General features: G+C 56.5%; 100 protein-coding genes, 1 pseudogene and 1 riboswitch (2 of these 102 cut by a window edge). Of the genes and pseudogenes, 49 read left to right on the plus strand and 52 right to left on the minus strand.

The features are described from left to right. The 4 genes from FY156_19855 to FY156_19870 all read left to right on the plus strand — a co-directional run. A protein-coding gene (locus tag FY156_19855; GenBank protein UXS03797.1) for an amidohydrolase crosses the window boundary here: on the plus strand, nt 1–1,080 show its 3' portion. 84 nt of this gene lie to the left of the window's left edge; only the last 1,080 of its 1,164 coding nucleotides appear in the window; its start codon lies beyond the left edge, outside the window; its stop codon occupies nt 1,078–1,080. 64 nt (nt 1,081–1,144) lie between these two features. Then, complete coding sequence (locus tag FY156_19860; protein ID UXS03798.1) at nt 1,145–2,056, plus strand: LysR family transcriptional regulator; 912 nt, start codon at nt 1,145–1,147, stop codon at nt 2,054–2,056. 126 nt (nt 2,057–2,182) lie between these two features. After that, entirely contained in the window at nt 2,183–3,070 is an 888-nt protein-coding gene (locus tag FY156_19865) for an NAD(P)-dependent oxidoreductase (GenBank protein UXS03799.1), read from the plus strand. A 13-nt stretch (nt 3,071–3,083) separates the two neighbouring features. After that, nucleotides 3,084–4,622 carry an aldehyde dehydrogenase family protein gene (locus tag FY156_19870; protein UXS03800.1) on the plus strand — a complete coding sequence of 513 codons (1,539 nt, stop codon included), beginning with the start codon at nt 3,084–3,086 and terminating at the stop codon, nt 4,620–4,622. Between the two features lie 334 nt (nt 4,623–4,956). Here FY156_19870 and FY156_19875 read toward each other — a convergent pair whose 3' ends face one another. Then, entirely contained in the window at nt 4,957–6,240 is a 1,284-nt protein-coding gene (locus FY156_19875; protein UXS03801.1) for a Gfo/Idh/MocA family oxidoreductase, read from the minus strand. A 497-nt stretch (nt 6,241–6,737) separates the two neighbouring features. On the opposite strand from FY156_19875, the gene FY156_19880 reads away from it, so the two are divergent. Further along, on the plus strand, nt 6,738–7,658 hold the full coding sequence (locus FY156_19880; GenBank protein ID UXS03802.1) for a LysR family transcriptional regulator: 921 nt from the start codon (nt 6,738–6,740) through the stop codon (nt 7,656–7,658). Between the two features lie 489 nt (nt 7,659–8,147). Then, nucleotides 8,148–8,514, plus strand: a pseudogene (locus FY156_19885) (nuclear transport factor 2 family protein). Between the two features lie 34 nt (nt 8,515–8,548). Here FY156_19885 and FY156_19890 read toward each other — a convergent pair. After that, entirely contained in the window at nt 8,549–9,253 is a 705-nt protein-coding gene (locus tag FY156_19890; protein UXS03803.1) for a GntR family transcriptional regulator, read from the minus strand. Nucleotides 9,254–9,486: 233 nt separating this feature from the next. Here FY156_19890 and FY156_19895 point away from each other — a divergent pair, with 233 nt between their 5' ends. The 7 genes from FY156_19895 to FY156_19925 all read left to right on the plus strand — a co-directional run bounded on the left by FY156_19895 (nt 9,487) and on the right by FY156_19925 (nt 14,547). Then, nucleotides 9,487–10,326 (plus strand): ABC transporter ATP-binding protein, encoded by an 840-nt coding sequence (locus tag FY156_19895; protein ID UXS03804.1) that lies wholly within the window; start codon nt 9,487–9,489, stop codon nt 10,324–10,326. A gap of 2 nt (nt 10,327–10,328) precedes the next feature. Next, the gene (locus FY156_19900; protein ID UXS03805.1) at nt 10,329–11,102 is read left to right on the plus strand and encodes an ABC transporter permease; all 774 of its coding nucleotides are present in this window, start codon (nt 10,329–10,331) and stop codon (nt 11,100–11,102) included. A gap of 29 nt (nt 11,103–11,131) precedes the next feature. Further along, nucleotides 11,132–12,154: an ABC transporter substrate-binding protein gene (locus FY156_19905; GenBank protein ID UXS03806.1), complete on the plus strand. Its 1,023-nt coding sequence runs from the start codon at nt 11,132–11,134 to the stop codon at nt 12,152–12,154. A gap of 228 nt (nt 12,155–12,382) precedes the next feature. Continuing rightward, nucleotides 12,383–12,988 carry a J domain-containing protein gene (locus FY156_19910; protein UXS05160.1) on the plus strand — a complete coding sequence of 202 codons (606 nt, stop codon included), beginning with the start codon at nt 12,383–12,385 and terminating at the stop codon, nt 12,986–12,988. Between the two features lie 209 nt (nt 12,989–13,197). After that, nucleotides 13,198–13,428 carry a BrnA antitoxin family protein gene (locus tag FY156_19915; protein UXS03807.1) on the plus strand — a complete coding sequence of 77 codons (231 nt, stop codon included), beginning with the start codon at nt 13,198–13,200 and terminating at the stop codon, nt 13,426–13,428. Nucleotides 13,429–13,683: 255 nt separating this feature from the next. Then, the gene (locus tag FY156_19920) at nt 13,684–13,974 is read left to right on the plus strand and encodes a diguanylate cyclase (protein ID UXS03808.1); all 291 of its coding nucleotides are present in this window, start codon (nt 13,684–13,686) and stop codon (nt 13,972–13,974) included. A 105-nt stretch (nt 13,975–14,079) separates the two neighbouring features. After that, entirely contained in the window at nt 14,080–14,547 is a 468-nt protein-coding gene (locus FY156_19925; protein UXS03809.1) for a hypothetical protein, read from the plus strand. A 316-nt stretch (nt 14,548–14,863) separates the two neighbouring features. Here FY156_19925 and dgoD read toward each other — a convergent pair whose 3' ends face one another. Together dgoD and FY156_19935 are read right to left on the minus strand one after the other, a co-directional pair. Next, the gene (gene dgoD, locus FY156_19930; protein UXS03810.1) at nt 14,864–16,012 is read right to left on the minus strand and encodes a galactonate dehydratase; all 1,149 of its coding nucleotides are present in this window, start codon (nt 16,010–16,012) and stop codon (nt 14,864–14,866) included. Nucleotides 16,013–16,056: 44 nt separating this feature from the next. Then, nucleotides 16,057–16,848, minus strand: a complete 792-nt coding sequence (locus FY156_19935) for a FadR family transcriptional regulator (protein UXS03811.1) — start codon at nt 16,846–16,848, stop codon at nt 16,057–16,059. A gap of 152 nt (nt 16,849–17,000) precedes the next feature. Here FY156_19935 and FY156_19940 point away from each other — a divergent pair, with 152 nt between their 5' ends. The 5 genes from FY156_19940 to FY156_19960 all read left to right on the plus strand — a co-directional run bounded on the left by FY156_19940 (nt 17,001) and on the right by FY156_19960 (nt 22,168). Next, entirely contained in the window at nt 17,001–17,984 is a 984-nt protein-coding gene (locus FY156_19940) for an arabinose ABC transporter substrate-binding protein (GenBank protein ID UXS03812.1), read from the plus strand. Nucleotides 17,985–18,053: 69 nt separating this feature from the next. Next, the gene (locus FY156_19945; protein ID UXS03813.1) at nt 18,054–19,580 is read left to right on the plus strand and encodes an L-arabinose ABC transporter ATP-binding protein AraG; all 1,527 of its coding nucleotides are present in this window, start codon (nt 18,054–18,056) and stop codon (nt 19,578–19,580) included. Nucleotides 19,581–19,582: 2 nt separating this feature from the next. Beyond that, nucleotides 19,583–20,530: an L-arabinose ABC transporter permease AraH gene (locus FY156_19950; GenBank protein UXS03814.1), complete on the plus strand. Its 948-nt coding sequence runs from the start codon at nt 19,583–19,585 to the stop codon at nt 20,528–20,530. Beyond that, the gene (locus FY156_19955; GenBank protein UXS03815.1) at nt 20,527–21,396 is read left to right on the plus strand and encodes an aldose 1-epimerase; all 870 of its coding nucleotides are present in this window, start codon (nt 20,527–20,529) and stop codon (nt 21,394–21,396) included. Before FY156_19950 ends, FY156_19955 begins: the two co-directional genes overlap by 4 nt. Further along, on the plus strand, nt 21,389–22,168 hold the full coding sequence (locus FY156_19960; GenBank protein ID UXS03816.1) for an SDR family oxidoreductase: 780 nt from the start codon (nt 21,389–21,391) through the stop codon (nt 22,166–22,168). The genes FY156_19955 and FY156_19960 overlap by 8 nt, the downstream gene beginning before the upstream one ends. Nucleotides 22,169–22,250: 82 nt before the next feature. Here FY156_19960 and FY156_19965 read toward each other — a convergent pair whose 3' ends face one another. Next, nucleotides 22,251–23,171 (minus strand): LysR family transcriptional regulator, encoded by a 921-nt coding sequence (locus FY156_19965; GenBank protein UXS03817.1) that lies wholly within the window; start codon nt 23,169–23,171, stop codon nt 22,251–22,253. Between the two features lie 85 nt (nt 23,172–23,256). On the opposite strand from FY156_19965, the gene FY156_19970 reads away from it, so the two are divergent. Both FY156_19970 and FY156_19975 read left to right on the plus strand, forming a co-directional pair. Beyond that, the gene (locus FY156_19970) at nt 23,257–23,967 is read left to right on the plus strand and encodes an SDR family oxidoreductase (protein ID UXS05161.1); all 711 of its coding nucleotides are present in this window, start codon (nt 23,257–23,259) and stop codon (nt 23,965–23,967) included. Between the two features lie 215 nt (nt 23,968–24,182). Continuing rightward, the gene (locus FY156_19975) at nt 24,183–25,034 is read left to right on the plus strand and encodes an NADPH-dependent oxidoreductase (protein ID UXS03818.1); all 852 of its coding nucleotides are present in this window, start codon (nt 24,183–24,185) and stop codon (nt 25,032–25,034) included. A gap of 39 nt (nt 25,035–25,073) precedes the next feature. Here FY156_19975 and FY156_19980 read toward each other — a convergent pair whose 3' ends face one another. Next, nucleotides 25,074–25,283, minus strand: a complete 210-nt coding sequence (locus FY156_19980) for an FCD domain-containing protein (GenBank protein ID UXS03819.1) — start codon at nt 25,281–25,283, stop codon at nt 25,074–25,076. Nucleotides 25,284–26,028: 745 nt separating this feature from the next. On the opposite strand from FY156_19980, the gene FY156_19985 reads away from it, so the two are divergent. Further along, on the plus strand, nt 26,029–26,259 hold the full coding sequence (locus FY156_19985; GenBank protein UXS03820.1) for a hypothetical protein: 231 nt from the start codon (nt 26,029–26,031) through the stop codon (nt 26,257–26,259). Between the two features lie 470 nt (nt 26,260–26,729). On the opposite strand, the gene FY156_19990 is transcribed toward FY156_19985, so the two are convergent. Beyond that, nucleotides 26,730–27,896, minus strand: coding sequence for an MFS transporter (locus FY156_19990; protein ID UXS03821.1), 1,167 nt, complete (start codon nt 27,894–27,896; stop codon nt 26,730–26,732). A 335-nt stretch (nt 27,897–28,231) separates the two neighbouring features. On the opposite strand from FY156_19990, the gene serA reads away from it, so the two are divergent. Next, a complete protein-coding gene (serA, locus tag FY156_19995) occupies nt 28,232–29,470 on the plus strand; it encodes a phosphoglycerate dehydrogenase (GenBank protein UXS03822.1) in 1,239 nt (412 codons plus the stop codon). 50 nt (nt 29,471–29,520) lie between these two features. Here the strand turns inward: serA and FY156_20000 are convergent, their stop codons facing one another. Beyond that, nucleotides 29,521–29,892 (minus strand): BA14K family protein, encoded by a 372-nt coding sequence (locus FY156_20000; protein ID UXS05162.1) that lies wholly within the window; start codon nt 29,890–29,892, stop codon nt 29,521–29,523. Between the two features lie 309 nt (nt 29,893–30,201). Here FY156_20000 and FY156_20005 point away from each other — a divergent pair, with 309 nt between their 5' ends. Next, nucleotides 30,202–30,720, plus strand: coding sequence for a hypothetical protein (locus FY156_20005; GenBank protein ID UXS03823.1), 519 nt, complete (start codon nt 30,202–30,204; stop codon nt 30,718–30,720). Between the two features lie 131 nt (nt 30,721–30,851). Here FY156_20005 and FY156_20010 read toward each other — a convergent pair whose 3' ends face one another. The 3 genes from FY156_20010 to FY156_20020 form a co-directional block, all read right to left on the minus strand. Then, on the minus strand, nt 30,852–31,568 hold the full coding sequence (locus FY156_20010) for a hypothetical protein (protein UXS03824.1): 717 nt from the start codon (nt 31,566–31,568) through the stop codon (nt 30,852–30,854). Nucleotides 31,569–31,639: 71 nt separating this feature from the next. Further along, nucleotides 31,640–32,371, minus strand: a complete 732-nt coding sequence (locus FY156_20015) for a hypothetical protein (protein UXS03825.1) — start codon at nt 32,369–32,371, stop codon at nt 31,640–31,642. Continuing rightward, on the minus strand, nt 32,368–32,910 hold the full coding sequence (locus FY156_20020) for an RNA polymerase sigma factor (protein ID UXS03826.1): 543 nt from the start codon (nt 32,908–32,910) through the stop codon (nt 32,368–32,370). The genes FY156_20015 and FY156_20020 overlap by 4 nt, the downstream gene beginning before the upstream one ends. Nucleotides 32,911–33,094: 184 nt before the next feature. Between FY156_20020 and FY156_20025 the strand changes: the two genes are divergently transcribed. After that, on the plus strand, nt 33,095–34,435 hold the full coding sequence (locus FY156_20025; GenBank protein ID UXS05163.1) for a S8 family serine peptidase: 1,341 nt from the start codon (nt 33,095–33,097) through the stop codon (nt 34,433–34,435). Between the two features lie 78 nt (nt 34,436–34,513). Here FY156_20025 and FY156_20030 read toward each other — a convergent pair whose 3' ends face one another. Continuing rightward, on the minus strand, nt 34,514–34,735 hold the full coding sequence (locus tag FY156_20030) for a hypothetical protein (GenBank protein UXS03827.1): 222 nt from the start codon (nt 34,733–34,735) through the stop codon (nt 34,514–34,516). A gap of 254 nt (nt 34,736–34,989) precedes the next feature. Between FY156_20030 and FY156_20035 the strand changes: the two genes are divergently transcribed. Together FY156_20035 and FY156_20040 are read left to right on the plus strand one after the other, a co-directional pair. After that, the gene (locus FY156_20035; protein ID UXS05164.1) at nt 34,990–36,450 is read left to right on the plus strand and encodes a hypothetical protein; all 1,461 of its coding nucleotides are present in this window, start codon (nt 34,990–34,992) and stop codon (nt 36,448–36,450) included. Nucleotides 36,451–36,600: 150 nt separating this feature from the next. After that, the gene (locus FY156_20040; protein ID UXS03828.1) at nt 36,601–37,776 is read left to right on the plus strand and encodes a glycerate kinase; all 1,176 of its coding nucleotides are present in this window, start codon (nt 36,601–36,603) and stop codon (nt 37,774–37,776) included. 158 nt (nt 37,777–37,934) lie between these two features. On the opposite strand, the gene FY156_20045 is transcribed toward FY156_20040, so the two are convergent. The 9 genes from FY156_20045 to FY156_20085 form a co-directional block, all read right to left on the minus strand. Next, the gene (locus FY156_20045; protein ID UXS03829.1) at nt 37,935–39,602 is read right to left on the minus strand and encodes an electron transfer flavoprotein-ubiquinone oxidoreductase; all 1,668 of its coding nucleotides are present in this window, start codon (nt 39,600–39,602) and stop codon (nt 37,935–37,937) included. Nucleotides 39,603–39,641: 39 nt separating this feature from the next. Continuing rightward, nucleotides 39,642–40,814 (minus strand): alpha-hydroxy-acid oxidizing protein, encoded by a 1,173-nt coding sequence (locus FY156_20050; GenBank protein ID UXS03830.1) that lies wholly within the window; start codon nt 40,812–40,814, stop codon nt 39,642–39,644. A gap of 53 nt (nt 40,815–40,867) precedes the next feature. Then, a complete protein-coding gene (locus tag FY156_20055) occupies nt 40,868–41,818 on the minus strand; it encodes a pyrroline-5-carboxylate reductase (protein ID UXS03831.1) in 951 nt (316 codons plus the stop codon). Continuing rightward, nucleotides 41,722–42,555 (minus strand): helix-turn-helix domain-containing protein, encoded by an 834-nt coding sequence (locus FY156_20060; GenBank protein UXS03832.1) that lies wholly within the window; start codon nt 42,553–42,555, stop codon nt 41,722–41,724. The genes FY156_20055 and FY156_20060 overlap by 97 nt, the downstream gene beginning before the upstream one ends. A 98-nt stretch (nt 42,556–42,653) precedes the next feature. Then, on the minus strand, nt 42,654–43,574 hold the full coding sequence (dapA, locus tag FY156_20065) for a 4-hydroxy-tetrahydrodipicolinate synthase (protein ID UXS03833.1): 921 nt from the start codon (nt 43,572–43,574) through the stop codon (nt 42,654–42,656). 35 nt (nt 43,575–43,609) lie between these two features. Continuing rightward, nucleotides 43,610–45,379, minus strand: a complete 1,770-nt coding sequence (locus FY156_20070) for an ABC transporter permease subunit (protein ID UXS03834.1) — start codon at nt 45,377–45,379, stop codon at nt 43,610–43,612. Continuing rightward, a complete protein-coding gene (locus tag FY156_20075; GenBank protein ID UXS03835.1) occupies nt 45,376–46,473 on the minus strand; it encodes an ABC transporter ATP-binding protein in 1,098 nt (365 codons plus the stop codon). Before FY156_20075 ends, FY156_20070 begins: the two co-directional genes overlap by 4 nt. A 61-nt stretch (nt 46,474–46,534) precedes the next feature. After that, nucleotides 46,535–47,614 carry an ABC transporter substrate-binding protein gene (locus tag FY156_20080; protein UXS05165.1) on the minus strand — a complete coding sequence of 360 codons (1,080 nt, stop codon included), beginning with the start codon at nt 47,612–47,614 and terminating at the stop codon, nt 46,535–46,537. A gap of 85 nt (nt 47,615–47,699) precedes the next feature. After that, nucleotides 47,700–49,121, minus strand: a complete 1,422-nt coding sequence (locus FY156_20085; protein UXS05166.1) for an FAD-binding oxidoreductase — start codon at nt 49,119–49,121, stop codon at nt 47,700–47,702. Nucleotides 49,122–49,483: 362 nt separating this feature from the next. Between FY156_20085 and FY156_20090 the strand changes: the two genes are divergently transcribed. Next, on the plus strand, nt 49,484–51,553 hold the full coding sequence (locus tag FY156_20090; protein UXS03836.1) for an ATP-dependent helicase: 2,070 nt from the start codon (nt 49,484–49,486) through the stop codon (nt 51,551–51,553). Between the two features lie 270 nt (nt 51,554–51,823). On the opposite strand, the gene FY156_20095 is transcribed toward FY156_20090, so the two are convergent. The 6 genes from FY156_20095 to FY156_20120 all read right to left on the minus strand — a co-directional run bounded on the left by FY156_20095 (nt 51,824) and on the right by FY156_20120 (nt 56,314). Then, a complete protein-coding gene (locus FY156_20095) occupies nt 51,824–52,741 on the minus strand; it encodes a homocysteine S-methyltransferase family protein (protein UXS03837.1) in 918 nt (305 codons plus the stop codon). A gap of 17 nt (nt 52,742–52,758) precedes the next feature. Continuing rightward, nucleotides 52,759–53,448 (minus strand): ABC transporter permease, encoded by a 690-nt coding sequence (locus tag FY156_20100; GenBank protein ID UXS03838.1) that lies wholly within the window; start codon nt 53,446–53,448, stop codon nt 52,759–52,761. Between the two features lie 9 nt (nt 53,449–53,457). Beyond that, nucleotides 53,458–54,180 (minus strand): ABC transporter permease, encoded by a 723-nt coding sequence (locus FY156_20105; protein ID UXS03839.1) that lies wholly within the window; start codon nt 54,178–54,180, stop codon nt 53,458–53,460. 18 nt (nt 54,181–54,198) lie between these two features. Then, nucleotides 54,199–54,972, minus strand: coding sequence for a transporter substrate-binding domain-containing protein (locus FY156_20110; protein ID UXS03840.1), 774 nt, complete (start codon nt 54,970–54,972; stop codon nt 54,199–54,201). Between the two features lie 22 nt (nt 54,973–54,994). Beyond that, nucleotides 54,995–55,774 (minus strand): ABC transporter ATP-binding protein, encoded by a 780-nt coding sequence (locus FY156_20115; protein UXS03841.1) that lies wholly within the window; start codon nt 55,772–55,774, stop codon nt 54,995–54,997. Between the two features lie 237 nt (nt 55,775–56,011). After that, nucleotides 56,012–56,314, minus strand: a complete 303-nt coding sequence (locus tag FY156_20120; protein UXS03842.1) for a BA14K family protein — start codon at nt 56,312–56,314, stop codon at nt 56,012–56,014. 412 nt (nt 56,315–56,726) lie between these two features. On the opposite strand from FY156_20120, the gene FY156_20125 reads away from it, so the two are divergent. Continuing rightward, the gene (locus FY156_20125) at nt 56,727–57,494 is read left to right on the plus strand and encodes a siderophore-interacting protein (protein UXS03843.1); all 768 of its coding nucleotides are present in this window, start codon (nt 56,727–56,729) and stop codon (nt 57,492–57,494) included. 91 nt (nt 57,495–57,585) lie between these two features. On the opposite strand, the gene FY156_20130 is transcribed toward FY156_20125, so the two are convergent. The 7 genes from FY156_20130 to FY156_20160 all read right to left on the minus strand — a co-directional run bounded on the left by FY156_20130 (nt 57,586) and on the right by FY156_20160 (nt 64,104). After that, entirely contained in the window at nt 57,586–58,350 is a 765-nt protein-coding gene (locus tag FY156_20130) for a hypothetical protein (GenBank protein ID UXS03844.1), read from the minus strand. Next, on the minus strand, nt 58,347–59,381 hold the full coding sequence (locus tag FY156_20135; protein ID UXS03845.1) for an alcohol dehydrogenase catalytic domain-containing protein: 1,035 nt from the start codon (nt 59,379–59,381) through the stop codon (nt 58,347–58,349). Before FY156_20135 ends, FY156_20130 begins: the two co-directional genes overlap by 4 nt. 40 nt (nt 59,382–59,421) lie before the next feature. Beyond that, a complete protein-coding gene (locus tag FY156_20140) occupies nt 59,422–60,276 on the minus strand; it encodes an ABC transporter permease (protein UXS03846.1) in 855 nt (284 codons plus the stop codon). Beyond that, nucleotides 60,269–61,036, minus strand: a complete 768-nt coding sequence (locus FY156_20145) for an ABC transporter ATP-binding protein (protein UXS03847.1) — start codon at nt 61,034–61,036, stop codon at nt 60,269–60,271. Before FY156_20145 ends, FY156_20140 begins: the two co-directional genes overlap by 8 nt. 54 nt (nt 61,037–61,090) lie before the next feature. Beyond that, nucleotides 61,091–62,113 (minus strand): ABC transporter substrate-binding protein, encoded by a 1,023-nt coding sequence (locus FY156_20150; GenBank protein UXS03848.1) that lies wholly within the window; start codon nt 62,111–62,113, stop codon nt 61,091–61,093. 136 nt (nt 62,114–62,249) lie between these two features. Beyond that, nucleotides 62,250–63,206, minus strand: coding sequence for a LysR family transcriptional regulator (locus FY156_20155; GenBank protein ID UXS03849.1), 957 nt, complete (start codon nt 63,204–63,206; stop codon nt 62,250–62,252). Then, nucleotides 63,196–64,104: an alpha/beta hydrolase gene (locus tag FY156_20160; protein ID UXS03850.1), complete on the minus strand. Its 909-nt coding sequence runs from the start codon at nt 64,102–64,104 to the stop codon at nt 63,196–63,198. Before FY156_20160 ends, FY156_20155 begins: the two co-directional genes overlap by 11 nt. A 1,065-nt stretch (nt 64,105–65,169) precedes the next feature. On the opposite strand from FY156_20160, the gene FY156_20165 reads away from it, so the two are divergent. Both FY156_20165 and rnk read left to right on the plus strand, forming a co-directional pair. Continuing rightward, nucleotides 65,170–70,344, plus strand: a complete 5,175-nt coding sequence (locus FY156_20165) for an ice nucleation-like protein (protein UXS05167.1) — start codon at nt 65,170–65,172, stop codon at nt 70,342–70,344. Between the two features lie 398 nt (nt 70,345–70,742). Then, entirely contained in the window at nt 70,743–71,150 is a 408-nt protein-coding gene (gene rnk / locus FY156_20170; GenBank protein ID UXS05168.1) for a nucleoside diphosphate kinase regulator, read from the plus strand. A 36-nt stretch (nt 71,151–71,186) separates the two neighbouring features. Here rnk and FY156_20175 read toward each other — a convergent pair whose 3' ends face one another. After that, the gene (locus tag FY156_20175; protein ID UXS03851.1) at nt 71,187–72,092 is read right to left on the minus strand and encodes a LysR family transcriptional regulator; all 906 of its coding nucleotides are present in this window, start codon (nt 72,090–72,092) and stop codon (nt 71,187–71,189) included. 142 nt (nt 72,093–72,234) lie between these two features. Here FY156_20175 and FY156_20180 point away from each other — a divergent pair, with 142 nt between their 5' ends. Then, on the plus strand, nt 72,235–73,272 hold the full coding sequence (locus FY156_20180; GenBank protein UXS03852.1) for an aldo/keto reductase: 1,038 nt from the start codon (nt 72,235–72,237) through the stop codon (nt 73,270–73,272). A gap of 493 nt (nt 73,273–73,765) precedes the next feature. Here FY156_20180 and FY156_20185 read toward each other — a convergent pair whose 3' ends face one another. Further along, nucleotides 73,766–74,011 (minus strand): hypothetical protein, encoded by a 246-nt coding sequence (locus tag FY156_20185; GenBank protein ID UXS03853.1) that lies wholly within the window; start codon nt 74,009–74,011, stop codon nt 73,766–73,768. 293 nt (nt 74,012–74,304) lie between these two features. Here FY156_20185 and FY156_20190 point away from each other — a divergent pair, with 293 nt between their 5' ends. Next, nucleotides 74,305–74,508 carry a cold-shock protein gene (locus FY156_20190; GenBank protein UXS03854.1) on the plus strand — a complete coding sequence of 68 codons (204 nt, stop codon included), beginning with the start codon at nt 74,305–74,307 and terminating at the stop codon, nt 74,506–74,508. 265 nt (nt 74,509–74,773) lie between these two features. Here the strand turns inward: FY156_20190 and FY156_20195 are convergent, their stop codons facing one another. Further along, entirely contained in the window at nt 74,774–75,673 is a 900-nt protein-coding gene (locus FY156_20195) for an alpha/beta hydrolase (GenBank protein UXS03855.1), read from the minus strand. Nucleotides 75,674–75,905: 232 nt separating this feature from the next. On the opposite strand from FY156_20195, the gene FY156_20200 reads away from it, so the two are divergent. The 10 genes from FY156_20200 to FY156_20245 all read left to right on the plus strand — a co-directional run bounded on the left by FY156_20200 (nt 75,906) and on the right by FY156_20245 (nt 88,623). Continuing rightward, complete coding sequence (locus FY156_20200) at nt 75,906–76,736, plus strand: SDR family NAD(P)-dependent oxidoreductase (protein UXS03856.1); 831 nt, start codon at nt 75,906–75,908, stop codon at nt 76,734–76,736. A 91-nt stretch (nt 76,737–76,827) separates the two neighbouring features. Further along, a complete protein-coding gene (locus FY156_20205; protein ID UXS03857.1) occupies nt 76,828–77,340 on the plus strand; it encodes an RNA polymerase sigma factor in 513 nt (170 codons plus the stop codon). A 37-nt stretch (nt 77,341–77,377) separates the two neighbouring features. Continuing rightward, complete coding sequence (locus tag FY156_20210) at nt 77,378–78,319, plus strand: FecR family protein (GenBank protein UXS03858.1); 942 nt, start codon at nt 77,378–77,380, stop codon at nt 78,317–78,319. A 149-nt stretch (nt 78,320–78,468) separates the two neighbouring features. Further along, entirely contained in the window at nt 78,469–80,886 is a 2,418-nt protein-coding gene (locus FY156_20215) for a TonB-dependent siderophore receptor (GenBank protein ID UXS05169.1), read from the plus strand. Nucleotides 80,887–80,947: 61 nt separating this feature from the next. Further along, nucleotides 80,948–81,772, plus strand: a complete 825-nt coding sequence (locus tag FY156_20220; protein ID UXS05170.1) for an ABC transporter substrate-binding protein — start codon at nt 80,948–80,950, stop codon at nt 81,770–81,772. Continuing rightward, nucleotides 81,769–83,748: a Fe(3+)-hydroxamate ABC transporter permease FhuB gene (gene fhuB / locus FY156_20225; protein ID UXS03859.1), complete on the plus strand. Its 1,980-nt coding sequence runs from the start codon at nt 81,769–81,771 to the stop codon at nt 83,746–83,748. The genes FY156_20220 and fhuB overlap by 4 nt, the downstream gene beginning before the upstream one ends. Nucleotides 83,749–83,982: 234 nt before the next feature. Next, nucleotides 83,983–84,483, plus strand: a complete 501-nt coding sequence (locus FY156_20230; GenBank protein ID UXS03860.1) for a spore coat U domain-containing protein — start codon at nt 83,983–83,985, stop codon at nt 84,481–84,483. Nucleotides 84,484–84,504: 21 nt separating this feature from the next. Next, the gene (locus FY156_20235) at nt 84,505–85,221 is read left to right on the plus strand and encodes a molecular chaperone (GenBank protein ID UXS03861.1); all 717 of its coding nucleotides are present in this window, start codon (nt 84,505–84,507) and stop codon (nt 85,219–85,221) included. Next, the gene (locus FY156_20240) at nt 85,193–87,625 is read left to right on the plus strand and encodes a fimbrial biogenesis outer membrane usher protein (protein UXS03862.1); all 2,433 of its coding nucleotides are present in this window, start codon (nt 85,193–85,195) and stop codon (nt 87,623–87,625) included. Before FY156_20235 ends, FY156_20240 begins: the two co-directional genes overlap by 29 nt. A gap of 2 nt (nt 87,626–87,627) precedes the next feature. Next, nucleotides 87,628–88,623 carry a spore coat U domain-containing protein gene (locus FY156_20245; protein ID UXS05171.1) on the plus strand — a complete coding sequence of 332 codons (996 nt, stop codon included), beginning with the start codon at nt 87,628–87,630 and terminating at the stop codon, nt 88,621–88,623. 219 nt (nt 88,624–88,842) lie between these two features. Here FY156_20245 and FY156_20250 read toward each other — a convergent pair whose 3' ends face one another. Further along, nucleotides 88,843–89,628, minus strand: coding sequence for a hypothetical protein (locus tag FY156_20250; protein ID UXS03863.1), 786 nt, complete (start codon nt 89,626–89,628; stop codon nt 88,843–88,845). Between the two features lie 323 nt (nt 89,629–89,951). Here FY156_20250 and FY156_20255 point away from each other — a divergent pair, with 323 nt between their 5' ends. Continuing rightward, on the plus strand, nt 89,952–90,833 hold the full coding sequence (locus tag FY156_20255; GenBank protein UXS03864.1) for an MBL fold metallo-hydrolase: 882 nt from the start codon (nt 89,952–89,954) through the stop codon (nt 90,831–90,833). 134 nt (nt 90,834–90,967) lie between these two features. Here the strand turns inward: FY156_20255 and FY156_20260 are convergent, their stop codons facing one another. From FY156_20260 to FY156_20285, 6 genes are all read right to left on the minus strand, one after another. Next, nucleotides 90,968–92,701 carry a peptidase M14 gene (locus FY156_20260; GenBank protein UXS03865.1) on the minus strand — a complete coding sequence of 578 codons (1,734 nt, stop codon included), beginning with the start codon at nt 92,699–92,701 and terminating at the stop codon, nt 90,968–90,970. A 5-nt stretch (nt 92,702–92,706) separates the two neighbouring features. Continuing rightward, nucleotides 92,707–93,555: an ABC transporter permease gene (locus FY156_20265; protein UXS03866.1), complete on the minus strand. Its 849-nt coding sequence runs from the start codon at nt 93,553–93,555 to the stop codon at nt 92,707–92,709. Nucleotides 93,556–93,561: 6 nt separating this feature from the next. Then, complete coding sequence (locus FY156_20270; protein UXS05172.1) at nt 93,562–94,485, minus strand: ABC transporter permease; 924 nt, start codon at nt 94,483–94,485, stop codon at nt 93,562–93,564. Nucleotides 94,486–94,560: 75 nt separating this feature from the next. After that, complete coding sequence (locus FY156_20275) at nt 94,561–96,096, minus strand: ABC transporter substrate-binding protein (protein ID UXS03867.1); 1,536 nt, start codon at nt 96,094–96,096, stop codon at nt 94,561–94,563. A 42-nt stretch (nt 96,097–96,138) separates the two neighbouring features. Further along, on the minus strand, nt 96,139–97,962 hold the full coding sequence (locus tag FY156_20280) for an ABC transporter ATP-binding protein (GenBank protein ID UXS03868.1): 1,824 nt from the start codon (nt 97,960–97,962) through the stop codon (nt 96,139–96,141). 629 nt (nt 97,963–98,591) lie between these two features. Next, nucleotides 98,592–99,755 (minus strand): hypothetical protein, encoded by a 1,164-nt coding sequence (locus FY156_20285; protein ID UXS05173.1) that lies wholly within the window; start codon nt 99,753–99,755, stop codon nt 98,592–98,594. 300 nt (nt 99,756–100,055) lie between these two features. On the opposite strand from FY156_20285, the gene FY156_20290 reads away from it, so the two are divergent. After that, entirely contained in the window at nt 100,056–100,445 is a 390-nt protein-coding gene (locus tag FY156_20290) for a cupin domain-containing protein (protein ID UXS03869.1), read from the plus strand. A gap of 55 nt (nt 100,446–100,500) precedes the next feature. Here the strand turns inward: FY156_20290 and FY156_20295 are convergent, their stop codons facing one another. The 4 genes from FY156_20295 to FY156_20310 are packed head-to-tail and all read right to left on the minus strand — an operon-like array spanning nt 100,501 to nt 105,810. Further along, nucleotides 100,501–102,111, minus strand: coding sequence for an ABC transporter ATP-binding protein (locus tag FY156_20295; protein ID UXS03870.1), 1,611 nt, complete (start codon nt 102,109–102,111; stop codon nt 100,501–100,503). A 1-nt stretch (nt 102,112) separates the two neighbouring features. Continuing rightward, complete coding sequence (locus FY156_20300; protein UXS03871.1) at nt 102,113–103,243, minus strand: ABC transporter permease subunit; 1,131 nt, start codon at nt 103,241–103,243, stop codon at nt 102,113–102,115. Beyond that, nucleotides 103,236–104,159 (minus strand): oligopeptide ABC transporter permease OppB, encoded by a 924-nt coding sequence (gene oppB, locus FY156_20305; GenBank protein ID UXS03872.1) that lies wholly within the window; start codon nt 104,157–104,159, stop codon nt 103,236–103,238. The genes FY156_20300 and oppB overlap by 8 nt, the downstream gene beginning before the upstream one ends. 55 nt (nt 104,160–104,214) lie before the next feature. Further along, nucleotides 104,215–105,810 (minus strand): peptide ABC transporter substrate-binding protein, encoded by a 1,596-nt coding sequence (locus FY156_20310; protein UXS05174.1) that lies wholly within the window; start codon nt 105,808–105,810, stop codon nt 104,215–104,217. Between the two features lie 479 nt (nt 105,811–106,289). Here FY156_20310 and FY156_20315 point away from each other — a divergent pair, with 479 nt between their 5' ends. Both FY156_20315 and FY156_20320 read left to right on the plus strand, forming a co-directional pair. Further along, nucleotides 106,290–106,631 (plus strand): hypothetical protein, encoded by a 342-nt coding sequence (locus tag FY156_20315; protein UXS03873.1) that lies wholly within the window; start codon nt 106,290–106,292, stop codon nt 106,629–106,631. Nucleotides 106,632–106,954: 323 nt separating this feature from the next. Beyond that, complete coding sequence (locus FY156_20320) at nt 106,955–107,617, plus strand: metal-binding protein ZinT (GenBank protein UXS03874.1); 663 nt, start codon at nt 106,955–106,957, stop codon at nt 107,615–107,617. 784 nt (nt 107,618–108,401) lie between these two features. On the opposite strand, the gene FY156_20325 is transcribed toward FY156_20320, so the two are convergent. Then, nucleotides 108,402–108,614, minus strand: a complete 213-nt coding sequence (locus tag FY156_20325) for a DUF2945 domain-containing protein (GenBank protein UXS03875.1) — start codon at nt 108,612–108,614, stop codon at nt 108,402–108,404. A gap of 154 nt (nt 108,615–108,768) precedes the next feature. Next, nucleotides 108,769–110,463: a dihydroxyacetone kinase subunit DhaK gene (gene dhaK / locus FY156_20330; protein UXS03876.1), complete on the minus strand. Its 1,695-nt coding sequence runs from the start codon at nt 110,461–110,463 to the stop codon at nt 108,769–108,771. 274 nt (nt 110,464–110,737) lie between these two features. On the opposite strand from dhaK, the gene FY156_20335 reads away from it, so the two are divergent. Beyond that, on the plus strand, nt 110,738–111,679 hold the full coding sequence (locus FY156_20335; protein UXS03877.1) for an aldo/keto reductase: 942 nt from the start codon (nt 110,738–110,740) through the stop codon (nt 111,677–111,679). Between the two features lie 170 nt (nt 111,680–111,849). Further along, nucleotides 111,850–111,995: riboswitch (FMN riboswitch) on the plus strand. A 116-nt stretch (nt 111,996–112,111) separates the two neighbouring features. Further along, nucleotides 112,112–112,741 carry a 3,4-dihydroxy-2-butanone-4-phosphate synthase gene (gene ribB, locus FY156_20340; protein ID UXS03878.1) on the plus strand — a complete coding sequence of 210 codons (630 nt, stop codon included), beginning with the start codon at nt 112,112–112,114 and terminating at the stop codon, nt 112,739–112,741. A gap of 145 nt (nt 112,742–112,886) precedes the next feature. Here ribB and FY156_20345 read toward each other — a convergent pair whose 3' ends face one another. Next, the gene (locus tag FY156_20345; GenBank protein ID UXS03879.1) at nt 112,887–113,414 is read right to left on the minus strand and encodes an Lrp/AsnC family transcriptional regulator; all 528 of its coding nucleotides are present in this window, start codon (nt 113,412–113,414) and stop codon (nt 112,887–112,889) included. Between the two features lie 125 nt (nt 113,415–113,539). Here FY156_20345 and FY156_20350 point away from each other — a divergent pair, with 125 nt between their 5' ends. Further along, nucleotides 113,540–114,478 carry a DMT family transporter gene (locus FY156_20350; GenBank protein UXS03880.1) on the plus strand — a complete coding sequence of 313 codons (939 nt, stop codon included), beginning with the start codon at nt 113,540–113,542 and terminating at the stop codon, nt 114,476–114,478. 77 nt (nt 114,479–114,555) lie between these two features. Here the strand turns inward: FY156_20350 and FY156_20355 are convergent, their stop codons facing one another. Then, nucleotides 114,556–115,343 carry the 3' portion of a HAMP domain-containing histidine kinase gene (locus FY156_20355; protein UXS03881.1) on the minus strand. The gene runs 586 nt beyond the window's last position, so 788 of the gene's 1,374 nt are visible here — the last part of the coding sequence; the start codon falls outside the window, past its right edge; it ends in the stop codon at nt 114,556–114,558.

The following is a 115,343-nucleotide window of genomic DNA, read 5'->3' on the forward strand; positions in this document are numbered from 1 at the left end:
GGGTTTGAAGAAACCGAAACGTCCGCCTTCATTGCTGCGCGTCTCGCAGAATGGGGTTATTCAGTTAAAACCGGCTACGGAAAAACTGGCCTCGTTGGCAGCCTGACCCGGGGTAACTCGTCGAAAGCAATCGGCATTCGCGCCGATATCGACGCCCTGCCGATTTCGGAGAAAAGCGGCGTTGACTACGCATCACGCTCACCAGGAAAAATGCACGCCTGCGGTCACGATGGCCATGTAGCCATGGCGCTTGCGGCGGCAAAATCGCTCACGGCTCAATCATTCGATGGTACTGTTCATTTCGTTTTCCAGCCTGCCGAAGAAAACGAGGGCGGCGGACGGGCCATGGTCGAGGACGGTCTCTTCCGTGATTTTGCCATGGACGGTATTTACGCCATGCACAACTGGCCAGCGCTGGACCTCGGGCAGTGCGTTGCACGCAACGACCAGATGATGGCCGCATTCGGTACTTTTGAGATCAAGGTAAAGGGTCGAGGGGCTCATGGAGCCATGCCGCACGAGGGAGCAGATCCGATCGTCGCCGCATCCCAGATTGTCTCCGCTCTACAGACCATCGCCAGCCGCAATGTCTCCCCGCTGCAATGCGCCGTCGTTTCGGCGACCCAGGTTCACGGTGGTGATGCCTGGAACGTCATCCCCGAAGAGGTCGTGATCCGGGGCACAACACGCTGGTTCGATGAACAGGTTGGCGCGAAAATCGAGGCGCGTCTTAAAGCACTTGCAGGCTCCATTTCAGCGGCATTCGATTGCGAAGCCGCCGTGGACTACATGTTCCGTTATCCCGCCACGATCAATGACCCGGCTTGTGCGGCAATCGTGCGAGATGTTGCGCCCCATGTAGCTGGTGTGACTGTGGTCGAGGCCGACCCGAGCATGGCAGCGGAAGACTTCTCTTTCATGCTGCGGGAAAAGCGCGGGTGCTATTTCTGGCTTGGCGCGAAGAAGAGCGGCAGCAATCCCGGCCTGCATTCCGCCTATTTTGACTTCAACGACGCTCTCCTGCCGATTGGTGCCAACATGTGGGTCTCGCTGGTCCAGAACCAGTTAAAGACGGCGTGATCGGGATCAAGGCTGAGATAGCCAGTCGATTGACAGGATCTCGCGACCGGCGAAATATGCCCTGATGGAGACGCTTGACGCCAAAGCCCTGCGAATGTTTACCGCTGTCGTTCGTACGGGTTCGATCCGTAGCGCGGCCGAGCATCTGCATGTGGCGGCATCCGTTGTCTCTCGTCAGATTGCCGAGACTGAAAAAAACGTCGGCCTGCCGCTCTTTGAGCGAAGCAGTCGTGGTGTAGGGCTCACCGACGCCGGCAGGCTGGTGCTTGAGCACGCACAGCGCGTCATCGAGGACAACAATCTTCTCTCCGAACAGCTCGACCAGCTGCGGAGCGTCCAGCAGGCCCGTATCCGCATATGTTGTGGTGAGGGCTTTCTGGGCGACATGATCGAACATGGCCTCAAAAGCTTCGTGAAAATCTACCCAACGGTTGCGTACTCCCTGACACTCGGCAGTACAGATGATGTGCTCGATACTGTTGCGAATGGCGATACCGATATCGGCATCGCCTATAATCCGGTGATCGACACACGCATCCGGTCTCTGGCGATTTCCCGCCAACCGCTTTGCCTGGTGGCACCCAACGGACATCCCCTGCAAGAGCGAAAAACTGTGCTGCTGCGGGATTGTCTGGCAGAATGTCGCTACGCTCTTCTCAGCAAGGGACATGGTGTCACGCAATTGGTTGGCCGCGTTGCAGCAGACTGCGGGGTCGCCGTTGCTCCTTTGGTGGAAACGCCCTCAATCGACGTCCTGCGTCGCTTCGTTATGGCTGGCCTTGGCGTTACCTTCCTGCCGCACTTTGCCGTAACGACTGAACTCACTCGCTCCGCACTCGGTGTTGTCGAACTGAGTGACCCGCTTTTGTCACAGGCGAGCGCCCATCTTCTGGTCAAATCCCGTCGCCGACTGCCTGCATCGGTCGAGCGCCTTGCAAGCCATCTTGCCGTTGAGATGGCCGCCTTCAAACTCTGAATAGAGCGTTGCTCCACTCGCAACGCGTCGTTCCCGACACCTAGACTATCGGTACCGGGACGAAGATGAGAACGTTCGCCATCACCAAACCAGCAGAGCGCATTGCTCTCTAAAAGGGAACGTTCAATGTCGACAGACAAAAAGGTTACAGTCGGGGTCATCGGACTTGGCAGCATGGGGCTTGGCATGGCTCAAACGCTTGCTTCCAAGGGCTTCCTAACACTTGGCTTCGATCTCAGTGCAGAGCGCCGCAACCTTGCCTCCAAGTCGAACATCGAGCCTCTCGATACGATTGCGGCTGCTTTCGAAGCCAGCGATTTCCTCGTCTTTTCATTGCCGACGGCAAAAGACGTGGCTGATGTCGTCAATCAGCACGTCGACATCCTGGAGAAGCGAAAGAGCGCTCATGTCATCATCATCGACACGTCGACCTCCGAGCCAGATGTCAGCCGTGAACTCGCCGACCGCCTCGTTACTCTCGGACATGGTTTCCTCGATGCTCCGGTCAGCGGTGGCCCGGCAGGCGCGGCATCCGGCAAGCTCACCATGATGCTTGGCGGAAGCGAGGAAGACGTGGCTTTTGCGCGCCCTGTCATCGAGGCACTGGCCGCCAAGGCTTTGCATGTCGGCGCAAGTGGTGCAGGCAATGTTGCAAAGCTGGTCAACAACCTTTTGGCAGCCGCGCATATGGTCACCACCAGCGAAGCGCTGAAACTCGCACTTGCTGGCGGTATTGACCCGGAGGCTGCATTGCGTGTCCTCAATGCCGCATCCGGTCGTTCGATGATCAGCGAAGTTCATTTCCCGACCTGGGTCATGTCAGACCGTTTCGACAGCGGGTTCTCCATGGGCCTGATGCGCAAGGATGTCCGTCTCGCCAGTGAATTGGCACAGCGCACGGGCGCTGAACTTCCAATGGCCGACCTCGTGGCCAAGCTCTGGGCCGGCTCCACCGACCTCAAGGACGGCGACGACTTCACCCGCATGGGTGCTTTCAAACCAGCTTCGCACTAAAGGACTGCAGATTATGAGCAAGAACGAAATCATCCTCGATCAGGGTCCGCGTGTTCGTGAACTTCTCAAAGGCTTTTTCAGCACCGAGGAAATCGGTAGCCTCGTCAATGGCGAGATTGTTTTTGGAGGAGGAGAAACACTCACCCTCACAGATCCCTCCTCGGGTAAAGCCTTCGCAACCTTCAAGGATGCCGATCAATCCGTTATCGATGCGGCCATGGATGCCGCCGCCATAGCACAGCGCGCATGGATGAAGATCACCGCTTCGGCTCGCGGCCGCATCATGTTCGAAATCGGCCGCCAAATCCGTGACAACGCCGCCGCGATTGCCGAAATCGAGAGCCGTTCAGCCGGCCGCCCCATCCGCGATATCCGCGGTGAGGTAGTCAAGGTCGCGGAAATGTTCGAATATTACGCCGGATGGTGCGACAAGCTTCACGGTGATGTCATTCCAGTGCCGACCTCGCATCTCAACTACACGCGCAACGAGCCGATCGGCGTTGTGGTGCAGATAACACCATGGAATGCCCCGCTTTTCACCGGCGGATGGCAGATCGCTCCGGCAATTTGCGCAGGCAACGGCGTTGTCATAAAACCGTCTGAACTCACACCCCTCAGCACGCTGATCCTTGGTCTCCTCTGCGAACGCGCTGGTGCGCCGCGCGGACTTGTCAACGTGATCGCCGGCCAGGGAACCACTGCGGGCCAGGCTGCCATCATGCATCCGAAAACCGGCCTTGTAGTGTTTGTCGGTTCTGCCTATGCCGGATCGCTGATCGCAGCAACGGCGGCAAGAAGTGTAGTTCCCTGCATTCTCGAACTCGGCGGCAAATCAGCAAACATCGTCTTCGACGATGCGGATATCGAGCGCGCCATTCTTGGCGCCCAATCAGCAATCTTCGGTGGCGCCGGCCAGAGTTGCGTTGCCGGTTCGCGTCTCCTCGTTCATCGCTCAATCCACCAAAAATTCGTGGAGCGCTATGCCTTTGCCGCCAACAACATCCCGGTCGGCAATCCGTTCGAGGACACAACGCAGGTCGGCCCGATCAACAATCTTCGCCAGTGGACCAAGATCACGGAGATGGTACAGCAAGGCGTAAGCGAAGGTGCAACGCTCGCCGCTGGCGGTGGTCGGCCTGAGGCGCTGGAAGGAACTGGCGGCTTCTATTTCTCCCCAACCATTCTCGACAACGTCTCTCCGACAGCCACCCTTTCGAAGGAAGAGGTATTTGGGCCTGTTGTCGGCGTTACGCCATTCGACACGGAAGAGGAAGCGATTGCGCTTGCCAACGACAATCCTTACGGTCTTGCCGGGGCCGTCTGGACGCAGAATGTTGCACGCGCCCATCGTGTGGCGTCACAGGTACGGGCCGGAACTTTCTGGATCAACGGGTACAAGACCATCAGCGTCATGTCGCCGTTCGGCGGCTTCGGAAAGAGCGGATATGGCCGCTCCAGCGGCAAGGATGCACTGATGGCCTATACCCAGACAAAGAGCATCTGGGTTGAGACCGCAGCAGAACCCGCCGTCGCATTTGGTTACGTCGGCTGATGTTATCCGAGGGGCCGGCGAATGCCGGCCCCTTTCTTTACAGGGAATCAGCAATGCCAGGGTAATTGGCGGCATAGATTTCCTGAAACTGCGTCCATCAATCTCGAACGGTCCGCTTTGCGCGGCACATTGAGGCCCCTTGTGGGAAGGCAGGCTCGTTCCCGAGCCAGAGGGTCGTATGTCACTTAGAAGCGGGGAAAGGTCGTTTGCGCACCCCTTCACAAAGGCGTGCGCCACGCACTGCGACGATGTTTCGGTGGAAAGCAGACGATCATCAACCAACTGATTCATCGCTGTCTCCTTTTCCAGCTTTGCACGCGCGTCTGATGACGGGTCAGAGATCAACCATGTCGGCGACTTCGACCGGCAGGCCCGTCTGGAAAGAGCGGTTGGCAGCAAGGCCAGTCAGGATCGACATGGCACCGTCACGAAAATCTGCAGCGAAGGCGCTGCCCGAGTTCGAGCCGCCAAAAATATCCGCGAGCATGCGCCTGTCGCCGCCGCCGTGACCGCCCTCCTCCATCAGCACCGGTACGACACGCGGTTCGCCATGCAGCGGGAAATGATAGAGCTGGATACCCTTTGCCTCGCCTTCATTCTCTGAAGCGCCGCCGGCATTAATGTAGGAGGTTTCGCGAACCATGAGCTCGATTCGTCCTTTCGAGCCATTGAAGGCGACGTTGAATCCTTCCCAGGGCGCATAGGTGTTAAGCGAATAGGTCATTACCGCACGGTTCCTGTAGCGCACCATGACCTGCATCGTGTCTTCGATGCTGATACCGTCGCCAAAGACGTTCTGGTCACGCTGGTAACCGTCCTCATGTTCGGCATCCCAATAGAGTGCTTTCTGGACCGGGCTTTCGGTCAGGTCGATGGCGAAGGGATCGGTTTTCGCAGCTGCAACCTTGGTGGTGCGGGTATAGGGTGTGAACAGGCCGCGCTCCTCGGCATTGGCGCGGCCATAGAAGCGCAGATCGCCCATACCGAAGACCGTCTGCGGTTGGCTTTGCAGCCAGAAATTGACGAGATCGAAATGGTGGGTGGACTTGTGGACCATAAGCCCGCCGCTGTTGCGCTTGTCACGATGCCAGCGACGAAAATAGTCGGCTCCGTGCTTGGTATCGAGCAACCACTCAAAATGCACGGAATACACGTCACCGATGCCGCCTGAAGCGATGAGCTCATGGACCGCCGCATTATGCGGGGCATAACGGTAATTGAACGTGACGCGGACTGAGCGACCCGTCCGCTTCGCCGTATCGATGATCTGCTGGCATTTGACCACATCCGTCGTCATCGGTTTCTCGGTGATGACGTCGCGGCCAGCCTCCAATGCTGCAATGATGTAGATGTGGTGGGTACGGTCGATCGAGGTGACGATCACGACATCGGCACCCGTCTCATCAAGCATACGGCCAAAATCCTCAGCCTTGTATGTCGGCAACTGGCTGAGGCCGAATTCCTCAACCAGGACCCTGTTGGTGTAATCCATGCGGGTCTGGTTGGTATCGCAGAGCGCTGCCAGTTCACTATTCTCACTATAATCGCGAGCAATGGCTTCGTAAAACATGCGGGCGCGTGCGCCTGTGCCAACCAGCACGTACTTTTTCTTGGCCATGGACTATCTCCTCTTCCTTTCACGCCAAACCGTTCCGATTGATGATGCCGGTCCGGCGCATACATGTGTTTCTAATCATCTCTTGAGAAGGACGCTTCGCGCTACTGTGGCCAAACGCACCCTCCGGAATCGAATAGCCGGCAATCTCCGAGTGCGGCTCGATCATTTGACCGGCAGGACGACTGGCCTGAGGGTGACATTGATCTCGCTGGAACGTCGGAAACACATGCACAATTGCGATGTCACCGAGATATCCGGCAGTCTCGACACGTTACTCACCGATCACCGGTCCCGCCCGTTACTGCTACTGACATGCATCCGAGGATGCTACGGGCCAGCTTCACCGGTGAAAATCCGGTTGGCTCATTGTTTTTCGATGTCCGCTGACTCCTCCCCGAGTGCGCTTTCTTGGCGAAGACTAGACGTCACAAGACATATGGACAAATAGAATATTTCCGCCCAATCATAGAATTTCTTTATGAAGACGGGAGGCGAATATGGACAAGGCACTGGAGCAATTCGCGGCGGTTGCCGAAGCTGGATCATTTATGGCGGCAGCGGAAATACTGCACATCTCCCAACCGGCGCTGAGCTACAACATCAAGCGGCTGGAAACGTCATTGGGGGTGGAGCTCTTTCACCGCTCGGTGCGCGGCGTCCAGCTGACGCCCTATGGGGAAACGCTCTACAACAGCACTATCTTTATGAAGCGTCTTCACACGAATGCCCTTAACACGATTGCCCGGCAGAAAGCAGAGCTGGAAGAAGGCATCAGCATAGGCACGGGTTATTCGACCTGGATCCTGCTTTTGAAGGATTTTGTGATCGAACACTTCAACATGCACCCGGCAGCGCCGATCAATGTCAGCATCGGCAACACGATGCGCTGCATGGACCAATTGGTCGCTGGCGATATTTCCCTGTTCATGGGGCATCGGATCGACCAGTTGAAACCAGGGCTCGCGGTTGACTTCATTCCCCTGGGGCGAGCGACCGACGGGTATTTCGTCCGCGACGGGCACCCACTTCTTGAACGAACCCATTCGGTAGACGAGATACGCGGCTATCCAACGACAATGGCGAATCCGATGGAAGCCCGACAAAAACGCCTCGTCTCAGGATCGGGTAAGCGGGATATCGATGGCATTGGTCATGCGTTCGCATGCAACTCGATGGACGCATGCATCGACTTCGCGCTCAATACAAACTCGGTGCTAATACACAGCGATGTGCTAAGAGACTACTTTGTAGAGAAAGGCCTGCGAGAGGTGAAGATCATCCAATCAGGGGGCGGTCGCCGCGCTTTAATGGGATTTTACGTTTTACCGGAAGGCCGATCCAAGCCCAAGATCAAGGAAATCATCCAGTTGATATCAGCCCGAGCCGAGGCTGCAGGACTGTTTCCATCGACAGTTTGAATACACCTTGCTTTTCTCCGGTAGCTCACGGCCATGGAAATCTTCCCAAATTAGATAGTCCAATCCTCCATGCGTAAACTGGCCACCCGATCGAACTCACACCTGTTGTTATCGCAATCATCAATCTGCGGGAGCGCGCATGCCCTTTCGGGTACCACGACCGAGACATCTGGTCCATGCAGCAAGATCGTGCGCACCGGATCACTGATCAAGGAATCCATGTAACGGAGAGGCACGGCGCGGAAGGTCGGATCGATGGGCTGAAGTCAATTAGGAAAGGACTCCTCCCCCCCTCGCGCCCCATCTTGGCGGCGATGCGGCCATCGATGATGCCCATATCCTGCGGCGCGGCATGTCCCCTCATTTGCGCGTCGCGCCGTACGAGATCGAAAGATTCTTGAAATCACGTGCTGCAACTCGAAGGGTAAGTGCGTAACTATTTTTGTATGCACTTCTGGCACGCCATTCGCAACACTCTTGAAGATTTCGATGCTTGAAACGACAGTGGATGGTCTGCAGGCGGAGAAGGACTATCTCGCGGCTTTCATGGGCCCTGATCCGGTTCGCGCCGCCACCTATTTCACTCCCGCTTCAACTGGCGCTTCACCGACAACCGAGTCTTCACTACGCCGAGCTGTCCGACTAGCTTCAATGCCGCCCGTTACAAATGGTGACGAAGCGGAACGAACGTTACGATGGCGTGCCGGATGAAACCGAAACCATCCTCTATAGGCTCGGCTATCTCGATGGTGAATGGCCGGACGGAACGCCCTTCGACAACACCGCTATCGACCGGTTAGCGGTGCGCGATGGCCTGATCATCGATACCGACGTGTGCAACGACGGTGCCGAATGAATACTAGACCCTTCCGGGGCCCCGTCAGGTCCCGTTAGTCCGCGTAGGGTGCCAGAATATCCATCAGATCGCGTGGCTTGGCACCGGAACTTTGCAGCAATGCCCTTGAGGCGACCGCCTCCAGATGCTCCGCCATCATCGCCTCCGCCTTTTCCACCGGTCCGGTGCGGATCGCCTCGATCAACTCAAGATGCTCACTCACAGCGCAGTCTGAAGAATGAGGTCGCCCGAAGGCGGCAAGGGAGAGGCCGGCGCGATAGCATATTTCCGTGACGTAGCGTATCAGGATCGGCTTGCCGGTCATCTCCGCCAGAAGCACGTGAAAATCGGTAGCAAGCCGGATCGAAGTGCCCTCGGATCCGTGTCGCGCATCATGCTCTGCATCGACGATCCCCCTCAACTGCTTCACCTGCGCATCTGTCAGCCTGCCGGCAAGACGCCTCACCACCTGCTTTTCCAGGTCAAGGCGGATATCGAAAATATCCCGCGCGTCCTCGAAGGAGGGCGTGGCGACAACCGCAATGCGGTTGCGCCGCAGGTCGACGAGGCCTTCCGCCGCCAGCTGACCGAGCGCATGTCGGGCAATAGTGCGACTGACGCCGAAGCGCTCGCCGAGCGAGTCCTCCGGCAGTCTGTCACCCGGCTGCAGCGCCCGCTCGATAATGGCGCGGCGCAAAGCCGTACAGATCGCTGCGACACGATCCCCTTCACTTCTTGCCGAACTCTTTTTGCCCGTCATCACGAACCCTCTGCTTCTGACAACTCGATAAGCGAGGTGACAGCAAAGATCAACTCGGTGCAGTGCCGCATTTGAATGCAACTGAAGCCGAACTTGCCCAAAACTAATGCATGCACTTATTGCATTCACTTTAGTAGGTGAATTCTCGCTCGTAAAATCCATCGATTCCGCACGCATGCAAAATGGCACGCTCATTGCATGCACTTTTCTGAAACGCTTTTGATGGTGACCTTATGCTGATTGTTCCTCAACCGACGACATCCGCTCCTCTTGCCGTGGAGCTATCCCAAGCGGCCGTCTCTTTCGGCCGGCAGGAAAAGGCCGTCGTCGCGCTGCAAGAAACCAGCCTGCGCATTGCCGATGGGGAATTCGTGGCGCTTGTCGGCCCGTCTGGCTGCGGCAAGTCGACCATCATGCGGCTCACCGCCGGCCTGCTGCAGCCGACCAAGGGTGCGGTCATCGTCGGTGGGCGGGAAGTCAGCGCCAAGGCGCTGCGCATCGGCATGGCCTTCCAGAACCCGACCATGCTTCCCTGGTTGACAATCGAGCGCAATGTCATGTTGCCGCTGAAAATCGTAAAGCCCTTCCGGTCTGAGTATCGGGCCAAAAAGAACGGCGAATTCCGCGACCGGGTTCGCGCACTGCTGACCGATGTCGGGCTCGACAAATTCGCCAACCATTACCCGTGGCAACTTTCCGGCGGCATGCTCCAGCGTGCCAATCTCTGCCGTGCCCTCGTCCACGAACCGAGCCTGCTCCTGCTCGACGAGCCGTTTGGCGCGCTCGACCAGTTCACCCGCGAAGAACTTTGGGGCACGATGCAGTCACTCTGGATGAAGCGCCGCCCGACAGTGCTACTCATCACTCATGATCTGAAGGAGGCAGGCTTTCTCGCCTCGCGCATCTGCGTCATGAGTGCGAGACCCGGCCGCATCATCGATGACAGTCCCGTCAATTTTCCGCGCCCCCGCACCGTAGAGATGACCTTCGAGCAAGATTTTGTTGCACTCAACCAGCGTCTTCGCGAACTCATCATCGATGCCCGTTCCGACACCGCAATCCAGGGAGCCTGACCATGAGCTACGAATTGCGCCGCCGCTTCTGGGCCGCCGCCCTCATCGTCGCCTTTTTCGGACTGTGGGAAATCCTCTGCTTAGCGCTGCAGGTGTCCGATCTCGTCCTGCCCCGCCCGAGCCAGGTCTTCGAAACGCTGGTCGATCGCTTCCCGATCCTCGTGCCGCATATCATGCAGACGCTCTGGACGACGATGGTCGGCTTTGTGCTGGGCGTTGCCGTCGGCGTCGTGATCGGCGCGGCGATCGGCGTGTCACGCACGGCCTATGATACGGCTTATCCGCTGCTGATCGGCTTCTCGTCGATCCCCAAAGTCGCAGTCGTGCCGATCTTCGTCCTCTGGTTCGGCTCCGGCTCGGTGCCGGCCATTCTGACGGCGCTTGCCATGTGCTTCTTCCCGATCGTCGTCAACATCGCCACCGGTCTTGCGACGACCGAGCCGGAACTGGAGGACGTGCTGAAATCGCTTGGCGCCAGCAAGCTCGATATCCTCTGGAATGTCGGCCTGCCGCGCACCATGCCCTTCTTCTTTGCCTCGCTGAAGATCGCCGTCACCTTCGCCTTTGTCGGCTCCGTCCTGTCGGAAACCGTCGCATCCAATCGCGGCATTGGCAACGTGATGATGTCGGCCTCGTCCAATTTCGATGTGCCGCTGGTCTTTGCCGGCCTCTTCATCCTCGCCCTGCTGGGCGTAGCTCTCTACGTCGCCTTCTCGCTGATCGAGACACGCGTTACCGGCTGGGCCACCCGCCGTCAGGATTTCACTGCCGCCTGAACATCTACCCAAACCCAACGGAGCCAGACATGCTGAAGAAACTGATCTCGACTCTTGCGCTGAGCCTTTGCCTCGGCGGTACCGCCATTGCTGATACGGATATCAAGTTCACCCTCGGCTGGAAGACGCAAGGCTCGGACGCCCCCTTCCTGCTCGCCATGCAGAAGGGCTACTTCAAGGAAGAAGGCCTTAACGTCACAATCGACCAGGGCGAGGGCTCGGCCGCCACCGTTACCCGCATCATGTCGGGCGCCTACGATGCCGGCTTCGGCGACATCAACGCCATCATCCAGAATGCCGCCACGAGGCCCAACGAAGTGCCGGTGATGGTCTACCAGCTGTGGAGCAAGCCGCCATTTGCCATCGTCAGCAAGAAAGAGACCAACATCACCACGCCGGCCGATCTGGAAGGCAAGAAACTTGGCGGCGCGCAGGGCACGCCAACGACCCGCCTCGTCACCGTGCTCGGTTCGATCAACAATGTCGACATGACCAAGGTCGCAATCGAGAACATGGGACCGAACCTGCAGGAGCCGATGCTGATCAAAGGCGATATCGACGGCGCCCTCGTCTTCAACATCACCAGCTGGTTTAACCTGATCAACAACCGCCAGGACCCGGCCAAGGACTATAACTGGCTTTCCTTCGGCGATTACGGCCTAGACCTCTATGCCAACGGCATGATGGTGTCGCAGAAGCTCGTCAAGGAAAACCCGAAGGCGGTGGCAGGACTGGTGCGCGCCGTGAACAAGGCCGCCAAGGAGATAGCCGGGAATTCCAAGGCCGGTATCGGCGCCGTGATGGCCTATGACAATCTGGCAAAGGAAGAGCTCGAACTGGCGCGCATGAAATTCTCCTACGAGAACCTTATCGTCTCGCCTGAGGTCGACAAGCTCGGCCTGGGTGACGTCGACGATGCCCGCCTCGCCCGCTCGATCGACATCGTCGCCGAAGGCTACCAGCTGCCGTCCAAGCCAAACCCCGAACAGATCTTCACCCGCCAGTTCCTGCCGGCGCTCGAAGACCGCAAGCTGGTCTACAAGGCCGACTGATCCGCGCAGATACGCTTTGCTGGCCGGAATTATCCGGCCAGCCTGTGGAACTGGTCGTTCATTCTATTTCGATGTGCGACATGCCAATGATTTCGATTGCTTAAAAGGAACGTCAACGGGGTCATTCCTGATGCCAGAGAGGAGAGAGTGCGCAATCTCAATGCCTAACATCAAATGTGAGGCCATCTCAGCGTTGCTCAAGTGACCCGCAGCGTCCATAAAGTAGCGATGACGCATGATTCCAAAATATTCGTAGGCCTTCGGTCCGCTCGTAAACAACCCGCGTCGGCCAGCGCGGGTTCAGGTCCTCGATGTCAGTGGGACGGGTGCGAAAAAAGTGGCACCCACCGAGCGCCCGTGGGTGCTGGCGCTGAAGGGCTCTACCTTCTATTCTGTCTGGAACATGTGAAGGACTACAACAAGGGATACAGCTACACGTCAGCAGCAACGAATGCCGACGTCGCCCGTTATCAAAAAGAGGCGACGACCGGCTCTCGCCGCACGTTCGGAACCCGCGTTGAGGACGCAAAGGAAATCCCGATACCCTCGACCGAGCGATCCGGCTCGGCAAAAACAATTAATGCTCGCAAGGCAGGCACGCCTGGACAGACGAAGTCCGGTCAGCAGGAACGAAAACTTAAGCCACTCGAAGCCAAGGCTTTTGAAACACTTGGACTTTCACCTCGCGCTTCAGCTGACGAGATCAAGAGCCGTTACAAGGAACGGCTCAAGATGCACCATCCAGACGCCAATGACGGAGATCGAAATTCTGAGGATGAACTTCGTGCAGCGATTGGAGCATACAGAATACTCAAGCTGAATGGCTTTTGCTGAGACGTGTTCGCTCGAATTATTCTTGTGGAATTTAACTTCGCAACATCCGGTCTCTAATGATTTGCGGGCGGCTGACCACTTTATCAGCAGCATTGCGTTCTTTCGGCCGCCCACTACGCATATGGCTACCACCGCTTTTTGGACATACAGCCTGCAAACTTAAACTGACTAGGTGCGCTGCCAAGCGCTAAACACAAAAGGATATGACCATGGCAACAACCCGACGACCGTCCAATCCGAAAGACGCAGCGGAGATGCTGTTCAAGCCGATGAAGAAGGTCGCAGCGCCGGCCGTTGAACGGCCTGCAATCCCTAACACCAAGGAGCTTGTATCGTTGAAGATCGACAGCGATGTCCTCGCGCATTTTCAGGCGGACGGTCCGGGTTGGCAAGAGCGCATCAACGATACCTTGCGAGCTGCAATGAATGTGTCCAATTGATCTCTGGAACGTATGAAACTCTTGACCTCAAATGGGAGATTGCGAAGGCGATTGTAAACGTGGCGGACGATATCGACGCTTCCAAAAAAACGCTCTGATTTTATAATTTGTCTGAAACAATGTTCAACCACCTCGATACCCGAGTTGGGGTCATCCTTTTCGAGCGTGCTCGATCTCTTCGCCACGAAGCTGCCTTGGCGGGCGTCTCCACCGTTGCGGTCACGATCACTTGTACTGAAGGGATAAAGTGACCGCGTGCGCGGTCTCAATCGCACAGAGCACGGCTCAACTGACACTTTGCGACTTCGCAGTTCGCTATGGCGAAGAAGAGTTTCTTGTTGTGATGTCGGCACGGCAAATGATCGGATTGACCATCTTCGACGTGTTTTCGAGGCTAAAACCTTCACATCTGAAAAGCTTCACGTGACGTTTTCGGCTGGGATTGCGGAGTACCGTCATGGGAGCCGGAAAGAACTTCTGATACGGGCCGACAACGCACTCTATGATGCAAAAAACTCGGGACGAAACTCTACGAAGCTTGCATGATTTTACCGACGGTCGTGATCTGCGGTCGATCAAACTTGGCCCAGGTGGTGCTCAACGACCTCGATATCTTGTCGTCATAAGTTCGTTGATGGTAGAACCGAGGCTATGCAGCAGTCTTCATTATTAGCAGCCGCCAGCCGGTCCGGAATTCACACGTTTTACTACAAACTGTGTGCGGGTTATCCACTGCGGCCGGAGGAACCCTCCATTGCATTGCCCTCAAAAAATCTTCTCGCGGCAACGGCTGATATCATCCCTCTAGAAAAACTCCGTGGACCGGGATCCGTGTACCGTCATCTGTCCCTGCCAGAAGGTCTATCGCTGAATTTCATAATTCAGGGCCGCAGCATTGTTGAAACTCACTTCAGCATCGAGACAAATGGCACGCGACATGAGAGCTCGTTCGCAATTCTCAGCAAGGAGTTGACGGAATTTGCCGGCACGGCAAAACACGTCCCACCTTATCCGAGGCCAGCCTTCTATTCGCTCAACGAACTGCTTGGAATACTCCAGTCGTTCGATGAGCTGGCAAGGCTTCTTTACGGATCTTCACGGAGTTCGCCTGGCTGTTGAAGCCACGGACTTACTGATCTATCGTTTGATTGACATGTCTTAACCGCTGCCTCAAGCGCGTTATTGCGCCTACCATTCCACAGAGTTTTGTCCGCGAGTTAAGGAAGTGCATCGTTGCGCGAGTGGGAGACCTTCGCCTCCAATGAGGCTGAAACGGTCGATCGGCTGATTTCCGAATATGCGGTACCGAAGAGTAAGCCACAGGGTGAACGCTTGTTCACCCTGTGGCTTAGATTGTGGTCGAGCCGGCCAGGCAGCGTGACGGCGAGCTTGCACTAGAACGCTCGCTGCAAAGCTGGCTATGACGTAATGGACGTTACCACTCAGCAACGCTTCCGTCTTCGTGACGCCAGACTGGATTTCGCCAGCGATGTCCTTCCTTGGCACGCTCGATCACGTAGGCTTCATCAACCTCGACGCCGAGACCCGGCCCCTGGGGGATGGACACGAAGCCATCCGCATAGTGAAAGACTTCCTTGTTGGAGATGTAGTCCAGAATATCGTTCGACTTGTTGTAGTGAATTCCGAGGCTTTGCTCCTGGATGAAGGCGTTGTAACTGACAGCATCCACCTGCAGGCATGCCGCCAAAGCGATTGGGCCGAGTGGGCAATGAGGAGCAAGTGCGACATCATAGGCCTCTGCCATGGTTGCAATCTTGCGGCACTCCGTAATACCACCTGCATGAGACAGATCCGGCTGGAGAATGTCAACGTAGCCGTCTGACAGAACCTGCTTGAAGTCCCAGCGAGAATAAAGTCGCTCGCCGAGTGCAATCGGTGTCGAGCAATGGTTTGCGATCTCCTTCAGAGCTTCGCGATTTTCCGACAGCACCGGCTCTTCGATGAAGAGAAGGTTGTAGGGCTGCAACTCCTTGGCTAGAACCTTTGCCATCGGGCGGTGGACGCGACCGTGGAAATCGACGCCTATGCCGACGTGCGGGCCGATTGCCTCGCGGATGGTCGCGATGGTTTCAACGGCTTTTTCAACCTTCTCCCAGGTATCAACGATCTGCATTTCCTCGCAACCGTTGAGCTTGATTGCCTTGAAGCCACGAGCCACAACGTCACGGGCATTTTTTGCCACATCTGAGGGACGATCGCCGCCGATCCAGGAATAGACCTTGATCTTGTCGCGTACTTGCCCCCCTAAGAGGGAGTGGACTGGCTGGCCAAGCGCCTTGCCTTTGATATCCCAAAGCGCCTGGTCGATGCCGGCAAGAGCGGACATGTGGATCGCGCCGCCGCGATAAAATCCCGCACGATACATGACCTGCCAATGGTCTTCGATCATCATGGGATCTTTGCCGATGATGTAATCTGCAAGCTCATGCACAGCCGCTTCCACGGTCAACGCGCGGCCTTCCACGACCGGCTCTCCCCAGCCAACGATACCTTCGTCGGTTTCGATCTTCAGGAACATCCAGCGCGGCGGGACGATGTAGGTGGTCAGCTTGGTTATCTTCATTGCTTCACTCTGTCTCAGATGATGGCGACTGGAGCCGCCGGATTTTAGAGGGCGCTTGCGGGATATTTCTGCATGGCGATGGCAAGATCGCGGGCGGCAATATCCAGCATGCGCTGCGAACAGTGTCTCGCCGCTTTCGCGTCACGCATGCGCAGGGCCTCTATCAAGGCATGATGCACATCAAGTGCTTCGCCGCGTGTATCGACAGCCTCGTTGGAGGCATGCAAAGAAAACTCCAGTGCCGCGCTGATGATGCTTGAGAGCTGCATGAACACCTGGTTACGACTGGCTTTCAAGACACCGGTATGAAACGCGACATCGGCCTTGGTGAATTTCTCGACATCACCTTCAGCGTCACACATTGCCTGCCATGCAGCCTCGATTGCCGCGATTTCCTGAACGCCTGCGCGCTGCGCCGCCAACTCCGCTGCAAACGGCTCGATTGCACGCCGTGCATCCAGAACACATTGAAGAAGATCCATTTCAACGATCCGCGGGCCGATCCATTCAAGCATCTGCTGATCGAGAATGTTCCACTCTTCCTTATCGCACACCGACGTGCCGACACGAGAGCGGCCACGGACAAGCCCCTTGGATTCAAGGATTTTCAGTGACTCACGGATCACCGTACGGCTCACGCCGTAGCGAATGCAAAGCTCGCTTTCGGTCGGCAGCAATGACCCCGGGGGAAAGACATCTGCAAAAATGTCGCTAGCTATGGAACGCGTCACATTTTTTTGGACACGCGGGCGTTTTTGAACGGCATCTGCGGAAACACCTTCTCGCTCAATCACTTCAATACTCCATCCCGAACGCGTCGCCCTGCGGTCGATCATTAGACCAATTTGCACTCAAACGCGACAATACCTGCCCAAGCGTCAAAGTCATACACTGATATTTTATTCATCATACAAATGCAATTGACGAATATGATGAAAGACACTAAACCTCGTTGCACTGCATCAGCAGAAGATCAGGGAGAGAGACAATGGGCATTTTCAAGACAGCCATCCTGGCTGGCACTGTCGCCGTTATCGCGGCCACCTCCGTATTCGCGGCCGACGTCAAGATCGGCTTCGTCGTCAAGCAGGCGGAAGAACCGTGGTTCCAGGACGAATGGAAGTTCGCGGAAGTCGCTGCCAAGGAAAAAGGCTTCACCCTCGTCAAGATTGGCGCTGAGGATGGCGAGAAGGTTCAGTCGGCGATCGACAACCTTGGCGCCCAGGGAGCGCAGGGCTTCATCATCTGCACACCCGATGTGAAACTTGGCCCCGGCATTGTTGCAAAAGCTGCGGCTAATGACCTCAAGCTCATGACTGTTGACGATCGCCTTGTGAATGCTGATGGCAGCCCTATCGAAGACGTGCCACACATGGGCATCTCCGCGACCAAGATCGGTGAGGCCGTTGGCGAGGCTATTGTTGCCGAAGTCAAGAACCGTAGCTGGAATATCGCTGACGTCGGCGTCATTCGGGTCTCCTACGAACAGTTGCCAACAGCGGTTGATCGCGTCGGTGGCGCTGTTTCCGTTCTGAAGGCCGCCGGTTTCGCTGACGCCAATATCTTCGATGCACCGCAGGCTAAGACCGACACCGAAGCAGCACTAAACGCTGCGACGATCGTTCTCAACAAGAATGCAGGCATCAAGCACTGGGTCGCTGTCGGCCTCAATGACGAGGCCGTTCTTGGTGCGGTTCGCGCGACCGAAAGTGTTGGTATTGCTGCCGATGGTGTTATCGGGATCGGGATTGGCGGCGCGGAGTCGGCCATCAACGAATTCAAGAAGCCCGCTGCAACCGGCTTCTTCGGCACGGTTATCATCTCTCCTAAGCGTCATGGCTATGAGACCGCACTCAACATGTACGAGTGGATTGCCAACGGAACCGAACCGGAAAAGCTGATCCTCACAGCAGGTCAGCTCGCCAAGCGCGATGACTATCAGTCCGTGCGCAAAGACCTCGGCATCGAATAATCTTTCCTTCCGAAGTTATGAAGCTGGCGACCTTTTTCGTGCCGCCAGCCTTCCTGCCGGAGTGCATTCATGCAAGACTTTCTCGAATTCAAAGCGATATCAAAGGGCTACCCCGGCGTTCAGGCGTTGTCAGGCATTTCGTTCGGTGTCCGTAAAGGTGCCGTGCATGGCCTTATGGGCGAAAATGGCGCGGGCAAATCAACGTTGATCCGCCTGCTGTCCGGCGACCAGTCAGCCGACACAGGTCAAATCGTCATCGACGGCGAGGTTCAGCACTACCACTCCGTACGGGACGCGTTCGACGCCGGGGTTATCGTTATCCACCAGGAACTGCAGCTTGTCCCCGAGTTGACAGTCGCGGAAAATCTCTGGCTCGGCCGATTTCCCGGCAAGGCAGGCGTGATCGATCGGCGTAAACTTCTCGATGTCGTTCGCCAGAAACTCGACGAAATCGGCATCGATGTCGATCCTGCCGCCAAAGTCGCGACGCTTTCGATCGGCGCCCGGCAGATGGTTGAAATCGCCAAGGCAATCATGGCGGATGCAAGCGTCATTGCGCTGGACGAGCCGACATCATCGCTTTCATCGCGCGAAAGCGAAATTCTCTTCACATTGATCGACCGCCTGCGTGCACAGGGCACTGTCATTCTCTATGTTTCGCATCGACTGGACGAAATCTTCCGCTTGTGTGACAGCATGACCGTTCTGCGCGACGGCAAGCTTGCAGCCCACCATCCTGACATGAACCATGTGACGCGCGACCAAATCATCGCGGAAATGGTCGGACGCGAGATTTCCAATATCTGGGGCTGGCGCGGCCGTGACTTCGGACCGGTCCGCCTTGAAATTGAGGACATCGCAGGCCCCAAACTTTCACATCCCGCCGCCTTTTCTGTGCGCCAAGGAGAAATCCTCGGCTTCTTCGGACTGATCGGCGCCGGACGCAGTGAGCTCATGCGCCTTGTTTACGGCGCGGATGACCGTGCAAAAGGAACAGTGCGCGTAGATGACGCTCTGGTGGCGGAAAATAGCCCGCCACATTCGATCCGTTCCGGCCTCGTCCTGTGCCCTGAAGACCGAAAATTCGACGGAATTGTCCAAGGACGTTCTATCGAAGAAAATATGGCGATTTCCTCCCGCCGGCATTTTTCCCCCTTCGGCCTCATCCAGCCGAAGAAGGAGGCTGATCTCGCCGAAACATTCATTGCCAAACTCCGGGTCCGCACGCCTTCGCGAAAACAGGACATCATCAATCTCTCGGGTGGAAACCAGCAGAAGGTCATCCTCGGCCGCTGGCTGTCCGAGCAAGGTGTCAAAGTGCTCATCATTGATGAACCCACCCGAGGCATAGACGTCGGAGCGAAATCCGAGATTTATGAAATCCTCTACGACCTCGCTTCACAGGGAATGGCCATCGTCGTCATCTCCAGCGAGTTGCCGGAGGTCATGGGCATTACCGATCGCATTATGGTGATGTGCCATGGGCGTATCGCAGCCGATTTCAAACGGGAAGAATTTGATGAGCGGCGCATTCTTGCTGCCGCCCTGCCCGATATCACCTCCGCCAGCGAACTTCCAAGCGAACAGGTCCAGTAACAATGACGTCTTTGAAAAAACTTCTCCTGGGTGAACAGGGCCTCGTCGTTCTTTTTGCCGTTGCTTTCCTCATTGTTTCGCTGACGGTTCCGAACTTTCTGACCGAACGCAACATGCTGGGCCTGCTGCAGTCGGTTGTGACGATCGGTATCGTTGCATGCACGATGATGTTTTGCCTTGCCTCGAGAGACTTCGACCTCTCGGTCGGATCAACCGTTGCCTTTTCCGGCATGGTTGCCGTCATGGCATCGAACGCCACCGGCTCGATCGCACTTGGGATTCTGGCGGCGATCGCATGCGGCAGTGCGGTGGGGCTTATCAATGGGCTCGTGATTGCCCGTTTCCGTATCAATGCCCTGATCACAACGCTCGCGACTATGCAGATCGTGCGGGGTCTGGCACTAATCTCGTCGGACGGACGCGCCGTAGGCATAAACGACCCCGGATTTTATCAGCTGGCCCTGTCGAAATTTCTCGGCGTCCCAACACCGATATGGGTCATGCTCGCTACCTTTATCATCTTCGGTTTTCTCCTTAACCGCACCGTGTTCGGCAAGAATACTCTTGCTATCGGCGGCAATCCGGAGGCCTCGCGTCTGGCTGGCGTGAACGTCGTCAATATGCGGGTCTGGATCTTCATGCTGCAGGGTCTGGTTTGCGCGGTCGCCGGTATCTTGCTTGCATCGCGCATCACATCGGGTCAGCCTAATGCAGCAACGGGTCTCGAACTGTCGGTGATTTCTGCTTGCGTACTTGGCGGGGTCTCGCTTGCAGGCGGCCGGGCGGCGATGAGTGGCGTTATCGTCGGCGTCCTTATCATGGGTATCGCTGAAAACGTCATGAACCTCCTCAACATCCAGGCCTTCTATCAGTACGTTGTGCGTGGCCTGATCCTTCTCCTCGCTGTTTTGCTCGACAATCTGAGGTCTTCGGCAGCGGGACGTCGATGAGCGCCACCGAAATTTATAAACTCGAGAGCGGCGATCTCGCCGTTCTCGTATCACGGCGGGGAGGATCCCTGCAGACCGTAACTTTTGCTGGAATTCCTGTGATGATTGGGGCCGGCGGCCCAAGCAACGACATGGCAAGTTTTCCGCTTATCCCATTCGGTAACCGGGTTGAGTTCAATCAATTCCGGTTCGGCAAAAAAACGTACACGTTCCAGCCAAACACATCCGACCCATTTTATGTTCACGGGGATGGCTGGCTTGAAAACTGGTCTGTGGATGGGGTCGATGACGCAGGCATCGAGCTAGAGTTCGAGCATCTTCCCGATGAGCAAAGTGCTTATCACTATCGAGCCAGACAGCGGATCACGGTAAGCGACGGCACCCTCACGCTCTACCTCTCCGTTTCCAACAAAGCCGCTGAAACCATGCCATTCGGCTTGGGTCAGCATCCGTTCTTTGTCCGCACGCCTTCGGTGCGTGTTAAGGCATCCGCTGGCGAGTACTGGTCCGAGCGTGCGGGGCATTTACCCGGTTCCAAGGAGGAATTTCCGTCCGATCTCGACATTCGCACCGGTACCGGACTGCCAAAGCGTTTTATCAACAATGCATTTGGAAACTGGGAAGGAACGGCATCAATCGAATGGCCGGAACTTCGGCTTGAGGCATTGATCGAAACCACACCAGCGCACGCCGTCTTGATGCTTTACGCGCCGTCAGATAGGCAGGATTTCTTCTGTCTTGAGCCTATGACCCACCTTCCCAATGCCCATCATATGGAAAGCTTGGGTGGGCTAACGCTTTTGAAGCAGTCAGAAACACTCCATTCCCATACGACAATTCAGTTTCGGAGACATGATCATGGTTGAACGATTGATAGGCAAGCGCATCATGATCACTGGCGCTGCGCAAGGGATCGGCCTTGCCATTGCCGAAGCGTGCGCTCGCGAGGGCGCCTCCCTGCTATTGGTTGACCGTGACAATAATCTGCTCGAAGACATGGCTTCTCGCCTGCGCGACCAGGGCGCTCCACTGCTACATCGCACCGCTGATATTACCGACCGCACCTCGATTGAAGCCGCGGTCAATGACGCTGGTGATGAAATTGGAGAAATCAACGCTCTCATCAATAACGCCGGCGTCAATGTTTTTTCCGAACCGCTCTCCTCAACGGATGAGGATTGGGATCGCTGCTTCGACATTAATTTGAAAGGTGCCTGGAACTGCTGCCGCGCTGTTCTGCCGGCCATGGTTGCGCGTAAAAAGGGTGTGATACTGAACATCGCATCGACCCACGCCTTCACCATCATCGCTCACACATTTCCCTATCCACTTGCCAAACACGCGCTGCTTGGGATGACAAAGTCATTGGGCCTTGAATATGCACACGAGGGAATACGCGTGAACGCGCTCGCGCCGGGTTACGTTTCCACCCAGAAGGTGATCGACTACTGGAACGGCTTTCCCGACCCCGAAGCTGCTAAAGCCGAGACAATGAAGTTACATCCCGGCGGTCGTATCGCGACCCCACAGGAAATTGCCATGGCCGCAGTTTTCATGGTTTCCGACGAGTGCCCATTCATGAACGCGACGTGTCTAACGATCGACGGGGGATTAAGCGTACAGCAGCATCCGGCTTGAACCGTATCTTACATCCACTTTACGCTTTGGCTGTATCTCGGCGACGACAAGACTTTGGTCCAACGAAGAGTACATTCTCGGCTCAAAGCAGCGCGCCATCGACAAGCAAAGGTTTGGTCGCATCTACAATCGCATCGATAGCCACCCGCAAGCGCGGCAACATCGCAGGTGATGCCGGCCAGAGCGCCTGGATTGGCAAATGCCCCGCAATCCGGTCATCTAGCACCGACACCAATCGCCCGCTGGCGATATCATCTCGTACAAGCCACCGCGGCACGAGGCCAAGACCTTCTCCCTCTTTGATGGCTGAAAGCGTCAGCAAGCTACCCTCAAGGACAAGCCGGGTTTTGGGGTGCCAGGCGAGCAAATTCCCATCAGCGTTACGGAATTGCCAAGGGCCAGCTTTACCGTTCACCGGTGAGGCGATCAGTGCGTGTTCGGCCAGATCTTCAATTCTGTATGGGATCATCCGGTCTGCAAAATAGTCAGCAGACGCGCATAGTACGACCTTTTGGCTCCCGAGGGCACGCGACATCAAGCCGTTCGTGTCTGCCACCTCGCCAATTCTAACGGCAAGATCGGTTTTACCATCCAAAAGGTCACTGGGTATCGTTGATGTTGAAATTCTAAGATCAAGGTTCGCCCATCTTCTACAGAGGCTATAAAGCGCTGGTGCTACGATCCTGGCGCCAAAGAGCGGCGGCAGGCTGATGTGCAATGCACCAGAAGGCTCTTGGGAAAGGCTTGAAATTGCGAACTCGGCGCGTTCAATCTCTCGTCGCGCGTTGAGACAGGCATCACGATAGACGACGCCCTCGGCAGTCAGGCTCAATCTGCGCGTCGAACGTTGAAACAGCCTTATGCCCAGCCGTCCTTCCAGCCGCGCCACTGCTTTTGCCACTGCAGAAGCGGAAAGCCCTAGACGCGTCGAACCGGCTGCGAAACTACCTGTTTCGCAGACAGACAGAAAGACACCCATATCGTCGCCGTGTTGATGCTGCATATCTCTCATTAGCGAATTTTATTCGGCAATCGAACGAAAATTATCCGTTATTGAGGATAGTAGTTCCCAGCTTATGATCGCAATCATGAGCAAAAACAGAACCTACGCAATCATTGGGGGAACGTCCGGAATTGGATTCGCCCTCGCCCGGAAACTGATAGAACGTGGAGATCGTGTCCTAATTGGAGGTCGCTCCCAACATCGCTTGGCCGATGCACTGTTGGCGCTAGGAGATGGGGCATCAGGCCAAACGGTGGAGATTACCGAGAAAGAAAGCCTCAACCGATTTTTTGCCGGAGCGTCCCTGCTTGCTGGCCTTTTCACCCCCGCCGCCACTTATAAGACGGGCTCTTTTTCCGAGGGCAACCTCGAAACCAGTGAGCAACTTTTCAAGGCGAAGTTCTGGGGCCAATATTGGGCAGTCCATGCCGCGTTGCCGCGCCTCGCCGAGAATGCATCTGTCCTTCTCATGTCTGGTGCCGCCTCGGCACGGCCTATAGGCGCTCCGGCTTATGCCGCTTGCAACTCCGCGCTGGAGGGGCTTGCTCGTGGACTGGCAGTTGAACTCAATCCAATCCGGGTCAATTGCCTCTCTCCTGGAACAACAGACAGCGAGCTATGGCGAAACCGTCCGGACCATGTACGGGAGCCGGCATACGCGATCTGGAGCACGCTCAATCTCGTGCAACGTCCCGCCACCGTAGAGGAGCAGGCACATGCCGCGCTCTTCCTGCTGGACAACACCAACATGACCGGCAGCACGCTATTCAGCGACGGCGGTTATTCCCTTCGATAAGGCGCGCACCAATTCCTGAAAAGCCTTTGACGCGTGATGGATGAATGACATCCATTGTGGTGGTAGGCTGTAGAAATCCCAGGAATGTTGTTTCACGCTGAAATCACGATTGGGCAGGATATTCCTCGGCCTCGACACCGGTGGCGATTATTAAAAACTGATGATACCCAACCTTCGTCGGGGCCTATCCAATTCTACCAATCACAGGTTTTCAAATGAGCGTTTTCGACCCAGCAAGAACAATCGATTTACAACAACAACAAAAACAACGGGTCACGAACCGTTATGGGACGGAGGCTGATTTCTCTCCCCCCTTCTGGAACGACACGATTGACGTGCTGCTGAACCACCGCACGACGCGCGCATATCTTCCTAGACCTTTACCACAGGGGAGCCTTGAACTTCTCGTCGCGGCTGCCCAGTCTGCTCCCACGTCATCCAATCTTCAGGCCTGGAGCGTCGTTGCAGTCGAAGACAACGATCGCAAAGCGCGGCTGGCAGATTTCACGGGTGGGAATGCCCACATCAAGCAAGCGCCTCTGTTTCTCGTCTGGTTGGTTGATCTGAAGCGGCTGCGCAATGTCGCAACCAGCCAGGGCAACGACGGTGAGGGACTGGATTATCTGGAGAGCTTCCTGATCGGTGTCATCGACGCCGCCCTTGCAGCGCAAAATGCGGTATCGGTAATTGACTCCCTCGGCCTGGGCTCCTGTTATGTGGGCGGTATTCGCAACAAACCCGAAGATGTCTCACGCGAGCTAACCCTTCCCGCCGACGTGGTGGCCGTATTTGGTCTTTCGGTCGGCTATCCCGATCCGGCAGTAAAGACCGACGTCAAACCGCGCCTCCCGCAATCTTCGGTACTGTTTCGTGAAACATATTCAGGCACGGAACAGCATGACCTGGATAGCTACGACGAAGTCATGAAGGTTTTTCAGGAGAGGCAGGGACTTCCCGAATATGGCTGGACAGCCCCTATTGCGAAACGCATCGAAAACGCTGAAGCTTTGAAAGGCAGAGCAGACCTCAAACAAACATTGCACCGTCTCGGCTTCAGCATCAAATAGACCGAGCAATGCAGCCTCGAAACGCTGACGGTGTTTCTGTTAGCAATCAATTTGGGCATCAGGGGCTCGCGTGGGCTCGGGCGATCGTAGACGCATCAGCATCCTGTGTTTCTGCGAGGCCCGAACATGAGCGCGAGCCGCATCCTCGGCCGCGTCTCGGTCCCTTCGCAACAAAGCTTCAACGATCGCGTGATGCTCCTCCACCGCAAGCCGGGCGCGCTCTTCCTGATCCAGCAAGCTCGGCAACACCGAGCGGTGTCCCGATCTAAATAAACATTGAAAACGTCTTGCTCTCCCCGCTCACAGCGTGCATTTCGCTCGCAGGCAGACCACAACGGGTCACGACACGTTCTAGAGCGGTGACGGTCAATGAGTTGCAGGAGCGAATATTTGCTAAGCCATATGCGAAATTTGGTTCCTGCCTCACTTCTGTCAGCGATGGTTGGAAGTGTAGCCGGGTCGCTTATAGTGCTAGCGTACCTTTTTGCTACGCATCCTGACCCAGAATACTCGCTAGACGCGTATGATGTGTTGCTTTACGCTTTCCTGGTTTTGATGAGCCTTTTTGGTACTATTCCAGGCTGTTTGTTGATTGGTATTCCGTCAGTCATCGTCACGAATTACCTGGTACCAGGCGCTCCTTTCAGAGCATCGACGCTGCTTGTTTGCGGCGCAGTTTTCACATGGGTCTTTGTTCTTGGTTGGCCGGCGACGATGTTGTTCGAGATATCCTACGCAGACATCTTGCTCTTGAGCCCTTATGCTTTTTGTTCTGCAGTCGCGCTTGCTTATCTGGTAAACAGAAAGATGGAAGCCTGAACGTGATCGTCCAGATGTGAGACTGCGAGCTTCCATGCATCGCTTTGGACGCAGTCAGAGACTGTCATTTCTGAGGGGTGCACCGGCACGGTTGCCTCACGGTTTGTTTCGAGGCAACATATTTCGGCAGTACCCGCTGCATATTTTTCATTTGCGTGAACTCATGGAGGAACAAATGGAAGGTGCACCCGTACGTTTTCGAGCTGTCGAAGACTGTGAAGCTTCTGGCTTTTCGATCCCTGCCGGCCCCTATTTCGGCAAAGAAAAAATCCACGAAACAGTAGATCACCCTGATGGCAGGGCATTCCACTATAGCCTTGACTTGGCCGATACTGGTGAAACGCTCGACGTGACACCGCTTGTAGCGATCGGCAAGATAACCGTCGTGAGACAAAGCGCCCTGTAGCTCGAACAATCTCTTGATCGTAAGCTGTTAAATGTTTGCGTTGCCAATCGTGAAACCCTCCTCTGGGAGGGTTTCTTATTTGTCGGGAGAGGTGACTGACCGGTGTTAACAGCAAGCCGTGCTTAAATGAGAAGCGGTTCTTTCGGGGATGGCCTCTTCACCCAAAGCTCCGGCGCCCGCTCGATGGCCATCAAATCTCGCGGAAAAACACGCGACTGTAACGAGATTGCCTCGTCCAAACTGCTGCGCAACCACCTTTCATGTTACTTCTGATGAAGAAGGACTGGAGGCTGCGGATGAAGCTCTCATTCAGGAAGGCGAAAAGCGAGATCCAGCAAGAAGGCAACGACGATAATCCGTGATCGATGCAGAGTGAAAGGCGGTCAGGGCAGTTTGGCAACGTCTTCTTGAATTTGCGTCTCATAAGCTATTCTTCCTCAGGCTCCGTGGTGGCTGCTTGTGGCATCCGGTTATGACCGGACTGCGCGTCCACGAAACAAATAAGCGATGAGAGACACGACCAGCGCGCAGGCGGTGACACCAAACATGATGCTGAATGCAGGTTCCTGATCGAAGACCCGCGCAATCACGCCGAAGAGCGGCGAAAACAGAGCAACGCCGACAAAGCCGAGACCATTCAGCAATCCGAGAATAACCCCTCGCCTTCTTGCTTCAATGTGAGACTGCGCTTCTGCCATAGCGATGGTGTGGCAATTGCCGATTGCATAAAGCATCGAGAGCGCCGCGGCCGCCGAGATCGGGCTTTGCGCCGGACCGATTGCAAGAGCAGCCGTGAGTGTGATCGCGCAGGTATAGAAGACCGCTACAATAGATCCGGGCTTCCAGCGTCGCATTGCGAAAGGCAGCAAAAAACCCGTGACTGTTCCTGCTACGCTGATCAAGGCGAAGATATTTGCAGCGCCCTGAGAGGAAAGCTCCACGACGTCGAGCAGGTAGGGTGACGCCCACGCGCTCCTGAAGACGGTCCCGAGTGACGCGCTGAGGAAAATCGGCGCCAGAAGAGCAAGGAACATCGGGTTTGTTTTGATGGAATCCGAGGCATCGCGCCCGATGTCCTGGCTTCTTGTCAATGCGGGAACCCACATCCAGACCAACCCGGCTGCAACTGCCAGGAAACATGCCGACACCGCGACAGCATTGCGCCACCCAAAGGAGGAAACAACCATCTCGAGGGGTGTTGTCGAGACGAGTGCGCCAATTGACCCTAGTGCGGCGATGCCCGTCGCAGTTCGTGCGGCTTTTTGCCAGGTCTGCGTTTGACCGAAATAAAAATAGACCGACATCAGGGCCGGCGCACATCCGATACCCAAAAGCCCATGGCCCAACACTGCCGGGAAAAATGAGGTTGCGCCGGCCATCAGTGCCGCGCCAACTGAACCCAAGAGAACAAGCACCGCTGCAGGCAGCCGACAGCCGAAACGATCGAAAAGCAACCCGACAGGGACCTGCGAGATCGCGAAGCTTGCAAAAAATGCCGAGGAAAGCAGCCCGAACTGAACCGGGGTGAGCGCGAGGTCACGCGAGAGTTCAGGGCCCACGACCGCGAAGAACGTTCTGAAATACATGCTCAGGAAAAAAGCAAAGGCGAACGCCACGTAGGTTTTCCGGTGAGGCATGTAAATTCCAAATAAGGTGAGGATGCCTCTTTCTCAACGGGAAGGGCAGGTATCCAATCTTGATAGGACGCTCATATCTCCTTGGTCCATATGTCTCAAGTAGACTCTTCGAGCTCGCAACCACCGGGGTCCTGTATCCTGGTGATAGCCGTTTTGCGCGCCACCCCTTTTGTGTTCAGCAGCTTCATCCCCCACTTTCGGGCTACCTATCGCCTGTTTAATTGCTCCTCATTCTGTTTGAGCCTATTGGTGGCCTCAATGTCTTGTTTTAATCCTCCGTATCGACTTACAAACACCACTAACGTCTCTTAAGTCCGGAAATCGAAAGAACACCGATGACAACCCAACTCTCCCTCCCGCGTGACCGAATTTCCGTGCTTCTGCTCGAAGGCATTAGCCAGACTGCCGTGGATTACTTTTCAGCGTCCGGCTACACCAATCTCATACATCTGCCGAAGGCCCTTGATGACAACGAGTTAAAGCGCCACATCGCCGACGCTCACATCATCGGCATTCGTTCGCGCACTCAACTGACAGAAGAAATCTTCGACGCAGCCAAAAAGCTCATCGCCGTTGGTTGTTTCTCTGTCGGAACGAACCAGGTTGACCTCGACGCCGCCCGGAGACGCGGTATCCCCGTATTCAACGCGCCCTATTCCAACACGCGCTCGGTCGCAGAACTTGTGATCGGCGAAATCATCATGCTGACACGGCAGATATTCCCGCGTTCGGCGTCCGCCCACCAGGGTGGTTGGGAAAAGTCGGCTGTCGGCAGCCGCGAAGTACGCGGCAAGACGCTCGGGATTGTCGGCTATGGCAATATCGGCTCGCAGTTGAGCGCGCTGGCCGAAAGCATGGGTATGGTCGTACGCTACTTCGATCTTTCCGACAGACTGCGCCGTGGCAATTCTGAATCGATGGATTCGCTCGGTGAGCTTCTCGAAATTTCTGATTATGTGTCGATGCACGTCCCTGAAACGCCATCGACCAACAACATGATCACCGAAACCGAACTGCGCCGCATGAAGAAAGGTGCCATCTTCATCAACAACTCACGCGGCACTGTAGTTGATCTCGACGCGCTCGCGAAAGTCCTCCAGGATGGTCATCTCGCCGGTGCTGCCGTTGACGTGTTCCCGAAAGAGCCCGCATCGAACAAGGATCGTTTCGAAACACCCTTGCAGGGTTTGAACAACGTTATCCTGACACCGCATATCGGTGGCTCAACAGAAGAGGCGCAGGAGCGCATTGGCGGAGAAGTTTCCAGAAAACTCATTGAGTATTCCGACATTGGCTCGACAATGGGCGCCGTCAACTTTCCGCAGGTTCAGTTGCCCGAGCGACCGAATGGTACGCGCTTCATGCATGTGCATCAGAACCGTCCTGGCATTCTCATCCAACTGAATGAGATCTTTTACTCGCGTGGATTGAATATCGTCGGCGAATTCCTGCAGACCCATGGCGACACGGGTTACGTCGTCATTGAAGCTGAAGGCACATCCGACCACGCGAACGACGTTCTCCAGGCATTACGGGAAATTCCCGGAACCATCCGCGCGCGATTGCTCTATTGATCACCGGCGGCCTGCTTGTGGCAGGCCGCACCAAACCGGTCTCCGGCAAATCAGTTGTATGGAGACCTGCAGTAGGCACGCACACCCACCCGCGGGACATAGGTGTTGTCATAGGCACGATATGTCCGGTAGCGATTTGCGCACCACTGGGCATGGCCTCCTCTATAAGAATGCCTCGGAGCTGCTAATGCCCCGCCAATGATAGCTCCCACAGCAAGCCCGCCTATGATTGCACCAGCGTTCGAACGGCGATGATGACGGTGATAGTGCCTATGATGATACCTGTCAGCGCGGTGGTGACGCCATTCCCGATAGTGACGACGATGATGACGATACTGCACTTCCTCCACATTTGAGACTTTAGGCGCGGAAAATGCGGGCATTGGCGTGGCTGACGCGGCGGTTAACGATGAAAATGTCATGACTACCGACAATGAAATCGCGCTGAAAATCTTGCTAATCTTTTGCATACGTTGCTCCTAGCTTGATCGAGAAAGAGCGAGGGATGCGTCCCACACTGACCTCGACATCTCCTTCAACGCTTTTGGCGCGTTTTAGTTGAGTTGATAGTGCGTCAGGAGCCTAGGCAGCGTTACACGCACGATTCAGGCGCGCGAATGCTTTGTGAACGTGTCGGGCATTAGATTCCTAGTGCCGGATGGCGATCTCAACAGTAACGGAAAGATCGCCATTTAACGTTACGCACATCTACCCAATAGTCGTAGAAGGCCTTGGCTCTCGGCAGACTGGAGGTAATCAATCGGCAAGTCAGTTTCCGAGGTAGGCGCAGTTGCTATACCGAGACCATGTTTCAATCGTCGTCGGAAGAGTTCGAGCTGGAGTTCGACGACGAATTCGAGCTGGAATTGCTTGAGGAGTTCGAACTGCTGTTCGAGCTGGAATTGCTCGACGAGTTCGACGAACTGTTCGAATTCGAATTTGAGTTTGAGTTTGAGTTTGAGTTGCTGTTGGAATTCGAGTTTCCGTTCGAGCTGAAGTTGCTGGAAGAGTTCGAGGACCTATTCGCGCTGGAATTAGACCAGCTCCTGCGATTATCGTCACGGCCACGACGCGCCTCGCGAGAGATTGCGTTATTGTTGAACGTGCGCTGCAGGAAGCGGGTGACTGGATCGTCGGCGACGGCTGGGGTTGAAGTTGCAACATTGGTGGCAAGCAATGAGCCCAGAATGGCAAACATCTTCTTCATTTTGTTTCTCCTGATTGTCAGGCAGCCTTCATTGACTGCCTGAGAGAAACGGATCGCCTTCGGACATATTCCACAAAATAATAATTATTTTCAACATCTTAACGATACGTAACGGCGCGCGTCGAGAACCGACAAAGGCCGGATATCGGCGAAAGGGGCTTGGATCGGCGAATTTCAACGCTGAGCCCGGGCGAATTTCCGATACCAGCCATCGGATGCCTGCGTCTTGCGCAGGATCGATTTCCGGGTCACCGCCTCACCTTCGCTTTCCGACCGGATATCGGCGGCAAGGTCGGTCGTTTCCCGGCGGAAGGGAATGATCTGCACGATAGGCGTGCCGCGCTCCAGAACATGCAATCCATCTTCACCGATGGCGAAAAACGGAAAATGGATTTCCGACTGGTAGCTGTCGGTATCCACCACGCCCGAAACAATTTCGAACACGCCGTTCGGGCGGTTCAGCGGAGGTAGGAACAGGCAGCTCCAGCCCGGCGGCGTGACGATGGTCCAGTAATTGTGAAACTTGCAGGGCGGCATCGGTTCGCGCGGATTTCCGGCCACCTGGTGGTTAGCGTGGTTGCTGACCATGGTGCGGTCAAAATCCCAGCCGCAATCCACCGTCTGTCCACCATCGGAGATCTGCATGCGCACCGTCGCGGCAAGGCCAATGATCCACCCCGTTGCCATTGCATCGAGAAACGGCATGCAACGCTTAACGGTGAGGCCGTTATCGGTCGTCGAAAGACGCGCCTCGGTGACGGGCGGCAGTTTGCGAAACCACTCCGGCAGCGCGGTTTTTGCCCTCACGGGCACGGGGATGATGCCCTCGTCCTCGTTCCTGCAGAGGAAAGTCACTCTCGGTTCGGGCTTTTTCAGCAGTGGCAGTGTCATGATCGTTCTCCTCGCAGCATGTGCGTGGAGAACGGCGCAGGTTAGAACTTATTCCGAACGCATCTGAAGAATCATTCGGCCATTCCGGCGAGCGCGTTTCTTTCAGCCTCTGCGGCAAGCGGTTCACCGGCTTCGATCGAAGCGAGATAGGCGTCGATCGTTTCCTGAGAGGATGCTGGCACGTAACCTTCTGAACGCGGCGACGACAACGCCAGACGCGTGACCCACGCGCCATTTGTGCGGCATGCAACGGTTGCAGTCGTCTCGTTGCGCCGTTTCAATTCGAACTCCCGGCAGAGTTCTCCCCGACCGTCAACAAAACTTGAAACGATATGCAGCGCCTCGGATTGGCCGAGCGTGACATCGCTGCCGGAAGGTTGCTGGTCAAGCGCGGCAAACAAGGCGTTTTCGGAGGCCCCCTCCAGGTCGACATTGCCTCGGCCCGCCATATATCCGCCGACACCGGTGATGACGGCAAGGATGGAAGCCGCGATCGGCATCATCCAAGGCTGCCTACTGCGGATATGCATCCGTTTTTCGGGGCGTTGGAAGGCAAGCACCTTGTGCTCGGCCGCCTCTGTCATGCGCCGAACGGATGTCGCAAGTGCTTCCGGCACCGGCTCATCGATCAACGGCTTCATGGCGGCCCCAACAGCCATGCGAGTGTCGAGAAAGACGGCCAGCCGTTCGGCCAGCGTATCGTCTGTCTCGAGCGCCGTCTCCAGCCGCTGGCTGGTCACCGCGTCCAGTTCGCCATCAGCAAATGCCATCAATGTTTCGTCGTCAAAGTGTTCCATAGTCATGCAACGCCGCCTTTCGTATCGGACGAACGTTTCTCCCCAAGGCTTATTCCCGTCAGTTCGGCCAGATTTTTGCGCGCCCGCGCCAGACGGCTCATCACCGTGCCGATGGGAATGGCGAGCACGTCGGCCGCATCGCGATAGCTCAGCTCCTCCACGCAGACCAGAACGAGCACTTCGCGTTGTTCTTCCGGCAGTTTCTGCAAAGCAGTCGCCACTTCCATCAGTTCCATACGGGCATGGGTTGCAGCCTCTCCCGAAGGCACTGACACGTCATAGGCTTTTTCGATTTCATCCTGCGGACCGGCAGTGCGGACGCGGCGCAGATGATCAATCCAGAGATTGCGCAGGATACGGAACATCCAGGCGTCAAAGCGCGTATCCGGCGCGAAACTGTCGGCGGCGACGATTGCACGCTCACAGGCGGCTTGCACGAGATCATCGGCCAGTTCTCGCGAGTGGCAAAGCGAAATCGCAAATCGGCGCAGATTGGGTAAAAACTCCACCAACCGCTGTGGCACTGTGCGCGTGTCATTCGTCATGCGATTTGTTTGGCACGGCACGGAATATTTTGTCGAGATAAACGTCTATCCAAGATAGCATTCCCGTGCTTGTTGGGAATATTTCAGCTGTTTTTCTACTGGAGATAGCGCTTTGTCGACGATTGCACCACCCCGCTTCAGATTTATCCTGGTGATACTCGTTGCCATCGGTGGCATGACCGCAATGCCACTGCTTCAATCCGTCGGCATCGCACCTGGCGTTGCTGCGGCATTTGCGGATGATGACGACGATAACAACGACGACGATGATAGTGGCGACAACGCCGGATCCTCTGGCGGCTCTTCCGGCGGCGAAAACCGTGGTGATGATGGCAGGCGTCTAAGAGGCGACCTACGATCGTTGTTTAGGTGGCCATTTCAACGAGCGGAACGCCCTGCGTCACCAAGACGTGCTGTCGCCATTCCTGATCGCGCTCGCGACGAAATCGTCGCCTTGGGCCTCGACGAGGCCACGATCGCAAGCCTGACGCAAGACGGTTTCGTGATTGATGAGCGAACAACAATCGCGCTTACCGGTAGCGAATTGGTCAAGCTGACGATACCGCGTGGTATGACCCTGGATGTCGCGCGTCAGGCCGTAGTTGCCGCCGCACCCTCAGCTAATGTGGATTTCAACCATTTCTATCAGCCCGAGGAGAAAGACACAGCGTCCTGCCCCGGCGGCGACTGCAAGCTTATTCGCCATATCGTCGACTGGCCGCACGAAGCTGGTAACGGGCGAGCGACAGGTTGCGGCGCTCCCTTGCCGATCGGCCTGGTCGATACTGCCATCAACGCCGATCATGCCTCGCTTGCCGAGGCGACTATCGAAGTGCTGCAATTGGGGGACGGCACCAACCCCAGCTCTGCGGCGCAACACGGCACTGCCGTTGCCGCTCTCCTCGTCGGCTCTGCCGGCAGCCGCGCTCCCGGCCTGATTCCCGGCGGCAGACTGGTCGCGATCGATGCCTTCCAGCGCTATCGCAGGGCTACCGACATAGCCGACATCTACGATCTCATACGGGCACTTGATATGTTGGCCGCCCGCAATATCAGGATCGTCAACCTCAGTCTCAGCGGGCCGCAGAACATGCTGTTGGAACAGGCTGTGAGCGCCATCATCGGCAAGGGCACAATTCTGATTGCAGCCGCAGGCAATGAAGGGCCGAACGCCAAACCGGTCTATCCCGCCGCCTATGCGGATGTAATCGCCGTTACCGCCGTCGACCGGAACATGAAACCTTATCGCCGTGCGGTTCGTGGCGATCATATCGACATCGCCGCTCCAGGCGTTGGGGTATGGACGGCTGCCTCCATTTCGGGCGGCAGGCAAAAGAGCGGCACCTCGTTTGCCGCACCTTTCGTAACAGCGGCTGCTGCCCTGCTGCTCGGCGCCAACCCGGAAATGGAACCCGATGAGGTGGCGGACGCCCTAACGCGTTCGGCAAACGACATGGGCGAGCCGGGCAAGGATGCGATATTCGGCTGGGGCCTGCTGAACGCAAAGGTGCTGTGCCAGAGTTGATCTCCGCAAGCCCGTGTTCGAAAAGAATGCCCGGCGCGTAGGCCGGGCACGATATTTTCTATTCTCGATGGCTCAGTCTCAATCGTCGTCGTCATCGTCATCGTCGTAGTCGTCATCGTCATCACTGCGATAACGACGGCTGTAACGGCGATCGTCGTCATCGTCATCCGCCAGGATGACCTGCGAGAGCGTGGATGCCTGCGGTTGTGCACGTGGCATGGCCTGTACCTGATGTGCTGAGGCGATCAGCGTGACCACGGCAATTAGGGCCATGCCGCTTGTGACGAAACTTCGGTTCATGTCTGTTCTCCTTCCGTGTCCGAGGGCGATACGTGTCGATGAACGTGGAAGTCGCTGACCTATTCCGGCGGCGATGCGTTTTCTGCGTCATTGATCTTATTTTGCGAAAACACACCGAGACCGGGAATATCCATCGTCATCAAACGTTCATAATCGGACATGGGAAGATCGGAGCCGACCGGCCGCCTCTCCCGAACCGAAACTGCCCTCTGATGACGGCGTTATGTAAAGGAGGCCAAGTGGTGGCGCACCTTATGTCCTTGCCCACGGCAAATCAGCAGAAAGACAAAACGACGACTGCTGAGCAAGAGCCAGTTGTATCGGTCAGACACCTTAAACAGTTGGTCGCAGCGTTGTTGATCGGTTTTGCCTCCGTGCTGATCTTTTTGGCAATTGACGGCCTGACCATGTCGATGCGGACAACGCTCTTCATCTTCTTCTCTGCGATTATCGGTTGGACGGTGCTCGAACTGCCTGAAACTTCGGTTGCGCTAGCGGGCGCAGTCGCGCTTGCCGTAGTTGGCGCTATACCGGAAAATCTGGTTTACCGTTCGTTGGGCAATGACATCATCTGGCTGTTGTTGTCGGCCTTCGTGATCGCCGCAGTTCTAAGGCATGTCGGCCTGATCGAACAGGTGACTGACCGACTGATGCCGAAGATGCGCAGCATTCGCTCAATGTTCTGGACGTTAACGCTGCTTACGTTCGCAACCGCCTTCGTCATCCCCTCCACATCAGCGCGGGCCGCGATCTTGATGCCGGTCTATCTCGGCCTCTCATCGGCAATCGGCAATACGAGGGTTTCGCGCGCGCTCGGCCTGCTTTTTCCAACCGTCATACTTCTCTCCGCCGGCGCTTCGCTGATTGGCGCCGGAGCGCATCTTGTTGCCTCCGGCTTTTTGTTACGCTTCAACGGCACGCAACCGGATTTCATCGGCTGGCTGGTGCTGGCCGGTCCTTTTTCGCTGATAACCTGCCTTATCGCCTGCGCCATATTGCTTCATGTGTTCATGAGCAAGGAGGAACGCGACATGGCTCCTGACGCCAGCCTTTCACCAGGCCGCCCTACCGCCCTGTCGCGTCGGCAGGTCGCGGTAGCCGCCACGGTCGGCGGCACGGTACTGATGTTCTCCACTCAGTCCTTTCACGGTATTGACATATCCTTGGTCGCAGTCGTGGCAGCCCTTGTCCTTTGTACGCCAAATATCTCCGGCATGACGCTGAAGGCCGCGCTAAAAAATGTTGAGTGGAATCTGCTTCTGTTCATGGCGGGCACGCTGGTCATCGGCGAAGCACTAATTGAAACGGGCACGGCCCAGATGCTAACCGATCGGCTGGTGAGCGTTTTTCGCCAGAGCATGATTACGGCGCCCGTCATCATCATCTCGTTTGCAGTGATCATCGCGACCTTTTCTCATCTGGTAATCACCTCGCGGACGGCGCGGGCGACGGTGCTCATCCCAGCCTTCGCGTTGCCGCTCTCGGCTTTTGGCGTGGATCCGGCTGTTCTTGTGATGCTTGTGACGCTGGCAAGCGGCTTTTGCCAGATGACCATGGTATCGGCTAAACCGGTCGTGCTGTTCGGTGGGCAGGAACCTGCTGCCTTTACCCAAGCCGATCTGCGCAAGCTCGGTTATTTGCTCGTCCCGCCTTTCATGTTTCTGCTTATTCTCGTGGCAACCGTGCTGTGGCCGTTGCAGGGATTTTCCAGATAACACTGAGCAAAAACAATAATCTAGAAGCCTCAAGAGCCGCTCAATGCGGCTCATTTTTATTTAGCCGAATAAATTTATTTCGTGCCGGAATAAGTGTCGAACCATCACGTTTTCCTCATGTCACTTATTTGTCATGAAAGGATAATGCCCATGCCCTTCCGCGTCGTCGTTGCCCCCTCTGGTTTCAAGGAAAGTCTTTCGGCCGAACAGGCCGCCGACTGCATCGAAAAAGGCGTTCTGCGCGCGTTTCCCGGCTCCGTCGTCACCAAGGTTCCGATGGCCGATGGTGGTGAGGGATTTACCCGGGCGCTGGTGAACGCCACCGATGGCACGATCCATCCGGTTACCGTCACCGGGCCGGTTGGACAGCCGGTACAGGCCTTTGTCGGGTTTCTGGGATGTTCTTCAGAACCGACCGCCGTTATCGAAATGGCCGCCGCTGCCGGCCTCAGCCTCGTCCCGCGCGGTCGTCGCAATCCCTGCCTGACCACGAGTTACGGTGTCGGTGAACTGGTACGGGCCGCACTTGATCGCGGCGCAAAGCGGATATTGCTCGGCTGCGGCGACAGCGGCATTAACGATGGTGGAGCCGGCATGGCGCAGGCGCTGGGTATCCGGCTTCTAGACTCCGACGGCAACGAGCTCGACCGAGGCGGTGCGGCGCTCACGCAGTTAAACCGCATAGACATTAAAAATCGTGACCCTCGCCTTGCGCGGGTTCGTATCGATGCCGCCGTCAATTGGCACAACCAGCTACTCGGTGAGCGAGGTGTGGCCCGTGTTTTCGGACCGCAGAAAGGCGCAACACCCGAACAGGTCGAGCGATTGGCCGCAGCTATGGAGACTTATGCAGCCCACATTCAAAACGCCACTGGCGTAGATGTCGGCTCCGCATCAGGTGCCGGCGCCTCAGGTGGTCTGGGTGCCGCCGTTCTCGGTCTGCTCTGCGGCGCACTTCATCCCCGCTACGAGATCGTCATGCAGTATCTCGAGGTCGATGACTACATTCACAACGCCGACCTAGTGATCACGGCGGAAGGCAGCCTCGATGGCCAGACGCCCTTTGGCAAGGTTCCGGCCGAAATCGCACGACGCGCCAAGGCAGCCGGTGTTCCAGTGGTGGCGCTTGCAGGCACGATCGGAAAGGGCGTGCGGCTCAATCTCGATTGCGGCATAGATGCCTTCGCCTCGATCCTAACGCGTCCCTGCTCCCTGGAAGATGCAATCTCGTCCGCACCAAAGCTTCTGTCCCGCGCGGCAGAAGACATGATGAGGATGATTATGATCGGCGCGACACTGCGACTGTCTTTTTCCACGGTAAGGTAGAATTTGGAAAAATTCAGTCATTTCAGATTGATCGCCCACGCTGAATTTGGCCATTTGGAACGGAACTTTCCCAGGCCGGGCCAACATTACATGTTGGCGTATACAGGCCCTTCGCCGGGCATTCCCGCTGACGGCGGTCCGTGCGGGCCGGGCCAACATTACATGTTGGCGTAAACCGGCCCTTCGCCGCCTTGTGGCGGAACCCAGTTGATGTTCTGGTTGGGGTCCTTGATGTCACACGTCTTACAGTGCACGCAGTTCTGCGCATTGATGACGTAGGTTTCCTGGCCGTCCTTCTCCACCCATTCGTAAACGCCAGCCGGGCAATAACGCGTCGATGGTCCGGCATAAACATCGTGCTCGGATGATTTCTGCAGCGCCATGTCCTTCACCTGAAGATGCACCGGCTGGTCTTCTTCATGGTTGGTCGAGGACAGGAACACCGATGACAGGCGGTCGAAGGTCAAAACGCCATCCGGCTTCGGATAGGCGATCGGTTTGTGCTTCGAAGCTGGTTCGAGACTTTCCGCATCCGTCTTGCCGTGTTTCAGCGTGCCGAACACCGAAAAACCGAACAGCTGGTTCGTCCACATGTCGAGGCCGCCAAGCGCCACGCCGACAGCCGTGCCGAACTTCGACCACAGCGGCTTGACGTTGCGGACCATCCTCAGGTCCTTGCCGATATCGCCCTGACGCCATTCGTTCTCGATCTCGACGACCTCGTCATGGGCGCGACCGCCTGCAATTGCCGCGGCAATCTTGTCGGCCGCCAGCATGCCCGACAGCACCGCATTGTGGCTGCCCTTGATGCGCGGCACGTTGACGAAACCGGCCGAACAGCCGATCAGCGCACCGCCCGGGAAGGTCAGCTTCGGAACCGACTGATAACCGCCTTCGGTGATGGCGCGGGCGCCATAGGACAGACGCTTACCACCCTCGAACGTGTCGCGGATCGCCGGATGTGTCTTGAAGCGCTGGAATTCCTCGAACGGATAAAGATAGGGGTTCTTGTAATTGAGGTGCACCACCAAACCGACGGCGACCAGATTGTCTTCCAGGTGATAGAGGAACGAACCGCCGCCGGTCTTCATGCCAAGCGGCCAGCCGAACGAGTGCTGCACCAGACCCTGTTTGTGGTTCTCAGGCTTGACCTGCCACAGCTCCTTGATGCCGATACCGAACTTTTGCGGTTCCCGATCCCGGGACAGGTCGAACCTGGCGATCAGCTGCTTGGCGAGCGAACCGCGCACACCTTCCCCGATCAGCACATATTTGCCGTGCAGTTCCATGCCGCGGGTGAAGTTCGGGCCGGGTTCGCCGTTGCGCTCGATGCCCATATCGCCCGTGGCAACGCCGATGACGGCACCTTCGTCATTGTAAAGCACTTCGGTGGCGGCAAAGCCCGGATAGATCTCGACGCCGAGCGCTTCCGCCTTTTCCGCCAGCCAGCGACAGACCAGCCCAAGCGAGACGATGTAGTTGCCGTGATTGTTCATCAATGGTGGCATGGCGAAGTTTGGCAGGCGGATCGATCCGGCCGGGCCGAGCAACAGGAACTGGTCGTCCTTGACCTCGGTCTTGAAGGGATGCCCCTCCTCCTCGCGCCAGCCCGGCAGCAGCCTGTCGATACCGATCGGATCGACAACCGCACCCGAGAGGATGTGTGCGCCGACCTCGCCACCCTTTTCCAGAACAACCACAGACAAATCCGGATCGATCTGTTTCAGACGGATCGCCGCAGAAAGGCCAGCGGGACCTGCACCAACAATCACGACATCGAATTCCATCGATTCCCGTTCAGGGAGTTCTGGCAAAGGGATTTGCATGTTTTTCATCTCGTTCATGGTGTGGGGCGAAAACGCGTTTCAATGGTGCCCATGGCTAAAGCGTTCGGTGCTCAGGATCGCAGAAGCGCAATCGGCCGGACGTTCAAGCCCAAGCATACAAAGCGTCAGATCCATTTCATCGCGCAATATCGACAGCAGCCGGTCAGCACCAGCTTCGCCATCGGCGGCAAGCCCCCAAAGCGGGAGCCGTCCGACCATCACCGCTTTCGCTCCAAGACCTATATATTTCAGCACGTCACTGCCGCGCATGACACCGCTATCAGCCAGAACTTCCATGTCCTGCCCCACGGCCTCGACAATGCGCGGCAAAATCGTTGCCGGTGGTGGCGCGACATCCAGGTTGCGGGCACCGTGGGAGGAGACAACGATAGCATCTGCTTCCATTTCTCTCGCCTTCCTGGCATCAGCGGCACTCAGGACACCTTTGATGACGATCTTGCCTTGCCACCAGGATCTGATCTGCCGAACGTCTTCCCAGTTCAAAAGATTTTCCAACCGGACCGCTTCAGCAATCGATGGGCGCGTCACAGCGCCCCGAAACTCCTGCGGATAGTGACCATAGCTCGGCATCCCGGTTGTCGTGAGATAGCGCATCAAAACGCCAAAAAACCAGCGCGGGTGCATCGCGACATCGATGACCGAGCGCGGGGAGTACTCAAACGGGATAGAAAAACCGTTTCGACGATTGTACTCCCGTTTCGGACTGGCCGGCGTATCGGCAGTGATGACGAGATTTCTGACGCCGGCAGCCGCAACGCGTTCGAGGAGGGCCTTCGAAAGACGTCTGTCTTTCCACATGTAGAGCTGAAACCAGATGTCAGCTCCGGGAGCACCTGCCGCGACCTCTTCAACCGTTGTCACGGATTGCGTCGAAACACAGACAGGAATGCCCAGTCGGCTAGCGGCACGGGCAATCTTCGCCTCTCCTTGGTGTGAAACCAGTCCTGCAAGCGCGGTCGGAGCAACGATCAGAGGTATCGCCTGCTCGCGGCCCAATATCTCGGTTCGCAGGTCGCGCTCCCGATGTCCGGTCAACACGCTTGGTACCATTTCAATCGCATCGAGGCTTTCTCGCAACCTGGCGAGTGCCCGCTCATCCTCGGCACCCCGATCAATGTACTCGAACAGCGACTTTGGAAGTCTCCGTTTTGCAGCCTGTCTGAAGTCACGGGCATTCAAATGCTGAGGCATTGTGTTTCCAACCTGCGCGATGAGCGGTAGCCAAAAGATCGAAAAGTGCCAGATCAGTTCGTTTTGGAGAGTTCGATTGCCCTGTCATGCGCAGCTTTGGCAGCCTCGCCTATCAATGACATGAGTGCACCCTCGCCCATCAAAATGTCGAGCGCGGCCGCCGTCGTTCCGTTGGGGCTTGTCACCTCACGCCGCAAGACATCAGGCCCGTCATTCCGGCTTGATGCCATTGCAGCAGCACCATGAACCGTTTGCCGTGCCAGCAACAGTGCCTGATCAGCATCGAGACCGACGGCCTCCCCCGCTTTCGCCAGGCACTCTATGAAGTAAAAGATGTAAGCCGGGCCAGAGCCGGATATGGCTGTCGCCGCATCCACCTGTTCTTCCGATGAGACCGCCAGCACCTTTCCCATTCCAGAAAGCAGGCCTTGTACCAGCTGTGCCTGATCTTCATCGACGCCGTCATTCGCAAACGTCACAGTCATTCCGTGGCCGATCGAAGCCGGTGTATTCGGCATGGCACGGATAACAGCACAATCGCCGAGGCTGGCCTCAAGCGTGCGGACGCCAACACCTGCAGCAATGCTCACAAACACGGACGAGCCAACAAATCGCCGATAAGCCGGCAGCACCGCCGTCATGACCTGCGGTTTGACAGCGAGAAAAATCACGTCAGGCTTGAGAGAAGCTTCAAGTGCGTCGGCGCTTTCGTAAACGCATGCACCAGTCTCTGCGGCACGCTTACGCAAGGGCTCCACCGGCTCCACCACGTGAACGCAGTCAGGCGTCATGCCATCCCTTGCAAGCCAGCCCTTCAACATTGCGTAACCCATGTTGCCGCAACCGGCGAGAACAATATTGATCGGATTGGCCAAGACGATTTTCCTTACTGAACCCCAGATCGCATTCAGCGCTGGTAGTGAACAAATTTTGCCATTGAGCTCGACGTCGCGGCGACCTGAACGTGGTGAGCAAGCTCTGCCTCTACCTTCTCGACAGTCCATCGCGTGGTCGGAGCAGCAATATTGAGTGCGGCGACTGCACGTCCATGCTCGTCGGTGATCGCGGCTGCGATCGAGATGTCACCCATCACCGTTTCATTGGCGACGACGGCATAGCCTTTCTCGGAGGCTTCCTGGATGCGCTCCCTGAGCTTTGCCTTGTCGGTCATCGTATAGGGTGTCAAAGGCCGAAAGTCCGTCTTTGCGAAAACCTCGTCGATCTCTTCGGGGGAGCGTCTCGACAGGATTGCCGTTCCGGATGCTGTAAAGAGCGCTGGCAACCGGCTCCCCACCATAATGTCGACATTGACCAGATGCTGGCCGGGAAACCGCCCGACATAGACAATCTCATGACCGTCCAGTTCCTGCAGGTTCGTCGTTTCTCCGACCGAACGGCTGATCTCCAGCAGATAGGGTGCCGCCTTGTCGAGGACCTCGTGGGCATGAAGATAGTTGTAGGCAAACTGCAAGACCTTGGACGTTAGCGCGTAGTTGCGTGTCTTGTGGACACGTCTGATGTAACCAAGGGTTTCAAGCGTGTAGACCAGCCGCTGCGCGGCACTGCGATCAAGACCGGCTGCCTTTGCTATGTCGGAAAGCGGCATCTGCTTATGTGGCCCATCAAAGGCGTGCAGCACCTGGAACGCCTTTTCGGTGGAGCCGACAAACAGCGATGACGCCTTCGGATCGGTCGGCAGGGCAGCATCTGACTCGATTGATTCCACCGGTTTTCTAGGCATGAGATATTCCTTGCCGACCATTTGATCGCAGTCGATTTCCGCGAAACGTTAAAGAGGAGCCCGCCATCGCGAGCACCATCTTTATCGACCGCACAGGGTTATGATGCAAGCTTGGCCTCTGCCGCTTCATACTTTTCAAGAAGCCTGCTGCACTCCTTGCGCAGCGCGGCCTGTAGCTCGGTCTTCGGCTGGCGCAGCGGCGCCAGCATGCTCGGCGCGTTGACCCCGATAAGATCCATGACCGATTTCATCGGACCAGGATTGGTCTCGGCAAACGCCAGATTCATGAACGGAATGAGATCCTGGTGCAAAGCCAGCGCTTCGGCTGTCTTGCCGCTCACCGCGAGGTCGAACATCCGGCGCCACACCTTCGGAACAAGGTTGGCCGTGACGACGATGCCACCCTTGGCGCCTGCGGCTACATGCAACGGGAAAAGGGAATCTTCACCGCTGAGCATCGTGAAATCAGGAGAAAGCCCCGCCATGACACGCAGGTAGTGATACATGTCCGTGTTGCAGGCCTTCATACCAATGATTTTCTCGTGGCCGGACAACTCGTGCAGAATCTCAGGATCGATCGCAATGCGGGTACGATAGGGGATTTCATAGATCAGGATCGGAACGGGAGACTGGTCTGCATAGCGCAGAAAGTAGTCGCGAATGCCGGCCTGTGTCGGGTTGGTGTAATAGGGCGTGATCACCAGAAGCGCGTCTGCGCCGGCTGCAGCGAATTCACGTGCGCTATCCATCGCATCGTGGAAACCGGGGTCGAGAACACCCGGAATAACCGGAGACTTGCCACCAAATGCCTTCGCAGACATTTCCACGAAACGGATGCGTTCGCGGCGCGACAAGGCGCCATACTCGCCCGTACCGCCCAGCGGAACCACACCATCGACGCCCTGCTTCTGCAACCAGGCGAAAAGGGCTTCAGCGGCAGCCGTATCGATGGTGTCGTCAGCTTTCACGGGCGTCACAAGAGCCGGAAGGATACCGTGCAACTTGGTGGAATCGAGCATTTTATTGTCCTTCATTTAAGTATCGTGGGGCGTGACTAGTGACCTGCGCCGCGTCGACGCAGACGGTCAGCGGCAAAGATCAGGATCGAAATAAAGACGAGGAGGCAGGTCGAAACCGCAGCGATCACGGGCGAAACCTGAAGCGTCACCTCGTCCCAGAATTGCTTGGGAAGAGTTGCGTTGAGGCCACCCGAAGAGAAGAGTGCGATTGTCAGCTCGTCAAACGACGTTGCGAAAGCAAACAGGAATGCCGAGAACATGCCAGCCCCGAGGATCGGGAACGTCACATGGATGAGTGCCTTGACCGGTGTCGCGCCGAGACTGTGGGCTGCAGCATCCAGCCGCGTGTCGTAGTTGCGCAGAACAGCGACCATCGTCAGGACGACATAGGGAACACACACCACCGTGTGGCCGAGGATGAGCCCGATCGACGTGCCGACAAGACCAAGCTTTGCGAACACGTAGAACATGCCGACCGCAATGATGATGCGTGGAACCACGATCGGAGACAGCACGAAGGCCAGGATGGCTGCTTTTCCACGGATGTTGGCGCGAGCCAGAAGGAACGCGGCAGGAACACCGATCAGCATCGAGAGAATGCCCGCACCCGCTGCAACCGTCAGTGATCGCAGAACCGCCTGGCTCCAGACCGGGTTTGCCCACATCTGTGAATACCACTGCGTGGTAAATCCACTCGGCGGCCAATTCAGACCCGCCTGACTAAAGGAAATCGGGATCATCAGAACCGCAGGAAGCGTAATCAGGATGAGCACCGTCCAGACGAAGACCCTCAGGAACAGGGGCGGATAAACTTCATCGAGGCTCTTCTTGCTTCCTGGAAAAAGCGCCAGCACATGGTCGCTGACCTCGCCAAGGATCGCTAGAAATCTCGCCCCTGCGCGCCGGGTGATGGAATCGCGGCTCTTGCCCTCACCCTGACTTTCCCCCGTCAGTGTCGTGAAACCGAAGATCCGGTCGTAAACAAGGAAGACAAGAAGAACAACGGCAAGAAGCAGCACTGCTATAGCGCCAGCAAGACCCCAATTCAGTGTCTGTTGAACCTGGTCGATGATAAGCTGCGAGATCATCGTCTCGAAACGGCCTCCGAGCAAGGCGGGAACGATGAAGAAACCGATCGCAGTCACGAACACCATGATAGCGGCAGCCGCCACACCCGGCATCGAAAGCGGGAAATATACCGTCCAGAAGGCCGATCCGGGACGTGCACCAAGCGTGGAGGCCGCACGCGGGAGGTTGCGATCGATGTTTTCCATGACTGCAAGCATCGTCATGACGGCAAGCGGCAGCATCGCATGAACCATGCCGGCGAGCACGGCGCCAAGCCCGTAGAGCAGGTCGATTGGACGGTCGATGATGCCAAGAGCCACCAGCGTCTGATTGACGACGCCGTTGCGGCCCAGGATGATGACCCAAGCGAATGCCCGGACAAGGAAGCTCGTCCAGAATGACAGGAGGACAAGAAAGACAAGCCGTCCCTTGGTTCGTGGGCCTGCCGTCGAAATCAGATAGGCCACCGGATAGCCGATGATGACTGCAAGTGCCGTCGTCGCAAGCGAGATCTTCAGTGTGATCCACAGGACGTTGAGATAGAGCGGCGATGCAAAGAGCTGTCGGTAGGATGCGAGTGAAAGCGCACCATCGTTAAAGAAGCTCAGCGACAGCAATTGCCCGACCGGATACACAAGAAACGCCAGCAGCAGGGCGATGAGCGGTGCCACCTTCATCATGTGCCCTACCCAGATCGGCATTGCCGCAGATTTTTGGGATGCAGACGGCGCATTCATTGCGTAGCCCTCGCGCGGCCAATCGCAACCGCGTCTGCCCCTTCCCACGAGAGCGAAACCTTGTCGCCGATCTGGTAGTGATCACCGTTCAGGCGGGTCGGGAATGCCGCGACCAGTTCCTGTGAAGACCAGCCTTCGGCATTCATATAGATTTTCGTCAGGCTTCCGGTCACCATCACATCGCTGACGACCGCGCCGATACCATCGGCTTTCTGTGTCTTGTTGATCGTGAGGTTCTGCGGACGGATCATGATGTGGATTGCATCGCCGGCAGATATCGCTTCGTTGGCGATCGCTTGCGCAGCAACCGATCCCGCGCCGATCGTTACATCGATCATGTCGTCGTCCGCGCTTGTTACTGTTGCCTCGATGAGGTTGGACTCACCCAGGAAATCGGCGACGAACAGTGTTTTGGGTCGGAAGTAGAGATCCGCCGGTGTCCCGAGCTGCTCGATCTTGCCGGAGTTCATCAGGCAGATCCGATCGGACATCGTCATCGCTTCTTCCTGATCATGGGTGACGTAGATGATCGTCGCGCCGAGCTCGCGGTGAATGCGCTTGATCTCAAGCTGCATATGTTCGCGCAGCTTCTTGTCGAGGGCGCCAAGGGGCTCGTCCATGAGAATGATGGAGGGGCGATAGACCATGCAGCGCGCCAGGGCGACACGTTGCTGTTGCCCGCCTGACAGCTCTTTGGGATAACGCTGGGCAATGTGGGGAAGACGGATCATTTCCAGTGCTTCCGTGGCGCGCCTTTTTGCTTCCTCTGCCGCAACCTTTCGCATTTTCAGCGGGAAAGCGATGTTTTCCAAGATAGTCATGTGGGGGAAGAGGGCATAATTCTGGAAAACAACGCCGATGTCACGCAAGTGCGGTGCATTATAGGTGACGTCGCTGTCGCCAATCAGAACAGCGCCGCCATCCGGTCGGGACAGGCCCGCAATCAGGCTCAAAAGCGTGGTCTTGCCGGAGCCGGACGGTCCGAGCAGCGTCAGGAATTCTCCGTCGCCCACCGTGAGGTCGGTTTCGGCAAGAGCGGTGAAGTCGCCGTAACGTTTGGCGAGTTTTTTTACGGTCAAACTGGATAAAGACATGGCGGCCCTGCCGATTTCTGGATCAGATTGAGGCCCGGCATCGTGCCGGGCCGGTTTCAGGTCAGCTCAAGAGCCAGGCGTTGTAACGCTCGATGACAGATGCCTGATTGGCCAGCCAGTATTTCGCATCGATCTTCACGCCGCGCTCGATATGCTCCGGAAATGTCGGGCAATCCTTGGCGAGTTTGGGATCGATGAACTCGAAAGCTTCCGGCTGCGTTACGCCCGCCGGGAAATAGTCGACGAGTGCGGCCTGTCGCTTCGGATCGGACGCAAATTTGATGAACTCCCGGCATGCATCGGCGTTCGGCGAGCCCGCCAGAATTGACCAGTTGTCGAGACCCCAGATGTTCTGGTCCCAGACGATTTCCACCGGTGCTCCGGCGGAGCGGGCCGATTGGGCGCGCGAAACCCATGTCGGTATCATGTCGACCTCGCCGGACTGAAGCATCTGCTCGACCTGTGAACCGCTCGTCCAGAAAACACCAACATCTTTCTTGATTGTGTCGAGCTTCTTGAAAGCCCGCTCAATGTCGCAGGGATAGACGTCGGAGTTGGCAACGCCGTCCGCCATCAGTGCCTGCTCGATCGTATCGAAAGCATGTTTTCGCAGCGCTCGTCGACCGGAGAATTTCTCGGTGTCGAAGAAGTCAGACCAGGATTTCGGTGCCTCGCGGCCCTCGAAAACATCGGTGCGATAGGCAAGAACGGTCGTGTACACGTTCGTTCCCACACCGTATTCAGACACATACTGCTTCGGTAAAGTCGAGATTGCAGCCTCACTGGAAAGGCCGTGTTTTTCCAGGTACTTTTTTTCGCCTGCAGTCAAAAGTTCGATGGCGGGCTCGGAGATTTTTGCCATATCCCAGGTGTAGGAACCGGCGTCGACCATGGATTTGATCTGGGCGGTCGGTTCTGCGTTTGCCTGTACCCCGACGACCTCGATACCGGTCGCCTCTTTGAATGGGCCATAATAGACAGCGTTATATGCCTTGGTGTAGATGCCGCCGTCGTCACGGACGATGATGCGCTTGCTCTGTGCGTTTGCAGACGTCCAGATTGCCGGGGCAGTCAATGCTACTGCGCCAACGGCACTTGTCGTCAAAAACTGTCTGCGTGTCCAGTTGGACTTATCCTTCATGCTCATCGTCGTTCTCCTCTTGGAACGTTGTTGATCCTTGTCAGCGCCTGTAGTTCAGGCTTGTTATTTCTTGGGCTGCGGCGGCTCACGACCTGGGGAGCAGCCGGCCAGGGTTGAAAAGGTTTTCAGGGTCGATTGCGGACTTGATTGCGCGCATCAGCGAAAGCTCTGCCGAGGGTTTGTAGCGGTCCATCTCGGCGAGCTGGACCTGGCCGACGCCGTGTTCGGCACTGAACGTTCCACCGAGATTGTCAGCAACATCATTGACAGCATGGCGCAGCCGGGACGCGAGATCGTCTCGGTCGGAAAATGCATTCCAGGCATCGAATGAAAAGAACGGAATGAAATGGATGTTGCCGTCACCCATGTGGCCGACGACGACGATCTCCGCCGAGGGTACAATTGCCTTTACCGCCTGCGTTGCCTGATCGATGAATTGGGGGGTGGCTGAAACCGGAACTGCGCAGTCCGTCGTCAAACCGACACCGGCCTTTTTATTGGCCTCCGACACGCTGTGACGGACCTCCCAGATCGCAGCCCTTTGCGCTTCGCTGGAGGCAATCATGGCGTTACCGATCAGTTCCGCCTCGAATGCCTGTTCCAGGACATTCTGCATCGCATTGTCGAGGTCGTCCTCGCCACCGGAATCGGAAAGCTCGATCAACAGATGCCATTCATGCTCGGTGTCGAGCGGCGAACGGCGCTGAGGGACGTTTTCCAGCACCAGATCGAGCTGCTTGCGGTTCATCAATTCGAAGCCAGAGAGCTTGGCGCCATATGCCGCCTGCACCGAAGTCAGCAATTTCAACGCCTGATCCGGATGATCCAGACCAGCCCAAGCCACGGCCGCACGCGCCGGATATGGATGCAACTTAAGGACGGCAGCAGTGATGATCCCGAGCGTTCCCTCGGAGCCTATGAAAAGATGCTTGAGATCATAACCTGTGTTGTTCTTGCGAAGCGCCTTCAGCCCCGACCAGATTTTTCCGTCAGGAAGAACAACTTCGAGTCCGAGAACGTTATCGCGTGTATTCCCATAGCGTAGAACAGAGGTTCCACCAGCGTTGGTCGCGATCGTGCCGCCAATCTGGCAGGAGCCCTCTGCACCGAGGCTGACAGGATAAAAGCGACCATTTGCCTGGGCAGCCTCATGAATATTCGCCAGAATACAACCGGCCTGGACTTCCATGGTGTTGTTAACCGGGTCGACCTTGATGATCTGGCGTAAACGATCCAGGCAGATGATGACCGGCGGGCTCCCCGCCGGGTCTGGAATGCTGCCACCAACCAGGCCCGTATTGCCACCTTGCGGCAACACCGGAATGGCGCGCTCACGACAAAACGCGACGATATCGGACACTTGCTGGACATCGACAGGGCGGGCAACACACAGCGCCCGACCATGGTAGCGACCGCGCCAGTCCTCCGTGGCAAACGCCATATCAGCGGGATTGGTGACGATAACATTGGTCCCGAATTTTCGAACCAATTCCTCAACAAGATCCATCGTTTGGCCCATTTATTAATTGCATTACGATTACTATGTATATATTACGATTTCTTCGTGTTTATAGCAATATACAAGATGGCTTTACGGCTATTTTTTAATCGCACCTGGATGGTTGTCCGATTTTCAGCATTGCGCCGGGACCAACCCTTTGCCAGCGCATAAGTCGCGAACAAATCCATAACGGATTCCCAACCTTCCGCCTGCCGGTGCGTTCCTTTTTTGTTCATGATGCGCTATCAGACGTAAAAGCTCTCCGCGTCACGATGCCCGAATGAGGAGGCAGGCGATTGCTAATCAACGGTGCAACGGCGAAAAAAACGCGAGACTCTAAGTAACTTGTCTTGAACGACGGAAAGCAGATGACGGCGACCTACCTGGAAAAACTTAACGACCGGCAGAGAGAAGCGGTCGAGCACGGTATTGGAATGCCCGATGGCCAGACAGGTGGACCGTTGCTGATCATTGCCGGCGCCGGTTCAGGCAAGACCAACACGCTTGCGCATCGCGTCACACATCTGATTGTCAACGGCGCAGACCCCAGACGTATTCTGCTGATGACGTTTTCCAGGCGGGCAGCATCGGAAATGACGAGGCGCGTTCAAAGGATTTGCCGGCAGGTTCTGGGTGAAAATTCCGCTGTCATGACCGACGCGCTCGCCTGGGCCGGAACGTTTCACGGGATCGGCGCGCGGCTTTTGCGCATGTATGCTGAACAGATCGGCCTGAATGGCGACTTCACGATCCACGACCGGGAAGACAGCGCCGATCTGATGAATATCATCCGGCATGACCTTGGCTTTTCCAAAACCCAAAACCGCTTCCCGACGAAAGGCACATGCCTTGCGATCTATTCCCGCGTCGTGAATTCAGAGTGCACCATCAAGGAAGCGCTCAAGAATTCGTTCCCGTGGGTGAGCGAATGGGAAAACGAACTGAAGGAACTGTTCGGCGCCTATGTCGAGGCCAAGCAAGCCCAAAACGTCCTCGATTACGACGATCTCCTGCTTTATTGGGCTCAGATGGTATCTGCGCCGGAACTTGCCGACGATATCGGCAATCGCTTCGATTATATTCTGGTCGACGAATATCAGGACACCAATCGCCTGCAGGCATCGATCCTCAGATCACTGAAACCGGGCGGCCAGGGCCTCACGGTCGTTGGCGATGATGCGCAGTCGATCTATTCTTTCCGGGCTGCTACCATTCGCAATATTCTCGATTTCCCAAGCGAGTTTTCGCCCAAGCCAGCCGATGTGATAACCCTCGATCGCAACTACCGCTCGACGCAGCCGATCCTGGCGGCTGCCAACGGCGTAATCGATCTGGCGCGAGAGCGGTTCACCAAGAACCTCTGGACTGACCGGCAATCCGAACAGCGGCCAATGCTCGTGACAGTGAAGGACGAGACCGATCAGGCGGCCTATATCGTCGAACAGGTTCTCGCTAATCGTGAAATCGGCATGACGCTCAAACAGCAGGCCGTCCTTTTCCGCTCATCCAATCACAGCGGTGCGCTCGAGGTCGAGCTCACACGCCGCAATATTCCCTTCGTGAAATTTGGCGGTTTGAAATTTCTCGACAGCGCCCATGTCAAGGACCTGCTGGCCGTGCTTCGTTTCGCGCAGAATCCTCGCGATCGCGTGGCCGGGTTCAGGCTGTTTCAAATGTTGCCGGGTGTCGGCCCGCAGACTGCCGGTAAAATTCTCGACACGATTACAGCCGAGCCCGAGCCGCTGATCTCGCTAGCAGAAATTCCGGCTCCCCCGAAGAGCGGTGAGAACTGGGCGAAATTCATCGAGCTTATGCTTGGCCTCCGCAAAGCGGGTGCCGGCTGGCCGCATGACATCGAATTGGCACGTCTCTGGTATGAGCCGCACCTCGATCGCATCCACGAGGACGCTGATACTCGCAAGGCTGATCTCGTTCAGTTGGAACAGATAGCGGCCGGTTATGCCAATCGGGAAAGATTCCTGACCGAATTGACACTCGACCCCCCTGATGCGACCAGCGACCAGGCGGGCGTCCCTCTTCTCGACGAGGACTACCTGATCCTTTCAACCATCCACTCATCCAAAGGACAGGAATGGCGCTCCGTCTTCCTGTTGAATGTTGTCGATGGCTGCATTCCCTCCGACCTTGGCGTCGGCAGCACGGCTGAACTGGAAGAAGAACGCCGTCTGCTCTACGTCGGCATGACACGGGCACGTGACAGCCTAGCCCTGATTACGCCGCAGCGATTTTTCACGCACGGGCAGAATGCTCACGGCGACCGCCATGTCTACGCCTCGAGAACCCGCTTCATTCCCGCGACCCTGCTGCAGTTCTTTGAAACGACGAGTTGGCCGAAAGTCAGCGCAAACGCCAGCGAGCGCAGTGCCAACCAGATCCGCATCGATGTTGGGGCACGGATGCGATCCATGTGGAAGTGAGACGCGCCATGGCCGTGCAGTCATCTGAAAACACAAGAGGAAGCTTCAAGCGTTGACCAGAGTGATCATCATCTTGTGTGCAGCGCTTCATTACTTGTTCCACAAGACCGGCTGGCTCTCACCATCGACGATTTACGTTTCAGGAGAGGGTACGCCTGACTACCAGGCCATTAAGTAGAGGGTTTAAAAGCCCTCTACCTTATGTCATCTCTTACACCCAGAAAGCACCAGGATGAGATAGCGGGCTCGCCAAGACGGACCCGTGTTGCATCAGTTCCGGCCAGCGGTCCGAAGAGCGTCCGCGACCTTATGGATATGCGCGGCACCGATACCGCAGCATCCGCCGATCAAGGTCGCACCCGCGTCTGCCCAGGAGCAGGCGAAACGCGAATAAACGTCGTCCGTCAGATCCGCTCTCGTATCATGCAAACCCTCATTGGCAGCAGAATCATCCTGCTCCCCTTCAAAGGCATTGGCATAAACACCGATGTCGATTGAAACGCCCTTTTCCTGGAAGACCGACGTTGCGACCGTCACTGCAGCTTTCATCACCTCCGGCTTGCTGCAATTGAACAGCAGTGCCGCGGCCCCCGACCCTGCAGCCCACAAAGCCGCATCATGGACGGTTTCACCCGAGCGGAGTTTCGGGTCCGCACCGTTCACCTGTACCGGACCGTCATCGAGCGTGAAAGAGATCCAGAACGGCTTGCCGGTATCAGCCACGGCCGTCCGTACCGCCTCACCTTCAGCGATCAGGCTCAGCGTCTCTCCAAGCCAGACATCCACGGAGGGGGTGAGGTTGTCGACCAGCACTTTCAGGTAATCCTGAACACGAGACGCGTCGAAATTTTCCGGTTCATAAGAGCCAAAAATAGGCGGCAGCGAGCCTGCAACAGTGATCTTTCGGCCGGATGCATCTGCCGCCTCGCGGGCAAGGCGCCCTGAGAGCGCGATCAGGGATGCGCCATCTTTCTGGAAACGTTCTTCGCCGATATGAAAAGGGACGAGCGCGTATGAGTTGGTCGTCACGACATCCGCACCGGCATCGATGAACTCGGCATGTACCTTGCGCACGATATCGGGCGCATTGATGAGCGCCAGCGCAGACCATTCCGGCTGCTTCAGTTCAGCGCCGAGCCTTTGTAACTCCCGGCTCATGCCGCCGTCCAGAATACGAATACCGCTCATGTTCAACTCCTTGAAAATTACCGTCGCACCGGCACCTGCGCTTCGACGATACCGAAGCAGCGGGCGATGATAGCGGTGAGGATGAGATAAAAAACAGTGACAACGAGCAGAGGCTCGTAGACCAGCAACGTGTCCTGGCGCACCTTGTAGGCGACAGCGTAGAGATCCATGACCGTGACCGTGAAGGCAAGCGGCGTAGCCTTCAACTGCATCACGACCTCCCCTGCGATGGTCGGCAGAGCGGTGCGGATCGCCCGAGGCAACCAGATGCGACGAGCAAGGGTGAACCGGCTCATGCCAAAAGCTCTGCCTGCCTCAAGCTCCCCTTTCGGCACGCCCAGAAGTGCACCTCGCAGGACCTCGGCCTCATAGGCGGCATAGTTCAGCGTGAAGCTGACCGCCGCAAAGAAAAAGCCTTCCCGAAGCACAGGCCATAGAAAACTCTGCCGAAGACCCGGGATCATGGGCAACAGCGAACCGACGCCATAATAGAGCAGCCATAGCTGGATCAAGAGCGGCGTCCCGCGAAAGAACGTACAGTACGCTCGCGCCATAAGCTTCGTCAGCCTGCCACCGCTGATTTGTGCGAATGCAAGACCGATAGCGAGGATAAAACCGAGGCTGACGGAAATGGCCAACAGGCAGATCGTCTGCCATGCTCCGCTTACAAGAAGCGGCCAGTATTTTGCGATCCAGGAGAAATCCATTACCTCACCTCATGCCAAGGCTGGCTGACCACGGCGAACATGCCGCTCGATCAGCTTGAAGATGGCATTGGAGACAAGTGTGATTGCCAGATACATCACCGCTGCGGCCATGAAGAACAGAAAATATTGCTTCGTGCTGGCACCGGCAAGGCGGGTTGCGAGTGCGAGCTCCTGATATCCGACAACGGCGACGAGTGCACTGTCCTTTGTCACCGAAAGCCAGAGATTGGAGAGCCCCGGCAGGGCATTTGGCAACATTGCCGGCAGGACGACGCGCCGAAACCGCAAGAATGGCGACATGCCGAATGCTCTGGCGGCCTCAATCTGGCCCGCGGGGATCGCAAGGATCGCCCCGCGCAGCACCTCCGTCATATAAGCGCCCTGAACGAAACCCAGCACGGCAACCGCAGCGACAAAGCCGTTGACCTCCAGCGGCGGCAAACCTGCCAGTTGCAGGAAACGGTTTAGACCATCCGTGCCGGCATAATAGAGCCCGACGATGAGAATGAGTTCGGGAACTGACCGGATAAGCGTCGTGTAGAGATTGAGGACGACACCGATCGGCCTGTTACCAGAGAGCTTACCAAGCGCACCGGTCAAGCCGATGACGATGCCGATAACATAGGCCCCGGCCGAAATGGCAAGCGTTGCGAGCGCACCTGTCAACAGAGTGCCACCCCATCCCGGAGGATAGGGGGACAAAAGCTGCAACATGTTTTCAAAGCTTGCCATCTGCGGAAACCGACCGGATTACTTTGCGCCGTAGATATCGAAGCTGAAGTATTTCGCGGTAATCTCGTCATATTTGCCGCTGGCGCGGACAGCAGCGATCGCAGCATTCAACTTCTGCTTCAATTCCGCATCGTCCTTACGCAGGCCGCCCGAAACGCCAAGTCCCAGAATTTCCGGATCATCAGCGACATTGCCCGCATCCGCGCAGCAATCCTTGCCGGCATCGCTCTTGATGAATGCATCCAACACAAGCGAGTCACCGAAAACGTAGTCGATGCGGCCGGCAGCCAGATCCTGGAAGGCTTCATCAAGCGTCTGATAGGTCTTCTCGTCGGCGACATCCTTGAAATATTTCGCGTAGTAGGCGGACTGGACCGTCGCTACCTGAATGCCAATTGTCTTGCCCTTAACATCGTCAGCTGTTGCACCCGGCTTGCCATCTTTGGCACCGATCAACTTGCTTGGGGTATTGTAGTACTTGTCGGTGAAATCGATGACTTTCTGGCGTTCGGCCGTGTTGGACATCGAAGACCAGATGACGTCGAATTTTTTGCTTTCCAAGGCCGGAATGAGACCATCCCAGGAGAGTGCGACGATGGAGCATTTCTCCTTCATTTCGGCGCAGACAGCATCCATCAGATCGATTTCCCAGCCCTGCCACTTGCCACTGGCATCCTGTGCGAAGAATGGCGGATAGCTCTCGTTCATGACGCCGAAGCGGACGTCGGCACTGGCGGAAAATGCAGACAGTGCGAAAGCCGTACCGGCCAGCAAAGAGGCTAGGAATTTCATTTCAATCTCCTGTTACGAAAAATCAGTTGGTTAGCGCGCCGGTAAACTCTCGTGCTCTGGCACTGGCGGGATTTCCGAAGACCTGTTCTGGTGGCCCCTCTTCCTCCACGCGCCCCTGATGCAAGAACATGACATGGCTGGAAACATCACGGGCAAATCGCATCTCGTGCGTAACCAGCAACATTGTGCGCCCTTCTTCTGCAAGCTCGCGGATCACCTTCAACACCTCGCCGACCAGTTCAGGATCAAGTGCCGAGGTCGGCTCATCAAAGAGCATCACCGCAGGCTCTACACAAAGGGCACGGGCAATGGCGGCACGTTGCTGCTGCCCGCCGGAGAGGAACGCCGGATAGGCATGCCGTTTTTCGTACAATCCAACTTTGTGCAGGAGGGCTTCAGCTTTCTCGATGGCTTCGGCACGTTTTACGCCCATGACATGCACCGGCGCTTCGATGATGTTTTCGAGGACCGTGCGGTGAGCCCATAAATTGAAGTTCTGGAACACCATGCCAAGCCCGGTGCGCAGACGTTCAACCTGCCGCCAGCTTTGCGGTGTGGTTTTGCCATCGCGACCACGCTTGAGCATAATCTCCTCGCCATTCACGATCACCCGCCCTTGATCGGGGATTTCGAGAAAGTTTATGCATCTGAGAAACGTGCTCTTGCCGGAACCGGAAGAGCCTATGATTGAGATCACATCGCCTTTGTGGGCACGCAGAGAAATACCCTTGAGAACCTCGTGGCTGCCAAAACTCTTGTGGATGTCATCCACAGCGAGGGCGCAAGGAACTTCAACGGTCATCAAACGGTCCTGACAAATCAATCGGCGGGAAGATGTACCAAGAAGTACATTTGCTGACGCGGAAATAACCGCTCTATTGCAGGACCGAAAGGAAAAATCGTTCCAGTTCGTCAAAAAGACAGAGATTTACCATTGATCGCAAAGCTCAACGGACGCTTGATGGCACACCAGCTTCATTTGGAATGCCATTTCAGTGCGCGTGGGGCGCTTGCGATGGGAGGCTATTGTGAGCGCAAATCAATAAGGTGATTTGCACTCAACGCGCACGCCGGTCTTATCTGCGTAGGTGTTGTCACTGGCATGGTATGACATGAAACGCGATGCGCACCATTTCACGTGCTGGATTTCTTCAGGCGACAGAAGCAGGCCATCAGCCTGACCGGCGCCGCTATTGTCTGTCGCAAAGGACGCGACACCACTTGGTCGCAGATCACTGTTGCGTTGCTCGGGCATCTGGAACGCGTGAGCAACGCCAATCGAGGCGGCCAGAATTGTCCCGGTGATGGCAAGTGTTGCGATCGATTTCTGCAGCTTAAACATTGCTTCGTCCAATCGTTTGTTCGCTGAAAGAACGTATTCGCCCGGGAATACGTTCCATTTTCCAGAAATCCTGCATCATCCGGCTGCGCTATATTCGGGATATGGACGGGTCGCGACAAAGCTGACTGCGGGGAATGTCTGGCGAACAGGACGGCATATGTCACGACATGGAAAGGCCCTGAACTGCGGATCGCGGTTCGTGTGTTCGAGCGGATGTGTCGAGGATTGTGGTCGCTTTCGCGCATACTTGCGAGACGGTCGCGCTTGGTTTAATGAAGGCTCTCACTGTCCAGCATCGAGTTGGACACGTAAGCGTTAACGTCACTCAACGCGTATGATCGAACGGCTTTGCGGCTTCGATCTGCGCGACTGTGTCCTGCGGATCGAGCTCGATAAGCCTCTGTAGGACAAGATGGATAACAATAACACCCAACCTGTTTCAGCCCCAAGCATCGAGCGGGTCCGCCACGAGCTGCGTCGCCGGCTCCTTACCGTTGAAACCGTCGTCGACATCACCCCGGGAATGCGTCGTATCGTTCTTCGCGGAGACGACCTTTCCGATTTCACAAGCCTTGCACCTGACGATCACATCAAGGTCTTCGTTTCCGGACCAGATGGCGCCGACGAGAAGCGTGATTACACCCCTCGACGATATGATGTTGCCGCCCGCAGCCTGACGATCGATTTCGCACTGCATGAGGCCGGCCCGGCAACGCAATGGGCGATCGACGCCATTCCCGGCGCCGCGCTTGAAATTGGTGGGCCACGCGGCTCTGCCGTATTCTCCGAGACGGTAAAACGCTGGCTCCTCGTCGGGGACGAAACGGCCCTTCCCGCAATTGGCCGCCGCATTGAAGAAAGCAGCTCCGAAACTGTCATCACCATGATTGGTGCGGTTGCGGGGCCACAGGAAGAGCAGTCTTTCACGAGCGAAGCGCAAGTTGAGGCACATTGGGTCCATCGCCCCCTCTCCGAAGCCGATGATCCCGCACCTGTCATTGCCGCATTGAATGGGATCGAGATTGTGCCAGATACGCTCGTTTGGGTCGCCGCCGAAGCCAAAGTCGTCCGTGCAGTCCGTGCCTACCTGACTGATGAGCGAGCCTACCCTCTGACCTGGATCAAGGCCTCAGGTTACTGGACGAAGGGCAAGGCCGACACGACCGAAAAGTTCGCCTGAGCCCTGAACAGAAGCAGCATTCACCCAACAATGTGGGAAGCATCATGTCGGAGATCGCAATCAAATGCGATCTTCCGACCAGAATGGCCTTTCAGCCTTGGGCGGGTATTTGCAACTCCTCAGAAGATGGCGACCTGGAAAATTGCGATCGAAGTGTCTCCGACGCAGTCAGGCTTTTCCTGTCAGACGCGAACTCACCACCCTGATAATTCACGAGCAGGCTGAAGAGACCGTCGCGAAGCGTGAGTTCTGGTTGAAGCAATCTCTGAGCTTTTTCGCTGACAAACCCGCGGGTGGCTGCGAGCGCCGATTTCGTTGTGCCTTCAACCATGACGATGACGTTCAAGGTGTCAGGGTCCGTGACGTCTGCCTGCTCGAACACCTCGTACGGTTGGTTCGGTTCGGCGATAACAATACGAAAACCGAGGATACGCCCCGATCGCGTCAGTTCCTCCAGAACCTTCGCCAGCGTTTGCGAAGCCGCTGGCGCCTGCAGCCGTCCAACGGAATAAGCCTGTGCGATCAAGCCACCACCGACACCGTTACCGCCATGGGTAAAGCTGATGCCAGGGATGCGAAGTACATTGCGAAAATGCTGCCGCATCGAAAGTGACCAGTCCGTTGGCTGCCGGACGAGCTCGAGATAGGCAGGCTGTTCCAGCACCTCAAGATTATCGAGCGCATAGAGCGTGAAATAACGATTATCCGGTTTTGAGAAATCGGCATAACGACGCGCCCATAACATGCCTGGCGTTGTCAGGCGTTCGGGCACGTGCTCGAAGGTGTGCCAAACCTCATATTCCTCCGTCAGTGTTGCCGGATAATCGTTCCAGAGGGCTAGGAAAGCAGCGCTCATGAAGGCTCCCTGATCTGAAGCATGACCTTCGAGGCAAGACGCTGATGCGAGACACTGAAGCCCTCAAGGGCTGAACCAAGTGAGAAGCGGTGCGATATCAGCTTTCGCATGACATCCTGATGGTCATTCAAAAATGCAATCGTGGCATCCCAATCTTGCGCACTGGCGCGATAAGAACCACGGATCTGCTGATGCATCCTTACAAGCTGTGTGAGGTTGATTTCGGCTGGTCGCGGATGGATACCGACAACCGTGAAGATTCCGCGTTTCTTGAGAAAGGGCAGCGTGGCATTGACCAGGGCTGGCACACCGGCCGCCTCGATGATCGCGTCAAAGGGCTGATGTTCCGAAAGCGCGCGGTCGAGGGGCGTTTCTTTTCCGTCAATGAGAAAGTCGAAACCGAGGCTTCGCAGAAGCTCGAGCCTTGGGCGATCATCCCGCCCGGCAATCACGACCTTTGCCCCGCGGCTGCGCGCCAGAATAGCAATACCCTGGCCGATGAAGCCCGGGCCGAGCACAAGAATGGTCTGGCCGTCACGAACCTCTGCGGTATTCACGGCCTCGAGGCAAACCGTCATTGGTTCTGTCAGTGCCGCGATCTCCATGTCGAGACTGTCGGGCAAAAGGTGGCAATTCCTGGCCGGCGCACAGACGAAGGGGGCGAACGCCCCACTACGGCCAATGCCGATCCCCTTGCGATTGCTGCAATCATCGTCGTGGCCGGCAAGGCACGCGGCACAATGGCCGCAGGTGGTAGAGGGGCGGACGGTGACACGTTGGCCAATCAGACCTCTCGCCACATCAGGGCCAACCTCATCAATGACGCCGGAAAACTCATGACCGAGCGTCACGGGCATGGCGCTCTGCATGCTTTCATAACCGGGCGTCCATTCGGCAATATGCAGATCCGTGCCGCATATCCCGGCAGCCTCCACCCTGATCAACACCTCACCTTCGGGAGGTGCCGATGGGATCTCAACATCGCGAAACTCCAGACCCGCTTCAGGACGAACCTTCTGCAATGCCAGCATTGTCATGTCTCCAGCGTTATTTGGGTAAGAGTGCGCGGCATTAGCCGCGCCATCCAAGAAAGCGCCGTTCGATCAGTCCGATCACATAACTCACGATAAGCCCCATCACCGACAGAATGGTCACGCCTGCAAAAAGCTTTTCCAGGTCGTAGAGCGAACCGGCTTCGAGAATGTAAGAACCCACACCATATTGGGCACCGAGCATTTCCGCCGCAACGAGGAGGATAATGGCAATCGAGATCGAGACCCGCAAACCTGAGAGGATCGCGGGAAATGCACCGGGCAATACGATCTTTCGGACAATTGACCACCACGACAAACCAAAGCTTTGCCCCATGCGGATCAGCGAACGATCGACATTGTCGACCGCGCCATAGGTCGCAACAACGGTCGGCGTAAAGGTCCCGAAGGCGATCAGCATGTATTTCGACATTTCATCAATGCCGAACCAGATGACGAAAAGCGGCAAAAGGGCAATTTTCGGGATTGGAAAGAGCGCAGCAACCAAGGGCACGAGGCCGGCGCGAACGTGACTGAACAGGCCAATCATGACGCCAACCATGACGCCGAAGGAAATCCCAAGGCAAGCACCAACAAACAGGCGCTGCAGCGAAGGCAGCAGGTGCTTCCACAAAAGCCCCGTATTCCAGAGCTGGATGAATGTTTCCACAACCGCGGACGGTCGCGGCAATGTCAGGCTCGAGATGATCCCTGTTCTTGTACCGATTTCGGCAAGGGCAATCAGGACGACGAAAAGAAGGATCGCGATGCCGCGGACCGGTGTTGGTGCAAAACCGCCGCCGCGGAACTGAACGGCACGCACCTCCTTCTCCGAAGGATTGGCGATCTTATCCTGGATCGGAATTGAATTCGAGATTGAGGCTACATCAGACATTGACCAACTCCTTGTCGGCGGCCATCGCTTCTTCGCGCATAAGCGCCCAAAGTTGCTTCTGCTTTTCTTCAAGCAACGGATCGCCGAGCTGTCGTTCACTCAGCGGAATGTCGATATCGACGATCTCACGAATGCGGCCGGGACGACGTGATAGAACAACGACACGGTGCCCGAGACGCACGGCCTCATTGAGGTTGTGCGTCACATAGACAGAGGTGAAGGGTTGCCGCGTCCAGAGCGATACGAGATCGTCCATCAGGAGTTCACGCGTCTGGCTGTCAAGCGCTGACAAGGGCTCATCCATCAGCATCACCGCTGGACGCACGGCAAGCGCCCGGCTGATGGCAACGCGCTGGCGCATGCCGCCGGATAGCTGCTTGGGAAGTGCCTTTCGAAACTCGGAAAGGCGTGTCCGCTCCAGAACATCGGTGACGATATCGTTCATTTCGCCGCTGCTGAGGCCATGGTCTTCCAGCACCAGCTTGATGTTGCCTTCAACGCTGCGCCAGGGCAGCAAGGCGAAATGCTGGAAAACATAGGTCAACGGGTTTAGGGAGCCTGCCGGTGGCTTGCCGACCTGCAGGACCTGGCCGGAGGTCGGCCGCTCCAGTCCGCCAAGGAAGCGAAGGAGCGTCGATTTCCCACAGCCCGACGGACCGATAAGACAGATGATCTGGCCTTGCGGGATATCGAGAGAAATGTCCTTCAGGACCTCGACGGCACCGTAATAATGGCTGATGTTTTCGATTTTCAGGTCCATGAGAGCCCTCCGGAGGGAGGCCTCTTCAGCCTCCGTACGATGATTGGCGATCGATCAGATCGTCTTGACGTAGGACGTATCGAACAGTTGTTCGTTCGTGACGGCATCCTTGACCATGCCTTCCGCCTTCATCCACTCGACCTGTTCGCTGCAGCTTTCGACTGAGAGCGCAAGATCCTTGTTGATGCGCATCGCACCATCAATCAGGTTGCGCCTTGCCTCTTCGAAGGGGCTATCGCTTTCGACATATTTATGAACGATGCGGGCCAGATCTTCGCGCACAGCATCATCGGTGGTCTTGTCGACAAAGGCTGCATTGTAATCGGCAATGGCACGGGAATAGGCCTTGACGAAGGCTTCGGTCACAGCCCGCTCATCCGTGGCATTCTTGGTCGAGGTGAAGGCCGTGGTGACCTGGTAATTCGGTGCATAGTCAGAAACGAGACCGATCTGCTTGGCTGCACCATCGCGGATCAACTTCTTGGCAACGTTGGGCTGGATCGCCCAGGCATCGATCTGGCCTGTCGAGATCGCACCCACAATGGCGCCAAGCTTCTGCAGCGGGCGCAACTGGATGTCGGACACCGGGATGTTGTTGGCCTTGGCAATCTTGTAGGCCATGAAGTGGAACGACGAACCGGCCGTTGTGATCCCAAAGGTCTTGCCCGCAAGCTTGGATGCCTCCGTCAGGCCTGCGTCATAAGCCTTGTTGGATGCAAGAATGATCGCGCCAACCGTGCCCTTCTCTTCCGTCAGTGCACCACCGATGACCTTGATGGCGCCCTTCTGTGCGAGGCTGACAAGACCGCCAGTAATGGATGTCACACCAAAATCCGCGTCCCCGGACGCGATGGCCACCGACATCGGCTGAGCTGCTTCAAAGAACTTGAGCTCGATATCGAGGCCCGCTTCCTTGAAGTATCCTCGCTCAAAGGCAATAAAGCTCGGCGCATGGCTGGCGAGATGAAGGACGGCTAGATTTCGCGTGCTGGCGCGGGCAGGTAGTCCAAACGCTGCGGTCGCGCATGTTGCGCCCATGCCGATTAGCGCCTGACGGCGCGTCAAAGAAAAATTCATCTGGTTGTCTCCAATCCTCAACGCCTCCTCCGGCGTCACAGGACCTGTTTGCCATCCACGCGGCAGGAAGACAACGAACAATAGTTATGCTTCTCATGCCCTGAAGGCATGATGCAACCCACAAGCGGTATGGCGATCAGGCGAGCTTGGAGAGGCTGGCCAGCTTACTGGTGAGGATCTCGACAAGTTTTCTGAGGTTTGCAGAATGTGGACGCTGCCGGTTCCAGAAAACAGAAACCTCGAAGCGGGGCGCATGCTCGATTGGCAGGATCACAAGGTTGTGGCCGATCGGCCCAAGCGTTGTGAGATAATCAACCAGAACAATCCCCATTTCCTCGTTGGCGAGCGCCAGAGCCGTATCGGAAAACCGGGCGACAGCTCTGATCTGCACATTGACCCGAGCGCGCGACAGGAAGCGATCCACCACCGTTTGGTGCGCACCACCCGGTTCGAAGGAGATGAAGTCGGCGCCCTCGAGGTCACTGGCCCGGATAATATCGCGTGAGGCAAGCGGATGGCTCCTTGGGACGGCAGCAACGAGATCGACCTGCCCCACCTGCTCCATCATCACCAGCGGATGATTGGGTGCAGTGATGGTAACGACGCCTTCACCGCGACCGCTCAGAAGATAGTCTTCAATTTGATTGACCGAGAGAACGTCGAAAAAGAGCTCGATTCCCTTTACCTCGATCGACAGTTGCCTGAGGGCTTGCGGCACGAGTGCCCTGGCAACACTCGCAGTCGAGCCGACCCGAAAAACAGCGGTTTCACCGCGGGCAATACGCCCGATCTGCGCGCCAATCCCGGAAATCTGACGGATCAGCGGATCGATTTCGGCGTAGATTTCGAGAGCCTCCGACGTAGGGACAAGGCGGTTGCGATCCCTGGCAAAAAGCGCAATGCCCAACAGGTCCTCGATCCGGCGGATGGTGCGGCTGAGAGACGGTTGCGACACCGCCAGCACCTTCGACGCGGCGGTGATCGAGCGGGTTTGCATGACCGTGTGAAAAATCTCGATCTGCCTGAGGCTAAGGAGTGAATCGGCCCCCTTCTTGGTGGCGTCCGTGTCGAAAGTATCCAGATCACCTGCCATCGGACACTCGCTTGAGGAATGGAACAAGCATGTCGAGGATGGCACCGGAAGCCATCTCGGGCAGCATGTGGCCACCTTCGAGACCCCGACCGGAAACGTCTTTCGCCCAGTCCGCCCAGATATCAAGCGGCTCGCGCCCACCGCCGTAACGGCGACCGGCCTCCCAGAAGACCAGAACAGGCACATCTATCTTTCGCCCCCTCGAGCGGTCAGCCAGATCGTCTGCCTCATCCACCGTGGCGCCGGCCCGGTAGTCGTTGCAGATCGCATGCCGCACGGCTGCATCATCAAAAGCGATACGATAGTCCTCGATCGCCAACGGGTGCAGACGATCGAGCCCATGCGCCATCTTATCCAGACTGGTATCGATGAACATTCGCGGATTGGCAGACAGCAGCGTTTCCGGCAGCGGCTCGGGCTGTGCCAGCGCAAACCAGTGCCATGCGCCCATGCCAAACGCCTTGCTTGCACCTTCCCACATCTCCGGCGTCGGCACGACGGTGACCGAGACGTATGCCGATACGGCTTGCGGATAATCAATCGCCATTCGATAACCGACACGCGCACCGCGGTCATGGCCGATAACAACATACTGGCTGTGGCCTAATGCCTCCATCATGGCGTGCAGTTGCTCGCCCATCCAGCGTTTTGCACCGCTTCTTTCCGATTTGCCAAGAACACGGCTTCGACCATAACCCGGCAAATCAGGGATCACGACGGTGTATGACGCGGCCAGAAGCGGCGCGATCCGGTGCCACGCCGTACGTGTTTCAGGGTAGCCATGCAGCAGAAGGACTGCCGGTCCCGAACCACTGATCAGGATATCAAAGTCCGTCCCACCAGTAACGACATGCTTTTCTTCAAATCCAGGAAATAGCGAGTTCGCCAAGCGCTCCATAAAGAATATCCTCCCGATCCGTTTCGTACCGCGCCTTGAGGCGATTGCAAGCCGTCAATTTTCAATGAGCTGCACCAGCCGTCCAATTGCGACAGAGAAGCCCTCGTTTGATTTCAACCTGAAACATCAAGTCTGAAGGGACGATCGGCGCCAGCAACTTCAGGTTCAGACAAGCCCTATCGCGTACCCAGAGTTAGCAAAATTGTGGTTTCAAGCGGCAGATTCGTCTCCTGTCTTCGACAGGGGTCATTTGCCGACTTCAGGATTTTTTGAGACATGACATCGATTATTCCGTCCCTGAACGCCAATCAGATTAAATATCTTTCGACAGAGGCGATCGCAGCTTGGACGACAGAGGATGTCGCGTCACTTTCCAAAGCACAAATCAAAGTTCTTTCGTCAGCACAGGTCTCAGCGCTGGCGACTGAAAATGTCAAAGTTCTCAACTCACAACAGTTGAGCGCGATTTCACAGAGCGCGGTTGTCGGTTTGACGCTGGATCAGCTCAGCATCCTCGACAAATACGCCATTGAAAGCCTGACATCCGTCCAGGTTTCCGCATTCACCACCACGCAGCTTCATGCTTTCACGACCGAACAGGCAGAAGCTTTGACGTCCGCTCAGGTGGGTGCGCTCAAGGCAACCCAGCTTGCCGCACTCAGCGCAGACGACATTGCGACGTTTTCGACAGCCGACATCGCGGCGATCGCCGGTAAAGCAATTTTGGGGCTGAGTACCGAGGCAATCGCGGCGCTCACCACCGATCAAATCGCCGCCTTGAGCACCAGTGCCATTGCAAGCCTGACGAGTGGCCAGATCGCGGTTTTGAGCACGGACCAGATCGAGGCGTTGAAACCGGCGCAGGTCAAGGCGTTCAACTCGATGCAACTCTCCCTCCTGAGCGCTGAAGGGATCGCAACTTTTTCGACTGACGACATCGCCGCGATTTCGAGCAAAGCCATGCTCCGGTTGAGTACCGAAGTGGTTGCCTCGCTCACGACAGATCAGGTCAGCGCATTGACGGGCGCACAGCTTGCCGCTCTGAAAACGTCACAAGTCGCCGCATTGACTACAGAGCAGGTCGAAGCCTTAACGTCGGCACAGGTGAAGTCGCTGACCTCGGCACAACTTTCGACCTTGAGTGCAGAGGCGATTGCAACATTTTCGACGGCCGATATCGCCGCGATCTCGGCCAAGGCAATCGCGGGTTTGGGCACCGGTGCGGTTGCCAACCTCACGACAGAGCAGGTCACCGTCCTGACCGCCGCCCAACTCTCCAGCTTCAAGGCATCGCAACTCCAGGCCTTGAATGCCGATCTCGTCGGGTCCCTCTCGACCGCACAGATCGTCGCTCTGAGTGCTTCGGCAATCACGGGCCTGACGACGCTCCAGATTGAAGCCTTGAGCACGAGCCAGGTGGAAGCCCTTTCGCCGGCGCAGGTAAAGTCGCTCAGTGCGACGCAGCTTGCTGCGATGAGCGCCGACAACATCGCCACCTTCTCACTAGCAGATATCGCAGCCATCTCGGGGAGCGCCGTGTCCGGTTTGAACACGGAAGCGATCACCGAACTTTCGCCGGACAAGATCGCCGTGCTCAGCGCCAGCGCCATTGCCGCGTTGACGACCAGCCAGATTGCTTCCTTGAGCTCTGAGCAGGTTGAGGCTTTGAAGCCAACCCAGGTCAAGGTGTTGAGCTCGACCCAACTCTCCGCGTTGAGCGCCGAGGCGATCGCGACCTTCTCGACTGCCGACATGGCGGCGATTTCGAGCAGAGCGATGCCAGGACTGACCACAGACGTGATTGCAGCGCTGAGCACGGGGCAGGTCGCGGCACTCAATTCGAGCGTGATTGCAAGTTTTACATCCGATCAGATCGGAGCTCTCAGTCCGGAGCAGATTACCGCGTTGACGAGCGCGCAGATTGCGGCGCTCAAGGCTACTCAGCTCACGAACCTGACAACAGGTCAGGCGGAAGCCCTATCTCCGGCACAGGTAAAATCACTAAACTCGACGCAACTTGCTGCCTTGAGTGCCGACAACATTTCAACCTTCTCCACCGCAGATATCGCAGCGATTGCGGCCAAGGCCATGCCCGGATTGGGCGCAGAAGCGATTGCCTCCCTGACGAAAGATCAGGTCACTGCATTGACGACCGTGCAGCTCGCCGCGCTAAAGGCAGCACAATTTCAGGCCTTGCAGGCTGATCAGATCGAGGCGCTGTCGACAGCTCAGGTCGCCGCACTCAGCACCGGTGCCGTCTCAAGCCTGACCGCCGAGCAGATAGAGGCGTTCAGCACCCAGCAGATCGAGGCCCTTTCGCCGACGCAGGTAAAGGCACTCGGCTCAACGCAACTTGCGGCGCTCAGCCCGGCGGGTCTCGCGACGTTTTCGACTGCCGATGTTGCAGCGATTACCGCCAGGGCTATAGCGGGATTGAGCGCAGAAGCGATTGCAGCACTCACAACTGCCCAGATTGCCGCCATCAACACCAGTGCGGTTACAGGATTGACCGCAGATCAGCTCGAGGCTCTGAACACCTCGCAGGTTGAAGCTCTTTCGCTGGCACAGGTTAAATCCTTGAATTCAGCTCAGCTTGCAGCGTTTGGACCAGAGGATCTCGCAACGTTTTCGACTGCCGAGATCGCAGGCATTGGCAGCAAGGCGATTGCCGGATTGAGCATCGATGTCATTGCAGCACTTACGCAAGATCAGATCGCAGCTCTGAGCACCAGTGCCGTTTCTGGACTGACAGCAACCCAGATTGAATCTCTGAGCGGTAACCAGGTCAGCCTGCTCTCCAACCTGCAACTCAAGGCATTGAACGCCGCCCAGGTAGCGGCACTGGACGATGATATCGCAATGTTGTCGTCGAGCCAGATCACTATGTTGAGCGCGTCTGGCGTCAAAGGCTTGACGGCTGATCAGATATCGGCGCTGAGCGCCGAGCTGATCTCGGCCTTCACGACCGCACAAATTGCCGCACTCGGTTCTGCTCAGATCTCGGCGTTGACCACCGACGATATTGCTTCGCTTTCTGCAAGCCAGATTGCTGCGTTGAGCACGGACGGGACGACGGGGCTGTCGACCAGTCAGATCGCGGTTCTCAGCACCGATCAGATTGCACGGCTTTCGACCAAACAGATTGCGACGTTGAATTCGGCGCAGGTTTCGGCCTTGAGCCCGGACGATATAATCGCTCTTTCAACGGCTCAGATCGCCGCCTTGAGTTCGTCGGGCATAATAGGGCTCACCACCCAGCAACTGGCATCGTTTACGACCAGTCAGGCAGAAGCACTCACGAGTTTGCAGATCCGCAATCTCGGCTCCGCGCAGATTGCCGAGCTTGGGGCCGAAGGCGTGGCGCAATTCTCGACAAAGGATATTGCCGCTATCAGTGCAGACGCAATCGCAGGATTGTCGACGGACGCCCTCACCTCCCTGACGACGGCTCAGATCGCCGCCTTCAGTTCACAGAGCGTCGGCGCCTTAAGCACTGCACAGATCGCCGCCTTGAGCACGGCGCAGGTCGAGGCCTTCACCAGCGTGCAGGTCAGCGCGCTTACCTCTAGGCAGATCACTGTCTTGGGCGTTGAAGGCATTGCAACCTTTACGACCAAGGACATTGCCGCGATCAGTTCAAGCGCGATCTCGGGATTGTCGACAGAAATTCTGGTCCAGATGAGCGAATCCCAGATCGCCGCCATCAACTCCCTAAGCGTCAGCATGCTGAGTACAGCACAGATTACGGCGCTTGCATTCAATCAGGTCGAGGCGCTGACCAGCGCACAGGTCGGTGCTTTGAACTCCAAACAGATTGCCGCGCTGAGCGCAGACGCGATCAGCATGTTCTCCACCAGGGATTTTGCCGCGATCGCCTCAAGCGCAATCACCGGCCTGTCGCCGCAGACCGTTGCATCGCTGACGACGGCGCAGATCGCTGCACTTTCGACCGCAGGGATAGGAGCACTGAGCACTGCTCAAGTTGGCGCGTTCACCACCGACCAGATCAAGGCTTTGACGACTTCCCAGATCGGTGCACTCACCTCTAAACAGATTGCGACATTGCGAGCCGCCGATGTCGCGTCGCTTTCGACATCACAGCTTGCCGCATTGAGCACAGCGGGCGTAGCGGGCCTGAGCACGGATCAGATTGGCGCCCTTAGCACCGGGCAGGTCGAGGCCCTGACCAGTGTCCAGATCAGCGCCTTAAGCTCGAAACAGATCGGCGCTCTGAGTGCGGAGGGTGTAAACACGTTCACCACAGCAGAGCTTGCCGCAATCGGTTCAAACGCGATTTCCGGCCTCTCAACGACAACGATTGCATCGTTTACGACAGCCCAGATCGCTGCATTGAGCTCCACATCTGTTTCAGGGCTTACCACGGTGCAGATCGAGGCACTGAATACCGAACAGTTGAGTGCCCTGACAACCGCTCAGATTGGAGCCCTCACCTCAAAACAGATCGCAGCACTTGAAACCGCTGACATAGCCTCGCTTTCCGTCGATCAGATTGCCGCGCTTGCACCTTCCGGCATAGCCGGACTGACTTCAGATCAGATTGCAGTGCTCAAAACCGATCAGGTTGAAGCGTTGACCAGCACCCAGGTTGGCGCACTGAGTTCGAAGCAGATTGCGTCGCTGAGCGCAGACGGTCTGGCTATGTTTTCGACTGCCGATCTGGCAGCAATCGGCTCGAATGCCATCTCTGGCCTGTCGGCGGCAACTATTATGACGCTGACATCGGCCCAGATTAACGCGCTGAGTACGGCCGCAATCTCGGGCTTGACCACTGGCCAGCTCGCGGCACTGAACATCGATCAGCTCGATGCCTTGACGACGTCTCAAATCGGCGCTCTTTCCTCCAGACAGACCGCCGCCCTTACCGCGTCCGGCGTCGCCTCCCTCTCGACGGACAAGATCGCAGCCTTCAGCACCGCCGGAATAGTAGGCCTGACGACCGATCAGATCACCGCTCTAAGCACCGCCCAGATCGAGGGCTTCACCAGTGCCCAGATCAGCGCGATGAGCGCAAAACAGATTGCCGTACTTGGTGCAGACGATCTCGATACCTTCACCACTGCGGAGTTGGGTGCCATCAGTTCATCCGCAGTTTCGGGCCTGTCGAGCGCAATGATTGCAGCGTTGACGACGACACAGGTAACCGCTCTCTCAACAGCAGCGATAGCTGGCCTGACCACCGAGCAAATCACCGCAATGAGCACGGATCAGCTCAATGCCATGACGAATAGCCAGATCGGCGCCCTTTCCTCGAAACAGACCGCGGCGTTGAGCCCATCCGGCATCGCTTCGCTTTCGGCCGAAAAAATCGCAGCACTCGACGCCAAGGCTATAGCCGGACTGAGCAGCGCCCAGGCAGGTGCAATGAGTGTCGAGCAGATCGAGGCCCTGTCCAGCCGGCAAATCGCATCGCTGAGTTCGGATGCGATCAAGGCGCTTTCGCCCGAAAAGCTGGAGACCTTTTCGCCTGAAGAGCTTGCCGCTATTGGCGCTAACGCAATTAAAGGGCTCCCGACCGACTTCATTGCGGCTCTTTCTTCGGCTGAGGTCGCGGCCCTTAGCACGTCGGGTGTCTCTGGACTGACGAGCGATCAGGTTGGGGCTCTCAGCAAGGGCCAAATCGATATCCTTACGACGAGCCAGATCGCAGCATTGAGTTCTGGTGGGCTTCAGGGATTGACGACGGAGGACCTGACAACCTTTTCGACAGAGAAGCTGGCGGCAATCAGCTCGACTGCGATCAGAGGACTGTCAACGGCCATTGTATCAGCCCTGACGACCGGTGAGATTGCCGCCCTGTCGACAAACCAAGTGGCTGCTCTCAGCTACGGTCAGGTCGCGGCAATGGGTGCTGCTCAAATCGCGGCACTGTCGATATCGCAGGTCGGCGCCCTCACCTCAACGCAGGCGGCGGCACTCGCGGGCGATGATCTGGCAGCGTTCTCGGCAGAACAACTCATCAGCCTGACTTCAAACGCGATCACCGGATTGAGTACCGGCACGCTTGCAGCACTGACTGCCTCGCAGGCCGCAGCCTTCACACCGGGCCAGATCGCCGCCATGACATCTGCACAGGTTGCTGCATTGAAGACTGAAATGGAGGCAAGCAGCGCCTCTCAGGATGCCGCTCCGTCCAGCTCCGCCACGCAGACTGGGACGGAAGCAGAGGCACAGGAACCATCTGACGTTACTGCGGCGATTTCGTCTTATCAGGATGTCTGACACTGGCCTCATGAGCAGAGCATCAGAGCTCTGCTCACATCGTCTTCGAAAGGTTGAGATACCTTTGCAGCTTCAGCCCAACACTAGCCAGCGTGTTTCTTATCTCCGAAACAATCAGCCGACTGCCTAACTTGTTTTTTCCCACGCTACGGCCATCTGGGTTGACTGGAAGAGGTGACAGAGCCATGTTCAGCTCATGCTAATCATGTGTCTCGATACCGTTTTGAAGCGGGTTTTTGTCATCGCGGGAATCTGACCCCCGGCCCGGTCGTGTCGCGCCCGGTCGAGGGGCGCAAGTGTTGGCTTTACCGTCCGCCAACAATCAAGGCGACAGCGATCCTGAAATTTCCTGAAATCATCACGTGGCGCAGTGACTGCAGCCGCGAATATTCAAGAGTATTGACGTGGCACACAAGAGCAAGCCTTCCATCACCATCGCCCGTTCGGAATACGAACGCCTCACAAAGCTCGCCGACAGTCAGGCATTGCAAAACCCGGAGGTCTCGGATGCGCTCCTGACCGAACTGGAACGCGCCCGCATTGTCGATGATCTGGAACTGCCAGAGGGTGTCGTCAGAATGGGATCGTCTCTCCGTTATACCAGCGATCTTGGTGAAGACCGCCAGGTTACGCTCGTCTATCCCGGTGAGGCCGACATTGCCGAAGGAAAAGTCTCGATCATGACACCGATTGGCGCCGCATTGATTGGCTTGTCGTCCGGGCAGTCGATCGACTGGACCGCGCGAGACAACCGCGTACACAGGCTGACAGTCGAGACGGTGAAAGCGCCCACTCAGGTAAAGTGATCTGAGCGAGCCAGAAGCAAAAAGGGTGATATTCGCCTAGTTCACCCTTCCTCTTTCGGCCAGGAAGTCCAACAGTGCACGGACGCGAGACGGTACCGGGCCGCCCTGGCCGATATAGACAGCATGGAATTCCTCCTCCTGTCCCGGGTCGAGATGGTCAAGAAGTGCCACGAGCCGGCCAGCGGCAATGTCCTTTCTCACCGTGAAGGCTGCAAGTCGGGCGATGCCGACGCCTGCAAGGCAGAGATGGCGCATGCCTTCACCGTCACTGACCTGAACCCGACCGGTGACCGGAATGTTGACCATTTTGACGCCGTCGTGAAGCAGCCATCCTTCAACGGATCTGGGATATCCGAAGCCGAGGCGATTATGCGCCTCGAGGTCTTCAATCGCCCGGGGTTCACCGTACCGCTCCAGGTAAGAGGGCGCTGCCACGATCATGAGCGGCGTCTGGCCAAGCTTGCGTGCCAACAGGCTGGAACTTTTCAACGGCCCGGCCCGGATCGCAACATCTGTCCTGTCCGTCACGAGATCAACAACGGTATCGGTCTGCATGAAATCGACCGTCACGCCAGCGTGACGCGCAAGAAATTCCGGCAAGACCGGCGCGAGAATGTGATTGAAATAGGAGGCACTCGTGTTCACGCGAACACGCCCCACCGCCTGCTCACCGAGACCTGCTGTTCGCTCCGCGTCCTCGAGGTCGGCAAGCAGGCGGGTTGCGCGCTCATAAAAAACGCAGCCCTCTGCCGTGAGCTTCAATTGCCGTGTTGATCGGTTAAGCAGCCTTGCGCCGAGGCGCGTCTCCAGTCGGGCGATGAGTTTGCTGACCGCTGACGGTGTGAGATGCGCCGCCCTAGCCGCCTGCGAGAAACCGCCGAGTTCGACCACCCGCACAAAGACCTCCATCTCACCGAACCGGTTTACCTCAGGTCTTGCCATGATGAATCTATCTCACAAGTGATGTTATTTAAATCAGTCTATTTCAATGACGTTCCGTCGCCTATCTTAATTTCACAGTCACGCAAGCCGAAGATATGGCCGCGGGGTTCTGATCGCTCATCATCAGACAAAGGTTGGTGTCATGGAATATCGCTATCTCGGAAGGTCGGGACTCAAGGTCCCAGTTCTCTCCTTCGGAACAGGAACTTTTGGTGGAACAGGCCCACTGTTCAGCAACTGGGGCACCTCTGATGCAACGGAGGCAAGTCGCCTCGTGGACATTTGCCTGGAGGCTGGCGTCAATCTGTTCGACACTGCTGACGTCTACTCCAATGGTGCGTCGGAAGAGCTGCTTGGTCGGGCAATCAGGGGGCGACGCGATGCGGTTCTGATTTCGACCAAGGCGACACTCGCAACCGGTGATGGACCGAACGATGGGGGCTCCTCGCGTTTTCATCTGGTGAAGGCCGTCGAAAATGCGCTGCGCCGTCTCTCCACCGATCATATCGATATCTTCCAGCTTCATGCCTTCGATGCGGCTACGCCGGTCGAGGAAGTCCTGTCGACGCTCGATATGCTCGTTCGCGCCGGCAAGATCCGTTATGTCGGGGTGTCGAACTTCTCCGGCTGGCAGATCATGAAATCACTTGCTGTTGCCGAACGACACGGCTGGCCACGCTATGTGGTGAACCAGGTCTATTATTCCCTTATCGGGCGTGATTATGAGTGGGATCTCATGCCTCTCGGCAAGGATCAGGGCCTTGGTGCAATGGTCTGGTCGCCGCTCGGCTGGGGACGGCTGACTGGGAAAATCCGGCGCGGCGCCCCGCTTCCGGAAAAAAGTCGGCTGCATGAAACTGCGAGCTTTGGGCCACCGGTTGACGATGAACTGCTTTATCGCGTTGTTGAGGCTCTCGACGCAATAGCCGGGGAGACCGGAAAGACAGTGTCGCAGATCGCACTCAACTGGCTTCTGCAACGCCCGACCGTTTCCTCGGTCATCATCGGCGCGCGCAATGAGGATCAACTGCGCCAGAACCTCGGTGCAATCGGCTGGACCCTCAACCCCGCTCAACTGCGAACACTTGACGAAGCAAGCGCTGTGACGCCTCCCTACCCGCACTCACCCTACTACCGTCAGGAAGGATTTGCGCGCCTTAACCCACCGATCGGTGGGTAACTAAAACGAAGATTGGGGTGGATCGTAACGCCCACTCGGTATTTCCATCCACCCGGCTTCGCTGGGTTCCAAATACAGCTCGGGTTGCACGGTTCGAGAAACTGAAGCTTGGGCAGAACCGAGCACCAATCAGCCGTTTCGGTCAACGGTTATGGTATAGGCTCCAGGGCTTTCGTCATCAGAATCCAGCTGAACGAGGAGCGTGTCGCACTCGAGGCAACTGTTGCAGATCCCGCATCCATCCATGTCGAAATCGCGCGCGGATTTGCGTTCCCGACAGCACTCGCAGAGTACTGTGGCCCGACGCGACAATCGTGCCGGCGCAAGAACCTGAACAACCTGATTTTGGACAGCCGGAACGGCAGGACGCGACATCGCAACCTTCCTTATTGAACTCTAACCAGAGATGGGGATGATCAGGTACAATGTCCATATTCGAGGCGTGCTTCAGGTCTAATTCAGGGCGGATTTGGTCAGGAAAAATCCAGCGGGATCAGAGCTCGTTTGCAAGTTTCAAAAGTTCGCGCCAGCGATTGACATAACCGTCGACGAACGGCTTCTGGATGCCTGCCCCCGCCATTTTTTCACTCAACGCATCGAGGTCGAAATCCTCCAGTTTGGTCGCTTCCGGATAACACTTGAGGGTATATCTGAACGTCTCTTCCCAACTGCGCCGGACGCCCACTGAAGCATCCTCGAAGTGCGGACGGTAGGCGCGTATAAGCTCTCCCAATGTCATCCTTTAAAAACTCCCTCTCCAATCACGTTCCGCTCCGGCGAACCGTCATAGCCCGAGTTCCTTTCCTCATGGCACGTTGATTTCTCGTCAGCCAAAGCGACTGTGCTAATGATGGTGATTTGAGGGGCAAGATTCGAGTGTTCCTCATTCACCGGCCGTTCTGAAAGCGGATATTTCTTGCCTGCAAACCGGCCTCGCATGGTTTTTTAGTAAAAACAGGATTGCCGTTGACGGCATCGATACCTATTCTCCCGCAGCGGCAAACAAGCCGCCGATCATTTACGGGGATATACATGGCCACTGGCACAGTAAAATTTTTCAATCAGGACAAGGGCTTCGGCTTTATTACGCCGGATAACGGCGGCGCTGACGTCTTCGTCCACATTTCGGCAGTCCAGGGTTCGGCCCCGCTTCGTGACGGCGAAAAAGTGAGCTACGAGCTTGGCCAGGACCGGAAAACCGGAAAGTCCAAGGCGGAAAACGTCACTTCTGTCTGATTGATCTGCTTTCGCACGCACCTGCGTGCAATGGTGCGTCGCCGCGTTGTTACGTGGCGGCGCAACCAAAAATTATTGACCTAAATTCAAACAATCAGCTTAGGACAAATCTCTCATCGCGCCTGAAGATAGACATTAAACTTCAGATGATGCGACGAGCGAGATTATTCTCGCCATTAAGACCAAGGCGTCAAGGAGCTGGGTGGCTCTTCTGATCAGCGAAGGCCGGGAGCGTAACCGGCAGTTCTTCCTCCTGCTTGAAACGTCAGAGCGCTTGTAAAAAGAAATCAACCAACCTGGATACAGCGTCATTGACGGACGCTTCGCGATCATAAAGATCGACATGAGTTGCGTTGTCGACCACATAGAGCATCTTAGGCTCCTTAGCGCGCTCGAAGGCATCCAACGTCATCCATGCGGTTACAGCATTTTCTGCTGTGATCATCAGGAGAGGGCGAGGAGAGATCATTTCTATAAAGCGAAATGCATCGAATGTGGCCATCCGATCGACGCTATCCCAAGTAAGAGATCTGGCAGAACGCGGATGGCTGCACCGGTCTGTGCAGTAGTATTCCCACCCTTCGAAGACATGAAGGCCACCCGCTCGCGCCTCTTCCTGACCGGCGGGAAAGACAGGAAATCGCCCCATCTCTTCGCCAGCCGCGACACGAGTACGTGCTTCAGCAGCCGCTTCGAGTAGATTGATGAGGACAGATGGATCCTGATTTCCGTCTGCCCCGGCACGTATCTGCAGCCCAACATCGACAGCTGCAATTGTAGCAACTGCCTTTACTCTAGGGTCGCCGACGGAAGCTGGAATTGCGTAGCCACCAGACGCACATATACCAAGGATCCCTATCCGGGCGGGATCAATGTCCGATTGCACACTGAGAAAAGAAACAGCCGCCTTGAAATCTTCAACCCGCTGAGCCGGATTTTCCAAACCGCGCGGCGAGCCTTCACTTTCTCCTTGATAAGCAGCATCGAATGTCAGCAGCGTAAAGCCCTGTTCTGACAATTTCTGCGCATAGAGGGCGGGGGATTGCTCCTTAACCGCGGTGCCCGGATGGCCTATTACGATTGTTCGGCCATTGGGCTCATCCGATGTGAACAGGTTCCCAGCGATAATTAGGTCGGAACTCTTGAACGTTACCGATTTGCGCATCTCGAAGCCTCCTAGACAATTGATCGTCTCCGGCACTCATCTGTCCGGAGCGGACGCTATCGTCGGGGGCTCTTGTGTCTCCGGTGTGTTGGGGTTGGCGCTTAAGTGTACCAGAGTGTGTAGATAGGAGCGTTTGCTACACAGACTTGCAAACGCGACAAAACCCGACACAGCCGAGATACACTTGGGCTGAAATATCATCGCCAATGCAACAGGATTAAGGGTTAAGGCGATGGTTAGAAGGTGGCTGGTTACGGGAAGCTCCAGGGGCCTCGGAAGAGCCTTGGTGGAAGCAGCGCTTGAAAGTGGCGACCAAGTTGTCGCGACTGCCCGAAACGTGGACGCGCTCAAGCCATTGGTTGAAAAACATGCCGCTCGAGTTGTGCTGTTCCCGCTTGATGTCACCGATCCAATAGCTGCGGACGATGCTGTACAATTTGCAAAGTCAGCCTTTGGAGGCCTCGATGTGGTCGTCAACAATGCGGGTTACGGCAACGTCAGTGCAATCGAAGATACTCATATCGAAGAAATGAGACGCGAGATCGAGACAAATCTGTTTGGTACCATCATTGTCACCAAGGCTGTCATCGCGCTGATGCGTGAACAGCGTCACGGACACATCATAAATGTCTCTTCGGTCGGTGGCCGTCTGGGTTCCACGGGACGTGCGAGTTACTCCGCAGCCAAATGGGGTGTGGAAGGATTTTCAGAAGTTCTGGCGCAGGAGATGGCGCTTGTCGGCGTGAAGGTAACAATTATCGAGCCCGGTGGCTTCAGAACCGATTTCGCGGGAAGCTCAACTGAACTGCGCGAAGGCCGACCAGAATATGATGCGGTGGTCGGTGCTGCCGCACGTTTTCAACGTGACTACAATGGACGCCAGCCAGGCGATCCAGCCAAGGCCGCTCAGGTCATCTTAAAAATTGCCCAGATGGAAAATCCACCGTCTCGCTTGGCCTTGGGTAGTGACGCCTTAGCCGCGATCCGTAACGCGAATACGTCCCGGCGCGCAGAACTTGAAAAATGGGCGTCCCTCAGCAGTTTCACCGACTTTGAGGGATGACTGCTCGCCTCATCTCACAACAAATAAAAACATGACTATTATCGTCATCTTTCTCTTGATTTTTTGTGTGCAAGGATGATAGCAGCATTCCATGGAAAGCGTCGAACAGTCCGAAATTCTCAAGACATTTTTGGACGTGCGCGCTCGTTTGACACGTGTCATCTACCGTCGCGTTCACTGCTCGGCGACCACTGCCGATCTCATGCAGGATACTTTTATACGCTTTTGGGAACGTCCGGGCCTCCTGCGCGATGTCGTTGATCTGGCGGGATACTTCGTGATCACGGGACGCAACCTCGCGCTTGACCACGAACGCCGTAAAAAGATTGGCCCCTTCATCGACGGGATCGACGGCCTCGAATCCATCTCGGACCCGACACCCTCGGCCGAAGCGGCTACCATCAGCCGCCAGGAACTCCTGCGCGTTCAGGCGGCCCTCGAGCACATGCCTCCTCGGGCACGGGAGGTGTTCCTGCTATCCCGGATCGAAGGCCTGACATATGTCGAGATTGGCGAACGTCTCGGAATATCGCCAAAGACGGTTTTCGGTCATATGGTAGTCGCGCTTGAGCGATTGCGTGCACAGATGAATGCAGAGCGCTGACCACTCTCACGCTCAAACGGTGACAAGAGAGGCCGCAATGCAGAACCATTCTCTACGGGAACACTGTCCTGACGACCAGCCGGACATCGCGCGCCAGGCGGCCGAGTGGTTTGCCTTGTTGCTTGATGATGGTGCCAGCCCTACCGATCGCGCCAATTTCCGAGCCTGGCTTGAACAGAGCCCTTCCCATGCGAAGGCATATGCGGAACTTGAGCGCTTGTGGCTCGGCGCTTCGGCGCTCCCTGAGATCTCGCCCACATCGTCCCTGACGCGCAGAACGGTCCTCAAGTCGGGAGGAGCACTGTTAATATTGGCAGGAGCTGGGTTGGGGACTCGCGCCTACCTCCAGGCAGACGCGGACTATCGCACAGGTGTCGGGGAGACTGCCCGTTATGCGCTTCCAGACGGCTCGGTCGTTGAACTGTCGACTGCGAGTGCCATCTCAGTCAATTTCACTGCGGATGGGCGACACATCATTTTGCACCAAGGAGAGGGATTTTTTACCGTTGCCCCAGATCCAGGCAGACCCTTCGTCGTCAGTTCCGGCGTTTTGAACAGCACCGCGCTTGGAACGAAATTCTCCGTCGCCATGCGTGAAAATGGTGTCACCGTTTCTGTGGTTGAACATTCAGTCCGAGTATCGGCGCCCGACCAGGAACAGGATGTCCACGAGGGCCAGTCGGTCGTGTTCGCAAATGATCGCCTGTCCCTGCCTCAATCTGCAGATGTCGAGACCCAGCTTTCATGGCGTGACGGCAAACTCGTTTTCATCTCGACGCCATTCGAGGATATCGTCGCCACTCTCTCCAATTGGCGGCGTGGCAAGATGATTGTCATGGATAACGCCCTTGCACGCCGGCCTGTCAGCATCATCGTCGACGTGCGTCGGGCAGGCTCGATATTGGATAATCTTGAGAATGGCCTGCCAATTCGCATTGCCAGCTACTCGCCTTTGCTGACCTTGATCTATCCGAAATAAAAAGTTCAAAATCGACCGAGGTTTTTCCCAGGCTCGTACGTCCCCTTGATGAAACGCCCGAAAATAGTCGGGCCAAGTGTTTGCAGGGGGCAAAACAAGTGACTAGGAAAAGTCAGGTCGGAGCCAATCAAGTTCGGCTGTTTCGCAGGATCTTGCTGGCTGCGTGCGTCAGTTTTACGCCGGTTGCGATTTCATCTATCGCGACTGCACAAGACGCAAAAAGCTACGAGTTCGCCATCTCCGGCCAAACTCTTTCGTCCGCGCTGGTGCGCTTTTCATCGGCGACTGGCATCGATGTGGGCTTTGACGGCCCTCTTCCTCCCAACTTGCGGACAAAAGGTCTACGTGGAAATGCCACGGCAGAAGACGCATTGTCGAGCCTCCTGGCTGGTACCGGCCTGACCTACCGCTTCACCACGCCAACGACGGTGTTGCTTGTCAATCCGAAGGCCGCCTCTGCGACAGTTGGAGCGGATGGAACGACGACGCTCCAGCCAATTACGCTGCAGGGAGAGCGGGCACGCGGTCCGGTCGAAGGATTTGTCGCGACGCAGAGCGCGACGGGAACGAAGACCGATTCATCGCTGAAAGAAACACCTCAGGCGGTGAACGTCGTTACGAAGGACCAGATGGCCGCGCAGGGATCTGCGACGCTGACGCAGGCACTACGCTACACGCCTGGTGTCATAAGCCAGTACGGTGACGACGCCCGTTATGACTGGTTCACGATCCGCGGCTTCCGGCCGGGACGATATCTGGATGGCCTGCGCCTTCCATTCGGATCGCGTGGATATGCCCAGCCGCGTGTCGAGCCATTCAGCCTGGAGCGTGCCGAAGTGCTTAAAGGTCCATCGTCGGTGCTTTATGGTCAGGGCGAGCCAGGCGGCCTGATCAACATGGTGTCGAAGCGCCCGAGTGCAACTGCCCCAAATGAGGTGGAGATGCAGTTCGGTTCAGATAGCCGCTTCCAGACGGCATTCGACCTTGGTGGCTCGGTCAACGGCGATGACAGTTTCCTTTACCGCATCGTAGGTCTCGGTCGCCTGACCGACACACAATATGATTTCGTGCGCGAAAAGAAGGGCTATATCGCACCTTCTTTCACGGTCAAACCGGATGAGGCAACATCGTTGACCGTGTACGGCAGCTACCAGCGGATCGATTCTCCCGGAGGCGGCGGCGCGCCTGCGCTTCCTGCAAACGGAACGCTTTATACCAGCAACTATCCGGAATTGCCGCGCAGCGCCTTTCCCGGCGAACCAGGATACGATCACTACACCAGCGACCAGGCGGCTATAGGTTATGAGTTCGAGCACGAATTCAGCGACACCTGGACCGTGCGTCAAAATCTCCGCTATTCCTATATCAGCACGGATAGCCAGCGCGTTCAGCCCTATTGCCCTGGGGCGTGCAATCCAACGGCCTTTTATCGCTACGCATGGGCATTTCCTGAAAGCGCCAGAGGCGTAACGATCGACAATCAGGCGGTTGGCCATTTCTCGACGGGAGATTTGGCACATACAGCACTCTTCGGTCTCGACTATTCCTATGAGAGCAGCCGCTACGAAGAATCCTCGCTGTCACCCATTTTGACGCCGTTCAACGGCATAAATCCTGTCTACGGCGTAACAACGATCAAAAGACCGCCGACGGCAACGCGGATCGACCAGGACCGCAGTCAGGTCGGTCTCTATGCCCAGGATCAGGTCGAGTGGGATAATTTCGTCTTCTCGCTTGGTGGTCGTTACGACTGGGCTAATACCGACACAAGAACCCGCACGAGCACGTCCGATCGTGAGGTTGACCAACGCGACGGCCGCTTTACCTGGCGTGCCGGCCTAGTCTACAATTTCGACAACGGCATCTCCCCTTATGCGGGCTACTCCACCTCGTTCAATCCCGCGAGTGGTACGGACCGCCTCGGCAATGCTTTCAACCCGACCACTGGCGAACAGTTCGAAGTCGGCGTTAAATATCAGCCGAATGGCAGCAACAGCTTCATCACCCTCTCGGCCTATGATCTCACGCAGGACAATGTTCTTTCTCCTGACCCCATAAACAGGAGCTTCAGTGTCCAGACCGGCCAGGTCAGAATGCGCGGTATCGAGCTGGAAGGGAAAGCAGAGATCACCGACGCATTCTCCGTGCTCGCATCCTATGCCTATACGGACAGCGAAATCACCAAAGCCAACCCTAACGCCGCAGGCATCAGCAATGAGGGAAATCGATTTGCTTTTGTCCCGCGCCAACAGGCATCCCTGTGGCTCGACTACGCGGTGCAATCGTCCGATGCATGGGATGGTCTGAGCTTCGGTGGCGGCGCGCGATATACGGGGCAAACCTTCGGCGATAACGCCAACCAGTTTGATGTCCCGTCCTACACGGTTTTCGATGCGGCTGTCCGCTACGACTTTGGCAAAGCCAATCCCAAGCTTGAAGGGCTGAAGGCCTCGCTCAACGTCAGCAATATTTTTGACAAGAAATATGTCTCGACCTGCATCGCAGCAACCGGGTGCTACTGGGGAGAAGGTCGGAGCGTTTATGCGACGCTCAAGTACAGCTGGTAGCTCGATGGTTTCCCTGCCCGACGTAAAGAATCGGCTGACGCGGCGGAAATTTGCCGCCGCGTTGAGCTGCGTGTTTCTCCCGACATTGGCAAACGCAGGATCAGAGCCTCCGAGGGTCGCAGTCCTGGACTGGGGTTGGGCCGAAAGCCTTCTTGCTCTTGGCATCAAACCGCTCGCCGTTGCAGAAGCACCGCTCTATCAAGATCGAGTTGTGACCCCTACTCTGCCAGACGGCACGATCGACCTTGGTTTGAGGTCTTGGCCGAACATGGAACTTCTGCGAGCCCTCAAGCCTGATCTGATCCTTTCCCAAGCAGGATACGGCATTTCTGCAGATCGTCTCAATGAGATCGCTCCGACGCTGGCACTTCCGCTTTACAGTTCGGCAAGACAACCGCTCCAGGCCGCGGAAAATGCGCTCAAAGAAATCGCTTCCCGCATGGGAAAGAGCGATGTCGCAGATCGCTACCTCGACAGGTCCAATAGTCGGTTAGACGCCATAGCGCGAGACTTCACGACCTATGACGGGCATCCCCTCCTCATCATCAAGTTCACCGACGACAGGCTCATTGATGTTTATGGCGCCGGAGGCCTGTTCGACGATGTCCTGAAACGGATGGGAATTGCCAACGCCTGGGATGGTTCGACCAACAATTGGGGTTTTGCAACCGCCGGGCTCGACGCAATCGCCCGCTTCCCGGACGCCAGGCTCGTCATTATCGAACCGGCACCACCCAGCTCCTTCCTGCAAAGCTCACTCTGGCAGGCTTTGCCAATGGTCCGGGAAGGACGGGTTTGCATGATACCACCAACCTGGGTCTTCGGGGCCTTTCCATCCGCGATGCGCTTTGCAGAGGTACTTCGCCAAGGCCTTGGGTTTTCATGATTTTACGTCTCGTCACACCGTCGCGCCTTTTTGTCGTTACCGCCGTTATTGCCATAGCGCTTTACGCTTCCGCAATTACGGGCCGTGTTTCGCTCCCGGATGTGCCACACATGCTGATGCAACCCGATCCGGCATCCTTCGATCAGATCTATGTTCGTTTCTCCTTGCTGCCCCGCATCGTGGTCGCGATATTGGCCGGCGGCGCGCTCGCTTTTGCAGGTACGATATTTCAGCAGATCCTGCGTAACCCTTTGGCAGAACCATCCACGCTCGGCATCCTATCTGGCGCGCAGCTCGCTATTACGCTCCTGTCTCTTTCCGTCGCCACAGTGAACGCTCACGACCGGGAGATCGCGGGGCTTGCCGGCGGAATTGCGGCAGTTTTCATCGTCGCGGGACTGGCAAAGAGATCTGACTTCTCGCCTATGACACTTCTGCTCTGCGGTATGGTGATCAGCTTCTCTGCAGGTTCGGCGTCCGTTATCCTGGCACTTTTCCATCACGAGTACCTACGAGGTGTCTTCATCTGGGGCAGCGGTTCGCTCATTCAGAATGACTACACCAACGCACAAGCACTAGCGTCACGACTTGTTATTCTGATCCCTGCACTGCTGTTGTTCTCTCGGCCGTTGGAGATCATAGGCCTTAACGAGACACAGGCACGCGGGCTCGGACTATCCCCCTCCAGTCTTCGTATTGCTGTTTTATTCCTTGCCACCGTGTTGTCAGCTTGCGTTGTCGCACGTGTCGGAGTGATCGCCTTTATCGGCCTTGCGGCGACCAACATCGTCCGACTATCCGGCGCCCGTACGCTGCGGCAAAGACTTGTCTGGGGTACACTGCTCGGCGCAGCCCTTCTCATGCTCGCGGACAGCCTTGTGCTGGTTGCGGCTCCGGCCATCGGTGAGGTGCCAACGGGTACGATCACTGCAATCACAGGCGCTGTCCTGATGTTACTGCTTGTCAAATACGTTCCACATACGGTTGACCAGTCGTATCACAACGACCTTGCGCCGGCTTTGCGGGGCAAGTCTGCTCTGCTCGTGGTTGTCGTCTCTGTGGCTATTCTTGCGCTGCTCACAGCGTTTTCCCTGACGGAGCGTTTTTTCACAGGAAACGTCGAGCCATCGGTCCTTTTTGCAGGCCGATGGCCGCGTGTCCTGACTTCGGCCAGCGCTGGCGCCATGCTGGGCATAGCCGGCGCAGTTACCCAAGCCATGACCCGCAACCCCATCGCCAGTCCCGAAGGGCTTGGTGTCAGTGGCGGAGCTGGATTGGGGATCATCCTTGCATTCTTCGCTGGCGGCATGGCCTCACCCTTGCTTCCTCTTGCCGGAGGAGTGGCAGGCGCTATGGTCGCCTTTACGATCGTGCTGATCGTCGCAAGAGGCAAAAGCTACGCGCCAGGGCCGGTTCTGCTTTCTGGCATTGCGATAAGTGCTCTGGCAACCGCGCTGATCTCGCTGATCGTCGCGAGCGGTGATCCACGCGCCAGCTACATACTGGCCTGGACGATGGGCCCGACATTCCGTGCCACCAGCATCGTCGCGATCATTGCAACCGCCCTCTTGTTGATCGGTCTTTCGCTATCGCCGCTCTTTCGCCGCGCATTAGAGATATTGCCGCTCGGCGATAGTACGGCGCGCTCACTTGGTGTGAACCCGTCTCGGTCACGTCTCCTTCTGTTAGTGTTTGCTGCCTTTCTGACCGGCATCGCAACAATGATCGTCGGCCCGTTGAGTTTCGTCGGGATGATGGCACCTCATTTGGCGCGCATGACTGGTGCGCGCAGTCAGATGCGCACGCTTCTGACTGCTGGTGTAACCGGTGCAGCGATCATGATTTGTGCCGACTGGTTTGGGCGCGCTGCCGACTTCCCCTACGAAATCCCGGCAGGTGTAATCGCCGCATTCATTGGGGGGCCATATTTCCTTTTTGTGATCAGCTCACGAGGTAAAGCTTCGTCCAGAGCTTGATGAGCGGGGTCTGCCGTTGGATCTCGCGCAAGCGGTCAATCTCGTGTTTTGACGCAGTGGCCAATTGGTTGTTTCGCATACTGCATTTCGCCCTGTAGTTTTCGGTTCGCCGCGTTAAGATTTCATTAACCCAATCGATACGAGTATTAGCATATTCTTATTACTCGCTATTCGAGTGATCGGTTGTTTCGCATCGTCGGCAAACCAGCGGTGTGACAGCACGGGGGGAAGAGTATGAAGTTCGCGATATCAGGGGCCATCGCAACGCTTGCAGCGTTAATGTTGGTGCCAGCATCAAGCACTGCGCAAGTTTCCACGACGTCAGACTTTACCGTCCAGATTACCATTCAGGCGGCGTGCCAGATCAACTCTGCCGGGTTGCTCAACTTCGGCAACAGCGGCTTCATTGCCGGAAACGTGGATGCGACAAGCCAGATCGTCGTTCAATGCACATCAACGACGCCCTATACACTTGGCCTGAGCGCGGGGGCCGGGAGCGGCGCCACTGTAGCCAACCGACTGATGACGGGAACAAGCGGAGCAACCATTTCCTATTCCCTTTTCCAGGATACCGGCCACTCCCAGGTGTGGGGAGATACAGTCGGGTTGGACAGACAGACGGGAACGGGAACGGGTGCTGCCCAGACCTTTACCGTTTACGGGCGAGTAACTGCCCAGACGACACCCGTACCGGGCGTCTACACCGACACCGTGAGGGCCACACTCACCTATTGATCGCCAGAGGGAGGATCGCGCATGCGTATTTGTACCTTAGCGGCTGCGTTCATTGCCGGACTGTCTGTTTCACCTTCACACGCAACGTCTCTACGGGTTTCACCCGTCATTCTCGATCTGAGGGCACCAGCGGCCTCCAGTAGTCTTCGCATCTGGAATGATGCAAAAATTCCGATCAACGTGCAGGTCAGAATATTCCGCTGGACCCAGCAGAACGGCAGCGACGTCCTGACGGCGGCAGAAGATGTTGTCGCCAGTCCACCAATGACACAATTGAAGCCAGGCGCTGAAAACCTCGTGCGGATCGTTCGGCTCTCCAAAGCCCCCATAAAGGCTGAAGAGAGTTACCGCATCATGGTGGATGAATTGCCGGTTCAGACCAAGGCTCCATCCGGCACGGTCAACCTTGTCGTCCGCCACTCCATACCTGTCTTCTTCTCGAATGCATCCGCCTCTGACGCAGAGCCTGTCTGGACCGTCACACCGAAAGCAAACGGTTATCAGGTAACAGTCTCCAACAAGGGTCTGAAGCGACTGCGTATCGCCAATCTCAAGCTTCTCGGCGGCAATGGCCAGGCAGTGGCGCAGCAGCAAGGACTGGTCGGTTATGTCCTTGGAAAATCGGGGGCAAGCTGGCTCATTCCAGCAGTCGTGAAAAGAGGCGGAGGCACGCTAAAGGTCTCGGCTGACAGTGAAGGCGGCCCCGTCAATGCGACGGCGCGCCTCAACGGCGGTTAGCCTTGCCGTTTTGACGATTGCAGGTTTAACGATCATTTCATCGAGCGGTTTTGCCGTGGCGCAGGATTCACCTCCTGCGGCACCACCAGCCTCTTTATCCGCAGAAGGGGCAATACCACTGCAGCTCGAGGTTTATATTAACGACGTCTCGACAGAACTGATCGCCACATTTCGTCAAAACGGCACCGGCTCACTTTTCATCGAACCGGTTCAGTTGAAGAACGTCGGCATCACACCGGTTGAGAGCGCGAAGGCTGAGGACGGCTGGATCGATATCTCGAAGCTTCCGGATGTCACCGCGCGTTACGACGAAAGCACCCAGTCGATCTATTTCACGGTGTCTGTGACGGCTCGGGCCGACAAGGTCATCGATGCGTCGGCGAAACCCGCACCACAAGACGATGAAGAGCCAGAGAGCGAGGCCGTGCGCAATTGGGGGGGCCTGATGAACTACACGATCTATGGATCATCCGGAGGCACCGACTGGTCCGACCTTGCGGAATTCAATGGTGTGTCAGCCCTTCTGGAAGGTCGGATGTTCGGTCCGCTTGGCGTCCTGTCTTCCTCTCAGGTGCTGAGCACATCGAGGCTCGATCAGTTCGATACAAGACGCCTCGACACGAGCTGGACCTATTCAGATCAGAAGACCCTGACAACCTATCGCGCAGGTGACCTGATCACTGGCGGACTAGTGTGGACACGACCGGCGCGACTTGGCGGGATACAGATACGCCGGAACTTCGACCTGCGGCCAGACATGGTCACTATGCCAATGCCGGAATTTTCTGGCTCTGCGGCCGTACCCTCCACCGTAGACGTCTATGTCGATAATATCCGGCGCATATCGCAGGACGTTCCGGAAGGCCCGTTCTCCATCACCAATCTCCCCGTCGTGAGTGGTGCCGGCAATGCACGCCTGGTTGTCCGCGATGCTCTCGGTCGCGAGACCATATCGGAAACGCCGTTTTTTGCTTCGGCTGACCTACTCGCAAAGGGACTGATCGATTTTTCCGCAGAGCTGGGTTTTGCACGCAATGACTACGGAACCTCATCGTTCGACTATGATGAAAGATTGCTTGGGTCTGCAACTGTTCGCTACGGGCTTTCGGATAAGCTCACCCTCGAAGCCCATGCCGAGGGTGGCGAAGACTTCTACAACGTCGGTCTGGGTGGCGTTTTCACGCTCGGCACGTCAGGACTGGGGACCGTCTCCGGCGCGACCAGCCAGTTTGGAACGCAGAGCGGCCACCTACTCGCAGCAAGTGTCGAAGCCGAATTGCTTGGCGTCCAGTTTGCCGCCAGGACACAGAGGACGTTTGGCGACTACCACGATATCGCATCCGTTTCTGCCGACATGTCGAAAAGCAAATGGGGTTCGATCAGTGCAAGGGCGCCTCGTGCCCTCGATCAGGTCTCCGTTTCAACCCAACTCGGCTTCGACAAGACCAGCCTGAATTTCTCCTACACGCAACTTGAGACCTTCGACGAACGAAAGTCCCGGTTGCTCGGAGTTTCAGCAACCCGTTCGTTCGGCGAGAGCGGCAACATTTTCGTCACCGCCTATAAGGACCTTGAGGACAAAGGTTCCTATGGCATCTTTGCCGGGCTTTCGTGGACATTCGGCAACGGGGTTTCAAGCTCGGTCGGGTTGTCATCCGATGACGACGGTTACTCTGTGACAGCTGATCTGGCGAAATCAGAACAGCAGACCGAAGGAAGCTACGGCTGGCGTTTGCGTGGTTCGAGAGGAAGCAGTGAAATCATCTCCGCATCCGGCAGCTATCGTGGAAGCATTGCGCGTGTCGCGGCCGGCGTTGATCAGTTCAATGGCAGCACGCAAGCCTACGCGCAGGTGGATGGATCGATCGCAATTGCGGGCGGTGATGTGTTCGTTGGAAACCGGATCGACGATGCCTTTGCTGTCGTGGATGCGGGTGCACCGGGCGTCGAGATTTCACTTGAAAACCGCCCGATCGGACAGACAAACCGGCGGGGTAAGATACTGCTTCCCAACCTCAGGTCCTATGACGCCAACACGATCACGCTCGATCCCGGCAACCTTCCTCTTGATGCCAGGATCGACCGGACCAAGCAGACCGTTGTTCCCGCCCAAGGCGGCGGGGCGGTTGTCGACTTCAAGGTCGAAACCGGAGGCCGCGTCGCTCTGGTCACCCTGAAAAACGAAAACGGTGACTTTATTGAAACCGGATCCACCGGCACGGTCGATGGCAAGCATGACTTCGTGGTTGGCTACGATGGACAGGCCTATCTCGAGAATATTGCAGAAAAGAACCGTCTTCTTATTTCGCAACCCACGAAGGGGAATTGCGAAGCAGAGGTCATAGCCAGCGCTTCCGCCGATCAACGAACAACCCTCGATGCCGTATGCAGGAGCGCTCAATGACAATGCGCGGACCAAATACCCCGGTTAAATCGTCTTTGATCTTCGGCAAAAGCTACCTCTCTTGGGCAGGGCTTGCCCTCACTGCTTGTCTCTTCTCCTCCCCGGCACTAGCACAAAGCTGCAGTTTCAGCATGTCTGATATGAACTTCGGGTTCGTCAATCTAGCGCCGGGGACTGCAGTTGACAGCACCGCGACGCTAAGCGTGACCTGTTCAAACCCTCTCTCGCTTGCGCTATCTGTCCGCATCTGCCCGAATATCAACGCTGGAAGCGGCGGCCAATCGGGTGGCATCAGGCGCATGCTGCAGGGAACAAACACCCTGAATTATCAGCTTTACCAGAACGCTGGGCGCACGACATCCTGGGGATCGGTCTCGCAAACGGCGCTTGGCGCACCGCCACCAATCGATCTCGCGTTACCGCTTCTGTTCAACAGCACCAGCCGTACGGTCTACGGCAGAATAAACGCATCTCAGGCTGCTGCGACGCGAGGCATTTATCTATCCAGTTTTGCCGGAGCCCAGACAAATTTCACATACGCTTCATACACCTTGATCGCTCCAAGCTGCGCCGACATCACGCAAAATCCGACGCAGGTCCCATTCAATGTAACAGCAGCGGTACAGCCCGCATGCCTCGTCTCGGCACAGAACATCAATTTCGGCAGTCATGGTGTCCTCAACAGCGCTGTCGATACGACAGGAGCGATAACTCTGACCTGCACGGCCAACCTTGCCTACACCGTCGCCCTCAATGGTGGGCTGAGTAACAGCCCTCCGGCTTCGCGTCAGATGGTCCTTGGTGGAGCGTCAATCACCTACGGTCTCTATCGCGATGCTGGACGCACCAATGTCTGGGGAAGCGCGGCCGGACAGATAGCGTCGGGGACTGGAACAGGTAGCGCGCAAAGCCTGACTGTTTACGGCCGCGTCCCGGCACAGAATACCCCGGCCCCGGGAAACTATGCCGATACGGTGGTCGTGACGGTCAGCTACTGACTAAGCAATGCGCACTCACTGAACAATGACAAGGTGCGCAAGGATACGTCCGCAACAGTTGAAGCAGGAACATCCGCCTCCGTGAGATGTCGGTTCCCGTCTCCGTGCAGATCACTTGACCGGTGGTTATGGTGAGACACCACAGCAAATTGGGAGCGCTCTAAGCCCGACATCCGGTTTGGAGACCTGCTGAGCGTCGCGAGACGTTACCGCTGAGAACTATGGATCTTCTGCAAGTAGCACGATCATGGGCCCATAACCGCCGTGCCATGACCAATCATTTCGCTTCAACGTCGGACTGAAGAAACCAACTCCATCGCCACCATCGAGGAAAAGTGCATCTTCGCACCTAAGCGTGTCTCGAAACACTGTCGCGAAATCGTAGAAGTTGATGCTCTTCTCGCTCGCAACAAAAATAAGCATGTCGTCGGCGCAAAGCCCTACCCCACTTCTGCGCGTCCTGTCCGATGAGCCCTTTATGAAAATAGGATTTATCTCATTGTTTGTGACCAGCATGGGACCGGACTGGGTAGCAAAATCAACGTTCGGCGCCGCGGCCCGGAACTCCTTCGTCGGAAGGATACCTGCTCCTCCGGATGAGAGATAAAACACACCATTTGGCTTTTTGAAGAAGTTCGGAGCAGGCTGCTTATCCGATGTCCCGGTGTTAATCGCGTTCCGCTCAGATCCGTCTTCAACATAGAGCCCGACCGGCCTGTACTGTTCATCAAACATGCCTGCATTCATTGCAAAGCGGATCTGCTTTCCTTCAGCGGTCATTGCGCGACGAAGGTTCGAAAAGCTCCGATAGGGTTTCCCCTCCTTATCAGCCCACGCCAGTTTCAAATTTGTCGATCCGGGCCTAGCTGCACAAACAACGAAGTCCATTCCGTTGTAACGATGAATCTCGCATGGATCGTGCTCAGGGGTCGTTGCACGGGCTGGACCGTATCCGAGAAAGCAGGTTGTCAAAGAAGCTGCCAACAGCGCGTATTTCAATCTCACTTATCGAGCCTCCAACAATCATCGATACCGCAATGCCACGTGGGCTGGACTGAAGTCACATCAAAAAATGATCATCACCGCGCTCACCAAGAACTCTGTCAGATGACAGAGTTTTACCAGTCTTAGCCTCGGCAGCATTTCTTGAAAGCACCCCTCGATCAGCAGATCCAAATCGCATGGCTTTACGCATCGACGAAGCCGTGTACAAATCCCATAAGTCCAAAGAACAATCACGTCTGACATCGAAGCAATGCTTCCGTAGCCCTTTTGCAACATATGACCGACCGGGCGTTTTGACGCCGCAGGATAGACAGGAGATTTGCATGAGCATTGTCGCGCCAGTCGTGAAAGCCTTCTGGGACAAGCCGACCGGAAGCTGGCAATATGTGTTTCACGATCCGGCCACCATGAAGGGTGCGGTCATCGATCCTGTCCTTGGTTATGATGCGGCAGCGGCAGCCACGAACACAGTGCGTGCCGACGAGATCCTCGATTACATCTCAGAAAGCGGGATCGAGGTCGTCTGGATACTCGACACTCATCCGCATGCAGACCACTTCTCGGCGGCGCAGTATCTGAAAGGAAAGCTCGCAGCACCCACGGCAATCGGCGAACACGTCAAAAAAGTTCAGGTGCTCTGGCGCAACATCTATAATCTGGGCGAGGCAATCTCCGCTGACGGCTCCGACTGGGATCGGTTATTCGCGGACGGTGAGACCTTCATGGTCGGCAACATCCCTGTGACCGTTTTCTTCTCACCCGGTCACACGATGGCGTCGATAACCTACGTGGCCGGCGATGCGGCTTTCGTTCACGACACGCTGATGATGCCCGACAGCGGTTCGAGCAGGGCAGATTTTCCAGGGGGGAATGCCCGTGACCTTTATCGCAGCATCAGGCGTATCCTCGACCTTCCGCCCAAAACCCGACTTTTCGTCGGCCACGATTATGCACCTGATGGGCGCGAAGCGCTTTGCGAAACCACCGTTGAGGACCAGATTGTCGGCAACAAGCATTTCGCCGGCCTGCCAACCGAGGACGAATTTGTGAAGGTCCGGGAAGCACGCGACGCAACACTTCCGTTGCCACAACTAATGCTCGCAGCCCTGCAGGTGAACCTTCGCGGCGGACGGTTGCCAGAACCGGAAGAAAACGGGCGTTCTTATCTAAAGATCCCGCTTGGCTGTTTCGAACCTCGGACATGAGGCAGCCAACGGCGCCGTTTTCGGCCAAAAGTCTTTTCTAGACAGCTTACGGCGAAGCAAGGAAGGTAAGGTCTGAACCGATGCTACGGCTTGCACAGGCGGAGCTGGAATTGCTCCGCCATTGCCGTCGATCTCTAAGCGATCGCCTTCGCCCTGATGATCTGCCAAGCCTCGTAAGCAGAGATCACGGTCTCCATCTGCGCCGTATGGCCGATGATGAAATCATCGCCGTAGATGGTTTCATCCGGATACTCAGTGATCAACGTCAGGGGCACAGTGTGCCTGTCATCAACCGTTGATAGGCACGGGAAGCCATTGATGATGCGGAAACCCGTTTCGCCGGCATGCGCTTCGTAAAGTGCGATTTGCCGGTTGTTGTAATCGAGAATTCCCGGAATGGCGCCAAGGTGACGTGTCACATGATAGAGCATCGCTTCTGCCTGCTCTGTCCAGCCCGCGTGATGACGCATGACCAGGAAAAAGCCTTTTGGCAATGTCCACATCGCGAAATTGCGCGGCACGTAACCCGACAGTGGACGTGTCCACTCATGCGATGGATAACCATGCAGGTTCACATGCACGTCAGCTCCGCTGAGATCCTGTGCCTTGAACCGGATTGCCTTCTCGTTCAGATGCTGACCTGAATTTTCCTCGGTGCGGTACTCAAGGTCATCACCGAGCGCTGTGTAGCGAGCGGCATGGTGCATGTGCCGCGGGTTGTCGACGCGAAGCCGCTGATGGAGTGCATAACCATCCGGGTTTTCAAGCGGCGAGATGGTGAAATGCGCGCCGTTCTGTTGCCGAAGTTTCAGGGCTGCACGGATCGCGCCAACAATGCCGGTCGTTTCATTTGGATGCTGGCCACCGCTGATCATGACGGCTGCATCGGTGCCTTTCATGTAGCGGGCGTTCACCGCCCGGCCGGAACGTGAAACGGCGACAAACGCCTCGCCACCAACGTCATCGAGCAACTTCGCAATCTGGGCGGCCGCAACCGGCTCAGCGGCGTTGTCGATCCCCTGCTCCTTACCATCAAGGAAGCCAGTGCTGAGCGCACGGGTCTCGATCGCAACAGAAATCTCGCCCTCACTCCTGACAATCTCTGGCACAATCTGCCCCGGCTTCAGTCCCCGGTCGCCAAGCGGCCTGCCGGACTTCTTCTGGAAAAACTCGAGAAGCGAGAAATAGAAATCCTCGTGCAGTGCCTCGCGCAGGCTGACAACCTCGTCGCCGACAGGAAGGGGCAGATCACCAGCCGGATGCGAAACGCGGATGTTCAACTCTTCGAAATAGGGTTCGTGCGTGCCCCAGTCATGGTTGGTGACAGCGCCGATAGCAGCTTCAAAAAGCCGCTCGTAGTCCGTCTCCAGCCGCTCACCTGCCTTGTCGCCTTCAGCCCGGTACCAGCCCGTCGGTGACAGATTGGTTTCGCCGACGACATCAGTGTGCACGCGGTTTGGCGCGAGCACGGTCATTTTTTCTTCATGCTCGCCACGCTTGAGGACGACGTCATAATGGAAGGCACCATCGGCGCGGGCGATGAACTCGATCCTTGCGGTGCCCACCATGGCTGCCAGTGGATAGGCTTCAAGCCGGAACCGGTTGGCAGGCGCATTCTGATGCACCGGGTAGAACACTTCGATTGCGGTTACACCTTCGAGATCAATGTCTTCGATAAAGGTGAAGAGAAGCGGCTTGTAAGCACTGTGGATGCGCGCCTTCACGCCCTTGGCCTTCAACTCACTCTCCGCTGCGCGACGGCTCGCCGTATCATCGAAGGTCCATGCCTCGAATGATTGGCTAGGGACAGCGCGAGCGACGAGTTCATCGAGGCTGCGATCGAAGGACTGTTCGAAAATCTTTTTCATCACTTTTACCTCGAGGTTCTGCCGGTTGGATCAAGGCTGTCGCGGAGCCAGTCCCCAAGAAGGTTAAGGCCAAGCACGGTCAGAAGGATCGCAAGCCCCGGGAAAACGCTGACCCACCATGCCGTCTGCAGATAGGTACGGCCATCGGCCAGCATTCCGCCCCAGCTTGGGATTGTCGGATCGACACCAAGACCAAGGAAGGTAAGGCTGCTTTCAAGGAGAATATTGTTGGCGACGTTCAGCGTCATGAGAACAATGACGGGACCAATGAGATTGGGCAACAGATGCTGAAGGATGATGCGCCAGTCCCTGACACCGATAGCGCGGGCAGACAGAATGAACTCCCGTTCACGCAGTGTCAGCACAGATCCCCGCACCAGACGGGCGTACTGCACCCATTGCGACACGATCAGCAAGATGATCGTGTTGGTCAGGCTGCCGCCCACAATCGCAATGAAGGTGATCGCGAGCAGAATGAACGGCATGGCAAGCTGGATATCCGCAAAGCGCATGACCAGCATGTCCCAGAAGCCGCGGTAATAGCCGGCGACCAGTCCGACAGCGACACCGAAAATAACGGCACCGATAACGGAGGTAAATCCGACAAGCAGCGAGATCTTTCCACCTGCCACAACACGGGCAAGAACATCGCGCCCGAGTGGATCGGTACCGAAGGGGTGAGCGGCATTTGCAAAAGGCTTGGCAAGGCGCGCCATCAGATCGATCTTGTCAGCACCGCCAGGAAAAAGGACGTCGGAGAACACGACGGCAAGGCAGATGACGGTGGTCAAGGACGCACCGAGGATAAATTCAAGATTGGCAAAGCGCGAAAGGCGGGAGGTTCTGGCAGCCATTGTCAATTACTCCGTGCGGATACGCGGATCGACCAGCCCGTAGGCGATATCGACCAGAAGGTTGATGCCGACAATCATCAGTGACAGGACGGTGATGACCGCCTGCAGTACTGGGTAATCGCGTGCGCCAACCGCATCAAAGGCGAGCGTACCGAGGCCCGGCCAGTTGAAAACACGTTCAATGACAACGATGCCGCCGAGAAGGCCACCGAACTGCAGACCGAAATAGGTAATCAGCGGAATGGCGCAGTTGCGCAATGCGTGCTTGTATAGAACCTTGGTCTCGCTGAGCCCTTTGGCGCGCGCCACCATGACGTATTGCGAACGAAGCGTGTCGAGCATGGCTGTACGCACCAGACGAACATTGGTCGCTGTCAGAATGACACCCATGGTCACAGCCGGCATGACATAGCTTGCAAAACCACCCATGCCGCTTGGCGGCAACCAGCCAAGCGTAATGGAAAAGAGCAGAACCAGCATCGTGGCCAGCCAGAAGTTGGGGAAGGAGAGCCCAACCAGCGAGAAGATGCGGATCACCTGATCGGCAGCCTTGCCACGTGAAGTCGCGGCCTTGATACCGAGCGGGATCGACAATGCAATCGAAACGGCCATCGAAATGAGGGCCAGGAGCAGGGTCGCAGGCAAGGCATCCGCAATCAGCCGTGACACCGGTGTACTGCCGGTGAAACTACGCCCGAAATCCAGTGTCACCAGACCTTTGAGGAAACTGAAATATTGCTCGAAAAATGGCCGATCGGTCCCAAGCGCTGCACGAATGCGCGCCAGATCGTCTTCCGTCATGGCTCCGCCGCCCTGGAACATGGTGACTGCGGGATCGCCCGTCAGGCGGATGGCGAAGGAAACGAGTAGGGTGATGGCAATGACGACGAAAATCGCCTGCAGCAATCGCTTGATGAGGAAACCGGCCACGTTCTTTACCTTGGAGAGAAATCCGGCCTTGCCCGCTTGATCACGGGCAAGGCGACTTGTCAAAAGATCAACTGATTATTCGACGGTAACGTCGGTGAGCTTCAGGCGGTTGTCGGGCGGTGCGACAAAACCCGTGACCCGCTTGTTGATGCCGTAAATCGCATTGGTGTTGTAAAGCGGCAGTTCCAATGCACGTTCGGCTGTATAGGAGCCAACCTGCTTGAGGATTTTTTCGCGCTCTGCACGGTCTGTCAGCGGGCGCTGCGATTCCAGCAGTTTGTCCAGCGTTTCGTCCTTGTCGTAGGGGTTCCACTTCTCACCCGAATGGTACATCGAGTAGGCCGTGTTGTCGTAGTCGAAGGTCCAGCCGCCCCACTTCTGCTGGAACATTGCGCCGGTCTTGCCCTGCGGAATGATGTCGTTGAGGAGAACGTTGGTCTCATAAGGCTTGATCGTTGCCGTAATGCCGACCATCGACAGGTAGCTGGAAATTACCTGCGCCACTTCATTCATCGTTGCATCATTGCCGCGAATATCGATCTGCAGCGCGGCTCCCGCCTTCACGCCAGCTTCAGCCAGAAGCTTCTTTGCACCTTCCGGGTCATAAGGAAGCGGTTTGAGATCGGCGTCGTATCCGAAGGAAAGCGCGCTCTGGAAGCTGGCGATCTCCGAAGCCTGGCCGGCAAGGATCGACTTGACGATCGTGCCACGATCGACAGCCATGATGATCGCCTTGCGGACCTTCGGGTCGGCGGTGATGCCGTCACGCGTGTTGAAGCGAAGAGCATCAACCGTCGGGCCGGGAACGCTGACGATCTCGAGCTTGCCATCGCCTTCGATAACCGGGATCATGCCGATCGGAATGGTCGGCGGGATCACGAGATCAACGCGGCCTGCCTGCAGTTCGGCAACAGCGGTCGCGGGCTCGGTGATAAAGCGATATTCCAGCTCGGAAAGCTTTGGCGCACCGCCCCAATATTCCGGGTTGGCTTCGAGCTTGATATTGTTCTTCGGCGCATAGGAAACGAACTTGAAGGCGCCCGTGCCGACAGGGTTGAGGTTGAAGTTGTCTTCACCCTTTTCCTGAATGTACTTCGGCGGGACGATCATCGCACCGTAACCGGCGAGTTTGGTGAGCAGGACCGGGTCCGGCGCCTTCAGCTTCATATCGACGGTATAGTCATCGATGATATCGATGCTCTCGATCGCAACGTAGTTGGAGCGCTGTGGACCCTTTGCACCTTCGTCGCCAAGCAGGCGTTCAAAGGTAAACTTGACGGCAGCCGCGTTAAAGGGCTCGCCATTGTGGAACTTGACGTTCTGGCGCAGTTTGAAACGGATACGCTTGCCTTCGTCGAGCTCTTCCCAGGATTGAGCAAGGCCAGGCTGAAGCTTGAGATCGGGACCGCGATAGGTCAGGCCATCGAAGATGTTGGTCGCAACGGCAGCCCACTGCACGAGGAAGGTATCGATCGGATCCCAGCTACCCGGGTCCTGCGGGCTTGAAATGGTCATTTTGCCGGCGGCAAGGGCTGGTGCAGCCGTCAAAGCTGTTCCGGCCAGGGCAAGCGCGACGAGCGTTGCCGTCATCCCCTTCTTGATTGTTATCATCTACCTGTTCCTCTTCAGATGGTTGCGATTTTTCGCGGTTGTTCAGGCACTCTTCGCGATGAAGTGGCCCGGATTGATTTCCTCATGGGCGAGAATGGCCGGTTCGTCGCCGACACGGCGAACGGGGTTGGGTATTTCACCCTCCATGATCGCGCCCTGGCGCTCGATGGTTGGATCGGCAACCGGTACGGCCGACAGGAGCCGACGGGTATAATCATGGGTGGGCGTCTCAAATACCTGCTGGCGGCTGCCCATTTCCATGATCTGGCCGAGATAGAGAACAGCAACGCGATGGCTCATCTTTTCCACCACCGCCATGTCATGGCTGATGAAGAGGTAGGCCAGGCCGCGTTCGGCCTGCAGATCCATGAACAGATTGATAATCTGCGCCTGAATGGAGACATCGAGCGCTGACAGCGCCTCGTCGGCAATAATCAGTTTTGGATCGGACGCAAGCGCGCGGGCGATACAGACACGCTGGCGCTGACCACCGGAAAACTCGTGCGGATAACGCGAGGCGTGCTCCGAACCAAGGCCCACCCGCTCCAGCAACTCATCAACACGACGGCGCACTGCCTTCGGATCATTGATAAGGCCGTGAGTATTGATCGGCTCGGCAATCGAGAAGCCGACGGTCTTGCGCGGATCAAGCGAAGCGAAAGGGTCCTGGAAGATATATTGGACTTCCTGGCGCATGCGGAACCGCTCTGCTGCGGACATGGCCGAGAAGCTCCGGCCATTGAAGGATATCTCGCCGGAAACCAAGGCTTGCAGTTGCTGAATTGTCCGACCAATCGTCGATTTTCCGGAACCTGATTCACCAACCAGAGCCAGTGTTTCGCCGGCATGAATGTCGAAACTCACCTTCTGTACGGCGCTGCAACGGTGTGTCGCCTTGCCGAACAGGTTCTTGCGGACGTCAAAACGGACAAACAGGTCGCGGACGGACAGCAGCGGCTTGTCGTCATATTTTGCGGTGTTCTGCACGCGCTCTTCGCCGACAACGACCGGCTCGCCATCCTGGAGTACGGTCAACGGCATGCGCTTGGGAAATTCTTCACCAGTCATGCTGCCGAGACGCGGAACAGCAGAAAGAAGCGCACGGGTGTAGGGATGCTGCGGGTTCGCGAAGATTTCTCTAACCGGACCTTCTTCGACTTTTTTGCCTTTCCACATGACGACGACATTGTCGGCCATTTCTGCGACCACACCCATATCATGGGTGATGAACACCATGCCCATGCCAAGCTTCCTCTGCAGATCGCGCATGATGTTGAGGATCTGCGCCTGAATGGTGACATCCAGCGCCGTCGTCGGTTCGTCGGCGATCAGGAGCTTTGGCCGGCAGGCAAGTGCCATGGCGATCATCACACGTTGGCGCATCCCTCCGGAAAGCTGATGTGGAAAACGGTGCAGAAGAGCAGAACTGTCTGGCAGGCGGACCATGTCGAGCAGTCGCTGAGCTTCCGCCAGGGCAGCAGACTTGCTCAGCTTCTCGTGCAGCATCAGCACTTCGCAGAGCTGATCGCCAATCGTGAAGACAGGGTTGAGCGACGTCATCGGCTCCTGGAAGATCATGGCGATCTCCTTGCCTCGGATCGAGCGCATCTCCTTCTGCGAGGCTTTCAGCAGATCCTTGCCGTCAAACATGATACGGCCAGAAGCAAATTTCGCGCCCATCATATCGGCCAAGCGCATGGTGGAAAGCGATGTCACCGATTTGCCAGAGCCGGACTCACCGACGACCGCCGTCGTCTTGCCGGACTCGACCGTAAACGACAGGCCATCAACAACGCGGCTTTCACCGAACTCCACACTCAGATCCTCGACCGAAAGAAGCGGGGTGCTGTGGTCGGTCTCGGTCATGCTCTTGTCTCCGGCTTGAAATATTCGGTCATTGGAGGGGCGCCACATTTTCTCACCGTCAAACGCCTGCGGGCGGCGTTACCGGTCAGAGTTCCCATGCTGGAACTGGAGGGGCACACAATGCGGGAAACAGCAAAACAGACATCCATAGCAAGAACGCCATATTGATTGCGTCTGTTGCTACACCCGTCGCTATTCATCTCGCTCACACCTCCACCCCGTTTTTTTCATAGCAAGTAACAAACGAGAACAATCCTGTCCATAGTGTTGAACAATATTTCAATATCGCCGTACAATAAGGCAATTGCTTAATAGTTCAGCAAAACCCATGACTTAGCGCCAGAAGGGCTTTAATCGTTTGAACCTTGGTGACTGTAGGGAAAGAGTCTGAGCGAACTCTCGAAGACGAAAATGCATATATGCACGGCACAAGGGCATATCCGTCAAAGCCACGAGCTAGCCGTGGGAGCTGTTATCCTCTACGCCTGTGGCACGAGCAAAGGATATGATCAAGACTTGGTCACTGAGCGTCAGGCGGGGCGGACGCTAGCCGCAAGACATCCGTTTTCCGATCAATAATTCGCCGTTACCGACGCCGGACGCGGGCGCTCGTTACACCTCGATCGCGATCAGGCAAGAGAAGACGAAAAAATGGGCCGCCCGGCGCGCGCTCCAACCGCTTTCGTCTGAAAGCCGAGCCTCTTCAGCCCGAGGCGAACTTCCGGCGCGTTCATGAACAACTTCCACAACAGACCACTGCGATGGTTTTCCATCATGGCAACGACCGGCCCCTGATCGATGGCAAGATGTGTTTTCGAAACCCATCCGCTCGAAGGTTCGAAAGAGTCCATCAGGCCAAAACGTCCAACAAGCCCGCCACTATTCCATGCCATGAAATGCCGGGCGGCCTCGGATGCCTGGACTGGCAGGAACGGCATGCTCGACAAAGCGGCCGTAGGGGCGATTACACCGCTGTCGCTGGTTGGGGAATTGACTGAATACCCTTTTGGACCATCACATGCCGAAAGCCCCCATCCGTCTTTCTCGGCGTAATGTTTGCGGCAATGCATGTAGTTGATCAACGTATGCGCCTGCACCTGCTCGCTGTAGTCGTCGCAATAGGGATCACTGAGATCTCGTGGGTCAAGCGTGCAAAAGGAATATTGCGACAGGAATAGTGGTCCGCCAAAGGGTTCACCGAGCGGCAGTCTGACCCCCATATACTCATTGCCATTGGCGATTGCGCCGTTACGCGCCCAGCCAGAATGGTAGCTTTCGGCATCAATGGCATGCTTTGCAGAACCGGCGGCAAGCACGTAGCAGATCAGGGCCTCGTTCCACCCGACGATCGGCAGGTTCACAGTCCACGCATGCCGTGGACTCCAGTGCCACCACAAGGGCCCTTTTTGTCCCTTCGTGTACCAGTCCCATTCGACGCCCTGGACAATCTTATCGATGGCGGCACGCAACCGGCACTCGGCGTCTGTCGCCTCAGAGAAATACTCGCGAGCGCAGATCAGTCCCTGGATCAGCAACGCGGTCTCAACCAGGTCTCCGCCGTCATCATACTTCGCAAATGGGATGACCTTGCCAGTCTGTGCATGCACAAAGTGCGGAAATGCCCCATGAAAACGGCGCACTCTCCCGAGTGAGACCAACATCAGACTTGCCCGTTCGAGCGCTTCACGACGGTTGATCCAGGAATTGTGCGCGCCGACCACGAGCGCGAGGAATGCGAACCCGACACCGCCAACAGAGGCAATCTCGAAGACCGGCTCGCCATTGGACTGCAGCCTATCCCTCGGCAAACCGCTCTCCGGATGGCTCCCGGACCAGAAATACTCGAACGTGCTTCGTTGAAGGGCGATCAGTTCATCAGGGAAATGGCGGGAAGACGCTGGGACTGGCGTCCGGACGTGAAGGTCATCGCCGCTGGCTTTGGGCCTATACTGAATATTCACGTGGGAAGTGGATCCGAAAGACTCGATTGGCAGGAGTGCTCCAGCATCTCCGCAATCATGTCGGAATCATGATTGTAACGCATTCAAAACTGGTGAAACTCGGATGGGGAGAAATAGAGGAGGAGAAAGACTATGGCACGCAGGGACTTTGATCCTGATACAATCAGGCCGGACGGGCGTCCTCCGGTCAAGGGCAAGCTTTTCTCCATTGAAAATGAAGGCCCCTGGCGCGGCTCTCTTTCAGGAGAAACAATAGGGGCATCAACCACTATCCTTGCATATCGTAACGATACACCAGGGGATGGGCCGCGTCTTCACGTCCATCCCTATGATGAGACCTTCGTTATTGTTGCCGGACGCGCACGGTTCTTCGTCGGCGACCAAGTGCTTGAGGCCGGTGCGGGCGAGGTTGTTCTTGGGCCTGCGGGAATTCCGCACCGGTTTGTGAACCTCGGTCCAGGGCGGCTCCAAACGATCGACATTCATCATTCGCCCCGCTGGATACAGACCGATCTTGAGTAAATGACGCTCATTTTTTTGAGCGCCATAGACATGACCGGCACATCCGGGCCCTACTCTATGCTGCGACCTCCGCGGTAAAGGCGGATTTGATGAGCGTTTTTGTATACTCAGCCGCAGGCCTGTTAAAGATCGCGTCCGTTTCACCCTCTTCCACGATTTTGCCGTTCCTCATGACGATCACATAGTCCGAAATGGCCTTGATGACGGAGAGGTCATGGCTGATGAATATATAGGAGAGGCTGTGTGTCTTCTGCAAATCACGCAGAAGGTCGATCACCTGCCCCTGCACGGACCGGTCCAGGGCAGATGTCGGCTCATCGAGAATGACGACATCCGGTTTGAGGATGATCGCGCGGGCAATGGCGATACGTTGGCGTTGCCCGCCTGAAAACTCGTGGGGATAGCGGTTGCGGGCGGCAGGATCGAGGCCAACTTCCTGCAATGCTTCAATTGCCCGCTTGTCCCGCTCAGCACGGCTGAGCTGCTGCTCGTGCACAAACAGACCCTCGGTGATGATCTCCCCGACCGTCTGTCTTGGTGAAAGAGAACCATAGGGGTCCTGGAACACGAGCTGTAGCCGCCGCCGCAACGGCCGCATCGCCTTTCTCTCAAGACCAGTGATTTCCGTTTTGCCGAAGAAAATACGGCCCTTTGCCGGCGCAAGACGCAAAAGCGCGCGACCGAGCGTTGACTTGCCCGATCCCGATTCACCGACGATGCCGATGGTTTGTCCCTGGCGAAGGTTGACATTGACGCCGTCCACGGCCCGGAAAACGCTTGCCTTCGACAGGAAGCCGCCCGGGATTGCATAATCAACCGTCACATTCTGTCCGGAAAGAACGACGGGCGAGCCTTCACCGACCGCCGCTTTGTGCCCGCTCGGCTCTGCATCGAGAAGCATCCTGGTATAGTCAGCCTCCGGCCGTTCAAAGATATCTTCCGTCGTACCGGTTTCCACGATCTCGCCACGGCGCATGACGGCGACGCGGTTGGCGAAATGGCGAACAACTCCAAGATCATGTGTGATCAAGACCACGGCCATGCCAAAACGTTGCTGCAACGACTTCAGAAGATCGAGGATTTGTGCCTGGATCGTCACGTCGAGTGCCGTAGTCGGCTCATCCGCAATCAGAATATCCGGTTCGTTGGCGAGCGCCATGGCAATCATGACACGCTGGCGCTGCCCACCGGAAAGCTCGTGCGGATAGCTGTCGATACGCCGTTCCGGTTCGGGAATCCCCACAAGCTTCAGGAGCTCGAGCACGCGTGCACGCGCCTGCTTTTTGCTGCCGCCCCGATGGTGAATGATAGGCTCGGCGATTTGCGCGCCGATCCTGTAAAGAGGATCAAGCGACGTCATGGGCTCCTGGAAAATCATGGTGATTTTCGCCCCGCGGATGTCATTCAATTCATTGACCGGCAGGCCGATGAGCTCACGTCCACGGTATTTTGCCGACCCCTTGATGATGCCGTTCGATGCAAGCAGACCCATGATACCCATCATTGTCTGGCTTTTGCCCGAGCCGGATTCTCCGACAACGGCTAGTGTTTCACCCGCTCTGACGTCAAGATCGATGCCTTTCACGGCACTCACCGTGCCATCAGGCGTGGTAAAATCGACTTTGAGATCACGAACGGTGAGAATGGTTTCAGATGGTGTATTCATGTCAACGATCCTTGGGATCGAGTGCATCACGCAACCCGTCGCCCACGAAGTTGAGCGAAAACAGGGTCAGCACGAAGAAGATCGCCGGAAATATCAGTAGCCATGGCGCCGACTGGATGTTGTTGGCTCCTTCGGAAATCAACGCACCCCAACTTGTCAGCGGCGCCTGCACACCAAGACCGAGGAAGGAGAGGAAGCTTTCCAGAAGGATGACTTTGGGTACGACAACCGTGACGAACACGACCACCGGGCCGATCGTATTTGGAATGATGTGACGGCGGATGATTTGCCAGTCAGTCAGACCCAAAGCCTGAGCCGCGCCCACAAATTCCCGTCGCTTCAGGGCAAGTGTCTGGCCACGCACGATACGCGCCATATCCAGCCACTCCACCGCACCGATCACAAGGAAGATCAGGATGAAACTGCGCCCGAAGAAGACCACCAGAACGACGACCAGGAAAACGAAGGGAAGCGAATAGAGGATCTCGACGAAACGCATCATGACATTGTCGACACGCCCTCCGATATAGCCCGCTGTCGCACCGTAGACAACGCCGATCCCCAGCGAAACGAGGCTCGCCAGAACACCGACGGCGATCGAGATTTGCCCGCCCAGCATGACTCGTGCCAGCATGTCGCGACCGTTCGAATCCGTCCCGAAGAAAAAGTATTCCCGGTTGACATCGCCTTCCAGCTTCAAGGTTTTCCCGTCATCTTCCGTAGCAACGATTTTCGTGTTCTCGAATTCGTTGGCGCGGTCGAAATAACGTGTCGTACGCGGGTCGATCTGGCCGCTAGACGTGACCGTTGCTGTGAAGGTCTGACCCTCAACCGCAAATTCCTTCAGTTCCACGCGTGCCCTGCTGGCCACCCCTTCCATCACGCCCTGAAGGTTGTTCACATCAGGTCGAGGCTCAAGGCTCGGCGCCACAGAGACGTAGGAAGAAAACACCTGATCATAGGTGTGGGACAGAAAATGCGGGCCGATAAATGAAAAGAGCGTAATCAGCACGAGCATGATGGAGCCGGCCATTGCGGCCTTGTTTCGTCTGAAACGCAAGACGGCGAGCTGGAAAAGGCTTCGGCTTTTCACCCGCGATTGAGCGGCAAGATTGCCGGAGATATCAGTCATGTCTGACCCTCGGATCGAGCAGGCCGTAGAGAATATCGACCACGAGATTGAACACGATGACGAAAATGGCGACGAGAACGACAGTTCCCATGACGAGTGTATAGTCACGGTTGATGGCGCCGAGGACAAAATAGCGGCCCACACCTGGGATCGTGAAGATCGTCTCGATGACCGCCGAGCCCGTCAAGAGAGCAGCGGCACAGGGAGCGAGATAGGAAACCACCGGCAGCATCGCCGCGCGCATCGCGTGAAACACGACGACATTTCGCGCCGGAAGGCCATAAGCTTTGGCCGTGCGGATATGGTCCATGCGCAGAGCCTCGATCATGGCGCCGCGTGTGAGACGCGCGATAACCGCGAGCTGCGGCAGTGCAAGTGCGATCATCGGCAGGATCAGATAGCGTAGCGACCCATCGCCCCAGCTGCCTGCTGGCAGAAGCCCAAGCAAAACGGCAAACACAAGCGTGAGGACAGGTGCGACAACGAAGTTCGGCACGGTGACGCCAACTGTCGAAATGGACATGATCGAAAAGTCGAACGCGCTGTTTTGCCTGAGTGCCGCGAGCGTGCCGGCCAGAACGCCACCCACCAGCGCAAGCAAAAGCGCATAGCAACCGAGCTCAAGCGAATAGGGTAGCCCCTTGCCGATCAACTGCGCGACGGTATTGTCCTTGTAGATATAACTCGGACCAAAGTCACCGGTGACCGCATTGCCGAGATAGATGAGATACTGGCGCCACAATGGCTCATCCAGGTGATAGGTTCTCATCAGGTTTTCCATCGTCTGCGGCGGCAATGGGCGTTCAAGATTGAACGGACCGCCCGGTGCAAACCGCATCAGGAAAAACGAAATCGTGACGACGATAAAGAGCGTCGGCACAGCGCTCGCCAAACGGCGCAGAACAAATGAAATCATGATTTTTCAGGCTCCGGCATGGCACGGTGGTGTTAAGCCACCGTGCCAGTGCTGCTTATTCTGAAACGCTCAGGAAGCGGCTGAGGTGTTCGTTTGCAGCGTTGTCTACCCAACCCTTGACGCGGTTCGACACCAGCCAGAGATCGGCCTGCGTCAGAAGCGGAGCAACGGGCTGTTCCTTCATCAGGATGGTCTCTGCCTCATGAAGCAGCTTGGAGCGTGCGGCAGGATCTTTCTCGTCGTAAGACTTTTGCATCAGCGCATCAAATTCCGCGTTGTTGAACTTGGAATAATTGAAGGTCTTGTTGGACGAGACCGAAAGGGCAAGAAAGTTTTCGGCATCCGCATAGTCGGCAACCCACCCGGCGCGCGCGACGTTGTACTTGCCGCCTTCCTGGAGGTAGCCATAATGCGAGGCGACGTCGAGGTTCACCAGTGACACATTTGCCCCGAAGGTGTTCTTCCACATATCGGCAATCGCTGTTGCAACGCGTTCGTGGTTCGGGTTGGTGTTATAGCGGATTTCGATGGAAAGCGGCTTGCCGCCGTCGCCATAACCAGCTTCCTTCATAAGCTTGAGAGCTTCATCTTCCCGATCCAGCTGTGACAGCGTGGCGAAATCAGCCTTGGCCGGTTCTCCGTAGGAATCCATGCCCGGAGGGACCATGGAATAGGCCGGGACCTGCGAACCGCTATAGATTTCCTTGGCGAGAAAATCGCGGTCGACTGCCATCGAGAGAGCCTGACGGACACGGACATCGCTATAGGGCGCTTCGCGCGTGTCGAAAGTGTAATAATAGGTCGCAAGCGTCGGCGAAACGTGAACCTGCTCGCCATAGGCCTTTTTCAGTCGATCGATCTGGTCTGCCGAGAAATTATAGGCGAGATCCATTTCCTTTGCTTCAAAACGCCGTACGGATGCCGCCTGGTCGTCGATCGGGTAGAAGATAACCTTATCGATCTTGGTATTGGCTGCGTCCCAGAAACTGGCGTTCTTGACCACCGTCAAGCTGTCATTGGGAACGTGCGCCTGAAGCTGAAAGGCACCGTTCGAGACCATGACACCGGGTTTTACGAAATCGGCGCCGTTCTTTTCGTAGCTGGCCTTCGAGATTGGCAGAGCCGTCTGATGGGCAAGCAGCTCAAGGAAGAACGGTGTCGCGCGCTCGAGCGTGATCTCAAGCGTCTTGTCATCCACGGCCTTCACGCCGAGCTGATCAACCGGCACGTCACCCTTGTTGATCTTTTCGGCATTCTTGATCGGATAAAGGATATTAGCGTATTTCGCTGCGGTCTTCGGATCTTCAACGCGCTGGTAGGAGAAAACAAAATCCCCAGCCGTAACAGGTGTGCCGTCCGACCACTTCGCGTCCGCACGCAGCTTGAACGTGTAGACGGTGCCGTCCTCAGACAACGTCCAGCTTTCCGCCGTACCGGGAATGATTTTTCCGGCAGCATCGTAGATGGTGAGGCCTTCATAAAGGTCCTTCAGAATGAAGGCTTCGATGTTGATCGAGGTCTGTGCCTGGTCGAGTGTCTGCGGCTCTCCCGAGTTACCGCGATGCAGGACTGTTTCTGCAAGTGCAGAACTGGCGCCAATTAGAAGCGAGCTTACCAGCAGAGCGGCGCACGTTGTTGTTTTTATCGACATCATTTTGTGTTCCCATAATATTGCGAGCACGCACACAAGGACATATTGCTCCAAAGTGCAACCACAATAAATTGTGAGTTCATGCGGAAACCGCGACGTTGCCGGCTACGGCAATGTCACGGAAGAGGTTGGAAATCTGCTGCTTGGCGGAGTGGAAATGCCCGCTAGCGCAACCATTTGAGTAACGCCCAGCCCTTGTCTGGCCGGCTTATCCCGGTTGAAACATCAGATCGCGGTGGATGGCAAACACACCCTTTTAGCTTTACCTTTGAGACTGTTCAGATCCGTAACTTGCTGCGTCGACAAGCGTTCTCATGCTGCTCCACATGATCATTCCTGGGATCGTTCCATCACCCGGTGGAAATGTGGACGTCGCATATGCCCCATGCATCCGGCGTTAAAAAGGAACCAACGTCTGGCGATCGCGTTTTTCCTCTTGAGATAAACAGCTTCTGCCGATTTCGGCTGAGGGAGGAACAATGATTAACTCTAAGACATTCACCGGCAGAACTGCGGGTTTGGCGCTGCTCGTTGCCATGGCTTCCATCGCTATGCCAGCGTCTGCGCAGGACATGGAGTTGAGAATCGGCCCAGATGGCGTACGCCCCATCATCCGCGACCGCGATAGGGACATTGATCGCCGTGGCCCGCCCATGCGTGGCTGCAGTGAGCGCGAAGCCCGCGCCGCAGCGCGCGACGCAGGCCTGCGCGATCCAGAAGTCGTTCGCGTCACACCTGGACGCGTCGTCGTCGAAGGCTTTACCCGCCGCGGGCCTGATCGCATTACTTTCGCCAATGAACGTGGCTGCCCAGAAATCTGACGCAGATATTTGGCAGATAGTCATATCGTTTACGCGGCTTGCGGAGGGAGCATGGCCTCCAAAAGTGAGGACTATGCTTCTCCCTTCCGCACGTGGTCACTGTGTCTGGAACTCGCAAAATGCAATGATTTTTAGGTCATCTGCCAAAGCCAGGTCACGTCTTTCCAACTCTGCATAGACAGCTACCGCGCTCGGATACTCGAGTTGCATAAGCCTCTGGCGAATAAACGCCATGCTGGGCTCTTGCGCGTCAAAAATTCAAAGGCTATCACTGTCGTTGTTATGATATAACATAAAATGATTTTTCGCGTTTAGGAAATGCTATGAAAACACGCTTTCAGATATCGACACTGCTGATGCTGTGCTCGCTTGCCGTACCGTTTTGTGCTTATGCGCCGGGGAAAGCTTCAGCGGCGCCGAAGCACAGTCATGCCCATTCAGATGAAGCCAAATCGAAAATCTACCAGGGTTACTTCGAAACTGAGCAAGTCAAGACACGGGAACTGTCCGACTGGGCTGGCAAATGGCATTCGGTTTACCCCTACCTCCTCGACGGCACCCTCGATCCCGTATTCAAGCACAAGGCTGAGCAGGGAGAGAAATCGTTTGAAGATTACCGGAAATATTATGAACTCGGCTACAAGACTGATGTGACCAAGATTGTAATTACCGACAAAAGCATGGCATTCACCCAGGGAGACAAGACCTATCGCGGCACCTATCTAAACGACGGGTTTGAAATCCTGACCTACGCGAAAGGTAACCGAGGCGTCCGGTATATATTCAAAAAAGCAGACGGCGATGCGTCGGCACCGGAATATGTTCAATTCAGCGATCACGGAATTACCCCGGAAAAATCCGGCCATTTCCACCTCTACTGGGGCAAGGATCGCAAAGCGCTGCTTCAGGAAGTCACGAACTGGCCCACCTATTACCCATGGGCGTTGAACGGCAAGCAGGTCGTAAGAGAGATGCTGGCTCACTAGAGCAACGTCTAGCCTTTGCTCGTCTCACCGTCTTATGCAAAGACGGTGAGACGTATCATAGTTGCTGCGCAGTGCTCGCACGGCCGCTTTTTTTTTCAACGGTAATTGCACCGGAAGCGCTCGAGAATCCGTTTCGCTCTGTAGAGATTGAATGGAGCCGGGAACGCGGCCCCCCTTTGAGATTCGATCATATCATCGAGTTGCAGGATCGCTCGGTCCAGTGGACTGGAAATATTTCGTGTGGGTCGTTTGAATTGCTTGGCATGACCCGAGTTGATTGACATCATGTCACCTCGTCGTTTCTTGTTATCGGCGCACACCTAATCGTAAAGATGACAATTGGGCGGCAGGAAATCAGCCATTCCAGTTTACAGTAAACGAATATCGACCAATCAGATAATATATGTTTCAACTTGGGCCAAAGTGCCTGCCGGTGTCCATCTTGTGGCCCGCCATAAAGCGTAAGTTCTCAATGCCTGCGTTTATCGTGCCACCATTGGTCAAGTTCGCGTTCAAGCGTGACGTGATCCACCACTCCCTTAATATCCCGATCAATCAGAAACCGAGCGGCCAGAATCGCTTCCTGGCCCTCGATCCTTAGCCCATTCTCCGAGCAAAACCTGTTGAGGATACGTCTCATATGGAGCATGGCATTCGCCTCCGATGTTAAAGCATAACGTTCGGCAGGCGTGATATTGGCGCTATGTCGCTGCAATGTGTTGAGACTGGCGAATATTGTAACAGACTGTGGCAAATGGCCGGCTCGTTACAAAAGCGGGCACTATCATCGCGTTTTTCTGAGCTGGTCAGGTTTATGGGCCGCGCGTTTGCCCGACTTTTCACTTTCGACAATGTATTGCGGTTCATCCTTCGTCGCCTTGACCTCATGTCCCTTGATTTTCGTTGGAGAGGTCTGCTTTCGAACGACCTTGCCCATCGTTTCACCCTGACTGGTGTTCCAGGCAACCTTGTCGCCCTTGCTGAGATCTTTTGGCATGAACCTTCTCCAAAAACGGCGGGATACATCTCGATCGGGGACTCAGCGGCAACCTTGAAGTCTGAACGTGAGCTCGATGAGGTTTGTTCCCGATCAACGACAAGTCAGCGCTACCGTCGACCTCTCCATCGAGCGCACGGAACTGTCCCTGATGTCAGGGCATATCCGCCCTGATCGCTTCAAGCCAGACACCAACGGCGGCTGCGCCAGCGTCCGGATGCCCCAGGGCCCGGTCCCCCAGGTAGCTTGCACGGCCAAGTCTCGGCTTCATCGATTTCGTGGCCTCCACTCCCCGAAGTCCGGCATCGACTGCGGAACTCCATGCTTCTGCAACCGAGGCACCGGCAGCAATTCTGTCGCTGAAGGTCTTAGCCGCCGGGTAGAGTGCATCGATCATCGTCCTGTCACCAGGCTTTGCACCACCAAGATCCGATATCGCCTGCACTGCCGCGACGAAGGCATCAGCCATCTGCCTGGCCGTCGGTTCATCAAGACCGGCAAGGTTGCGCGACGCGCACAAGAGACCGGTTGCATAGAAGGGCCCTGAACTTCCTCCGATGGCCTTGCGCATGGCGTTGCCCATGGCCTGCAATCCACCAGAAACATTCGCGAAGCTTTGAGCGTCAAGGTTTAGTACCGCCTGTCCGCCGCGAACCATGCTCGCGCCGAGGTCTCCATCGCCGGTAACGCTGTCGAGTTCCGTCAAGCTCGGCTCTGCCGCAATCAATGCCTCTGCGACCGATCGGGAAGTCTTCCACAGCAGCTCACCTGCGGCAGTACGATCCAAGGAAACGACGGCCTGCTTTTCAGTTTTCACTGAAGGCATCACCCTTTGGCGGTTCACCGCACCGCCACGGGGCCAGGCGCCGGCGTCCGTCGGCCCATCGATGAGGGGAAGAGTAGCGTCGTCGACCTGCACGAGGGAGAGCGAGAAGCCCGGCATATCAAGCGCGGAAAGGAATGTTCCCGCCCATGCTCTTTCCACCACAACGCCGTCCCTTTCCAGAAAAGCGATGGCTGATCGGGCAACGATTGCCAGTTCCATCGGCGGAGTTGCACCCAGACCGTTGACCAGAAGTGCTACGCGGTCACCTGTCTTCAGTCGACCATCCGCCTTGACCGTTTCCAGGACGAGAGCTGTCAATTCGTCTGCGGTACCGATCGGCATTCTGCGAACACCCTGCTCTCCATGAATGCCGAGACCAATCTCGATTTCCGTGTCTGCGAGAACAAAGCCTGGCTTTCCGACTGCAGGCAGCGTGCAGGAGCCAAGTGAGACCCCCATCGAGGAAAGGTTGCCCGCCGCTGCACGCGCGATACTGGCAACGTCGGCGAGACCAAGCCCCTGCTCCGCAGCAGCCCCCGCAATCTTGTGAACCAGAACAGTTCCGGCGATCCCCCGTCTGCTATCTGCGGGGACAGTGTCTTTCAGCGCAACATCATCAGCAACGACCACGATCTCGACAGGAATACCATCTGCACGTGCAAGTTCGGCTGCAAGGCCGAAGTTCAGTCTGTCGCCCGTATAGTTTTTGACAATGATCAGGGCGCCTGCCGGTCCGGCGACCGCCTTGATTCCAGCGAGAACGGCATCTGTACTGGGTGACGTAAAGACATCACCGGCCACGGCGGCGGTCAGCATTCCGGCACCGACATACCCCGCATGAGCGGGCTCGTGGCCACTTCCTCCCCCGGAAAGAACGGCAACCTTCCGCTCGTTTGCCTCGGGAAGGTCAGATCGTATGACGACGTTCTCATCAGCGAGCAGAGTAGAAGAAGGACTAAGCGCTACCACCCCCTCCAGCATGTCACGGACAACAGTGGACGGATCGTTGATAAGCTTTTTCATGCCTGGTTTTCCTCCATGCGCAAGCGGGACCACTTTTTCGCACTGTCGCACACTTCTGTCTGTTTCATACAACCATCAATGATGGAAAACGATCGCCAGGTTAAGACAAGACTTATCGTTTCGGCCGCCTAGAAAGATTATTGCTTATCAGTGTGAACCTGACCGGGGTGGTTGCCAAACTGATCATATTCACCTTGATTTTGGCTCCGACTTCAAGATTTTGGAAAACAACATTAAGTTGACTGCTTCGATAACGACCCTGGATCTTTCGTGCATGGAATATCGTCAACTCGGCGCCCTACCGATCAGCCTTTCTCGCGTCGGATATGGCACCGCCCGTATCCGCGACCCTCTGCGGGTGGCGCACTACAATTCTGCCCTCGAAACGGCCTGGGACTCGGATATCCGCTATTTCGATACGGCTCCTGGCTACGGTTTCGGCTTATCCGAACGATGCGTGGGCGACTTCCTGCGCAGGAAGGATCGCCAATCCTATGTGCTTTCGACAAAAATCGGCAAAATCCTGAAACCTGTGCAGGGCTGTGCGCCAGACGTGATGCCGTTCGAAATCTCTTATGATTATTCATATGACGGAGTAATGCGGTCCTTCGAATTCAGCCTCGCACGGCTGGGGCTGTCCTCGATCGATCTGCTCCTTGCTGATGATATCGAGGTCTCGACGCTCGGCATCGCAGAATATCGTCGGCATTTGCCACGTTTCCTTGAGGGCGGAATTAGGGCGCTTGAGGAACTTAAAGCCAATGGCAACATCGCCGGTTTCGGCATTGGCGTGAACGACGTTGGCGTTTGCCTTGACATCATGCATCGCGTGAAACTCGACTGCGTCATGCTTTCCGGGAAATACACCCTGATTGATCGCACTGCCGGAACACGGCTGCTCGACATATGCGAGAGAACCTCGACCCCGCTGATCATCGGTGGCATCTTTAACGGCGGGACCTTGCTGGAACAAAACCTGCCTGATCATGAGCAGGACCCGATCGCACCCTATGCAAAGCTGGCGCAAGGTATCGCACAAGAGGAAAAAATCAGCCTCGAAAGTGCCGCTCTGCAGTTTCCCCTCCAGAACGCGTCAGTCGTATCGGCAATCCTCGGCACAACCAGTTCAGAGAGACTACGCCGTATCGTCGCCTCTATGAATGATCCAATTCCCGATCATGCATGGTCCCGGTTCAATTCTGTTGCGCTGAATTGATCTATAGGTTTTGGTGCATCAGAACGCACTAGCAGCCGCAACAGTGGACCGATGCCTCATCCGGCAGATCGCATTTTCGAAGGGAATTTTTGCGCGCCTCGCCCGCGTATTTTGGAATAACATTGCCTGCATGCAGGCTTGCCTTTTGATGCGGCGCAAACCTATACTCGAAGCGTTCTCAGGGCGGGGTGTAATTCCCCACCGGCGGTATCGGAAGCAATTCCGGAGCCCGCGAGCGCTCTCGGGTAACCGGGAGGTCAGCAGATCCGGTGAAAGGCCGGAGCCGACGGTATAGTCCGGATGGAAGAGAGCAACGTGGCAGACACCCCTTCACGGGGTGTGTGGCGCTTGTTCGCCCAAGGGATGTTTGCGCCTGTTTTCGGACAGTCGTGAGTTTGATGCCAACCGGCATAACCCTTGAAAGGCATGGAAATGACAGTTTCGAAAATTGAAGATGCGATTGAAGCCATTCGCCGCGGTGAAATGGTTGTGGTCGTGGATGATCAGGATCGGGAAAACGAAGGCGACGTCGTGATTGCAGCCGATGCTGCTACGCCAAAAGACATAGCCTTCATGATGAACAATGCCCGTGGTCTGATCTGCGCGGCGATGGAAGGAGAGCGGCTGGATACGCTCGACATTCCGCTGATGGTGGCACGCAACACGGAATCGCTGAAAACTGCTTTCACAGTTTCGGTAGATTACATCCCGGGCACGACCACCGGCATTTCGGCTGCCGACCGTGCAGCAACGGTGCGGGCACTTGCACAGGGCGACGCGAGACCCGATGACTTCGCCCGCCCGGGCCATGTTTTCCCGCTACGTGCACATCCACAGGGTGTTCGTGCCCGTCCCGGCCACACGGAGGCCGCTGTCGAGCTTGCCCGCCTCGCGGGACGCGCGCCCGCCGGCGTGATCTGCGAAGTTGCCAACGACGACGGAACGATGGCTCGCCTGTCTCAACTGGAAGTCTTTGCCCAAAAGCACGGTCTGCTCGTCGTGACGATCGAGGATTTGATCGCTTTCCTTGACCGGAACGATGGCATGACCATCGCCGCCTGAAGTCACTTTGGCGTGGTCCCAGACGGCACAATTGACCATCAGGGCCTACGCTCCCAATCCGGTTGGCCAGCACAATACGAACGTCATCGGGAGCCGGGAAGGATTCGATAAACGGCCCCGTGTCTTCGGACACGGGACGCGCCTTTCAAGCAGATTTTCCACGCAACGCTGCCTGCTGCGTTGCACCTTCACGCAAGTGTCCTGTCGGGAGTGCCGTCGTGTACTTGACCTGATTGAGAGCAAAGCTTGACCGGATGCTTGAAACACCGGGGATCTGCGTCAGGCATTCAAGCACGAAGGTCTGGTACTTCAGGAGATCCTCGATAACCACCCTCAACAGGAAATCCGCTTCCCCGGTCATGAGGTAGCATTCCATCACCTCCGGCCTTCCACTGACAGCGTTGGTGAAGGTCTCCAAGGAATCCTTGTCCTGCTTCGTCAGCGAGACATGAACGAAAACGTTGACGGCGAGCCCGAGTTTCAACGGGTCGACCAGCGCAACAGCTCCACGAATGACACCGGCCGAGCGCATTTCGGACACACGCCGCCAGCAAGGTGACGCCGATAGTCCGACCTTGTCGGCAAGCTCCGCGTTGCTGATCTCGGAGTTGCGCTGGAGTTCATCCAGAATGCGCAACGTGGCCTCATCCAGCACTATGCTTCCAATAGACATTTTTAACCTACATAACGACTAAAACAGGTAAACCTATTCGATTTATCCTGACACAACGCGAAATGAGAAGAGATATTCCGCCATAAACCGGGATAAATTTCGGCAGCATTGAAGAGGTTGCCGAGATGAGCCCGAGCCAGAGAACTGTGATCACCCGAACGCTGGAAAACAGGTTTGGAGGGCATACAGCAACCTATTTATGGCTGGGTGTGATGGTTCTCCTCTGGGGCCTGAGCTGGCCCGCAACCAAGCTGGCTCTCGGCACAGTTCCACCGCTGTGGCTTGCCTCCCTCAGATTCGGAAGTGCCGGCATATGCCTTTTCGTTTTCGTTGCGTTTCGCGGAATGCTGCGGTTCCCGCCCAAAAAAGACTGGCCCATCGTTGCTAGCATGGGCTTTCTTCAGATGATGGCGTTCACAGGTCTGGGTATGATCGCAATGACACATACAGACACGAGCCGTGCCGTCCTGTTGGCTTATACAACACCGCTCTGGGCGGTCTTACTGGGGTGGCTCCTTTTCAAGCAGGCGCCATCTCGGCGCCAGTTGACCGCTCTTGGTGTTGGCCTTGCCGGAATTGTGATTGTCTGTTCTCCACTCGAACTCGACTGGACCAATTCGAAAACGATCATTGGGAGTGCCTTCCTTTTGACAGGTGCTGTTTGCTGGTCGATCGTCATCCTCCATATCAGGCGTCACTCGTGGACCGCCTCGCCTCTTTCGCTTGCGCCATGGCAGATGCTGATCGCGGCGGTTCCACTCAGTGCGTTTGCCTATTTTCTGGAAGGTGCCCCGACCGGTATCGCACTTGATCGTCGCCTCATCGAACTGCTGTTCTTCATCGGCCCTGTCGCGACCTCTGCCTGCTTCGTCATTTCGGCTGAATACGGACGCAGGATAACAGCCTTTGCGATGTCAAATTTCACCCTTGGAGTTCCCCTGATCGGAATCTTGTCTTCCATCGCCATCCTGGGCAGCAGCATCACGCCACCCTTTGTTCTCGGCCTTGTCCTGGTGACGGCAGGCATGCTCCTGGCGGCGAAGGCGACGAGAAAACCTGCCTGACACGATGGCTGCGACGTACTGGCAGTGATCGCTGCTCACGTAATCTCTCCCGCTCGTAGCTTTTCTGGTATCGATCCTTAGAAACCGACAGTCACCTGAAGGCCGGAGCCCTGGCAGTTTTCAATCGACAGCGTCAGGCCATAGACCGAGCAGATTTCCTTGACGATCGACAGCCCGAACCCGCTCCCAGGCACGTCAGTATCCAGCCGCACACCGCGTTCTGTCATCTGGCGTATCCTGTCAGGCGGGACGCCAGGTCCGTCATCTGCCACGGTCAGGCGGCGATCAGACCATGCCACTACAACGGTGGCCGATGCCCATTTTACGGCGTTCTCAAGGATATTGCCGATCAGCTCGCGTAGATCATGAGGATCGACCGGAACCTCAACCGAGCTTTCCTCGACAGATATCCTCCAGTCGAGCGTTTCCCCCACGGGAGTACGTTTTAATGTCCGCACGACCTGCCCGACAATCTTGTCGATATCTGCGTCTGACTGGCGCATTTCGGCGTCGATGACAATACGGCTTCTGGCAAGTTCGGCGTCGACATGGCCTCGCATCAAGATTACCAGGCGTTCAATCTCATCCGCAATTTCACTTTCACCCTTTTGCCGCAGGGTGAGAGCGTCATTGGCGAGTACCGTCAGCGGCGTCTTCAGACCGTGAGCGAGGTCGCCAGCCCTCGCGCGTGCTTTTGCAAGCGACTGCGCCTGGACATCCAGCAACCGGTCAACGGCTTTTTCCACCGGCTCGAATTCTACTGGCAACACGCCGTCAAGACGACCACTGCGCTGCTCGCGGATGCGGTCGAGCCTTTTGGTCAGCGTTGCCAGCGGTTTCAATCCGAATACGACCTGCGCCACGG

This window comes from Agrobacterium tumefaciens (assembly GCA_025559845.1).
Classification (GTDB): domain Bacteria; phylum Pseudomonadota; class Alphaproteobacteria; order Rhizobiales; family Rhizobiaceae; genus Agrobacterium.

Coding starts and splice junctions, on each gene's coding strand:
- FY156_20335 (UXS03877.1), top strand. CDS start 110,738: ATGGAATATCGTCAACTCGGCGCCCTACCGATCAGCCTTTCTCGCGTC.
- dgoD (UXS03810.1), bottom strand. CDS start 16,012: ATGAAGATAACCAAGCTGACCACCTACATCGTCCCGCCGCGCTGGATG.
- FY156_19970 (UXS05161.1), top strand. CDS start 23,257: ATGAGCAAAAACAGAACCTACGCAATCATTGGGGGAACGTCCGGAATT.
- FY156_19940 (UXS03812.1), top strand. CDS start 17,001: ATGGGCATTTTCAAGACAGCCATCCTGGCTGGCACTGTCGCCGTTATC.
- FY156_20160 (UXS03850.1), bottom strand. CDS start 64,104: ATGGAGCGCTTGGCGAACTCGCTATTTCCTGGATTTGAAGAAAAGCAT.
- fhuB (UXS03859.1), top strand. CDS start 81,769: ATGATTTTACGTCTCGTCACACCGTCGCGCCTTTTTGTCGTTACCGCC.
- FY156_20115 (UXS03841.1), bottom strand. CDS start 55,774: ATGACCGTTGAAGTTCCTTGCGCCCTCGCTGTGGATGACATCCACAAG.
- dhaK (UXS03876.1), bottom strand. CDS start 110,463: ATGAAAAAGCTTATCAACGATCCGTCCACTGTTGTCCGTGACATGCTG.
- FY156_20210 (UXS03858.1), top strand. CDS start 77,378: ATGCAGAACCATTCTCTACGGGAACACTGTCCTGACGACCAGCCGGAC.
- FY156_19935 (UXS03811.1), bottom strand. CDS start 16,848: ATGATCGACCGCAGGGCGACGCGTTCGGGATGGAGTATTGAAGTGATT.
- FY156_19890 (UXS03803.1), bottom strand. CDS start 9,253: ATGACGGGCAAAAAGAGTTCGGCAAGAAGTGAAGGGGATCGTGTCGCA.
- FY156_19955 (UXS03815.1), top strand. CDS start 20,527: ATGAGCGCCACCGAAATTTATAAACTCGAGAGCGGCGATCTCGCCGTT.
- FY156_20320 (UXS03874.1), top strand. CDS start 106,955: ATGAAAACACGCTTTCAGATATCGACACTGCTGATGCTGTGCTCGCTT.
- FY156_20025 (UXS05163.1), top strand. CDS start 33,095: ATGCCACTGCTTCAATCCGTCGGCATCGCACCTGGCGTTGCTGCGGCA.
- FY156_20190 (UXS03854.1), top strand. CDS start 74,305: ATGGCCACTGGCACAGTAAAATTTTTCAATCAGGACAAGGGCTTCGGC.
- FY156_19910 (UXS05160.1), top strand. CDS start 12,383: ATGACGCATGATTCCAAAATATTCGTAGGCCTTCGGTCCGCTCGTAAA.
- FY156_20300 (UXS03871.1), bottom strand. CDS start 103,243: ATGACTGATATCTCCGGCAATCTTGCCGCTCAATCGCGGGTGAAAAGC.
- FY156_20345 (UXS03879.1), bottom strand. CDS start 113,414: ATGTCTATTGGAAGCATAGTGCTGGATGAGGCCACGTTGCGCATTCTG.
- FY156_20280 (UXS03868.1), bottom strand. CDS start 97,962: ATGACCGAGACCGACCACAGCACCCCGCTTCTTTCGGTCGAGGATCTG.
- FY156_19870 (UXS03800.1), top strand. CDS start 3,084: ATGAGCAAGAACGAAATCATCCTCGATCAGGGTCCGCGTGTTCGTGAA.
- FY156_20125 (UXS03843.1), top strand. CDS start 56,727: ATGGATAACAATAACACCCAACCTGTTTCAGCCCCAAGCATCGAGCGG.
- FY156_20050 (UXS03830.1), bottom strand. CDS start 40,814: ATGCCTCAGCATTTGAATGCCCGTGACTTCAGACAGGCTGCAAAACGG.
- FY156_20230 (UXS03860.1), top strand. CDS start 83,983: ATGAAGTTCGCGATATCAGGGGCCATCGCAACGCTTGCAGCGTTAATG.
- FY156_19985 (UXS03820.1), top strand. CDS start 26,029: ATGGAAGGTGCACCCGTACGTTTTCGAGCTGTCGAAGACTGTGAAGCT.
- FY156_20185 (UXS03853.1), bottom strand. CDS start 74,011: ATGACATTGGGAGAGCTTATACGCGCCTACCGTCCGCACTTCGAGGAT.
- FY156_19880 (UXS03802.1), top strand. CDS start 6,738: ATGGACAAGGCACTGGAGCAATTCGCGGCGGTTGCCGAAGCTGGATCA.
- FY156_20275 (UXS03867.1), bottom strand. CDS start 96,096: ATGATAACAATCAAGAAGGGGATGACGGCAACGCTCGTCGCGCTTGCC.
- FY156_19915 (UXS03807.1), top strand. CDS start 13,198: ATGGCAACAACCCGACGACCGTCCAATCCGAAAGACGCAGCGGAGATG.
- FY156_19950 (UXS03814.1), top strand. CDS start 19,583: ATGACGTCTTTGAAAAAACTTCTCCTGGGTGAACAGGGCCTCGTCGTT.
- FY156_20260 (UXS03865.1), bottom strand. CDS start 92,701: ATGAAAAAGATTTTCGAACAGTCCTTCGATCGCAGCCTCGATGAACTC.
- FY156_20130 (UXS03844.1), bottom strand. CDS start 58,350: ATGAGCGCTGCTTTCCTAGCCCTCTGGAACGATTATCCGGCAACACTG.
- FY156_20310 (UXS05174.1), bottom strand. CDS start 105,810: ATGTCGATAAAAACAACAACGTGCGCCGCTCTGCTGGTAAGCTCGCTT.
- FY156_20245 (UXS05171.1), top strand. CDS start 87,628: ATGCGCGGACCAAATACCCCGGTTAAATCGTCTTTGATCTTCGGCAAA.
- FY156_19860 (UXS03798.1), top strand. CDS start 1,145: ATGGAGACGCTTGACGCCAAAGCCCTGCGAATGTTTACCGCTGTCGTT.
- serA (UXS03822.1), top strand. CDS start 28,232: ATGACAACCCAACTCTCCCTCCCGCGTGACCGAATTTCCGTGCTTCTG.
- FY156_20070 (UXS03834.1), bottom strand. CDS start 45,379: ATGAATGCGCCGTCTGCATCCCAAAAATCTGCGGCAATGCCGATCTGG.
- FY156_20240 (UXS03862.1), top strand. CDS start 85,193: ATGCGACGGCGCGCCTCAACGGCGGTTAGCCTTGCCGTTTTGACGATT.
- FY156_20105 (UXS03839.1), bottom strand. CDS start 54,180: ATGGCAAGCTTTGAAAACATGTTGCAGCTTTTGTCCCCCTATCCTCCG.
- FY156_20150 (UXS03848.1), bottom strand. CDS start 62,113: ATGAATTTTTCTTTGACGCGCCGTCAGGCGCTAATCGGCATGGGCGCA.
- FY156_19965 (UXS03817.1), bottom strand. CDS start 23,171: ATGCAGCATCAACACGGCGACGATATGGGTGTCTTTCTGTCTGTCTGC.
- FY156_20045 (UXS03829.1), bottom strand. CDS start 39,602: ATGCAAATCCCTTTGCCAGAACTCCCTGAACGGGAATCGATGGAATTC.
- FY156_19960 (UXS03816.1), top strand. CDS start 21,389: ATGGTTGAACGATTGATAGGCAAGCGCATCATGATCACTGGCGCTGCG.
- dapA (UXS03833.1), bottom strand. CDS start 43,574: ATGCTCGATTCCACCAAGTTGCACGGTATCCTTCCGGCTCTTGTGACG.
- FY156_20120 (UXS03842.1), bottom strand. CDS start 56,314: ATGTTTAAGCTGCAGAAATCGATCGCAACACTTGCCATCACCGGGACA.
- FY156_20035 (UXS05164.1), top strand. CDS start 34,990: ATGTCCTTGCCCACGGCAAATCAGCAGAAAGACAAAACGACGACTGCT.
- FY156_19900 (UXS03805.1), top strand. CDS start 10,329: ATGAGCTACGAATTGCGCCGCCGCTTCTGGGCCGCCGCCCTCATCGTC.
- FY156_19925 (UXS03809.1), top strand. CDS start 14,080: ATGCAGCAGTCTTCATTATTAGCAGCCGCCAGCCGGTCCGGAATTCAC.
- FY156_20135 (UXS03845.1), bottom strand. CDS start 59,381: ATGCTGGCATTGCAGAAGGTTCGTCCTGAAGCGGGTCTGGAGTTTCGC.
- FY156_20060 (UXS03832.1), bottom strand. CDS start 42,555: ATGCCTAGAAAACCGGTGGAATCAATCGAGTCAGATGCTGCCCTGCCG.
- FY156_20140 (UXS03846.1), bottom strand. CDS start 60,276: ATGTCTGATGTAGCCTCAATCTCGAATTCAATTCCGATCCAGGATAAG.
- FY156_20015 (UXS03825.1), bottom strand. CDS start 32,371: ATGACTATGGAACACTTTGACGACGAAACATTGATGGCATTTGCTGAT.
- FY156_20235 (UXS03861.1), top strand. CDS start 84,505: ATGCGTATTTGTACCTTAGCGGCTGCGTTCATTGCCGGACTGTCTGTT.
- FY156_19875 (UXS03801.1), bottom strand. CDS start 6,240: ATGGCCAAGAAAAAGTACGTGCTGGTTGGCACAGGCGCACGCGCCCGC.
- FY156_20110 (UXS03840.1), bottom strand. CDS start 54,972: ATGAAATTCCTAGCCTCTTTGCTGGCCGGTACGGCTTTCGCACTGTCT.
- oppB (UXS03872.1), bottom strand. CDS start 104,159: ATGATTTCATTTGTTCTGCGCCGTTTGGCGAGCGCTGTGCCGACGCTC.
- FY156_20265 (UXS03866.1), bottom strand. CDS start 93,555: ATGGCTGCCAGAACCTCCCGCCTTTCGCGCTTTGCCAATCTTGAATTT.
- FY156_19975 (UXS03818.1), top strand. CDS start 24,183: ATGAGCGTTTTCGACCCAGCAAGAACAATCGATTTACAACAACAACAA.
- FY156_20040 (UXS03828.1), top strand. CDS start 36,601: ATGCCCTTCCGCGTCGTCGTTGCCCCCTCTGGTTTCAAGGAAAGTCTT.
- FY156_20100 (UXS03838.1), bottom strand. CDS start 53,448: ATGGATTTCTCCTGGATCGCAAAATACTGGCCGCTTCTTGTAAGCGGA.
- FY156_20090 (UXS03836.1), top strand. CDS start 49,484: ATGACGGCGACCTACCTGGAAAAACTTAACGACCGGCAGAGAGAAGCG.
- FY156_20145 (UXS03847.1), bottom strand. CDS start 61,036: ATGGACCTGAAAATCGAAAACATCAGCCATTATTACGGTGCCGTCGAG.
- FY156_20195 (UXS03855.1), bottom strand. CDS start 75,673: ATGCGCAAATCGGTAACGTTCAAGAGTTCCGACCTAATTATCGCTGGG.
- FY156_20155 (UXS03849.1), bottom strand. CDS start 63,206: ATGGCAGGTGATCTGGATACTTTCGACACGGACGCCACCAAGAAGGGG.
- FY156_20175 (UXS03851.1), bottom strand. CDS start 72,092: ATGGCAAGACCTGAGGTAAACCGGTTCGGTGAGATGGAGGTCTTTGTG.
- FY156_19905 (UXS03806.1), top strand. CDS start 11,132: ATGCTGAAGAAACTGATCTCGACTCTTGCGCTGAGCCTTTGCCTCGGC.
- FY156_20315 (UXS03873.1), top strand. CDS start 106,290: ATGATTAACTCTAAGACATTCACCGGCAGAACTGCGGGTTTGGCGCTG.
- FY156_20325 (UXS03875.1), bottom strand. CDS start 108,614: ATGCCAAAAGATCTCAGCAAGGGCGACAAGGTTGCCTGGAACACCAGT.
- FY156_20295 (UXS03870.1), bottom strand. CDS start 102,111: ATGAATACACCATCTGAAACCATTCTCACCGTTCGTGATCTCAAAGTC.
- FY156_19945 (UXS03813.1), top strand. CDS start 18,054: ATGCAAGACTTTCTCGAATTCAAAGCGATATCAAAGGGCTACCCCGGC.
- FY156_20200 (UXS03856.1), top strand. CDS start 75,906: ATGGTTAGAAGGTGGCTGGTTACGGGAAGCTCCAGGGGCCTCGGAAGA.
- FY156_20020 (UXS03826.1), bottom strand. CDS start 32,910: ATGACGAATGACACGCGCACAGTGCCACAGCGGTTGGTGGAGTTTTTA.
- FY156_20205 (UXS03857.1), top strand. CDS start 76,828: ATGGAAAGCGTCGAACAGTCCGAAATTCTCAAGACATTTTTGGACGTG.
- FY156_19865 (UXS03799.1), top strand. CDS start 2,183: ATGTCGACAGACAAAAAGGTTACAGTCGGGGTCATCGGACTTGGCAGC.
- FY156_20290 (UXS03869.1), top strand. CDS start 100,056: ATGGCACGCAGGGACTTTGATCCTGATACAATCAGGCCGGACGGGCGT.
- FY156_20350 (UXS03880.1), top strand. CDS start 113,540: ATGAGCCCGAGCCAGAGAACTGTGATCACCCGAACGCTGGAAAACAGG.
- FY156_20055 (UXS03831.1), bottom strand. CDS start 41,818: ATGGACTGTCGAGAAGGTAGAGGCAGAGCTTGCTCACCACGTTCAGGT.
- FY156_20030 (UXS03827.1), bottom strand. CDS start 34,735: ATGAACCGAAGTTTCGTCACAAGCGGCATGGCCCTAATTGCCGTGGTC.
- FY156_20255 (UXS03864.1), top strand. CDS start 89,952: ATGAGCATTGTCGCGCCAGTCGTGAAAGCCTTCTGGGACAAGCCGACC.
- FY156_20080 (UXS05165.1), bottom strand. CDS start 47,614: ATGAAGGATAAGTCCAACTGGACACGCAGACAGTTTTTGACGACAAGT.
- ribB (UXS03878.1), top strand. CDS start 112,112: ATGACAGTTTCGAAAATTGAAGATGCGATTGAAGCCATTCGCCGCGGT.
- FY156_20095 (UXS03837.1), bottom strand. CDS start 52,741: ATGAGCGGTATTCGTATTCTGGACGGCGGCATGAGCCGGGAGTTACAA.
- FY156_20085 (UXS05166.1), bottom strand. CDS start 49,121: ATGGATCTTGTTGAGGAATTGGTTCGAAAATTCGGGACCAATGTTATC.
- FY156_20180 (UXS03852.1), top strand. CDS start 72,235: ATGGAATATCGCTATCTCGGAAGGTCGGGACTCAAGGTCCCAGTTCTC.
- FY156_20010 (UXS03824.1), bottom strand. CDS start 31,568: ATGACACTGCCACTGCTGAAAAAGCCCGAACCGAGAGTGACTTTCCTC.
- FY156_20000 (UXS05162.1), bottom strand. CDS start 29,892: ATGACATTTTCATCGTTAACCGCCGCGTCAGCCACGCCAATGCCCGCA.
- FY156_19990 (UXS03821.1), bottom strand. CDS start 27,896: ATGCCTCACCGGAAAACCTACGTGGCGTTCGCCTTTGCTTTTTTCCTG.
- FY156_20075 (UXS03835.1), bottom strand. CDS start 46,473: ATGTCTTTATCCAGTTTGACCGTAAAAAAACTCGCCAAACGTTACGGC.
- FY156_19895 (UXS03804.1), top strand. CDS start 9,487: ATGCTGATTGTTCCTCAACCGACGACATCCGCTCCTCTTGCCGTGGAG.